Here is a 100,545-nt window from a genome sequence, read left to right as displayed (position 1 = left end):
CCGCAGCGGCCGCCCCCCGCCCCTCCGTCGACTGGCGCATCCGCTTCGCGGTGCTCTCGCTGATCTGGGGCTTCAGCTTCCTCCTCATCAAGGTGGGCACCGAGGGCTACGCCCCGCTGCAGGTGACCCTCGGGCGGATGGTCTTCGGCACGGCCGTACTCATGGCGGCGCTTGCCTTCAAGCGCGAGCGCCTCCCGCGGACCCCGAGGCTCTGGGCGCACCTGTCGGTCTCGGCGTTCTTCCTCAACGCCCTCCCGTTCTCCCTCTTCGCCTACGCCGAGCAGACCATCCCGTCGTCGCTGGCCGGCATCTGCAACGCCACCACCCCGCTCTGGGGCATGGCCCTGTCCGTCGTGGCGCTGTCCGAGGACCGCCCGACCCGGCGCAAGGTCGCGGGCCTGGGCATCGGCTTCGCCGGCGTGCTGGTCGTCCTCGGCGCCTGGCAGGGCTTCTCAGGCCACGACCCGGCGGGCGTGCTGATGGCGCTCGGCGCCTCGGCCTCGTACGCGATCGGCTGGCTCTACGTCCGCCGCAACATGGCCGCCACCGGGCACTCCAACCTGGCGCTCTCCGGCGGCCAGCTGCTGCTCGGCACGGTGCAGCTGGTCATCGCGACCGCGGCGTTCACGTCGGTGCCGCACAGCTACCCGATGGTGCCGCTGCTGGCGATCTTCGCCCTGGGCGCGCTGGGCACGGGCGTGGCGTTCCTGCTGCAGTACGGCATCGTCGCCGAGGTCGGGCCGACGACGGGGACGATGGTCACGTACTTCGTGCCGCTGATCGCGACGGTTGCGGGCGTCGCGCTCCTGGGCGAGGCGCTGCACTGGAACACGCCGGTCGGCGCCGCGATCATCCTGGCGGGTGCGGCACTGACACAGCTCAAGGGCAGGGCGCGGCGGACCTAGCCGTTACAGGCGCGACAGACCTGGCCGTTATACGTACCGCCGCTATACGTATCGCCGCCCCGCACCCGGCGTCGCGGCCGCGGCGATCGCGTCCGCCAGCGGCCCGAGCTCGTCGGCGACCAGCGGCGATACGGTCACCCGCACCGCCGGCGGTGACGCCATGCGGAAGCGCGCCCCGGGCGCCACGGCCCAGCCGGCCTGGAGCATCCGGGCCACCGCGGAGGTCTCGTCCGGCACCGGGATCCACACGTTCATCCCGCTGCGGCCGTGCGCCGCGACCCCCCGCTCGGCGAGCGCCGCCAACAGCGGGTCGCGGCGTACGGCGTAGGCGGCGGCGACCGCGGCCGGGTCCACCGAGCCCGTACGCCACAGGTGCACGAGCGCGTCCTGCAGCAGGTGACTCACCCACCCAGGACCGAGCCGCTGCCGCCCGGAGAACCGGTCCAGGCTCACCGGATCGCCGGTGAGCGAGGCGACCCGCAGATCAGGGCCGTACGCCTTGGCCGCCGAGCGCACGAACGCCCAGTGCTCGGTGACTCCCGCCAGCGGATGGAGCGGCAGATCGACGATGCCGTGCCCATGGTCGTCCTCGATCACCAGCACCCGCGGATGCGCGGCCAGCACCTCCCGCAGCTCCGCGGCCCGGGCGGCGCTCACCGCCGCGCCGGTCGGGTTCTGCGCCCGGTCGGTCACCACCAGCGCGCGGGCGCCCGCGCCGAGCGCCCGTTCCACGTCCGCGGGCAGCGGCCCGTCGTCGTCGAGCGCCACCGGCACCGGCTTCAGGCCGAGCGCGGGCACGAGGTCGAGCAGCGAGCCCCAGCCCGGGTCCTCGATCGCGACCGCGTCACCGGGCCGCAGGTGCGCGGCGAGCAGCCGCTCGATGGCATCGAGGGAGCCGGACGCGGCCGCGACCGGCCCGGCCGGAATCCCGTCCGCATCGAAAGCGGCCCGGGCCGCCGCCGCGAAGTCCTCCGCCACCGCCGCGGCCCCGTACATCACCGGCCGCTCCGCCGCCCGTGCGGCTGCTGCCGCCAGGGCATCGGCGAGCGGCGGCAGCAGCGTCGGATCCGGGTTCCCCTTGCCGACGTCCCGTACCCCCGGCGGCGCCTCGACCACCACCTGCTCGCGCGCCGTGGTCTGCGGCCGCGGCCGTACGCGACTGCCCCTCCGCCCCGCCGTCTCGATCACACCCCGCTCCCGCAGCGTGCGATACGCGGCCGCGACCGTATTCGGATTGACGCCCAGCTCGGCCGCCAACTCCCGCATGGGCGGCAGCACTTGACCGGGCTTGAGCGCCCCGGAACCCACCGCCGCCTCGACATCGGCCGCAATGTCTGCTGCGCGCCGCCCGCTGATCCGATACTCTCCTAGCACAAAGAACAGTATGCACTAATACAATGGAGAGCACCAATGAGCAGCAGCGCCGGCTACACGCCGACCGACCGCACCGTCCCCACCCGGGCCCGCGAGCGCGCGTCGTACGACAAGGAACTGGTGCACGCGATCCTCGACGAGGGCTACCTCTGCCACCTCGGCTTCGTCCGCGACGGCGCCCCCGTCGTGCTGCCCACCCTCTACGGCCGCGTCGGCGAGACGCTCTATGTGCACGGCTCCACCGGCTCCCGCCCGCTGCGCGCCGCCGGCCAGGCCGAGGACCCGGGCCTGCCGGTGTGTCTGACCGTCACCCATGTCGACGGCCTGGTGCTGGCCCGCTCCGGCTTCCACCACTCGATCAACTACCGCTCGGTGGTCGTCCACGGCACCGCCCGCCCGGTCATAGGCGACGACGCCCGCCGCGAGGCCGTGGACGCGCTCGTCAACCACGTCCTCCCGGACCGCACCGAGGGCGCCCGCGGCGCCAACGCCAAGGAGCTGGCCGCCACCGCGGTCCTGGCCATCGACCTCAACGAGGTCTCCGCCAAGGTCCGCAGCGGTGGCGTCAACGACGAGCCGGAGGACTACGAGCTCCCGTACTGGGCGGGCGTCATCCCCGTCCGCACCGCGTACGGCACCCCGCAGCCGGATGACCGCCTCGCCCCCGGCACCGAAGTCCCCGCGCACATCACCGACTTCCTCGCCACCCGGAGCTGATCATGCTCATCCACCCCTGGGACGAGCCCCGCGACGACGCCGAATGGCAGCAGTGGCTCGCGGCACGGGACTTCGGCCAGCTGGCGGTGAACGGCCCACCCGGCGAGCCGCCCCTCGTGCAGCCGCTGCACTTCGCGTACGACCCGGAGCGCGGCGAGGTGGTCACCCACATCGCCCGCCCCAACCCCCTCGGCGACGCCCTCGCGGAAGCGCCCGAGGTGCTGCTCAGCGTGGTCGACGACTACGCCTTCATCCCCGGCCCGTGGCAGGCCGCCGAGGACGCCCCGCCGGAGCACGGCGTGCCGACCAGCTTCTACGCGGCCGTCCAACTGCGCTGCACCGCCCGGCTGGTCGACGACGCCGGGGGCAAGGCGGAGCTGCTGCGTCGGCAGGTCGGTCACTTCCAGCCGGATGGCGACCACGCGCCGATCGAGGCCGGCGCCGACCCGTACGGCCGGATGCTCGCCAGGATCCGCGGCATCCGGCTCGAGGTGACCGGGGTGCGCGCGAAGTTCAAGTACGCGTCGCACAAGCCCGAGCCGGTGCGCGAGCGGATCGGGCGGCGGCTGGCGGAGCGCGGCGCTCCGCTCGATGCCGCCGCCCGGGAGCACGTCATGCGCCGGCTCGGGCAGCCGTCACACGGATGACGGCAGCGAGTTCCTGGCCGCGGCGGCCGTCCGTGCCTCCGCGAAGGCCAGGGCGGTGACCGCGGCCAGCAGCAGCACCGTGCCCGCGAGCATGGCCGCGGTCAGCCGCTCCCCCAGCAGCCCGACCGCGATCGCGGCGGCGCTGACCGGCTCGATCAGCATGATCACCGAGACCGTCGTGGAGCGGACGACCGCGGCTCCCGCGAAGTACAGCGCGTAGCCGAGCGCCGTCGGTACGGCCGACACGTACATCAGCAGCACGATCACCCGACCCAGGTCGGCGGCATGCGGCAGCAGCCCCTCGGCCACGGCGAACGGCGTGAGCGCCAGCGCGCCGATCACGAACGACCACAGGGTGGTCTGCAGCGCGTCCGTGCCGCCCGCGCGGCCCATCCGGCGGGTGAGCAGCGTGATCGAGGCGTAGCCCGCGGCCGACAGCAGCGCGAGGAGGATGCCGAGCGGCTTGACGCTCGCCGCGTCGCCGCCGAGGACCAGTACCGCGAGCCCGGCGAGGGCGCAGCCGACGGCCGCGAGGCCGCCGCGGCCGAGGCGTTCGCCCAGGAACAGCCGGGCGCCGAACGCGATGAGGACGGGTCCGGTGCCGAGCGTGACGACGGTGCCCACGGCGAGGCCGGTCACGTCGACGGCGCCGAAGTAGGCGGTCCAGAACAGCGCCATGCCGAGCCCGGTCACGGTCAGCCGCACCGCCCGCCGGCGGCGCGGCTCGTCGGCCGCCGCGGCCGCCCGCTCCTGGCGCTTGCGGGCACCCACCTTCCGTACCGCCAGGAGCAGCGCTAGGCCGCCCAGATAGCGGTAGAAGGACAGGGCGATGGGGCCGAGATCGCTGGAGTCGTAGACCAGGGAGGCGGCCGCGCCGGAGGTGCCCCAGGCGGCACCGGCGACGATCAGATAGAGCAGCCCACGGGCCACGGGCAGGTGGGAAGAGGGTGTTGCAGACACGTTGGTTCTCCGCGCAAGAGGAAGTGGTCGGCTGGTCCCGTGTGCGGGCAGCGGCAACCAGCGCGGGGGCGGTCTGCGCCCCGGCGGCTTCCTGGTGCGGCCCGCCTTACGCGGCGGGGGGCGGGAGAACGAGCGTCAAAGGCATGAGGCCGACCCTACGGCCTGGCCGTGGGCTGCGGCAACGTCTCTTTTTCCGGCCCCTCCGCCCGCGCCCCGGCCACCGGCTCCGCGGCCGGAGCCCGCGGCGTCGCCGACTGCGCGATAAAGGCGCCGGCGAGCACCACCACGCCGCCGAGCATCTGCGGCGCGGACAGGTGCTCATGCAGGAGCACCCACGCGAGCACGGTCGCAACGACCGCCTCCAGATACGCCACCACGCCCGCCACCTGCGGCGACAGCCGTCGCACGGCGGTGACTCCGGCGAGGTAGGCGACGACGGTGGTCACCAGCACGATCCAGGCGGCGAGCAGCCACGCGGGCGTCTGCGTACCGCCCATGTCCGCGCTGCCGCCGAGCAGTGCGAAGTCCATCTGCCAGGGGCGGGCGATGACGGTCAGCACCACGGTGCCGAAGAGCAGCCCGTACGCGATCACGCCGAGCGGATCCGGTGCGTCCTCACCGTCCCCGCCCTGGGCGGACAGCAGGAAGAAGCCGGCCTGGCAGCAGGCCGCGCCCAGCGCGAGCAGCAGCCCGAGCGCATCGAAGCCGAGGCCGGCCCAGATCTCGACGACGCACGCGAGTCCGGCCATGGCGACCACGGCTCCGATCGCGGCGCCCTTGGACACCGGCCGCCGCTGTACGAAGCGGATCCAGGCGAGCACGAACACCGGTCCCAGATACTCGATGAGCAGCGCCACCCCGACCGGGATACGGGAGATGGCGGCAAAGTAGAAGGCCTGCACCCCGGCGACGGCCAGCAGGCCGAAGCCGGCGAGGAGAGCGGGCCGTTCGCGCAGCAGATTGCGGTGCCGCCAGGCCAGCGGCAGCAGCACCAGGGCCGCACCGGCCACGCGCACCCACACCACATGCAGCGGGTCGAGACCCGCCTCGATCAGCGGCTTGGCCGCGACTCCTGACCCACCGAACGCTATTGCCGCTGTGAGCGCGAGACCGAGCCCGGCGCCCCTCCCCTGTGCCATGTGCATGGGCACATCCTGACATCGCCACGACAGGAGTGTCACGCGGGTAGCTCATGACAGACATTCCGGCGACGTACTTGCCCATAGAAAGGGGCAGATATCCGGAAAAGACATACGTCTGGGTGGTGAACCATGAAGCCGAACCGCACCCGCGCCGCCCTCGCCGCACTGGCCGCGACGGGCTTACTGGCGTCCGGATGCGCGCAGACCGCCGGGAGCCGGATGGACGGCCAGGGACAGATGGCCGCCAACGGGACGGACGGCACCCCCTGGTGCGCCACGTCCGACCTCTCGGCCTCGCTCCGGCAGCTCAACCCGGCCGCCGGCAACCGCTACACCGTGCTCGTCCTCACCAACACCTCAGGACACAGCTGCCGTACGCAGGGCTGGCCGGGCCTGCAGCTGGTCGACGCCGACGGCCGGAATCTGCACACGATGGTCATCCGCGACCGCTCCCGCACGCCGAAGCAGCTCACCCTCACGCCGGGCGACTCCGCCTGGAGCGGCCTGCACACCTCGCAAGTCCCGGGCGAGGCCGACCCGGTGGACGGTGGCTGCCGGCCGGAGCCGGAGCGGCTCGAGGTGATCCCGCCGGACAGCCGCACCCGGCTCGAGGTCGCGTGGGTGGCGGGCGAGGTCTGCAACTGCGGCCGGATCGACGCCTGGCCGCTGCGGGAGGGCTGGGGTCCGCGCGACTGAGGCGCGGACCCTATCCAAAAGAGCGAGAGCCGGGGGCGGGTGTTCCTCGCCCCGGCTCTCGGCCGGTCGTTCACGCGTCCCCGTCCTCGTCGGCGAGGATCAGGTACAGCTTCTTGCGCGCCTCGTTGACGACCGCGAGGGCCTTCTCGCGCTGCTCCGGCGTGCCGGTCGTGTAGGCCTGGCGGAACGCTTCCGCGAGGGCCATCCCGGCCTGCCCGATCTCCTGCATGGCCTCCCAGTCGACGCCGCGGCCTGCCGCCTCCCAGGGCGCCTCCGGGGCCTGCTCGGCCTCGGTGCGGCCCGCGTCGGTCAGCGAGAAGAGCTTCTTGCCACCCTCGGTCGCGCTGGTGATCAGGCCCTCGTCCTCGAGCAGCTGCAGCGTCGGGTAGACCGAGCCGGGGCTCGGCTTCCACGCGCCGCCGCTGCGCTCGGCGATCTCCTGGATCATCTCGTAGCCGTGCATCGGCCGATCCTTGAGCAGCGCCAGGATCGACGCCCTGACGTCACCCCTGCGGGCCCGCCCGCGCGGCCCGCCGCGGCCGCGGCCGCCGAAGCCCGGCCCGCCGAAGGGCCCGAAGGGCGGCCCGAAAGGACCGAAGGCCTCGCGCACGTCGCGCCGGAATTCACCACTGCCGAATCCGTGTCCGTGTCCATGTGCTCGCATGGTTCTCTCCTATCACTCAATGTGTTCGTTGATCTGTCGCGTATCACTCGCGATGCCTCAACGATATATCGGTAACGATATGAACGCAAGCACCCCGCCGCATAAGCTCCTGACATGCGGATACGGATCGTCGACGCCTTCACCGACCGGCCCTTCACCGGCAACCCCGCCGGAGTCGTGCTCCTCGACGGCGGCGCCTTCCCGCCCGACTCCTGGATGCAGCGGGTCGCGGCCGAGGTGGGCGCGTCGGAGACCTGCTTCGCGCACCCGCTGGACGACGGGGCCGACTGGGCGCTGCGCTGGTTCACCCCCGCCTGCGAGGTCGACCTCTGCGGCCACGGCACCCTCGCCACGACGCACGTCATCGCGCCGTCCGCCCCGGTCAGCTACCGCACCCGCGGCGGCATCCTGACCGCGATCCCGCGCGCCGACGGCGCGTACACCCTCGACTTCCCCGTCGCCCGGCTCACCCCGGCCCCCGTCCCCGCCGAGGCGAAGGAAGCGATCGGCGCCGAGCCGGTCCGGGCGTACGCATGCCGGGGCGGGATCCGCGACCTGCTGCTGGAGCTGAGCGACGAGCAGGCCGTCCGCTCCGTCGCCCCGGACCTTGCCGCCGTGGCCCGCCTCGCCCCGTACGGCCTCATCGTCACGGCCGCCGCGAAGGACCCGGCCGCCGGCTACGACTTCGTCTCCCGGCTCTTCGACCCCGCTCAGGGCATCGACGAGGACCCGGTCACCGGCAGCGCGCACACCGCGCTCGCCCCACTGTGGTCCGCCCGCCTGGGCCGCGACGAACTGACCGGCCTGCAGGCCTCGGCCCGCTCAGGCCTCGTAGGCACCAAGCTGCGAGGCGAGCGCGTGGAACTCACCGGACGCGCGGTCACGGTCATCGACGGCGAACTGCTCGCGCGCCCTTAGCCCGTCGGCAGCCAGCTCACCTTGCCGGCCAGCAGCGCGTACCCGACGAAGGCCACGATGTCGATCAGGGCATGCGCCGCCACCAGCGGGCCGACCCGCCCCCACCGGCGATAGAGGAGCACGAACAGCACGCCCATCACCGCGTTCCCGATGAACCCGCCGATGCCCTGATACAGGTGATACGAGCCGCGCAGCAGCGAGCTCGCCGCCAGCGCGGCCATCGGCGTCCAGCCCAGCTGCCCGAGCCGGCGCAGCAGATAGCCGACGACGATGACCTCCTCGACCACGGAGTTCTGCACCGCGGAGAGGATCAGCACCGGGATCTTCCACCACACGTCGGGCAGCGACTCCGGCACCACGGTCAGGTTGAACCCGGCGGCCCGCGCCCCGAGATACAGCAGCAGCCCGCTGCCGCCCACCGCCGCCGCGATCGCCGTGCCCCAACCCAGGTCGAAGCGCGGCCTGGTGAGGTCGAAGCCGACCGCCTTCAGACCCCCGGCATGCTCGCGGACCAGCAGATACGCCACCAGCGCGACCGGCACCAGCGCCGTGGTCACACCGAAGAGCTGCCAGGACAGATCAAGCCACGGACGGCCGGGCGCGGCGGAGGTGTTGAGGTTCGCCGACTGGTCCTTCAGCCCGCCCGGTTTCGTCACCGAGCCGATGAAACTGATGAGCGCCGACACCGCGCTGGCACCCAGCGACAACGCCAGCACCAACACCGTCTCGTAGCCGAACAGCCGCCGCTCGCGAGGCTCCACCTGTGTCTCCGCTCCCGTCATCGGCTCGATCTTCACTCCTCGTCCAGGATGCGGACGCCCGTCGGCAAGATTGCCGAAACCCCTCCTCATACGCACCACGCCACCGCTAGGGTCTCGAAAAGAGTTACGAGCCACATGGCTGGAAAGGGCCCGGGGGACGGATTGCATGGGACGTCACAGCATGCCTGACGAGTTCGACGAGTACGGCACCGGGGCGGTGCAGCGCCGCGGCGTGGGGGGCCGCACGATCGCGATCTCCACGGCACTGGTGCTGGCGGTCACCGCCGGCACCGTGGTGGCCGCGCGGAGCGGCATGCTGCCGTTCTTCGGCGGCAACTGCGACGGCGACAGGCTGCGGCTGAACGTGGCCGCTTCCCCGGACATCGCCCCGGTCGCGAAGCAGACCGCCGAGCGCGCCCGCGAGGACAAGATCAAGACCGCCGGCAAGTGCCTGGACATCCGGGTGAAGTCGGAGGCGTCCAGCGACACGGCGGACGAGCTCAGCCGCGGCACCACCCCGGACGTGCAGGTATGGCTGCCGGACTCCACGCTGTGGGTGGACACCGTCGCCGCCTCCCCGAAGGGCGTGCAGGTGGACGGCGTCGGCCAGGTGGCGTCCTCGCCGATAGCCCTGGCGGCGGTGCCGCCGGCGGCCAAGGGCATGGGCTTCCCGAAGAAGACGTACTCCTGGAAGGACCTCGCCAAGACCGCCGGTGGCGGCAAGGAGCTGCGGGTGGGCAGCGCTGACCCGGCGCGCAGTGCGACCGGGCTGCTGGCGCTCACCTACATCACCAAGTCGACGGGCGGCACCAAGGGCGGCGGCACCCTCGCCTCCGGCACCGCGAAGCAGCTCTCCCAGCGCATCCAGCCGGGCGACGAGGAGGTCCTCGCCAGCCTCCCGCACGACTCCACCGCCGCCGAACTCGGCAACCCCAAGCGCAATCAGGCGCTGATCCTCTCCGAACAGGCGGCCTTCAGCCACAACAAGAAGAAGGGGTCCGCGCCGGGCCTCGACCTCTTCTACCCCAAGGACGGCACCGCGGCGCTCGACTACCCGTACACGATCGTCGACGACGAGGGCCAGACCACCGAGCAGAGCCGCGCCGCCAACCGCTTTCTCACCCTCATGGGCGACGCGCAGACCCGCGAGGCCCTGCACGACCACGGCTTCCGCACCACGGACGGCGCCGACGACGTGCAGGTGGCGAAGACGGCGGGCGGCGCCGAGCCGCAGCCGATCACCGAGGACCCGGCGGGCCCGCCGCCGTACCGCAGCGTCCGGCAGGTGCTGAACATGTGGACCATCACGGTCCAGAGCGCCCGCTTCATGACGGTCGTGGACGTGTCCGGGTCGATGACCGCGCCCGTGTCGGGGCGCCCGGGCCAGAACCGGATGGACATCACGAAGGCCGCGCTGATCCAGGGTCTTTCGCAGTTCACCGGCGAGGACGAGGTGGGGATGTGGCGGTTCTCCACCCGCCTGGACGGCGCCAAGGATTACGAGGAGGTCGCCCCGCCGCGCCGGCTGGCCGACGCCACCTCGGGCGGCAAGACCCAGCGCGACCGGCTGACCGCCGCCTACGGCGGCCTGGAACCGGTCCCGAACGGCGCCACCGGGCTGCACGACACCATGCTCGCCGCGTACAAGAAGGCGGTGGAGGGCTACGCGAGCGGCAAGTTCAACGCCGTGGTGCTGCTGACGGACGGCGCGAACGACGACCCGGGCTCCATCTCCGAGGCCGATCTCAAGGACGAGCTGAAGAAGGCCGTCGACCCGCAGCGTCCGGTGATCCCCATCGTGATCGCCATCGGCCCGGAGGCCGACGGCGAGGCGTGCAAGCGCATCGCGCGGGCGGCCGGCGGCGGCTCGTACCAGGTGAACGACCCGGCGGACATCAACACCGTCATCCTCAAGGCCGTGATGGACGCGGGCACGAAGATGAAGGAAGAGGAGTAGCCGCTGCTTCGGGCCGCGGCTAGGCGGGCCAGCTGTGCACCGGCTCCTCGGTGCGGGTCAGCTCGCAGTAGCGGCGGGTGGTCTCGGCCAGCGCCGCCCAGCGGTCCAGGCCGCGGTCCAGCTCCCGGTGGTACGCGGCGGCCTGCCACGAGGCGCCGTTGACCCGCCGCCGGCAGCGCTCCTCGATGACCCCGAGGTAGCGGTCCCGGTCGGCGGCGTCCACGCCCCACGAGTCCAGGCCCGCCGCCGCCATCGGCAGCAGCTCGTCGCGTACGAGCCGGACCACCGGCACCCGCGCCACCCCGCCCAGCCGGCGCCGGCTCGGCCACAGCAGCTCCGCGTCGATGCCGTCCCGGCAGGCCCGGTCGAAGTTGGCGGCGGCGTCGTCGAAGGCCAGCCGGCCCCACACCGGGCGCTGCTCATCGGCGAGGGTGCGCACCAGGCCGTAGTAGAAGGCGGCGTTGGCGATGACGTCGGTGACCGTGGGCCCGGCGGGCAGCACCCGGTTCTCCACCCGCAGGTGCGGCACTCCCCCGGCGACGCCGTAGACGGGGCGGTTCCAGCGGTAGACGGTGCCGTTGTGCAGCACCAGCTCGTCCAGGTCCGGCACCCCGCCCTCGTCGATGACCCGCTGCGGGTCCTGCTCGCCGCAGATCGGCAGCAGCGCCGGGAAGTAGCGCAGGTTCTCCTCGAAGAGGTCGGACGCGTCGGTGATCCAGCGCTCGCCGAACCAGGTCCGCGGTCGCACCCCCTGCGCCCGCAGCTCCGGCGTGCGGGTGTCGGTGGCCTGCAGGAACAGCTCGGGCCGGGACTCGCGCAGCAGCTCCCGGCCGAAGACGAAGGGGGCGTTGGCGCCCAGCGCCACCTGCACGGCGACCGCGCACTGCGCGGCGTTCCACACGTCGGCGAAGCGCGCGGGAGTGACCTGCAGATGCAGCTGCACCGAGGTGCAGGCGGCCTCGGGCGCGATCGACGAGGAGGCGTACTGGAGCCGCTCGATGCCCTCGATGTCGACGAATATCTCCTCGCCGCGGGCGGTCATGATCTGCTCGTTGAGCTGCAGATAACGATCGGCTCCGGTGAGATTCGCATGGACCAGATCCTCACCGGTGAGGGTGGGGAGAATGCCGGTCATGACGATACGGGCGGCGACTTCCTGGGCCTTGCGGTCGGCATATCCGAGGCCGGTCCGCAGTTCCTCGGCGAGCTGATCAAGAACCCGGCCCTGGAGCCGGTGCGGGGCGATATTGACTTCCAGATTGAACTGACCGAGCTCGGTCTGGAAATCGGGACTCGCGATGCGCTCCAGCACCTCGGAGTTCAGCATCAGCGGCATCCCGTCGTCCCCCACGAGATTCAGCTCGATCTCCATGCCCATGAGGTTCTGCGGACGGTCGAAACGCTTCTCCTCCAGCAGCCGCTCCAGCCCGTCCAGGCACTCCCGCAACCGCTGCCGGTAGCGCCGTCGCTCGGCGAGGCCGAACCCGCCGGCCTCCACCTTCTCCCCCATGGGGTGTCCCTCCTCGCGTAGCGGTGGAAGGAATATGCCCAGACGAGCCGATCCATAACGCCGCCTCCGGCGTCCCGCGAACGATAGGCTGACGGCAGCCGTTGCGGCACATTCCAGGGGTCACCGGGCTCTGGCACATTCCGCTGGCATAACGTGGCACCGCACGCACCGCGATCACCCTTGGTGACAATCACCGATTATTTTCGGCCGACCGGGGGACCCGCGAAATGGCAGGCCACACAGCCGCCATCAGCGGTAATCGCTTGAATGCCCGGGTCCGGTCCGGCTCATTTCCGCCTTGCCGGTGACATCGGCGGCCGCTAGACGAAACAACGCGTCAACAAACGTCGTATAAACTTCGCCAACGAGGCAGAGAGTTGGCGCCCCCCTTGGATGCGGACACCCCCTCTGGCCCCGCACGCAGACAGCGCCGTCCGCACCCCGCCCTGCCACGAGTTCTGTCGAGTGAGAGGCGATCCGCCATGCCGCTGCTTGCAACCCCCGCTCCCGCGCCCGCCCTGCGCACCGTCCTTGCGGCACTTGCATCCCCCACGGCCGTACGCAAAGCCACCCCCGCGCTGCGCCGCCACCAGGGATCCGTAACGCCTCAACACCCGCTGCCGCTGCACGTCCTGGACACTTCTGGCGACGGCATCCGGGTGCCCGCCACCCGCCTCGGCGGCTGGCGGTTCCAGATCCGCGGTGACGACGGCGTGGTGGCAGCGGCGGAGGCGATGCTGACGGCCGACGGCTGGGCGTTCTCACACTTCTTCGAGGGCCCGTACGTCACCTCCACCGAACGCGCCCTGCGACAGGCGGAATCGCTGCCCACGCCGCTGCAGCCCCGGCTGCTGTCGATCCCGGGGCTCTATATGCTCACGCTCTGGCTGCACGCCGACACCGCGGCCGACGGCGCCGCCGGCCGGCTCGATCCCGACGACCTGCTGATCCCGCTGGCCCCCGCGCCCTGCGGCTTCGCCGCCCACCGGCCGCACCGCGTCGCCGACTTCATGCCGCTGCTGTCCAACCGGCTGGTGCCGGCCGCCCCGGCCGGGCTGCTGCGTTCTTCCGTGTGAATGGTACCGAGTAACTAGTCCGTATCGGCTGGGTCCGCCCCCCGTCAGGACGGTCCATAGCAGGCAACCGCCCGCACGGGTGATGCGTCTCCAACTTCCGAGACGAGCTGCCGGAAAATCCCTGCGGATCGGCGCTCGTGGGGCAACACTGGAGTCCGACCAGACCGGAACGGGGGGCGGCCACGATGACATCGAGCCGCACGACTGACGAGACGCAGCGAAAGATCCTATCCATGTGCCAGCACAAGCCGAAGTGCCCGTCCGCCGACTCTGCCGACCGGGAGGCGGCGCATCCCGTCGCGCACCACCCGGAGCAGGGCTGGAGCCTGCTGTGCAACGGCGTACTGCTCTTCGAGGACACCGGCGAGCTGCTGCCCGACGGTTCCGTGATCGCGCCGCACCGGCCGCTCGGCACCGAGAGTGTCATCACGGCAGCCTGAACGGCCGGCGCCCTTCAGCGCTCAGTCCTCGTATTCATCCAGCGGCGGGCACGAGCAGACCAGATTGCGGTCGCCGTAGGCGCCGTCGATGCGGCTGACCGGCGGCCAGTACTTGCCGTCGGCGGTCGTCCCGGCCGGGAAGACCGCCTCCTCGCGGCTGTACGGGTGGTCCCACTTGCCGGCCAGGCGGGACGCGGTGTGCGGCGCGTTCCGCAGCGGGTTGTCCGCGGCATCCCACTCCCCGCTGCCGACCTTCTCGATCTCCGCGCGAATCGCGATCATCGCCTCGCAGAAGCGGTCCAGCTCGGCGAGGTCCTCGCTCTCCGTCGGCTCGATCATCAGCGTCCCGGCCACCGGGAACGACATCGTCGGTGCGTGGAAGCCGTAGTCGATCAGCCGCTTGGCGACATCGTCGATGGACACGCCGGTCGCCTTGGTCAGCGGCCGGACGTCGATGATGCACTCGTGCGCCACCAGGCCGCCGGGACCCGTGTAGAGCACCGGGTAGTGCGGCTCGAGCCGCTTGGCGATGTAGTTGGCGCCGAGCACCGCCACCTGGGAGGCGCGGCGCAGGCCCTCGGCGCCCATCAGCCGCACGTACGCCCAGGAGATGGGCAGGATGCCCGCCGAGCCCCAGGGAGCCGCTGAGATGGGGCCCACGCCGGTCTCGGGTCCTGCGGACGGCTGCATCGGGTGGTTCGGGAGATACGGGGCGAGGTGCTCGCGGACGCCGATCGGGCCGACGCCCGGGCCGCCGCCGCCGTGCGGGATGCAGAAGGTCTTGTGCAGGTTCAGGTGCGAGACGTCGGAGCCGAACTTGCCGGGCTTGGCGAGGCCGACGAGGGCGTTGAGGTTCGCGCCGTCGACGTAGACCTGGCCGCCGGCGTCGTGCACGGCCGCGCAGACCTCGGTGATCTGCTCCTCGAACACGCCGTGCGTGGACGGGTAGGTGACCATGAGGACGGAGAGCTGGTCGCCGTGCTGCTCGATCTTGGCGTGCAGGTCGTCGACGTCCACGTCGCCGGACTCGGCGGTCTTCACCACGACGACCTTCATGCCCGCCATCACGGCGCTGGCGGCGTTGGTGCCGTGCGCGGAGGCGGGGATCAGGCAGACGGTGCGCTGGGTGTCGCCGTTGGCGCGGTGGTAGGCGCGGATGGCGAGCAGGCCCGCGAGCTCTCCCTGGGAGCCGGCGTTGGGCTGCAGGGAGACCTTGGCGTAGCCGGTGACCTCGGCGAGCTGGTCCTCGAGCTGGTGGATCAGGTCGAGGTAGCCGGCGGCCTGGTCGGCCGGGGCGAAGGGGTGCAGGGCGCCGAACTCGGGCCAGGTCACCGCCTCCATCTCGGTGGTGGCGTTGAGCTTCATGGTGCACGAGCCGAGCGGGATCATGCCGCGGTCGAGCGCGTAGTCCTTGTCGGCGAGGCTCCGCAGATAGCGCAGCATGGCCGTCTCGGAGCGGTGCGCGTGGAAGACCGGGTGGGTGAGGTACTCGCTGGTGCGCAGCAGGCCGCCCGGGAGGGCGTCGTCCGTGGCGGCGTCCAGCCCGTCCACGTCGCCCTCGACGCCGAACGCGGCCCAGACGGCGGCCAGGTGCTCGCGGGTGGTGGTCTCGTCGCAGGAGACGCCGACGTGGTCGGCGTCGGCCAGGCGCAGATTGACCCCGGCCTTACGGGCCTTGGCGACGACGTCCGCGGCGCGGCCCGGGACCTTGGCCGTAACGGTGTCGAAGAAGGCGTCGCCGGTGAGCTCCACGCCGCCGGCGCGCAGTCCTGCCGCCAGGACGGCGGCGAGGCGGTGGGTGCGGCGGGCGATGGCGGCCAGGCCGTCCGGGCCGTGGTAGACCGCGTACATGCCGGCCATGACGGCGAGCAGCACCTGGGCGGTGCAGATGTTGCTGGTGGCCTTCTCCCGGCGGATGTGCTGCTCGCGGGTCTGCAGCGCGAGGCGGTAGGCCTGCTGGCCGTCGGCGTCCTTCGACACGCCGACGAGGCGGCCGGGGAGGCTGCGGGCGAACTTGTCCCGGACGGACATGTAACCGGCGTGCGGACCGCCGAAGCCCATCGGGACGCCGAAGCGCTGCGTGGTGCCGACGGCGATGTCCGCGCCCAGCTCGCCGGGCGCGGTGAGGAGGGTGAGGGCGAGCAGGTCGGCGGCGACGGTGACGATCGCGCCGAGCTCGTGCGCCCGGTCGATGACGGGCTTCAGGTCCCGTACGACGCCGGAGGCGCCCGGGTACTGCAGCAGCACGCCGAAGACGCCGCGCTCGGCGATCTCCGCCGGGATGCCCTCGCTGAGGTCGGCGACGACGACCTCGACGCCGGTCGGCTCGGCGCGGGTCTCGATGACGGCGACCGTCTGCGGAAGCGTTTCGGCGTCGACGAGGAAGACGCCCTCCTTGACCTTGCCGACGCGGCGGGAGAGCGCCATGGCCTCGGCCGCGGCGGTGCCCTCGTCCAGGAGGGAGGCGCCGGCGGTGGGCAGGCCGGTGAGGTCGGCGACGACGGTCTGGAAGTTGAGGAGGGCCTCGAGGCGGCCCTGGGAGATCTCCGGCTGGTACGGGGTGTAGGCGGTGTACCAGGCCGGGTTCTCCATCACGTTGCGGAGGATGACCGGCGGGGTGAAGGTGCCGTGATAGCCGAGGCCGATCATCGAGGTGAGCACCTCGTTGCGGTCGGCGAGGGCGCGCAGCTCGGCCAGCACCTCGGCCTCGGTGCGGGCGGCGGGGAGCGCGAGGTGCTCGGCGCCCTTGATCACCTCGGGCACGGCGGCGGCGGTGAGCTCGTCGAGGGACCCGTAGCCGACCTGGGCGAGCATCTTCGCCTGGGCGGCGGTGTCCGGCCCGATGTGGCGCTGCTCGAAGGGCGTGCCGCGCTCAAGATCGGTGAGGGGTGTGCGCTTGGCGGTCATCGTGTGAAGGCCTCCTGGTCGCGTGGACCTATGAGGGCACCTAGGGCGGGTACCCGGACGGCCTCCCCCTCTGTCATCACAACCTGAGAGCTTCACCCCTGCCGTGCTCAGGGGCTTTCACCGTCGGTGAGGAAAGGCCTGCGGCCTGCCCTGCTTTCCAGAGTGACCTCGTCCGTGCGGTACGGGTGCCTGAGAGATTCCGGGGAGGATTTGCTCCTTCGGCGCCTCGGGCCCTGGCCGGGTCCGGGGGCTCTCCCGCACGGGGTCGACAGCCACGGCCAGCGTATCAGCGCAGACCCGGTCGGTTCCCCCGAGTGGCCGTTGTGCGCATTTAGGCTTTTGGTAGTTCCAGGCGACCAGCTTCGATCGCGTTGGAGGACCCCGGTGCAGACCGATATCGACCCGCGGAGCCTGATCGGCCGCAAGGCCTTCGACAGCCATGGCACGAAGATCGGCACAGTCGACGAGGTGTACCTCGACGACGCGACCGGGCGGCCGGAGTGGGCGGCCGTGCGGACCGGGCTGTTCCACCGTGACGTGTTCGTGCCGCTGGAGCCGAGCGAGGTGGTGGCCGAGGCGCTGCGGATCCCGTTCGACCGCGACCTGATCAAGGACGCCCCGGACTTCGGCGTCGGCCGCCACCTCTCGCCGGAGCAGGAGCTGCAGCTCTACCACCACTACGGCCTCACCCTCCCGACGGCGGACCCCCGCGCCCGCGGCGCGGACCGCGACTTCGGCCGGCTGGCGGGCGGGGAGAGTTAGTCGGGCACCAGCGGTAGCGGTTCGCCCAGGGTCAGCTCCGGGTCGTCCGCCGCGAAGGTGCGGATCCGGCCCGGCGGGCTGTCGGGGCGCTCGAAGCGGACCGTCACGCGGCCCACACCGCTGCCCTGGACCCAGCCGGGCCCGTACTCCGGGTGGTGCACGTCCAGGCCCGGCAGCCAGCGGCGTACGGGCTCGGGAGCCGGCTCCTCGGCCACGGCCCGCTCCGGCTCCGGCTCGGCGGCGGGCTCCGCCGGCTGCTCCTCCGCCGCGAACTGCGCGAACAGGTCCTCCTGCGTGAAGTCCGCGAGCCCGCTCACGCCCACCCCGAGCAGCCGCACGCCCGCCGTGGTGTCCACGCCCTCCAGCAGCCGCTCCGCCGCCTCCTTGACCACCACCGGGTCGTCCGTGGGCCCCCGGAGCGTCTCCGAGCGGGTCAGGGTGGAGAAGTCGTAGCGGCGCACCTTGAGCACGACCGTACGGCCCGAGCGCCCGGCCTTGCGCAGCCGCTCCACGCAGCGGTCCGCGAGCCGGGCCACCTCCAGGCGCACCCGCAGCCGGTCGGTCAGGTCGGTGTCGAAGGTGTCCTCGACCGAGACCGACTTCGCCTCCCGCTCGGCCACCACCGGGCGGTCGTCGCGCCCCATCGACATGGCATAGACCCCGTGGCCGTGCGAGTCGCCCAGCAGCCGGACCAGCTCGTCCTCGCCCGCCTCGACGATGTGGTCCACGGTCGTGATCCCCGCCCGGCGCAGGGCCTCCGCGGTGGCCGGGCCGATGCCGGGGAGCGTACGCACCGTCATCGGGCCCAGCAGCTCCCGCTCCGTGCCCGGCAGCACCACCACCAGGCCGTCCGGCTTGGCCATCTCGGAGGCGACCTTGGCGAGCATCTTCGAGCCCGCCAGACCCACCGAGCCGGTCAGGCCCGTCACCCGCCGGATGTCCGCGCGCAGCCGCTCCCCCACCTCGCGGGCGGTGCGGGCGTCGGAGGCGCTGCCGCCGGCCTCCAGGTCCACGAAGGCCTCGTCCGAGGAGAGCGGCTCGACCAGCGGCGACAGCTCGCCGAGCAGCGCCATGACCTGCTTGCTGACCCGGTGGTACGCGCTGAAGCGGGGCACCAGGTACGCCGCATTGGGGCACAGGCGGCGGGCCTGGGCCATCGGCATCGCCGAGTGCACGCCGAATTTCCTGGCCTCGTACGACGCCGTGGAGACGACGCCGCGGCCGCCCAGACCACCGACGATCACCGGCTTGCCGCGCAGGCTGGGCTTGGCGGCCTGCTCGACGGCAGCGAAGAACGCGTCCATGTCCAGATGCAGGATCGTGGGTGCGGCCTTCACAGCCCGTAATGCTGCCTTACGCCACTGACAATCGGAGATCTCAGCGGACTCAGCCCGCCCGGTGCCGCCGCCGGGCCAGCTCGTCCGACGGGTTGTCCCCCAGCAGCGTCTCGCCGGTGTCCACCCGCTCCGCGTGCAGCTCCTTCAGCGCGGCCCCGACGTCGCGGGTCACCGCGCCCACCGAGATGCCGAAGATGCCCTGCCCGGCCTGCAGCAGCTCGACCACCTCGTCCGGCGAGGCGCACTCGTAGACCGTGGCGCCGTCGCAGATGAGCGTCATCTGCTTGAGCCGCTCCGCGTCCCCCGCCCGCAGCTGGGCGACGGCGGTGCGGATGCTCTGCAACGAGACGCCGGTGTCCAGCAGCCGCTTGACGATCTTGAGCACGACGATGTCGCGGGCGCCGTAGAGCCGCTGGGTGCCGGAGCCGTACGCCGGCCGCACGCTGGGCTCGACCAGGCCCGTACGCGCCCAGTAGTCGAGCTGCCGGTACGTGATGCCCGCGGCCGCGCAGGCCGTCGGCCCGCGGTAGCCCACGGTCTCCCGGGGCGCTCGCGCGGGCTGTGTCCCCGCTGTCGCATCGGGTGAGGGCCCCTGCCCAGGGCGAATGGGACCAGGCGGAAGGTGCACGGGTCCGCCCGCCCCCGCCGCCATTCCGTCGCCGGTGATTGCCACGCCGACCTCCGCTCCCTGACCTGCCTACATGACGGTAGGCAGTCACTCGGGGTGCGTCAACGAACGCCACACTCGGCACGCCGAGTGATAATCACCCTAAGTGTGGTTTGGCTCGGGCGCGCGCCGGGCACTACTGCTGGTTCGTCCCGAAGTCCTCGGGCGAGATCTGGTCGAGGAACTCGCGGAACTTCTCCACCTCGTCCTCCTGCTCGTCCGGGATGGCGATCCCCGCGTCGTCCAGCACGCCGTCGCTGCCGTAGATCGGCGTACCGGTGCGCAGCGCCAGCGCTATGGCGTCCGAGGGGCGCGCGCTGACCTCGGCGCCGCCGGAGAACACCAGCTCGGCGTAGAACACGCCTTCTCTGAGGTCGGTGATGCGCACTTCCGTAAGTCTCTGCCCGACCGCGTCGAGTACGTCCTTGAACAGGTCGTGGGTGAGTGGGCGTGCGGGGGTCATGCCCTGCTGAGCGAAAGCGATCGCGGTCGCCTCCCCAGGCCCGATCCAGATGGGGAGGTAGCGATCGCCTCCCACTTCACGCAGGAGCACGATCGGCTGGTTCGAGGGCATTTCGACCCGGACACCCACAACGTCGAGCTCGTTCACACAGCAACCCTAGGCCGTGCCCGGCCGGTTTGGGTAGTCGGGCCGGTATCCGGGGCGGTTTCCCTGCTGGCCGCCACCGGCTCCGAGGGCTGCCCGGACCAGGGCTTCGTGCAGCCGGGAGGCCAGCGAGACCAGCTCGTGCGCGGTGTTCTCGGCGCGGGCGCGGGTGCGCGGATTGCGATGCACCTTCAGCGGGGCGACGACCGCCTCGATCAGGCCGGCCTCGCGGTCGGCGGCGGCTTTGACGCCACGCAGGTGACGCGGCTCGAAGCCGAAGCGCCCCAGGTCGGACAGCAGCCGGGCGACGGTGGCGGCCTCGGGGGCGTAGCGGCCGCCGGCGTCCGGGGCGATCAGCCCGTACGACTCCCAGTCCGCCAGCTCGCCGGGGCTGACGTCCGAGGCGGCCAGCAGCCCTGCCCGGTCGAGCGTGACAGGGCCGTCGAGGTCCGCGTCCGCCGCGAGACCGGCGGACAGCTCGTCCGCGTGCGGGCCGGAGGGGCCGGGCAGCCGGGGGGCCTCGCCGCGGTCCTGGGCGTCGAGCTGCTCGCGGATGACCTTCAGCGGCAGGTACTGGTCGCGCTGCATGCGCAGCACCTGGGCCAGCCGGTCCACGTCGGCGCGGGTGAACTTCCGGTACCCGCTCGGCGTGCGCTGCGGCTCCACCAGGCCCTCCGCCTCCAGGAAGCGGATCTTGGAGATGGTGACCTCGGGGAACTCCTCGCGCAGCTCGGCGAGCACGGCCCCGATCGACATCAGCCGGCCGGAGTCCTCAGCGGCCCCCGGCCGGCCGGCGGCGGTATTGCGCATCGCGATTCCCGTGCCGTCGCCCCTTCGAAGCTCAGCCCATCCGGCTGGCGTAGAAGACCAGCCGGAACTTGCCGATCTGGACCTCGTCACCGTTGGCGAGCACTGCCGAATCGATCCGCTCACGGTTGACGTAGGTGCCGTTGAGGCTGCCGACGTCGGCGACCGAGAAGCCGCCGTCCGGGCCCCGGGTGAACTCCACGTGGCGGCGCGAGACCGTCACGTCGTCCAGGAAGATGTCGCTCTGCGGGTGGCGGCCCGCCGTGGTCAGGTCGCCGTCCAGCAGGAAGCGGGCGCCGGAGTTCGGCCCCCGGCGCACGACCAGGAGCGCGGAGCCCATGGGCAGCGCGTCGACCGCGGCCTGCGCCTCGGGCGAGAGCGGCGGCGTGCCCTGCTGCTGCGAGGCCACCTCGGCCTCGTAGGCCTCGATGCCGGAAATAGAGATCGTGGAGGTGGTCTCCGAGGGGCGCTCGGAGGGCTTCAGCGGAGCGCCGCAGTTCGAGCAGAACCTGCTCGCCTCGGCGTTCGTGTGCCCGCACCTGGTGCAAACCGGCAAGGCCATGGACTGAGCCTCCTGCCGCGGATCGGACGCAGCGGCGTTGGTCGCATACGGACCGGAGGCAAACCCTCCACCCGTACTTGAGGTTGATGGTTCCTCGAAACCTATGCGGCCCGACCCCGCAGGGTCAACAGAAGACGCGCCCTGACCACCCGAAATGTCGTTCGCCCCGGAACCGGCGCCCACCTGGTCCCGGAAGAGCGGACGCTCGCCGGACTCGTCGGGGCCGCCGGTAGCGGCGCGGTGCCGTCCCGCGCCCTGCGCGTTCTGGCCCTTCCCGAACAACTTCGCAAACAACTTCACGGGCGATTCCCCTTGACCGAAACAGACCCGCCCGTGGGGCAGGGACTATCTATGAACACACCGGCGTTTTGAGAGCAGCTACGGTCACTGAACGTTCACTGCCGCCCCACAAGTTTCCACTACGCACCATGAGACGCGGCGCCGACCCCCTGTACCGCACGTAATTAAAGAGTCACAGCCTACGACGACGACCGAGCGTAGTCAGGCCGCTTTGCCGCCCGCAAGGCGTCCACGACGACCTTGTCCGGGGCCTGCACACCGACCGTAGCCTGCTCCTTCTCGATCGTCTGCACCACCCCGCCCGGGATCTTCAGAGCCGGTTCCAGATCCTCGGGGCGGCCGATGGCCTTGAAGACGTACGGCTGCTTCAGGCGCTTGCCGTCGGCGGAGACCTTGCCGGCGGTGCCGGAGAAGTAGCTGCCCGCGACGATCCGCACGCCGTTCACCTGGATGGCCTCGGCGCCGGCGGCGCGGAGCTCCTGGACCGCGTCGAGGAGCAGGTCGGGCTTAACGGCGCCGACGGGGTCGCTGACGGTGACCTCGACGCCGGGGCCGGTGGCGGCGACGGTGCCGGCCAGGATGCCGAGCTGGCGCTCCCGGGCCTCGGTCTGCTTACGGGCCTCTTCCTCCTGGTCGGAGCTGGACTTCAGATCGCGGCGCTGGTCCTGCAGCTTGGACTTCTCGTCCTGCAGCCGCTCCTTGCGGTCGTCCAGCTCGTCCAGGATGCGCACCAGGTCCTCCTGGCGGGCGCCGCGCAGGGCGGAGGACTCGCTGGTGGAGCGGACCTGGATGGCTAGGCCCAGGCCGAGGACGAACAGCAGCAGGGCGACGATGACCTGGGCCCGGTTGGCCCGCGGGGGCCAGAGGGCGGCTTTCAGGCGACGCCGGCCGGCCTGGGCGTCCGGGTCGGCTTCCGCGGCGGGGGCCGGGGCCTCGGCGGGCGGCTCCTCCGTCCGCTGCTCGGGCAGCGGGGGGACCGGCTTCGCGTCGTGGCGCGGCTCTGGCTCGGTGGTGTCGTTCGCTGTCATGTGCTCAGGCCCGGAAGACGTGGCGGCGGATGGCGGCCGCGTTGGAGAAGATGCGGATGCCGAGGACGACGACCACGCCGGTGGACAGCTGGGCGCCGACCCCGAGTTTGTCGCCGAGGAAGACGATCAGGGCGGCGACGACCACGTTCGACAGGAACGAGACGACGAAGACCTTGTCGTCGAAGATGCCGTCGAGCATGGCGCGCAGGCCGCCGAAGACGGCGTCGAGCGCCGCCACGACGGCGATGGGGAGATAGGGCTCGACCACCGTCGGCACCACGGGGCGGACGATCAGTCCGACCACCACCCCAACGATGAGACCCAGTACCGCGATCACGACGTGCCCTTCCCCGAGTGTTCCGCCGGCTGCTGTGCCGGTTGTGCGTTGCGTACGGTCAGGCCCTGCGCGCCCGGCAGGCTGACCTCTTCCTGCGGTGAAATGCTGGTTCTGACCCCGTAGTTCTCCTGGAGGACGTAGAGGTACTGGCCGTCCGTGGTGTTCTGGAAGGCGTCCGACAGCTCGGCGCCCTCGCCGATCGCGAGCAGCGTGTACGGCGGCGCGAGCGGCTTGTTGTCGACCAGGATGGCGTCGCCGGCGGCGCGGATGGCGGAGAGCGCGGTGAGCCGCTGGCCGTTGATCGAGACCGCCTCGGCGCCGGCCTCCCACAGGCCGTTGACCACGCGCTGGATGTCGCGGTCGCGGACCCGGCCGGTATCGGAGAAGCCGCCGGACTCGCGCGGGCCGCCGCCCTCGCCGCCGTCGGCGTCCTTGGCGTCGTCCACGACGAGCTTGATGCCGGGGCCGGTCACCGGCGTGGAGCCGGCGAGCAGGCCGGTGGTGCCGGAGCGGCCGTTGCCGTGCGTGTCCAGGGCCTTCGCCCGGCGGGCCTCGACGTCGTCGCCGAGCTCCTCGACGTCGTCGTGCAGCTGGTCGGCCTCGGCCGTCCCGGTCTCGATACGGTCGATGAGCTCCTGCCGCTCCTTGGCGACCACGGGCGCGGAGACGCGCGCCTCGGCGGCGCCGAGGGTGACGACGAGGCCGGCGAGCACGAGGCCCGCGGCCAGCCCCAGGCGGGCGCGCAGCGGGCTGGGTAGCCGGCCGCCGGAGCCGGTCTCTTTCCGGCGGCGGGCGGCGGCCTCCGCGTAACCGTCGTCGAGGCTGTGCTCCACGACGTTGGTGAGCAGCGACATCGAGGCGTCCGGGCGGGGGCGCCTGGACGCACCGTCGCGGGCGGGTCGCTGCTGGGGCATGCCGGACATCGTTGCACGCCACGGGGCCCGTAACCGAACCAGCCCCCGCTTTGCCCGGAATGCCCCAACAGCCCTTGACAGCGCGCCGGTCAGGCGGCGTTGGTGCCCGCCGCGTCGACCACCGCGGTCCACTCGTCCAGCAGCGCCTGCGCGGACGCGTCGTCCGGGCCCTCCGCCCACAGATGGGTGACGGCCTCGGCCGGGTCCGGCAGCACCAGGATCCAGCGGCCGTCGGCCTCCACGACCCGGACGCCGTCGGTGGTGTCGACGGAGCGCTCGCCTGCCGCCTCCACGACCGTGCGCATCACCATGCCCTTGACCGCCCACGGGGTGGCGATGTCGCGGCGCAGCACATGCGCCCGCGGGATGCGGGCGTCGATCTGGCTGAGGGTGAGCTGGGTGCGGGCCACCAGGCCGATCAGCCGGGCGAAGGCGGCGGTGGCGTCGAAGACCGAGGAGAACTCCGGGACGATGAAACCGCCGCGGCCGTCGCCGCCGAAGATGGTGCCGTCCATGCGCGCGACCCGGGTGAGGTCGTCGGGCGATGTGGTCGTCCACTCGACCTGGGTGCCGTGGTAGGCGGCCACCTGTTCGGCGATACGGGTCGTGGTGACCGGCAGCGCCACCCGGCCGCTGCGCCGCTCGGCGGCGACCAGGTCGAGCATGACCAGCAGGGCGCGGTCGTCCTCGATGATCCGGCCCTTCTCGTCCACGAGCGACAGCCGCTCGCCGACCGGGTCGAAGCGGATGCCGAAGTCGGCCCGGGCGGAGGCGACGATCTCACCGAGCCGGACCAGGCCCGCGCGGCGGGTCTCGGCGGTCTCGGTGGGACGGGCCTCGTCGAGGCCCGGGTTGATGGTGAGGGCTTCGACGCCGAGCCGGCCGAGGAGGCTGGGGAGGACCAGGCCCGAGCTGCCGTTCGCGGCGTCGACGACGACCTTCAGGCCGGAGTCGGCGATGCCCGTGGTGTCGACGGCCCGCAGCAGCGAGCCCGTATAGGAGTCGTAGACGCTGGACGGGAAGTGCAGGTCGCCGATCTCGCCGGGGAAGGCGCGGCGGTACTCCTGGCGGGCGTAGACGCGGTCGAGCTTGCGCTGGCCGCCCTGGGAGAGGTCGGCGCCGCGCTCGTCGAGGAACATGATGTCGACGCAGTCCGGCACGCCGGGGGTCGTACGGATCATGATGCCGCCGGCGCTGCCGCGGGCGGTCTGCTGCCGGGCGACGGGGAGCGGGACGTTCTCCAGGTCGCGGACGTCGATGGCGCTGGCCTGGAGGGCGGAGATGACGGCGCGCTTGAGCGCGCGGGCGCCGCGGGAGTGGTCGCGGGCGGTGGTGACCTGGGAGCCCTTCTTCAGCGTGGTGGCATACGCGCCGGCCAGTCTTACCGCGAGCTCCGGGGTGATCTCGACATTGAGGATGCCGGAGACGCCGCGGGCGCCGAAGAGATGGGCCTGGCCGCGGGACTCCCAGATCACCGAGGTGTTGACGAAGGCGCCGGCCTCGATGGTCTTGAAGGGATAGACGCGGACATTGCCCTGGATGATCGATTCCTCGCCGACCAGGCACTCGTCGCCGATGACGGCGCCGTCCTCGATCCGGGCGGCGCGCATGATGTCGGTGTTCTTGCCGATGACGGCGCCGCGGAGGTTGGTCTGGGCGCCGATGAATACGTTGTCGTGCACGACGGTCTTGTGCAGGAAGGCGTCGGCCTTGACCACCACGTTGGAGCCGATGACGGTGTGCTCGCGCATCTCCACGCCGGCCTCGACCTTGGCGTAGTCGCCGATGTAGAGCGGGCCGCGGAGGACGGCGTCGGCGTGCACCTCGGCGCCTTCGGCGACCCAGACGCCCGGGGAGATCTCGAAGCCGTCGATGTCGATGTCGACCTTGCCGTCGAGGACGTCGGCCTGGGCCTTCACGTACGACTCGTGGGTGCCGACATCCTCCCAGTAGCCCTCGGCGACGAAGCCGTAGATCGGCTTGCCCTCCTTCATGAGCTGCGGGAAGACATCGCCGGACCAGTCGACGGAGACGTCCGGGTCGACGTAGTCGAAGACCTCGGGCTCCATGACGTAGATGCCGGTGTTGACGGTGTCGGAGAAGACCTGGCCCCAGGTGGGCTTCTCGAGGAAGCGCTCGACCTTGCCGTCCTCGTCGACGATGGTGATGCCGAACTCCAGCGGGTTGGGGACCCGGGTCAGGCAGACCGTGACGAGGGCGCCCTTCTCCTTGTGGAACTGGATGAGCTCGGTGAGGTCGAAGTCGGTCAGCGCGTCACCTGAGATGACGAGGAAGGCGTCGTCCTTCAGCGCCTCCTCGGCGTTCTTCACGCTGCCGGCGGTGCCCAGTGGGCGCTCCTCATTGGCGTACGTGAGCTCCATGCCGAGCTCCTCGCCGTCGCCGAAGTAGTTCTTCACGAGGGACGCCAGGAACTGGACCGTCACCACCGTCTCGGTGAGTCCGTGCCGCTTCAGGAGCCGTAGGACATGCTCCATGATGGGCCGGTTCACGACCGGCAGCAGCGGCTTGGGCATGGACGAGGTCATGGGGCGAAGCCGCGTGCCTTCGCCTCCGGCCATCACGACGGCCTTCATGCGGAAACGTCCTCCTTAAGGAACAACGCTCGAGCGGCCGCTGGGCGTCGGCCGCGGTGTCAGCCGCCCGGGGCTGGTTCCGCTTTGGGTACCGCTCTGACCAGGCGGCGGACCTGAATGATGTAGAGGATTCCTGCCCACCAGTACAGAGCAGTACCCCAGCCTGCGAACGCCCATCCGAAAATAGCAGAGAGTGACGACAGCCAACCACTTCCGTCACTGAGGAGCAGCAGCGGGAAGGCGTACATGAGATTGAGTGTGGCGGCTTTGCCGAGGAAGTTCACCTGGGGCGGCGGGTAGCCGTACCGGCGCAGCACCAGGACGGCGACCGCCAGCATCGCCTCCCGGGCGAGCAGCACGAGCGTCAGCCACAGCGGCAGGATCTCGCGCCAGGTCAGGCCGACGAGGGTGGACAGGATGTAGAGCCGGTCGGCGGCCGGGTCGAGGATCCGGCCCAGGCTGGAGACCTGGCCCCAGCGGCGGGCCAGCTTGCCGTCGAGATAGTCGCTGATGCCGGACAGGGCGAGGATCAGCAGCGCCCAGCCGTCGTTCTTCGGCCCGCCGAACTCCGGCCACAGGATCAGCCAGAGGAACAGCGGCACGCCGACGAGGCGCGCCATGCTGAGGATGTTCGGGATGGTGAGGACCCGGTCCGTCTGGACCTCGTTCTCCTGGACCTCCACCCGCGTTCCTCCCGGGTCACATGTGCCGACGATGCCCCTGACCTTACCCGTACCGTTTCGGCGCGGTCCGGGCGGCTCCTCCGTCCCGCGCCCCGTCTGGCGCTCCTCCGTGCGGAACCTTTACCTCCTTTTGGTTACGCTTCGAGTGCGGCGTCCCGCCCAGGACAGGCAGCGGCGGTGCACCCGCGCACAAGTACATGGAGGCTCTCCGAATGACCACTGTTTCGTCCCCGCTGAGCGGTACCGCCATTGGGCTGGCGGCCGTGCCCGATCCGGTGTTCTCGGGCGCGATGGTCGGCCCCGGCACCGCCATCGACCCCGAGCGCGGCCCGTCAGAGGCCGTCGCGCCGGTGGACGGCGTGGTCGTGTCGCTCCACCCGCACGCCTTCGTGGTCGTCGACGACGAGGGGCACGGCGTGCTCACCCACCTGGGCATCGACACCGTCCAGCTCAACGGCGAGGGCTTCGAGCTGCTGGTCGCCAAGGGCGACCGGGTCAGCCGGGGCCAGGTCCTGATCCGCTGGAACACCGAGGAGGTGGAGAAGGCCGGCAAGTCGCCGATCTCCCCCGTGGTGGCGCTCGAGGCGACGCCCGAGGCGCTGTCCGACGTGGTCGACAGCGGCGCGGTGAAGGCCGGGGCGGACACGCTCTTCGGCTGGCAGTGACCGCCGCCGGCGTATCCGGCCACGCGCTGCGCCAGAAGACCGCGGCGCGCACGACCCACTTCCCCCGCAACAACCGGAGACTGTGAACATCATGGAGACAACCCTGCGAGGCGTCGGTGTGAGCCACGGGGTGGCGATCGGCGAGGTACGGCACATGGGCACGGCGGTGCTTGAGCCGCCGGCCAAGCAGATCCCGGCCGATGCGGCACCACGCGAGCAGGAGCGCGCCCGCAAGGCCGTCGAGGCGGTGGCCGCCGACCTGATGGCCCGCGGCCAGCTGGCCGGCGGCGAGGCGCAGGCGGTGCTCGAGGCGCAGGCGATGATCGCGCAGGACCCCGAGCTGATGTCGGACGTGGACCGCCGCATCACCGTCGGCAGCTCCTCCGAGCGCGCCGTCTACGACGCCTTCGCCGCCTACCGCGAACTGCTCGCGGGCGCCGGTGAGTACATGGCGGGCCGGGTCGCCGACCTGGACGACGTGCGCAACCGGATCGTGGCCCGGCTGCTGGGGGTGCCGATGCCGGGGGTGCCGGACAGCGACGAGCCGTATGTGCTGATCGCCCGCGACCTGGCGCCGGCCGACACCGCGCTGCTCGACCCGGCGCTGGTGCTCGGCTTCATCACCGAGGAGGGCGGCCCGACCAGCCACAGCGCGATTCTCGCCCGTGCGCTGGGCGTGCCCGCGATCGTGGCGCTGCCGGGTGCGGGCGAGCTGCCCGAGGGCTCCGTGGTGGCCGTGGACGGCTCCACCGGCGAGGTCTTCGTCAATCCGGACGCCGACCGCCGCGCCGAGCTGGCCAAGCAGGCCGAGGAGCGCAAGGCGGCGCTGGCCGCCGCCACCGGTCCCGGCGCCACGTCCGACGGGCACAAGGTGCCGCTGCTGGCGAACGTCGGCGGCCCGGCCGATGTGCCGGCCGCCGTGGAGGCGGGCGCCGAGGGCGTCGGGCTCTTCCGGACCGAGTTCCTGTTCCTGGACGACAGCAAGTCCGCGCCCACCGAGGCCGCGCAGGTCGAGGCGTACCGCAAGGTGCTGGAGGCCTTCCCCGAGGGCCGGGTCGTGGTGCGCGTACTGGATGCGGGCGCGGACAAGCCGCTCGAGTTCCTGACGCCCGCCGATGAGCCGAACCCGGCGCTCGGTGTGCGCGGACTGCGGTCGCTGCTCAAGCATCCGGACGTGCTCCGCACGCAGCTGACCGCGCTGTCGAAGGCGGTCGCGGGACTGCCCGTCTATCTCGAGGTCATGGCCCCGATGGTGGCCGACCGGATCGACGCCAAGGACTTCGCGGACGCCTGCCGCGAGGCCGGGCTGAACGCCAAGTTCGGCGCGATGGTGGAGATTCCGGCAGCGGCGCTTCGGGCGCGGTCGATCCTGCAGGAGGTCGAGTTCCTGTCGCTGGGGACCAACGACCTTGCCCAGTACACCTTCGCGGCGGACCGCGAGGTGGGGGCCGTATCGCGGCTGCAGGACCCGTGGCAGCCGGCGCTGCTCGACCTCGTGGCCATGTCCGCGGACGCGGCCAAGGCCGAGGGCAAGAGCTGCGGCGTGTGCGGTGAGGCGGCGTCGGATCCGGTGCTGGCGTGCGTGCTGACGGGACTTGGCATTACGAGCCTGTCGATGGGTGCCGCCGCGATTCCCTACGTCCGGGCGACGCTGGCCAAGCACACGCTGGCGCAGTGCGAGCGGGCGGCGGCGGCCGCGCGCGCGGCGGACAGCGCCGAGGAGGCGCGCCGCGCCGCGCAGGCAGTGCTCTCGGGCGAGTAACGCGGCCCGGTGACTCACGGTGCTCGTGGCCCTCATGCCTCCTCCTCCGGAGGCGTGAGGGCCCAGCCCTCCGCGTAGTCCACGCCCGGTTCCGGTGGGATCGGGTCGCCCGTAGTCGCGTCCGTGCAGTACGCGTTGAAGACCTCGGCCGCCGTCATCGGCTCGAGCCAGGAGTCGTGCACGCGCCAGGCGCGGACCGTGTCGGGAGTGGCCTGGCTCCGTAGGACCAGGCCGCCCGGGCTCGCGGTGACAAAGCCCGCCGCCAGGACCGTGCACAGGCGCAGCGCCTCCTCCTCCGTGATCCGGCCGGCGGAGACATGCGCCGCCGCCACCAGCGGGGCCTCTGGGTCGTCCTCGACGCTCACCACCACGTGGTGGATCCCGGCGTCCAGCCGCTCGCACAGCGCCGCCAGCGCCGCCGAGGCGCGCTCGAAGCCGTCGCGCCCGACGTGGGTGCCGCAGTCGGTGCACTCCCCCGCCGTGGCCAGCAGCGTCGCCGCGTGTTCGCCGCTGCGGCGGCGCACCGCCTCCTGCAGGAGCTGGTCCAGGAGGCGGTCCATCGGCTGGCCCGCATACGGCACGGAGGTGCGGGCCGCCGCCGCCTGGGACGTATAACGCGCCCTCGACGACGCCGAGTCCGGGTCCATGCCGCGCCGGGCGCAGTAGGCGGCGAAGTCGTCCGGCTCGAAGAGCGCGACCGTCACCGGCGCACCGCGCGCGGCCAGCGCCCGTAACAGCCCCTCGACATGGCGGAGATACGCGAGGTGGTCGCCGGCGTGCCTGAAGGAGGCATATCTCCTTATCGACTTGTAGTCGTCGACATCCGCCAGCAGCCCCACCGTGCTCGCCGTCTCCCGGCGCAGCAGCTTCCGCGGTGATACGCCCTTTGGTCCGCCCTTGCGCTCCACGACTCCCCCTCGATGAGCTCCAACCCGATGCTCACCGAGAGTAGTCGCCGCCACTGACAGTGACAGGAAAAGCGGCCGGCTAGCCCCGCTCCCGCCCCAGCTTCTCGTAGAAGCCCAGCAGATCCACCCGGTCCACCGACCCCGGATTCACCGCCTTCTCCATCGGCGTCCCCTGCAGCAGCCGCTTCACCGGGACCTCGAGTCGCTTGCCGGTCAGCGTGTGCGGCACCGCCGCGACCTCGATGATCTCGTCGGGTACGTGCCGCGGCGAGAGCTGCGTGCGGATCGTCCGCTTGATGCGGTCGCGCAGCTCATCGTCCAGCGCCGCGCCCTCCGCCAGGGCCACGAACAGCGGCATCCAGTAGCCGCCGTCCGGCTGCTCCACGCCGATCACCAGCGACTCCCGCACCTCCGGCAGCCGCTCCACCGCCTCGTAGATGTCCGCCGAACCCATGCGCACGCCCTGCCGGTTGAGCGTGGAGTCCGAGCGCCCGTGGATGACGACCGTGCCGCGCGACGTCAGCGTGATCCAGTCGCCGTGCCGCCACACGCCCGGGAACATCTCGAAGTAGCTCTCCCGGTAGCGGCTCCCGTCCGGGTCGTTCCAGAAGCCCACCGGCATCGACGGCATCGGCCCCGTCACCACGAGCTCGCCGACCTCGTCGACCAGCGGCTTGCCCTGCGGGTCCCACGCCTGCAGATCCGTGCCCAGGCACGCCGCCTGCAGCTCGCCCACGTACACCGGCAGCGTCGGCACCGCGCCGGCGAAGCAGCTGCACACGTCCGTGCCGCCGCTCACCGAGGCGATCCACATGTCCTCGGCGACCTCGTCGTGGATCCAGCGGAAGCCGTCGGGCGGCAGCGGCGAGCCGGTCGTGGCCACGCACCGCACCCGCGACAGGTCCAGGTCCCGGCCCGGGTGCACCTCCGCCTTGCGGCACGCCATCACGTACGCCGCCGAGGTCCCGAAGAAGGTCGCGCCGGTACGCTCCGCCACCCGCCACTGCGCGTCCACCGCCGGATAGCCGGGGCTGCCGTCGTACAGCACCACCGTGGCGCCCACCAGCAGCCCGGAGACGAGGAAGTTCCACATCATCCAGCCGGTGGAGGTGTACCAGAAGAAGCGGTCGCCGGGACCCAGGTCGCAGTGCAGCGCCAGCTGCTTCAGATGCTCGACCAGGATGCCGCCCTGCGACTGCACGATCGCCTTCGGCAGGCCCGTCGTGCCGGACGAGTACAGCACCCACAGCGGGTGGTCGAACGGCACCTGCTCGAAGACCGGTTCCGCATCACCCGACACCAGCGCGTCCCACGACAGCGCGCCTTCCGGCGCCTCGCTCCCCAGCAGCGGTACGTGCACGAAGGCGCGCACCGTGGGCAGTTCGCGGCGCAGCTCGGCCACCGTGTCGGTGCGGTCGTGCGCCTTGCCGCCGTAGCGGTAGCCGTCGACCGCGAACAGCACCACCGGCTCCACCTGCTGGAAGCGGTCGAGCACGCTGCGGGCGCCGAAGTCCGGTGCGCAGGAGGTCCATACGGCGCCGACCGCGGCCGCGGCCAGCAGCGCCACGGTCGCCTGCGGCACGTTGGGCAGATAGCCGGAGACCCGGTCCCCGTGGCGTACGCCGAGCCGGCGCAGCTCGGCGGCCAGCGAGGCGACCTGGGCGCGCAGCTCGGCCCAGGTGACGGTCACGGGTGCGGCGTCCTCGGTCGCGTACAGCAGCGCCGCCTCGCCCGCCCGCGCCGGGTCCTCGGCGACCCGCAGCGCGTGCTCCGCATAGTTCAGCGTCGCGCCGGGGAACCACCGTGCCCCGGGCATCCCCGCATCCGCCAGCACCGTCTCGTACGGAGTGGAGAACCGCACCTCCGCCCAGGCCGCGAAGGCGCCCCAGAAGGCCGCCGGCTGCTCCGCCGACCACCGTTGCAGCGCCCCGTACGACGCGAGATGGTCGCCCGGCACCGGCGCGGGGGCGCCGTGCTGCTCGGCGGCCCAGGCGTGGAAGCGGGTCAGCCGCGCGGCGTCGGCGCGGGCCGGATCCGGTGTCCACAGAGGGGCGGGTGCGGATGAGGGTGACATAGGCGTTGCTCCGGCTCCCGGGTCGCGGGCTCGGCACTGAGCCCAGGGCTTGTGCCTGGGACGATGCCATGTGATCCACTGCTTGACCAGGGCGGCCGCCACACATCGCACCACCGGCCCATGTGGTCCCCAGCCGCCTCGCCTCGGGCCAATGACGGGCCACCAGGCGGTGAACGGCGGCTTAACTCTTCCCTCACCCCCTGCCCTCGGTGGCAGTGTGGCCAGCATGAACGCTCGTGCCCTGCTGCGCTCCTGGCGCACGGCCTACCGGCAGCACCGCGCCGGCGCCGCCGCCGTGGGCCGGCAGGGCTCCGAGCGGGCCCGGATGCCGGGCGCCGCGGTGGACGCCGTGCCGCTGCCCGGCGGCGGGCTGCTGCACTTCGCGCGGTCGTCGCTGCTGGTGCGGGTGACGTCGGGCGGGGCGGTGTTCTGCGGGTGGGACGGGGCCGAGCCCGAGCCGTCGTACGCCCTCGCCGCCGGCTGCCCCGAGCCCGACACCCGCGCAGGTCTCGAGCCGGACAAGGACGGCGGCTGGCGGGTGGTCTCCGAGCGGGTCCTGGTCGCGGTCTCGCGGCACGGGGCGGTGGAGATCCGTACGCCGGGCGGCGCGCTGCTCCGCCGCCAGGAGCCGCCGCGCTGGTGGGAGCGCGCTGCGGGCCAGGAGGCCCGCTGGCTGCAGCGTTCGCGGCTGCCAGCGGACTCCCGCTGTTACGGGCCGGCCGGCGAGATCTCCGGCAGCCACCGGCTGTACAACCTCCCGTCCGATGGGCAGCACATCACCATGCCCGTCCAGTGGGTCGTCTCCGACGCCGGCAGCCATCTGCTCTTCCACGACACCACCTGGGACGGGCGGCTGGCCTGGTACCCGGGCGAGGAGGGCGCGGGCTCCGGTCACGACCGGGCGGCGGGCTGCGAGATGCGCATCGACGGCGGGCCGCTGCGCTACTGGGTGCTCGCCGGCGGCCCTTCCCGCATCCTGCACAGCTGGACCGCGCTGACGGGCGCCCCGCTCGTGCCGCCGGCCTGGGCGCACGGGCACCACGCGGGTGGCATCGCCGACGGGGAACGGCTGGAGCGGCTGGCCGCCGGGTACGCCGAGCGGGAGCTGCCGTTGAACGCGGTCCATCTCGCCGCCGGGCCGCGCCCGTTCGCGGTCCCGTATGTGCAGGCCGGGCGGCTGCGCGCGGACGGGGTGCGGCTGGTCTGCGAGGTGGCGCCCGACGTACCCGCGGAGCCCGGGGATCCGGTCTACGACGCGGGCGCCGAGGCCGATGTCTTCGTCCACGAGGCCCGCGGGCGCACGGCGTTCCCGGACTTCACCGACCCGCGGGCGCGCAAGTGGTGGGGCGGTCTGTACGCCGAGGGCGCCGCCCTCGGCTTCGCCGGCGTGGCGCACACCCGTAACGAACCCGCCGCCTTCCCGCCCGCGGCCCGGCACAGCCTGGACAGCCGCGGCGGCGACCACCGCGAGGCACACAACGTCTACGCACTCACCATGGCCCGTGCGGGACACGAGGCGCTCACCGCGCTGCGGCCCGGCGAGGCGCCCTTCCTGCTGTCCCGCTCCGGCTGGGCCGGGCTGCAGCGTTACGGCGGCACCTGGACCGAGGCGCCCGCCGACTGGGCCGCCCTGCGCGCCGCGGTGCGCCGCACGGTGGGGCTCGGGCTGTGCGGGGTGCCGTTCACCGGCCTCGATGTCGCCGCCGAGGACGACGAGCTCTATCTGCGCGCCCTCCAACTCGGCTGCCTGCTCCCCTTCGTCCGCACCCTGTCCGCCCCCTGGGAGCATCACGAGCCGGTGCCCGAGCACGCCCGCGCCGTCCTGCGCGCCCGCGCGCGCTTGGCCCCGTACCTGCGCACCCTCGCCCACATCGCCCACCTCACCGGCGCCCCGTACGCCCGCCCGCTGTGGTGGCACCACTCGTCGCACCGCGCGCTGCGCGCCTGCGACGACGCCTTCCTGCTCGGCGACGCGCTGCTGGTGGCCCCGGTCCTGGCCCCCGGCGAGCGGCGCCGCGAGGTGCCGCTGCCCCCCGGCCGCTGGTACGACACCGCCACCGGGCGCGCCCACGGCGGCGGCCGGGCCGTCCTCGACGCGCCGCTGGACCGCATCCCGGTGCTGGCCAGGGCGGGCAGCGTGCTGCCGGTGACGGGCGCGGACGGCAGCGTCGTGCTGGAGGTGTGGGCGCCGGCGCCCGGCCGTACCGGCACCGGCGCACTCGCCGTCGAGGACGCCCGCGGCGAGGTGCACTTGGAGCGCTTCACCGCGCGCCGGACGGGCGGCGTGACCGTGGCCCGCGACGACGGTACGGAGCCGGGGCGGCCGGTGCGGCTGCGCGGGCTGTGAGCAGGGAGGTCGGTGCGGTGGCCGGCGGGGCGTGGGTTACCGTGGCGGCCGCACACTCATTCGGAGGGGACCGGGGGGAACGATGAGCACGCCGCCGCAGAGTCCGTACGGACAGCAGCCACCACAGGGATACGGCGCACCGGGGTACGGCCAGCAACCCGGCCAGCAGCCCCCCGCCTACGGCGCCCCGGCCTACGGCCAGCAGCCCGCCCCGTACGGCGCGCCGCCCCAGCAGCCGGGCCCGTATGGCGCCCAACCGCAGCCCGGCTTCTACCCGCCCCCGCCGCCGAAGAAGTCGAACACCGGCAAGATCCTCGCCATCGTCGGCGGCGCCCTCGTCCTGGTGATCATCCTTGCCTACGCCGGCATCTCGGCGCTCACCCGCGGCGGCGTCGGCACCTCCACCCCCGACTACGAGGTCACGCTCCCGAAGACCCTCGAGGGCGGCAAGCTGAAGCTCAAGCAGGACCTCACCCAGCAGATGAAGGACGGCCTGAAGGCCCAGGGCGACTCGCAGCCGGACGAGCTGCGCTCCGGCCTCTACACCGGCGGCACGGACCAGCTCGTCTATCAGGGCGGCGTCGACTCGCGCAGTGACAGCGAGTCGGCCGAGGAGTACCTCAACGGCGCCGAGGAGGCGGACGGCACCTCGCCGGGCACCGAGCACAAGAAGATCCAGCCGGCCGGATCCGGCGAGACCTGGCTGTGCGCGGTGATGGTCAAGGAGCAGTACGGGCAGAAGATGTCGATGCCCACCTGCGCCTGGACCGAGGACGGCGTCCTCGTCGCCATCGTCGACGGCAGCCCGGGCACCATGACCAAGTCCCCCGCGGACATCGACCTCGACGCGCTCGCCGAGCGGGCGTCGGGGGTCAAGGACGAGGTCCTCGTCCCGGCCGAATAACCGGCACGACAGCCGAGTGCCCTGCGGCGCCGCCCGCCGCAGGGCACCTGTCGGCGTCGGGCGCCGTCACGCCCGGCCGCACTCCTTCGAGTATGAGCGCAGGAGCGCGCACGCGTACGGACATTGCCCCGAATAGGGCCTTCCGGATTATCGCCGTCCGGGCGTCAGCGACCGCCGCTCCACCGGGAAGTCGAAGAATGTCCCGGGGAAGGTCTCCGGCTTGTACGTGTAGTGCCACCACTCCTCGGGCAGGTTGCTGAATCCCTCGGCCTCCAGGGTGTCCTTCAGCAGCAGCCGGTTCGCCTTCTGCTCGCCCTTGATGCGCGGGTCGAGGGTGTGCGACAGGGTGTCGAAGCAGTCGAAGCCGGTCCCCATGTCGACGGAGTTGTCGGGGAAGCGCTCGTCCTGCGGGGCCGCGCAGTCGACGAGTTCCTCGCCGGGGACGTACGGGCGGGTGGGCTGCGCGGGCAGCTTCACCACGGTGAGGTCCACGGTCGAGCCGCGGCTGTGCCCGGACTTCTCGGCGATGTAGCCGTCCGCGAAGAGACGGTTCTTCTCCACCCGCGGGTAGAACTCGGCCTTCATCCGCTCGTCCTCGAGGTCCTTCGCCCATTCGACGAAGTGGTTCACCGCGCGCTGCGGGCGGTAGCAGTCGTAGACCTTGAGGCTGTAGCCCTTCTTCAGCAGCTGGCGCTGGGCGCGCTGCAGGCCCTTCGCCGCGTCCTCGGTGAGGATGCACATCGGCTTCTTGTAGCCGTCGATGGGCTCGCCGACGAAGTTGTGCGGCGTGAGGTAGCGCATCTCCTGGATGATCGTCGGGGCGACGTCGTTCAGCGCGACGAATTCCTTCGGCGCCTTGGGCTCGGGCTTGGCCTGCGCCGTGGTGGGGGCGGTCGCGGCGGCGAGGAGCGCGGCGGAGGTGACGGCGAGGGTGCGGAGTGCGGTGCTTGATCTCGTCATGGCCCCTTCCTTTATCACTCCCCCGGCTGTATCCGTAAGGCAGCAGACTTTCTGACACGCCGTCAGATGACTACTGGAGGGAAGCCATGGCGCCCACCCGCACGCCGGCCGTCGCCGGTCTGTTCACCGAGGACGGCGATCCGCGCGGCTTCCGGCTGCTCGGGACGCGGTGCGCCGCCTGCGGGGCGCTGTTCTTCCCGCGCGAGGACGACTTCTGCCGCGATCCCGGCTGTACCAGCACCGAGTTCATCGAGGTGGCGCTGTCGCCGCGGGGCCGCATCTGGTCGTACACCGACTGCCGCTACCCGCCGCCGCCCCCGTATCCGCGTGATCAGGACCGGGAGTGGGAGCCGTACGCGCTGCTCGCCGTGGAGCTGAAGGAGGAGCGGATCGTGGTCATGGGGCAGGCCGTGCCCGGGGTGCGCACCGAAGAGCTCGAGGTGGGCATGCCGGTGGAGCTGGTGCCGGGGGTGCTGCACGAGGACGCCGATCGCGTCCTGACCACCTGGCACTGGCAGCCCGAGCGCGCGACGGAGGGAACCCGGTGACCGGCGAGATCGCGGTGCTCGGCGCCGCCATGCACCCCTGGGGCAAGTGGGGGCAGAGCTTCGTCCGTTACGGCGTCGCCGCCGCCCGCTCCGCCCTGGCCGACGCCGGACTCGCCTGGGACGCCGTCCAGTCGGTCGTCGGCGCGGGGTCGGTCCGCTGCGGCTATCCCGGCTACGTCGCGGGTTCCACCTTCGCCCGCGCCATGGGCCTCAACGCCACCCGCGTCACCACCGTCTACGCCGCCTGCGCCTCCGGCTCCCAGGCCATCGCCGCCGCCCGCGACCAGATCCTCGCCGGGGACTGCGAGGTCGCGCTCGTGATCGGCGCCGAGTCGGCCCCCAAGGGCTTCTTCGCCCCGAACGCCGGCGAGCGCCCCGACGACCCCGACTGGGTGCGCTTCCGCCTCCTGGGCGCCACCAACCCCGCCTACTTCGCCCTCTACGCCCGCCGCCGGATGGCCCTGTACGGCGACACAGTCGACGACTTCGCGCAGGTGAAGGTCAAGAACGCCGCAGCCGGCGCGCAGAACCCCAACGCCCGCTATCCCAAGGCCGTCGACGCCTCCGAGGTGGCCGCCTCCGCCGTCGTCGCCGACCCGCTGCGGCTGCTCGACATCTGCGCCACCTCCGACGGCGCCGCCGCCCTGGTCCTGACCAGCCTCGACTTCGCCCGCCGGCACGGCGCCGACAAGCCGGTGCGGATCCGGGCCGTCTCCACCCGCACCCCCGCCTACCCGCGCTCCGACCTCGACTTCCCCGACATCGCCACCGACGCGGACGGCGCGGGCGCGACCGCCTTCCGCGCCCAGCTGGCGCAGGCGGCGTACGAGCAGGCCGGGCTCGGCCCCGACGACGTAGACACCGCCGAGGTGTACGACCTGTCCACCGCCCTGGAGCTCGACTGGTACGAGGCGCTGGGCCTCGCCGCCGAGGGTGAGGGGGCGAAGCTGCTGCGGGCCGGCGACACCGCGCTCGGCGGCCGGATTCCGGTCAACCCCAGTGGCGGTCTGGCGTCCTTCGGCGAGGCGGTGCCCGCTCAGGCCATCGCGCAGGTCTGCGAGCTGACCTGGCAGCTGCGCGGGCAGGCCGGCGGCCGCCAGGTGCCGGGGGCGCGTACCGGCATCACCGCCAACCAGGGGCTATTCGGCCACGGCTCGTCGGTGGTCGCCGTCCGCTGAGCCGCCCCTGCCGCGAGACGGTGGACATACACAACAACCCTTCGTGTCCACCGTCTTGACGCCCTCACACCCCCGGTGAAAACTGCGCGATGTCAGCTGGCAGCGCCGCCAGACGGCCCCCGTAGCGTGGAGCCGTCGGTTCCCCTCCGGCGATCTGCCGCCACTGGCGACGGCCCGGTCCGCACGTCGTCGAACGTCGCCGCGCATCCAGCTACCTGGGGGCAAGCATGAACGACAAGTACGTAGCCGCAATCGACCAGGGAACCACTTCGAGCCGCTGCATCATCTTCAACGAGGCCGGCGGCATCGTCGCCGTCGACCAGCGCGAGCACCGCCAGATCTTCCCGAAGCCGGGCTGGGTGGAGCACGACGCCACCGAGATCTGGTCCAAGACCCAGGCCGTGGTGGCCGGCGCACTCGCCAAGGCGGGCCTGCGCGCCGACGAGCTCAGCGCCGTCGGCATCACCAACCAGCGCGAAACCACGGTCCTGTGGGACAAGGCCACCGGCAAGCCGGTGCACAACGCCATCGTCTGGCAGGACACCCGTACCGCGGCGCTCTGCAACGAGCTCGGCGCCGAACACGGCCAGGACCGCTTCCGCGACAAGACGGGCCTGCCGCTGGCCACGTACTTCTCCGGACCCAAGGCCGCCTGGCTGCTGGAGAACGTGCCGGGCCTGCGCGCCCGCGCGCAGAACGGCGAGATCGCCTTCGGCACCATGGACTCCTGGCTGATCTGGAACCTCACCGGCGGCGTCGACGGCGGCCGGCACGTCACCGACATCACCAACGCCTCCCGCACGCTGCTGATGAACATCGAGTCGCACCAGTGGGATCCGGCCATCCTCAGCGCGCTCGGCATCCCGGAGGCGATGCTGCCGGAGATCCGCCCGTCGGCCGAGGCGTACGGCACCTGCACGGGCCAGCTGGCAGGCGTGCCGGTGGCCTCCGCGCTGGGCGACCAGCAGGCGGCGATCTTCGGGCAGACCTGTTACGAGCCCGGCGAGGCGAAGAACACATACGGCACCGGCAGCTTCCTGCTGCTGAACACCGGCACCCGGCCCGTCCCCTCGAAGTCCGGCCTGATCACCACGGTCGGCTACCAGATCGGCAGCGAGGCGCCGGTCTACTGTCTCGAGGGCTCCATCGCGATCACCGGCGCGCTGGTGCAGTGGTTCCGCGACCAGCTCGGCATCATCCAGAACGCCGAGGACATCGAGCCGCTCGCGGCGAGCGTGGAGGACAACGGCGGCGCGTACATCGTCCCGGCGTTCTCCGGCCTGTTCGCGCCGTACTGGCGCTCCGACGCCCGCGGCGTGATCACCGGCCTGACCCGGTACGTGACCAAGGCGCACCTCGCGCGCGCGGTGCTGGAGGCGACGAGCTGGCAGACCCGCGAGGTCGTCGACGCCATGTACCAGGACTCCGGCGTGCAGATCACCGATCTGCGGGTGGACGGCGGCATGACCGTCAACAACCTGCTGATGCAGCACCAGTCCGACGTCCTCGGCGTGCCGGTGATCCGCCCGGTGGTCTCCGAGACCACCTGTCTCGGCGCCGCCTACGCCGCGGGCCTGGCCACCGGCGTGTGGCAGAGCACCGACGAGCTCAAGGCGCACTGGAAGAAGGACCAGGAGTGGACGCCGCGGATGGAGGCGCAGACCCGCGACCGCGAGTACGCCAACTGGAAGAAGGCGGTGGAGCGCACCTTCGCCTGGGAGGAGGGCGAGGGCTCGTAACCCCGCTCCGGCAGGTCCGGCTCACAGGGCCTTGAGGCCCTCGATCACCTGGCGGAGCAGCGACTCGTCGACCTCCGCCGCGCCCATGGCGACCGCCGCCGCCTCCTCGGAGGCGGCGGCTTCGGCGGCCCGGGTCGCGGCGTCCGGCTCGGCGTCGGTGGTACGCAGCATGCCCGCCGTCAGCAGGTCCGTGACGAGCACCCGGACCACCACCGCGGGCAGGTCGAGCGCCGCCGCCATGCCGCGCGCGGAGCGCGGCCCGGCGGCGCACAGCTCGCGGATCCGGTGATGTTCCGGAGCGAGCCCTTCCGGCGGCGAGGCGTCCGGCACCGTCTCCACGCGCTCGTCCAGGGACGGGTCGGGAGCGCTGCTGAAACGGCCCCTGGTCATCGCGTACGGGCGGACGACCGGGCCGGCCTCGTCGTCGTACCAGCTGTCGGCTTGGGGCATCGGTTACCCGCCGGCGGTCCCGCCGTCCCGCCGTCCCGCGGCGAGGTGGTCGCCGACGCGCTTGACCAGGAGGGTCATTTCGTACGCGATCTGGCCGATGTCCGCGTCCGCCTCGGCGAGCACCGCGAGGCAGCTGCCGTCGCCGGCCGTGGTGACGAAGAAGAACAGCTCGTCGAGCTCCACCACCGTCTGCCGGACCGCGCCGGCGTCGAAGCGGGCCCCGACGCCCTTCGCGAGGCCGTGGAAGCCGGAGGCCAGCGCCGCGAGATGCTCGGCGTCCTCCCGCTCCACGCCCTGCGAGACGCCCATGGCGAGGCCGTCGCCGGACACCACCAGGGCCATCCGGACGCTGGCCACCCGCTCAACGAGATCGTCGAGCAGCCAGTTGAGCCGCTCCGACCCCGGCTGCTGACTGCGTGCCAGGGATTCGTACGCGTTCACCGGCCCTCTCCCTCCTGTGTCGTTTCCGCATCAGTGTGGTCTGTGCGCGCCCTGTTCCAACCACGCTGGAGGGCGGCCATCCGGTTCCGCACTTCGTCCGCGTCACGCTCCTCGGTTTCCGCGGCGGGCACTTGCGCGGCCTTCACCCGGTCGGTGCCGCGGCGTGGCTCCCGGCGGGGCAGCGGGGCGCGGCCGGTGCGCGGCTCGGTCCCGGCGGACTGTGCCTGCTGGGCGGCGGGCTGTGGCTGCTGGGCGGCGGGGGCCGCGTCGCGGGTGCGCTGGTGCTGGTCGTAGACCCGTACCGGCGCGGCCGCGGGCGACAGATCAGGCCGCCGCGGCAGGCCGGGAGCCTTGCCGGAGCCGCGCACCGGCAGGTCGCCCGAGGTGCGCTGCGCGGGCATCCGGACCGGCAGCCCGGCGGCGGACGGCGGGGCCGGCGCGGGCGCCGGTGGCGGCGGTGCCGGGCGGCGGGGCATGCCGCCGGGGGTGGAGGCGGGCGGGAGCCGCTCGGAGTGGTCCAGCAGCGCCGGCTGCATCTCGACCTCCGCGGTGACGCCGCCGCGCTCCGCGCGCCGCAGCCACACGCGCAGGCCGAGCCGGCTGGCGAGCCGGCTGACCACGAACAGGCCGAGCCGGTCGGTGTCGGCGAGCGCGAACTCCGGGGTCTCCGCCAGCCGCAGGTTCGCGTCCAGCAGCGTCTCCTCGGACATCCCGAGGCCCTGGTCGGTGATCCGCAGCGTGATGCCGTCGCCGTGCATCCCGCCGGTCGCGAGCTCCGCGGTCACCTCGACCGGGGACATCGGCGGCGAGAACACGGTCGCGTTCTCGATCAGCTCCGCGAGCAGGTGGATCAGGCCCGCCACCGCCGGGCCCTGCACCGCCGCCTCGGGCAGCGGACCGACCTCCACCCGTTCGTAGTCCTCGACCTCCGCGATGGCGCCGCGCACCACGTCGAGCAGCGGCACCGGGCGGCGCCACTGCCGCGACGGGGCCGAGCCGGAGAGGATGACGAGGCCCTCGGCGTGCCGGCGCATGCGGGTGGTGAGGTGGTCGAGCTTGAACAGGTCGGCGAGTTCGGCGTTGTCGGCCGTGCGCCGCTCCATGGTGTCCAGGAGCTTGAGCTGGCGGTGCAGCAGCGCCTGGCTGCGGCGGGCGATGTTGACGAACACGTCGGAGACGTCGCGGCGCATCCCGGCCTGCTTGACCGCGGACGTCACCGCGGCCCGCTGCAGGGTGCCGACGGCCTGCCCGACGGCGCCGATCTCGCCCTCGCCGTAGCGCCGCCGCGGCGTCTCGGCCTCGACGTCCACCTGCTCGCCCGCGGCCAGCCGCCGCAGCAGGCTGGGCAGCCGCACGTCGGCGGCGTTCTGGGCGTCCTTACGGAGCGCGGTCAGGTCGCGGACCAGGCGGCGGCCGATGCGCATCGGCACGATCACCGAGACGGCGAGCGCCAGCAGGCCGAGCACGCCGGTGACGGCGGCCTCGGTGACGGCGCGGCCCGCGAGGGTGTCGACGCGGGCCTCGTAGGAGTGGAAGGCGCCGACGGTGAGCTTGTCGGTGCCGTTGAACACCGCTTCCGTCGCGGTCGCCCACTTCTCCGGGGTGGTGGCGCGGGGCGCGGATTCGGCGCCGGCCCCGACCGCCGCGGTCTCGAGGGCGGTGAGGTTCTCGGCGGCGGCGCCCTTCCAGTAGGCCGCGAGCGCGCGGCGGTCGGTCTCCGGGAGCTCCGACAGGTTCGCGCTGTACAGGGTGCGGCGCTCGGCCACCAGCTCGGTGAAGGTGCGCATGTCGCGCTGCGTCATGCTGCCGGCGGTCAGGGCGCCGGCGAAGAGGGCGTCCTCGCGGGATATGGACTCGTGCGCGCGGACGATCTGGGTGATGGCGCGGCCGCGGCGGTCGAGGTCGACATTGCCCACGTCGTGCACGGCGGACAGGAAGCCGAAGCCCGGGTCGACCACGCCGTTGTACTCCTGCAGTGCCGCGCTGCGGGTGAGGGACTGGGTCTCGACGTCCCGGCGGACGGAGGAGAGCCGGTCGAGCGCTGCCAGCGCCTCGTCCAGCCGCTTCTCGGAGCCGGTACCGAGGTCGTCGCGCAGCCCCTGCCCGGCGGCGTTGGAGCGGAACACGTCCACCGCGGCGGTGGCCCGGCGCTCGGCATCGAGCCGTCTGTCCTCGGCGCCGGGCGCGCGGGGGTCGGCGAGAAAGACGATCGCCGCCCGGCGTTCGTCCTGCACCGCCCACAGGGCCTCCTGCGCGGGCCCGGACAGATCGTCGACCACCGGACTGAGCGAGGAGAGCCGCGCGGCGTCCCGCGCCGACAGCACGGTGGTGAGCAGCCAGATACACGACAGCGCCGCGAACGGCACTATCAGCAGCGCCACCATGGTGCGCCGAATGGACTTCCCGTGAAAACGCATGGACTCCCCAGGTCACCGATTGCACACGGGCATTGCTGCCTCCCCCCGTAAACGGCGCGAGCCTACTACTTGGTCCCATGCAACTCGTAGCCCCGTCCGGACGTTGGAACGTATGAACGCTGCGAGCTGGGTGCTTTTGTCCGGGCCTGGCGGGGGAACAGGAGTGGGTATGTCCGGTAGAGAGATGGCTGAAGCAATACCGTACGAGGAGTATGAGGAGTACGAGGAGCGGGACCAGTTGTGGGTGGACGAGCCCGTGGGCACCCCGCGGCTGCCCGATCCGGTGCGTAACGCGGCGGTGCGTGCCGTGATCATCGTGTCCGTGACGATGGTGCTGGGCATGGTCGCCGTGCTGTGCACGCTCGCCGGATCGTGGTTCGCCTTCCCCGCGCTGCTGACCTCCGTGGTGAGCACCGTCGCCGCCACATGGGGGGTGCTGGACGTCTGGGTGACCCGGCAGGTGTGGAACCAGCGGAACGGCGTCATCTCCAGCCCGAGCAGCGCGGCGCGCCGGCTGCGCCGGGAGCGGCGCAGGCAGCGGCGGTCCCAGCGGGCGCAGGCGCGTGGGAGGCCGGCGCGGACGGTGATGTCCGAGGCATGATCCGTCTTGTTCCCGCAGCATGATCCGTCTTGTTCCGGCCCCATGATCCGTCTTGTTCCGACCCCTCGTCAGATGTGACGATGTAGCGTCGGCTCAGGTGATTGCGCGCGTCAATGACCTGGCGCGGCACGGGACTTCGGGACGAACACGCGGGGGGCGCCTCCATGGCCACGGGCAGCAGTGCGATCCAGGACCTGGCGGGGGCGCTGACCGGTCCGGGGACGAAGTGGACGCTGTGCCTGGTCGGCGAGGATCAGTCGCAGAAGTTCTCGCAGCTGTCCGGCGAACTGCACCTGCCCTTCTCCGACTCCGGCGACGGCAAGCGCATTTCCTCCGGCTTCTCGTACTGGGGCGTGGAATCGACGGTCGCCTGGGTGCATGCCTGCTCGGACCTGTTCTATCCGGTCATGCGGGAAAGCATCGAGAACTTCCATGGCCGCTGGTCGCGCATCGAACTCGGCCAGAACGGGGAGCGCTTTCACTATGTGAGCCTGGGGACGGGAACCGGCCATAAGGACCGGACCATTCTGGACCGGCTGCTCCCGCACAACCCGGACTTGCGCTTTCTGCCCGTGGACATCAGCCCGGAGATGCTGCGGCTCGGCCAGCGCGAGTCGCTGCGCGGCACCGGCATCTCACTGGACCAGGTCGTCCCGGTGCAGCTGGACTTCTCCACCGCGCGGAACGCGATCGAGCTGCGCCGGCTGGTCGAGCACCTGGTCGGCGACGAGCCGGTGCTCTACTCGCTGCTGGGCAACACCCTCGCCAACTTCGAGGACGACACCGGGCTGCTGGAGCTGCTGCTCAAGGAGCTCGTACGGCCGCAGGACCGCTTCCTGCTGGAGGTGGCGAGCACCGGCGGCCTCGACGAGGAGAGCGCGCAGGCCGCGGCGCAGGAGTATCAGGCCAGCCCGCGCTTCGGGGAGTTCGTGACCAGCGCGGTCATGCACTTCACCGACCTGCACATCAACATGGACCACGTGTCGTTCACGCCCTTCGTGGAGGACGACCGGTCGGTGCTGGTGAAGGTGACCTACCAGAACAGGACCGGCGAGCAGCTGCGGCTGACGCTGCCGGACCGGAGCAGCGTGGAGTTCCCCGACCAGGACACGATCCGGCTGCTGATCACGCGCAAGTACGCGCGCAACGGGCTGGCGAAGATGATCGCCGACGCGGGGGCCGAGGAGGTCCACAGCGACCAGCCGCGGATCCCGGCGGCGTTCGGCCGGCCGAGCTTCGGGATGGACCTGATGCTGCTGCGGCCGGGCATCCCCGCGACCAGCAGCCCGCAGCCGCCGGCCGAGCCGCCCACGCCCAACCCGTTCGCCTCCTGACCGCGGTGGCGGGCGGCAGGTCGAGCGGGCGGCGCTCGGCGGCGTATTCCGTACTGACCTTCACCGCGCTGGCCGTCGCGCTCGGCGTGTGCGTCAGCTGGCTGGTGACGGCGACGCCCAAGTGGGAGCCGGTGATCCAGACGCTCGCGCTGGTGGCGGCGATCAGCGGGGTGTTCGCCGAGCGGCGGGCGGCGGCGCAGGAGCGGGAGGGCCAGGCGCTGCACGCGCTCACGGACGAGCTGCTGAAGAACACCGCGATCCTCACCGACCGCCGCTTCGAGCCCCTCGACCCGGGCCGGCCCGTGCACCGGGTCTTCCCGCGCCCGGTGCTCTCGGCCACGGACACGGCGCTGGTGTCCGGCGTGTTCGCGCACCGCAGCCACGCGGAGCTCGTCGCGCTGCTGCATGAGTGGCGGGACGCGGTGTACGAGCTGAACCGCCGGCTCGACCTCGCGGAGCTGCGCAGCTTCGTGGTCGAGGCGGAGTCGGCCGAGCTGCTGCGGGTGGACGCGGACCTGCGCCGCGAGGACGGCCACCTGGACCGCGCCCGCACGCTCCGCGACCGCATGGAGGCACTGCTGCGCGGCCGTTACGGCTACGACGAGGGCGTGGTGGAACGGCTGGGCAGGCTGCCGGCCGCGGGATGACCTGCGGTTACGAGCGCGGGTCGCACGCCTGGTCCGGGGTGGCCGTGGTGGGCTTGGCCTTCGTGCACCTGAAGGTCTCGCCGATGCCCAGCGTCCACCGCTCTTCGTAGTCCGCGGCGCTTTCGACGCGGAAGGGCTTTCCGTGATCGTCGATCGTCAGCGTGTCCTGCTTGTCCGAGGCCTCGTACGTCGCATCGATCACCCAGTCGCAGACCTGATCGCGGGAGCCGCCGGTCCACCGGGAGCCGCCGTTCCAGACCGCCTCGAACTTCAGCCGCGAGTCGGGTTCGTTGACGGACAGCGATTCGTACTGGGCGTCGGTGTACTTCGCCGCCTCCGCGTCCGGCGTGGCCTTCGTCCACGCGGGCGCCGGCTGCTCCTCGAGGTTGAAGGTGAGGCCCTTCACGCTCTGGCTGCCGGCCGTCGCCCGGTCGATGATGGTCACGGCCGCGGACGGGCGGCAGGACTTCCGGTCCAGCCGCGCCTCGAAATCCGTGATGGTCACGGGCTTGTCCCGGGTGCCCTTCAGCGTGACCTGCACCGCCGCCATTCCCTGGGCGGGGTGGTAGCAGCCGCGTACTCCGTCGCACTGGTCGCCGGTCAGGATGGGCCGGGCGCCCTTGGACCTGAGCCAGTCCCTGAGGGCCTTCTCGGGGTCCGCGCCGCCGCTGGGCCGCCGGAAGGTGTGCTCACCGAGCCGTTCGAGCTGCTCGGCCTCGGCGGCCGTGAACTTCCGGTCGAGCGCCCAGGCCCACACCTCCTTGTCCTGGTACGACCAGTCGTAGCGCACGCCCCGTACCTGGAACGGCGCCTGCTTGCGGTCGAGCCGGTCCTGCGCGTCGTCCTCGGCGGACGCCTCCGCGTCCTTGTGCGGCGGGGCGAGTTCCGCCCGCTGCTCGGCCCCGATCCAGAAGTAGCCGACGCAGAGCCCGGCAGTGATGCCCACGGTCACGAGGACCGCCCAGGCGACGAAGCGCACGCGCCTCGGTGTGCCGGGCTCGCCGGGGAGTCCGCTGAAGAGGACGTCCAGCACCCGGCGCCCGAAGCCCGGGCCGCTTCCCTGCCGCTGTTCCGACACCGGCGCCCCCGTTTCTGGTCAGAACTGCCGGGCCGAAAGTAACCGGCGGGTCAGGTGTGCCGGGGAACTTCGGGCCTTTTGGCATATACCAACCGCCGGGCGGTCATTCCGCGACAGCCGCCGTCTTACGGAAGATCCGGGTGGCGGTGACCTCGCCGTGCACCGTCTCGCCGTTGGACTGCTCGGGCAGGCCGGGGCGGAGGTGCTCCTCGACGCTGATGTACTTCAGGCCGGCGCGTAGGTCCGCATCGTTGCGGAGGCGGATGACGAGGGGGAACTCCGCCAGCGCCGTGGTGTCGAACAGGCCCGTCGTGTACAGCAGCTGGACGCCCAGGGCGTCGGCGACGGCGCGCTGCAGCTCCAGCAGGTAGGTGGCGTTGGCGCGGCCGATCGGGTTGTCGAGGAAGAGCGTCCCCGCGTGGCGGTGCTCCGATTCGGTGGTGCGGCCGCGGTCGTTGCTGCGGAGGGCGGCCATCGTGCAGTACAGGGCGATGGCGGCGGTGAGCAGCTGGCCGCCGGAGAAGACGTCGCCCATCTGCCCGACCGGGACCCGCTCGGCGCGCAGCACCGCGTCCGGCTTCAGGATCTCGACGGAGACGCCGCGCGGCTTCAGCGCCGCGTCGACGCCGCGCAGCAGCAGCGACATGCCGTCGCGCCGCATGTCGCCGCCCTTGCGGACGGCGGCGCGAGTGGCCTCGTCGATGACCTCGCCGAGGCGCTCGGTGAGTTCGGCCTGGTCGGGGTCGTCGAAGCGGATGCGCAGGAACTCCTGGCCCGACCATTCGCCGAGCCCTTCCGGCAGCCGCGACAGCCGCTGGGCCGAGCGGAGCGTGGCGAGGGAGGACTCGACCAGGCCGCGCAGCCGGTCGACGATGCTGTCGCGGTTGCGCTCCAGCTGGTCCAGTTCGTCGGTGAGGACGCGCAGCCGGGGCGCGAAGGCGGCCAGCCACTTGTCGGCGTGGTCGGGCAGCACGGCCGCGGGCAGCTCGCGGATCTGCTGCCGGGCGGGGGTGCGGACGGCCTCGTAGCGGGTGGAGTTGGCGTGCCGTACGAGGATGTCGCTGGTGTCGCGGAGCGCGGACTCGGCCGCCTGCAGGTCGGCGGCGCAGCCGCGCAGCGAGCGGCGGGCCTCGGCGGCGGCCTGGCGGGCCTGCTCGAGGGCCGCGGCGTACGGCTCCGCGTCGTCGGCGTCGCTTTCCTCGTCGGGCTGCCCGCGCAGCAGATCGCGCAGCTGGGCCGCCGTCTCCTCGAAGCCGCGAGCCGCCTCGTCCGCGGCGCGATGGGTGTACAGGAGCTCCTCGTGCGCCGCGCGGGCCTCCTCCACGGCGGCGTGGTGCGTGGCGACTTCGGCGGTCGCCGTGCGGAGCCGGGACTGGGCCTCCTCGGCATCGGCGGGGACGAGCTCGTCGGGGAGCTCGGCGTGCGCCTCGCCGTCGGCCGGGGCGAGCCGCTCGGTCTCGCCGCGCAGCCGGCCGAGCTGCTCGCTGGCGGCCGAGGCGCGCGACTCCAGGGTCTGCACGAGCTGTTCGGCGCGGGCGGCGGCGGCCTGGCGGGAGGGGGCGTCGGCGCCCTCGGTGCCTTCGAGGAGCTGTTCGGCGCGGGTGCGCACCTTGTTGCTGAGCCGGCCGAGCTCGGTGAGGGCGGCGGTGGCGTCGCCTTCGGCGCGGGCCTGCTCGGCGCGCAGGTCGGCGCCGACGCCGACCTTCTCGTAGACCTGGGAGGCGGTCCGGTACGCCTCGCGGAGTGCCGGGAGGGAGGCGGTGGGCGGCTCGTCGTCGATGTCGTCGGGGCTGCCGGCGATCTCGGCGCGCTCGGCGCGCAGGGCGTGGGCGGTGCGGCGGGTGTCGTCGGCGGAGCGCTGCGCGGTGCGGCGCTCCTCGTCGGCGGCGCGGGCCCGCTCCAGGCAGGCGGCCGCCTTGGTCTCGGACTCGGCGGCCTCGTCGGTGAGTTCACGTACCCGGGCGGCCCAGGCGGAGCGCTCCCGCAGCCGGTGCGCGAGGCCCGCGAGGGCGTCGGCGGAGCGGCGGGCGCGCTGCGCGGCCTCCTGCCGCTCTTCCCGTACGGCCGCGGCCTCGGTGGCCGCCTCCGCCGCCTCGTCGCGGGCGGTGTGCGCCTCGGCGAGCTGCTTGGCGGTGTCGGCGGCGGTGGTACGGGCCGTCTCCGCGGCCTCGGCCAGCTCGGCGAGGCGGCCCGGCGGGCAGCCCGTACGCCAGGAGGCGAGGCGGGCGGCGAGCGCGCGGTCCTCGGCGACGCGGGCCGCGAGGACGCGGATGTCCTCGTCGCGGACCATGGCGTCGTCGCGGAGCCGGCGGCGTTCGTCGTCGGCGGCGTGTTCGTCGTGCATCGCCGGGTTGGGCGGGACCAGGAAGACGCCGTCGCGCTCGTCCTTGCCGGTGGGGGCGAGCAGCGCGGCGGCGGTGCCGACAGCGACGGCCGAACGGGGCAGCAGCGCGGCCTCGTCGAGGATCTCGCGGGCGCGCTCGTGGGTGTCCGGGTCGGTGATGACGACGCCGTCGACGAGCTCGGGGCGGGCCGCGAGGACGCGGGCGTGGTCGGCGGGGTCGACAGCCTGCGCGAGATAGCGCCAGCCGGGGAGGGCGGGGACGCCGTGCTCGCCGAGGAATTCGACGGTGTGCAATACGTCCGGGCCCGGCGGGAGCAGGCCGCCGTCGCCGAGGGCGCCGAGGATGCGGGCGTCGTCGGCGGCGGCGGTGCGGAGGTCGAAGAGCTGGCGCTCCGCGGTGCCGACGCATTCGTCGAGGAGTTCGCGGAGGGCTTCGGCGTTGCGGTCGAGCTCTTCGGCGGTGAGAGGGCCGGTGTCGCTCCCGGGGCTCCGCACCGGACCCCGATCAGCGCTCCGCGCCTCGGCCTCAAGCGCCGGCCGGGCTTGAGTGTTGGTTCCGCCGCCCGGCAACCCCAGCAGCTCCGCCAGCCGCTCCTCCCCCGCCAGCGCCGTCGCCTCCGCGTGCTCCGCGCCGTACGCCGACGCGGCGGCCTCCGCCGCGTCCGCCGCTCGGGCCGCGGCCAGCTCCGCGCGGGCCAGTTCCGCCGCGGTTTCCTGGGCCCGTTCGCCGGTGCGGGTGGCCAGCTCGCGGGCCGCGTCCCATGACGCCACCGCTGCCTTTTCCGCGTCGCTCGCGGCCAGGGCGGCCCTGGCCGGGTCCGTGTCGGGGGCGGTGCCGTCGAGCCAGCCGGCCCGTACCGCCTCGGCGGTCTCCTCCTGGACCTCCGCCAGGCGCTGGCCCAGGTGGTCGGCCTCGCTGCGCGAGCGCTGCGCGGCCGTGGCGGCGGCGGTGGCGTCGCGGTGGGCGGCCTCGCCCTCCTCCTGGAGTGCGGCGGCGCGCTCGTCCGCCTCGTTGGCGCGCCGTTCGCCGTCGTCGGCGGCCGCGTCCAGGGCGCGGATCAGGGCGCCGGCCGCCTTGGCCCGCGCGGCGAGCGCGGGGGCCGCGTCCCGCTCCGCCTCGTGGATCGCCGCCGACACCCTGGCCGCGCGGTCCGCCGCCGTACGGTGCCGGAGCACCGCCTCCGCCGCCTGCCAGGCGGACTGCTGGGTACGGGCGTCGGCCAGCTCGCGCTTCAGGCGGGCGGCGGACTTCTCGGCGGCGGTGAGGGCGAGGGAGGCGTGCCGGTAGGCCAGTTCGGCGGCGATCGCCTCGCTGCGGGCGCGGCGGGACTCGGCATCGCCGACCGTGTGCGCGGCGTCGGCGAGCTGCCCGGCGACCGCGGCTCCGCGCTCGCTCTCCTGCCCGGCTCGGGCGGCGAGTCGCTGCACCAGAGAGCGGGTGCGGCGCTCGGCGCCGCCGTGGATGTCCCGGGCCCGGTCGCGCCGCTCGGCGGCCTCCACGATCGCCTGCAGCAGGTCAACGGAGCCTGCCGTGAAGTCGCGCTCCGCGGTGAGTTCGGCGCGGCGGCCGAGCTTGTGCGCGAAGCCGTGCACCAGGTCGGCGAGGCCGTCCGTGTCGCGGGTGTCGGTGACGGCGCGGAGCAGCAGGTCGGTGAAGTCGGAGTCGTTCTTGACGGCGAAGAGGCCCGCGGCCTCGCCCTCGTCGGCGTTCATCTCGCGCTGGTAGCGGAAGAGTTCGGGGTCGAGGCCGAGCTCGCCGAGGTGCTCGTTCCAGCGCTCGTGGATGTCCTCCCAGCCGATCTCCAGGTGCGGATACGCCTTTCCGGCCTCGGTGAGCGCGTCCTTGAAGCCCTTCATCGTGCGGCGGCGGCCGCGCTCGGCGACCGGCAGCGAGTCGAGGCTCAGCCCGGGGCCAGGCCGGAAGGAGTACCAGGACTCGGCGAACTTCCGCGGGTCGCTGGAGACCTGCCGCCCGCGCCACTCGCTCACCTTGCCGACGACGACCGTCTCGCCGGTGAGGGTGTGCTGCCACTCCAGGGCCACATGCCCGCAGTCCTCGGCGAGCAGGAACTTCCGCAGCACGCCGGAGCTGGCGCCGCCCAGGGTGTTGCGGTGTCCCGGCAGCATGACGGAGAAGATCAGCTTGAGCAGTACGGACTTGCCGCCGCCGTTCTCCAGGAAGAGCACGCCCGCGGGCGCGGGCCGGCGCGGCGGCCCGCTCGGCTCGTCCTCGAAGAAGTCCCCCTGGGCGGGCGCCGGCTGCGCCACCGGGTCGCCGACGCCGCGCAGGTCCAGCACGGTGTCCGCGTAGCGCGCGCCGGCGGGCCCGATGGAGTAGAGGCGGATCCGGGACAGCTCGTACATGGACTCTCTTCAGGTCGTCGGGTGGCTGGCGGGGGACTCAGGCGTCCGGGTGGCCGGGCTGCTCGGGGAAGAAGGGCAGCCCGGCCCCCGGAACGAGCTCCTCCTCGAGGAGCTCTTCGGCGGGCACCAGGGAGGCGCTGCCGTCCCCCACCGGCACGACACCGAGCTCGAGCAGCTCGGACATGGCGGCGCTGCCCGCCATGTCGCGGACCTGCAGCTGATAACGAGCGGTGGTGCGATACGTACCGCCGGCGTCGTCCGAGGTGCGCTGGAGGAAGCCGGAGTCGGTGAGGAAGGCGACGGCCTTGCCGATGATGCCGGTGGTGGAGCCGGCCAGCCGGCGGGCGTCCTTGGTGGCGCCGGTGGCGCTGCGCCGCGCGTACACCCGCCAGGCCGCTTCCAGCCCGGGCGCGTCGGAGGCCGGGTCGGTGTTCTCGCCCGCGGCGTCGGCGCGCTCCTCCAGCCGGCGGCAGGCCTGGCGGACGAAGGCGTCCACGCCGTTGACGGTGATCCGGCCGATGTAGCCGTCGTCGGCGAGGTCCTCGGGGCGCGGGAACGCCATCGCGGCGACGGCGAGATGGGCGAGCCCGTGCAGAAAGCGGTCGGAGGCGTCGGTGCTGGCGCGGCGGGCGTAGTCGCCCATCCGTACCGCGAAGACGGAGTCCTCGGCGGCGGTCACGGCCATTCCGGCGCGGGTGGAGACCTCCAGCACGATCAGGCCGAGGCCGCTGGCGACGGCGTCGGCGAGGCGCGCGAAAGCGGGCTCGTCGCGATAGCGGCGCAGCAGCTCGGCGTACTCCAGGTCGCGGGCCGGGAGCAGCTTCGGCTGCAGGCCGAAGGCGACGAGCCGGGCCGCGTCGGCGGTGTCGGCCGGGGTGATCGGGTGCGCACCCGTCCCTGATCCGTCCGCGGACTGCTGCTCGGTGGTGGTCATGTCGGACATCTCAGCTCGCCTCCGCGCGGTCCGCGGCCATCCCGGCCGCGTCGAGCCCTGCGGTGCCGACGATCAGGTCGGCGCCACCGAACTCGGGGTCGTCCAGCTCCGTGCCGTCGTCGACGGCGAAGAGCAGCCGCTGCTCGCCCTGCCGGTACGCCGAGCCGACGGGCGGCGAGGCGGCGTGCACGGACAGCAGCGCGATCAGATACGGCAGCGAGGGGTCGCGGCGGCGCGCCTCGGCGAGCAGCCCGGACAGCCGCCGCGGGGCGTCGACGGGCAGATCGAGCAGCTCCATCGCCGAGGCGAGCTGCTCCTCGCTGAAGCGGCTGTCGTCCGGGGTTTCGATGAGATCCGGCTCCGGCATCTCCGAGCCCAGGTGATCGCGCTCCACGGGCGGCGTGAACAGCAGCTCGACCAGGTCGCCCATCCGCGGCGTGTGCGGGGTGCGCAGCCCGGTGCCGTGCGCGAACCAGGCGTCGGTCACCCGCGTGGCATCGCCGACCGGCAGCGGCAGCACGGGCGCCAGCAGCTGCCCGTAGAGATCGACGCCCGAGTGCGCCCGGGGCGGCGCGAAGGCCTGCCGGTCCTGCTCGGCGCGGAACAGCGGGCCCGCGTCCAGCAGCCGCGACTGCAGCTGGGTGTGGCGGCGGATGCAGTCCTTCACGATGTCGACGAGCTCGGCGGCGCGGCGCTTGTGCTCCGGGTCCTCGGCCTCGTCGCGGGAGCGGCGGATGTTGGTGAGGATCGCGTTCTCGTGGCGATAGCGGTCCGCGACGTGCTCGAGGGCCTCGTTGATCATGTCGGGGACGGTGCGCAGCCAGTCGACCGCGCGGACATTCCTGCGGGTGGCCTCGAGCGCCTTGCGGAGCGTCTCCGCGTACTGCACCGTCCGGTAGCGCGCCTGCTCGGCGGCGAGCTGGGCGTCGGCGAGGCGGCCGCGCTGGATCAGCACCTCGAGCTTCACCTCGGCGGCGATCTGCGCGCTGGTGACGTCGGTGTCGAGGGCGCCGACCAGGACATTGACGGCCTCGTCGGTGGTACGCAGATAGACGGCGCCGCCGGGTCCCGGGACCTCCTCGACGAGCTTGAAGTCGTAGTCCCGGCGGACATACTCGCCGTCGACGCCGAAAGTGCCGTAAACGGCGCGGAAGCCGCGGTCGACGCTGCCGACATTGATCAGGTTGTCCAGCACCCAGCGCGCCACCCGCTCATGCTCGGCGGCCGGGCGGTGCGGGGCCTGCGCGGCGGCGCGCGGCAGCAACTTGCTGATGACCTGCTCGTGATCGGCGCCGGTGTCGAAGTCCATCTGCAGCGTGACCAGGTCGATGGCGGAGAGCGCCACCTCGGCCATGGCATAGATGCCGTACTCCCCCGCGAGATTGGCCTTGCGGGTGTCGAGGTCGTGCAGCGGGGCGGTGCAGGCGAGCGCACGCAGCCGCCGCGCCAGGCCCTCGTCGGCGGCCGGTCCCCTGGCCGGGGAGGGCGGCGCGACGGAGGCCGGCGGCTGCGGGTCGGCTGCGCCGATGGCTGGTGCGGTCACGACGGACAGATTAGGCGGTGCCACCGACAATGGCCGAAATGACCCAGCGCGCGCACGGTGCTACGGCGTGCCGTAGCCTCCGCCGCCCGGCGTCTCGATCACCAGCACGTCTCCGGCCCCGGCCTCCTGCGTGTCGCTCCCCTCCAGCGCGCTGACCGAGCCGTCCGCCCGCTCGATCGCGTTACGGCCCAGGGCGCCGGGCGCGCCGCCCGCCATGCCGTACGGGGGCACCCGCCGGTGGCCGGACAGCAGCGTCACCGTCATCGGCTCCAGGAAGCGCAGCCGGCGCACCACGCCGCAGCCGCCGCGCCAGCGGCCGGCGCCGCCGCTGCCGTCGCGGACCGCGAACTCCTCCACCCGCACCGGATAGCGCCACTCCAGGACCTCGGGGTCGGTCAGCCGCGAGTTCGTCATATGGGTCTGCACCGCGTCCACGCCCGCGAAGCCGTCGCCGGCTCCCGAGCCGCTGGCCACCGTCTCGTAGTACTGGGCGCGGTCGTTGCCGAAGGTGAGGTTGTTCATCGTGCCGGACCCCTCGGCCTGCACGCCGAGCGCCGCGTACAGCGCGCCGGTCACCGCCTGCGAGGTCTCCACGTTTCCCGCCACCGTCGCCGCCGGGTAGGCAGGCGCCAGCATCGAGCCCTCCGGGATGCGCACTTCGAGGGGCTTCAGGCAGCCGCTGTTGAGCGGGATGTCGTCGGCGATCAGGGTGCGGAAGACGTACAGCACCGCCGCCATCACCACCGAGCTCGGCGCGTTGACGTTCCCCGGCTGCTCCGCCGACGTGCCCGCGAAGTCCAGCACCGCGCTGCGGGTCGCCTTGTCGACATGCAGCGCGACCTCGATGACCGCCCCGCCGTCCGTCTCGTAGCGGTACGAGCCGTCCTCGAGCCCGGCGACGATGCGGCGCACGGACTCCTCCGCGTTGTCCTGCACGTGCCCCATGTACGCCTGCACCACGTCCAGGCCGAACTGCGTGATCATCTTGCGCAGTTCCCGGATGCCCTTCTCGTTCGCCGCGATCTGCGCCCGCAGGTCCGCGATGTTGGCGTCAGGCGCGCGCGAGGGATACGGCCCGGAGCCGAGCAGCTCGCGGGTCTCCGCCTCCCGCAACTGCCCGTCGCGCACCAGCAGCCAGTTGTCGAAGAGGATGCCCTCCTCGTGGATCGTCCGGCTGAAGGCGGGCATCGACCCCGGCGTGATGCCGCCGATCTCGGCGTGGTGGCCGCGGGAGGCGACCAGGAAGAGCAACTCGTCGCCGGATTCGTCGAATACGGGGGTCACCACCGTCACATCCGGCAGATGCGTGCCCCCGTGATACGGGTCGTTGATCGCGTACACATCCCCGGGCCGCATCGTGCCCTCATTGCGCCGCAGCACCTCCTTGATGGACTCCCCCATCGACCCGAGGTGCACCGGGATGTGCGGCGCGTTCGCGATCAGATTCCCGTCCGCGTCGAACAGCGCGCAGCTGAAGTCCAGCCGCTCCTTGATGTTGACCGAGTGCGCGGTGTTCTCCAGCCGCAGGCCCATCTGTTCGGCGATGGCCATGAAGAGGCTGTTGAAGACCTCCAGCATCACCGGGTCGACGTCGGTGCCCACCGCCACCCGCTCCGGCCGCGGCGTCACGCGCTCGAGCAGCAGATGGCCGCCCTCATCGGCCGCCGCCGCCCAGCCCGGGTCGACGACCGTCGTGGCGTCGGCCTCCGCGATGATCGCCGGTCCGGTCACGGCGTCGCCGGGGCGCAGGTCCGTACGCTCAAACAGATCGGCGTCCTGCCAGCGCCCCTCGGTGAAGATCCGCACCCGGTCCGCCGGCCGCAACGCGCCCTCCCGGCGCTCCGGCGCGTCGATCCCGAAGCCCGCCTCCGGCTCCGCCGACGACGCCTCCACCGACACCGCCTCCGCGATCAGCGGCTTGTCCATCGTGAAGGCGTACCGCTCGCGGTGCACCCGCGCGAACTCCGCCGCCATGTCCGCCGCTTCCCCCAGCGGCACCGGAATGCTCGAGTCCGTGCCGGCGTACCGCAGATGCACCCGCGCCGCCGTCGACACCGCCGCGTCCGGAATCCCGTCGGCGCGCAGCTCCTCGCGGGTGATCCCGGCCAGCTCCTCCGCCACCCCGCGGATCCGGTCCATAGCGGCAGCGCCCAGCTCCACCTCCACCGACCGCTCCCGGATCGCCGTGGCCGCCGCCACCCCGATCCCGTACGCGGACAGCACGCCCGCAAAAGGCGGCACGATCACCGTGTTGATCCCCAGCGCGTCGGCGACCGCGCAGGCATGCTGCCCGCCGGCCCCGCCGAAGCTGGTCAGCGCATACCGGGTGACGTCATGGCCGCGCTGCACCGAGATCTTCTTCACCGCGTTGGCCATGTTGAGCACCGCGATCTCGGTGAAGCCCGCCGCCACCTCCTCGGGGGTGCGCCGGTCGCCGACCGCGGCCGCCGCCTCGTCCGCCAGCGCGGCGAACGTCTCCCGCACCGCCGCCGCGTCCAGCGGCTGGTCGCCGCCGGGGCCGAACACCGAGGGAAAGTGCGCGGGTTGTACGCGGCCGAGCATCACGTTCGCGTCCGTGACCGTCAGCGGTCCCCCGCGGCGGTAGCAGACGGGGCCCGGCACCGCCCCCGCCGAGTCGGGGCCGACCCGGTAGCGGCGGCCGTCGAAGTGCAGCACCGAGCCGCCGCCGGCGGCGACCGTGTGGATGGACATCATCGGCGCCCGCATCCGCACGCCCGCGACCTCGGTGCCGAAGTCCCGCTCGTACTCGCCCGCGTAGTGCGACACGTCCGTGGACGTACCGCCCATGTCGAAGCCGATGACGCGCTCGTGGCCGGCCTCTCCCGACGCGCGCACCATCCCGACGACGCCGCCCGCGGGTCCGGACAGCACGGCGTCCTTGCCCCGGAAGTGCGCCGCCTCCCGCAGCCCGCCGCTGGACTGCATGAACATCAGCCGGATGCCCTGCAGTTCACTTGCGACCTCGTCCACGTACCGGTGCAGGATCGGCGACAAATAGGCGTCCACGACGGTCGTGTCGCCGCGCGGCACCAGCTTCATCAGCGGGCTGACCTCATGCGAACAGCTGACCTGCGTAAAGCCGGCCTCCCTGGCCAGCTCGGCGGCCGCGCGCTCGTGCGCCGGATGGCGATAGCCGTGCATAAAGACGATCGCGGCGCTGCGGATGCCGTCCCTGTAGGCGGCTTGCAGCTGCTCCCGCACCGGCTCCGCCGCGAAGTCCCGGACCGTCTCGCCGTGCGCACCGATCCGCTCGGGCACCTCGATGACGCGGTCGTAGAGCGCCTCGGGCAGCACGATGTGCCGGTCGAAGAGCCGGGGCCGGTTCTGGTACGCGATGCGCAGCGCGTCGCGGAAGCCCTCGGTGATCACCAGCGCGGTGGGCTCGCCCTTGCGCTCCAGCAGCGCGTTCGTGGCGACGGTCGTGCCCATCTTGACCACGGAGATACGGTCCGCCGGCACCGGCTCCTCGAGCCCGAGCCCCAGCGTCAGGCGGATGCCCGCGACGGCCGCGTCGCGATACCGCTCCGGGTCGTGCGACAGCAGCTTCCGCGCGACCAGGCGGCCGTCAGGCCGCTTGCCCACGACGTCGGTGAAGGTGCCGCCACGGTCGATCCAGAACTCCCAGCGCTCCGTCATGCCGCCATTCTGGCAGCGGGCGCCGACAGCGCCGCCAGGGTGGCCCCGCGGGCCCGTTCCTCCAGCTCGTGCTCGCGTCGCAGCAGCCAGTACCTGCTCTCCGCGACGGCGAGACCGAGCAGCCCGGGCAGCAGATCCGTACACCGCTGCGCCACCCAGCGGGTGCCCTCGAAGGCCAGCCACCGCGCACCGTCCAGCACGGACGGCGCGGGCGTCTCGGGATCCGCGCCCGGCGGCGCCCCGGCGGCAAGACCGGCGCCCACCAACTCGGCATGGAAGGCACGCGCCAGGACCCGATGGCCGAGCTCGCTCGGATGCAGCCGGTCCACGCTCCGGGCGCCGCGCTCCGCCGTGCAGGGATGCACGGCGAGGTGCAGATGCAGCGCGTCGTAGCGCTCGGACAGGGCGTGCACCGCCGTGTTCACCGCGTCCATGCGCCGGGCGAGCGGGCGCGCCAGCGGCCACGGCAGGCCGAGCGCGCGGCCCGCGTCGGGCAGGCACGCGGTCAGCAGCCGCGCGCCGGACTCCGTCAGGGCGCCCATGGTGTGGTCGAGCGCGGCCACGGTGCGGTGGATGTCGAAGCCGGCCCGCAGCGTGTCGTTGCCGCCGGCCATCACCGAGGCCAGCTGCGGGCGTTCGGCCAGCGCGGCCGGCAGCTGCCGGTACGCCACGTCCGTACTGAGCGCGCCGCTGCGGGCCACTTTGATCACCCGCACCGGCCGGTCCGCGGCCAGCGCCCCGGCGAGCAGCTCGCACCAGCCGCGCCAGCCGCCGCCGGGCGCCGGATCGCCCACGCCCTCGGAGAGCGAGTCGCCGAGCACGGCGAACCGCAGCTCGGCACTCACGCCGCACCCTCGAGCACCGCGGGCCGGGTGCGCGGCCGCGCGCCGTGCGCGGCCAGGAAGGCGTCGACCGCCGCCGGCCACCCATAGCCCTCCGCCCGGTTACGGGCCGTGCCCCGCCGCTCCGCCTCGGGCCGGGCGAGCAGCCGCTCCACCCCGTCCGCGAACGCCGCTCCGCTGTCCGCCACCGCCTCGCCGCCCTCGCCGACCACCGCGGGCAGCGCCGAGCTCTCGCTCGCCACCACAGGGGTGCCCGACGCGAGCGCCTCCAGCGCGGCCAGGCCGAAGGTCTCCACCGGCCCGGGCGCGAGCACCACATCGGCGCTCGCCTGGTGCACGGCGAGCTCGCTGCCGCGCAGGTGGCCGAGGAACCGCACCGGTAGTCCCTCGGCCACCGCGCGCCGCTCCAGGCGGTCGCGCAGCGGGCCGTCGCCGGCGATCAGCAGCCGCGCGGCGACCCCGCGGCGGCGCAGCTCGGCGAGCGTCTCCAGCGCCCGCGCGGGGCGCTTCTCCGGCGACAGCCGGGAGCACATGAGCAGCAGCAGCTCGCCCTCGGCGGCATACAGCGCCCGCAACTCACCGCTGCGCCGCGCCGGATGCCGCCGCGCCAGATCCACGCCCAGCGGTGCCCGTACGACATTGCGCGCTCCGATCCGCTCGAACTCCCGCGCCGCCCAGTCCGTCGTGCACACCACCTTGCGGAAGGCGTGCGCGGTGCGCCGGTTGAGCGAGTCGGCGGCCCGCTCGGCGGCGGCGCGCGGCACGCCCCAGGTCCGCAGCACGCCGTCGACGCTCTCGTGCGACACCATCACCGACGGCACCCGCGCGCGCCGGGCCCACTCCCCCGTCCATCGCAGGGTGGTGCGGTCGGAGACCTCGAGCCGGTCGGGGCCGAGCTCCTCCAGCAGCCGCCCCACCTTGCGCCGGTCGGCCAGCACTCGGTAGCCGCCGGTGCCGGGCAGCAGCGGCCCCGGGAGGGTGATCACCCGCCCCTGCGGGGTCTGCTCGTCGCCCGCGTACTCGCCGGGCAGCACCAGCACCGGCTCGTGCCCGGCCTCCCGGTAGCCGGCGCCGAGCTCGCGCAGCGCGGTGCGCAGGCCGCCAGAAGTGGGCGCTATGAAGTTCGCGACGCGAACAATCCGCAGCGCGCTATTAGCCGTCTCCATGGTGTTCATACCGCCACCGCCTCCCGGCCGGCGCGCACGCCGGCGTAGTGCCCGAGCAGTTCATCGCCGATCGCCTCCCAGGTACGGCCCGCCACCGCGGCCCGCGCCTCCCGCCCGAACTCGGCGCGCAGCAGCGGGTCCTGCGCGAGTCCGTCGACGGCGTCCCGGACAGCCATCGCGTCCAGCGGCGGCACCAGATACCCGGTCTTCCCGTGCGCGACGAGATCGAGCGGACCCCCCGCGGCCGGCGCCACCACGGGCACCCCGCTGGCCATCGCCTCCTGGACGGTCTGGCAGAAGGTCTCGTACGGGCCGGTGTGCACGAAGACGTCCAGGGAGGCGAAGATCTTCGCCAGCTCCATCCCCGAGCGGGCGCCCATGAAGTGCGCCTCGGGCAGCGCGTCGCGCAGCTGGGCGGCGCTCGGCCCGTCGCCGACGACCACCACCTGCACGCCGGGCAGCTGCTGCGTGGCGGCGAGCAGCGCCACATGCTTCTCGGGCGCCAGCCGTCCCACGTACCCGACGAGCACCTTGGCGCCGTCGAGCAGCTTCCGGCGCAGCGCCTCGTCGCGCCGCAGCGGGTGGAAGCGCAGCGAGTCGACGCCGCGCGGCCAGAGCCGGACCCGGGGCACGCCGTGCCCGGCGAGCTGGCTCAGCGCCGCCGTCGACGGGGCCAGGGTGAGGTCGGCGGCGGAGTGCAGCTGCCGGATCCGGCGCCAGGCGAGCGCCTCACCGGCGCCCATGTAGGTACGGGCGTAGGAGCCGAGGTCGGTCTGGTAGACCGCGACCGACGGGATGCCGAGCTTGGCGGCGGCCGCGACGCCGCGGCCCCCGAGGACGAAGGGGCTGGCGAGGTGGACGAGTTCGCTGCCGTGCGCGGCCAGCTCCGCCGCGAGCCGGCGGCTGGGCAGGGCGAGGCGCACCTGGCGGTAGCCCGGCAGCGGAACGGCGCGCAGCCGTACGACACGGCAGGGGGTCTCGGCGGCGGTGGAGTCGTCGGTTGCGGCCGGGGCCGCGACGAGGACGTCGTGCCCGCGCCGGACGAGGTGCCGGGCGGTGTGCATGGCGCAGTTGGCCACGCCGTTGACGTCGGGCGGGAAGGATTCGGTGACGATCGCGACACGCATACCGCTGTTCTCGCCGAACAGACGGTTCCCCGGGGGTCGCGAAGCTGACCCTCCGGGGAACACCCCATGAGCATTTGGGTGCCGCGGTGCGCGCCCGCGTGCGCCCCGGCGTTCAGCCGGCCGCGCTACCCGCCGCCCCGTCGGGCGTGATGCGGGTCCGGACGACGTCCTGAACGCCGTCCTCCTCGGCCGGATCGGCGGCCAGCCGGCGCAGCTGCGCGACGACGCGGGCGTCGGCGGTCTCGGCATGCCGGGCGGCGATCTCCCGGGTGGATTCCTCGCAGTCCCACAGGCACTCGACGGCGAAGCCGGTGGCGAAGGACGGGTCGGTGGCGGCGAGCGCCCTGGCGGCGTGGCCGCGCAGCTGGGAGGAGGTGGTCTCGCGATAAATGTGCCGCAGCACCGGGGCGGCGTCGGCCACCCGCAGCCGCCCGGCGCCCTCGGTGAGCGCCCAGAGGGCATCGGCGTCCGGGCCCTGGTCGCGGATGGTGCGCAGCAGCGCGGCCCGTACGGCGGGGGCATCAGCCGCGGCGCCGCGGCAGGCCAACATGACGGCGGCGGTGGTGCCGAGGTCGTCGGCGCGGCCCGCCCAGGCCCTGGCGCGGTCCAGGGCGGCGGTGGAACACATCCGGGCAAAAGCGGCGAGGGCCGCATGGGCCACCGCCTCCGAGCCCGATGCGGTGGCGGCTTCGATGAGGTCGAGGGCGTCCGGATCCCCGGCGGACGCGAGATGCACGATCGCGGCCGCGCGGGCCCCGGCGGAGCCGTGCAGGGCCGTGGCGAGAAGCTCCGGGCGGTCCTCGGGGTCGGCCACGGCGGCCAGGCAGCGGGCGGCGGCGGCGAAGTGGCGTTGCTGCCCGCCCTCCTCGCCGGTGGCGTCGTGGGCCTCGTCGGCCCACGCCAGCACGGCGCCGACGGACCAGTCGGGGCGGGGGCCGCGCGAGTTCAGCTGCCGCTGCCAGCGGTCGAAGCTGCGCCGCTCCTGCGCGGCGCGCACCCGCGGGCCGTACACGGGGTCATCGGCCCACAGCATCCAGGGCCGGGGTTCGAAGGCTTCCTTGACCGCTTCGGCGAGGGCCTTGTCGCCCTCCTCGGTCTCCGGGAAGCGGCCGAGCACGGCGGGGGCCAGCGCCCGCAGCGAGGCGTCGTCGTCGCGCAGCGCCAGCTCATCGAGGGCCCACTGCCAGCAGCCGCCGGCGGCTGCGTACCGGCGCAGCAGCACGAGGGCGTCCGTACGGTCATATCCGGCCAGGTGGCCGAGCACCGCAAGGGCCAGACCGCAGCGCTGCTCATCAGGGGCGATCAGGTCGTCCGCCGCGAAGAGGTGCTCCTCGACGGGACCGAGCCCGGCGTCGAGCTCGAGACAGAGGCGGGCGTAGTAGAGCGATCGGTTCTCGACCTGCCAGTCACGCCGCGGATCGCTGCACACGCAGTGGTACAGCGCATCGAGGGCCTCGGCCCGCGGTGCGGCGAGCGCGTGCAGGGTCCCGTCACCGCGGCCCCGCTGCAGGAGGCCGAGGAGCGTGCCACTGGGCGCCGCACCAGCTATGAATCGCTCGAACATGACGTCAGCATCCGGTGTGGGGGGTCTGCTGGCAACGGAATTTCCGTGGAATCAGGGGCGAGCTGGTCATCCCAGGCGCCCGACGGGCAGCGTACATGGAGGCTCGTATTCCGCCGTCCTGGGTGGCCTAAACGTAGCTCCTTGGGCATATGCCAGCGGCACCATCAGTCCGAGTATTGCGAAATGGCTTACGGGCCGCCCCGGCCTGTGCAACAGTCATAGCGGCCCTTCGACAGACACCGGAGTGCGCTCATGCCGTCCCATCTCTCCGCGGACCGCCCCGCGGCCCGGCCCCCCGGGCGCAGCACGGTGGACGCTCTGATCTCCCAGCTGCGCCGCTTACGCACCGGCGTGGACTCCGTGCGCCGGGAGACCTTCGCCGAGGACTCCGGAGAAGGAGCAGGCGACCCGCAGTCCCGCTGGCAGCGCGCGCTGTGCGATCTCGCCGCGCATCAGCTCGACGACCTCGGCACCCAGCTGGGCCAGCTGCGCGAGGGCCTGCCCGCGGACTCGTACGCACCGGAGGACCAGGGGGCCGGGCAGACGCTGCCCGCCGCCCCCGCCGTATCACCGGAGAGCGTCGGCGGCCGGGTCGGCAGCGCGGAGTGGGATCTGCGCCGGGACACCATCGACTGGTCGGGGGAGCTCTACGAGATCTTCGGCCGCGACCCGGGCGAAGGACCGCTCTCCCTCGACGAACTGCCTTCCTGGATCCATTCGGAGGATCAGCGCCGGCTGGCCGGGATGGTCACCGACTGCCTGGTGGACGGCAAGACGATCGACGGAGAGTTCCGCATCGTGCGCCCGGACGGCGAGGAGCGCACGCTGCACATGGTGGGCGAGCCCGTGCTCGACGCCGTCGGCGGCACCATTTCGATGTGGGCGGTGCTGCGCGACGTCAGCGAGCTGCGCCGCACGGAAAAGGCGCTCAGCGAGACCCGTGACTCACTGCAGCGCCAGCGGCACATCGCGCGGACCGAGCACCGGCTTGCGGTCGAGCTGCAGGAGGCCGTGCTGCCGCCGTGGCGCGGCTCCCTGCGGTTCCCGCCCGGCAGATCCGAGGGGCTCGACCTCGGCGCGCACTATTTCCCGGCCGCGGCCGGCGACCTGGTGGGCGGCGACTGGTACGACGCGCTGGCGCTGCCCGACGGGTCCACGTTCCTGAGCGTCGGCGACCTCGCGGGGCACGGCGTCGTCGCCACCTCCGGGATGGCGATGCTGCTCGGCGCCGTGCGCGGCATGGCGATGACCGGCCTGCCCCCCGCGCCACTGCTGGGCCATCTCAACGAGCTGCTGGAGAACTCCCAGCACCCGGCCGTCGGCAGCACCCTCTGCTGCCGCTACGAACCGGTCGCCCGCCGCCTCGAGTGGGCTCAGGCCGGTCATCCGCCCCCGCTCCTCTTCCGAGGAGGAGAGGGCCGGGCGCTCGCCACCCCCCGTGGCGTCCTCCTCGGCGCGGCCGGGACCGGGGATTACGGCCAGCAGACCGAGCAACTGCTGCCGGGCGATGTGCTGTTGCTGCACACCGACGGGCTCGCACCTGCCGATGGGCAGGAGCGGCTGCTGGCCCTGGCCGGCCGGTTCGCGGCCGCGGGCAGCGCGCAGACGCTGCTGCGCGCCGCGATCGAGGAGTTCGGCGGTGACGAACGCGAGGACGACGCCTGCGTGCTGGTCGCGCGCGTGAGCTGACGCGTCCTCGCTCCCTCTCTTGCAAACCACCCGTTCTGGTCAGGCCCGGGCGGCTCCCTTCGGCGCGCGCGGCAGCGCCAGCTTGATCTCCTCGCGGAGGTCGTGCACCTTCGGGTAGCCCGAATACTGGCCCGTCAGCCGGTACATCTCGCGGAGCCGGTCCCAGGTGCGGTGCGAGGAGGTCTCGCCGATGCTGACGAGCGCCAGGCGGGCGTAGCGGTCCGCCTGCTCGGGGTCGTCGGCGATGAAGCACGCGGAGGCCAGCGAGATGTAGTCCATGATCTGGGACCGCTGGCGGCCGTTCTGCCGCAGCTCGAGGGCCTTCTTGGCATGCTCCTGCGCCAGCCGCGCCGCGTCCGGTTCGTGGTCGGCGAGGGTACGGAACGCCAGCGCCTGCATGCCGTGCATATCCGCCTCGTCGAACAGCTGCATCCAACTCGGCGGCGGCACATCGCTCTTGTCCGAGACGAAGAGGTCCTCCGCCTCGCCGAGGGTGCGACGCATCGCCCGGCCGCGACCCTGCGCCGCCAGCGCCCACGCCTCGATGGTGTGGAGCATGGCGCGGGTGCGCGGCAGCGTGCGGTTGCCCGAGCCGGAGTTGGCGAGCTTCATCAGGTCCAGGGCGTCGTCCGGACGTCCCAGGTGGATCATCTGGCGGGCGGCCCGGGACAGCGCCTCCCCGGCCCGCGGCCGGTCACCGCCTTCGCGAGCGGCGTGCGTGGCGATGACGAAATACTTCTGGGCGGTGGGCTCGAGGCCCACGTCGTGCGACATCCACCCGGCGAGGACCGCCAGGTTGGCCGCCACCCCCCACAGCCGGCGCTGCAGATGGTCCGGGTGCTTGTAGGCGAGCATGCCGCCCACCTCGTTGAGCTGGCCCACGACCGCCTTGCGCTGCAGCCCGCCGCCGCGCGCCGCGTCCCACGCCCGGAACACTTCGACGGACCGCTCCAGCGCCTCGATCTCCTGGGAGCCCACCGGCGTCGCCTCGTATCTGTCGAAGGCGACCGCGTCGGCGTCGGCGCCTGCGAGGGTGGCGGAGAGCCGTGGGGGTCCGGCGGTGAGGGCTGGATCGGTGTGCAACCAGTCGTACATGGCGCTCGTTAGTGCTGAGCCTGCGGCGAGCGCGGCGCCCGCGCCCACCAGGCCGCGTCGGTTGAGCATGAGGTCCATTCCCGTGAATTCGGTGAGCACCTCGGCGGTACGTTCGGGAGCCCAAGGCAGTGCGTCAGCGGACTGCCTCTTCCCCGCGCGCCCGGCTCGCTCCAGCCCGAGATCCTCAATGGTCACGACACGGCCGAGTTGCTCGGTGAACAGGGCGGACATCACCCGCGGGACCGGATCGCGCGGGATCTCTCCCTGCTCGATCCACCGCCGTACCCGCGATGTGTCCGTCGCCAGCTGCGGAAAGCCCATGGCCGCCGCCTGCCGGTTCACCAGTCTCGCCAACTCACCTTTGGACCAGCCCGCCATGGCGAACAGGTCTGCGAGTCTGGTGTTCGGTTCCCTCTCCACGTGAAGCCCCCAGGGTTCTCGGCTGAATTGGACACTAGTCCTGCAGTAACGGTCCGGCGAGGATTCGCCATGGTTCGCCAGGGTGCGCTAGGTGGTCTGCCACCCGTGCGTGGGTGTGCTGTATGAGTGCGCCACCCGGCGAGCAGTCCAGTGGCAAATGCCCGCCGCATTCCCCAGGGTGCGGCGGGCGGGCCACGGGAGTCTTCCGTTACGGGAGCTGCCGGCCGGGGCGCGTTGCCAACCGTTCGGCGCGCGAAGGGATTCGTAACCGCCATGTACGCAGCTTCTGCTTCCGTGTCCGCCCCGCCGCACCGCCCGCTGCGGGCGCAGCCCGGCGGCGGCGCACCGTACCTAGACCCGGGCCACGCGGCCGGCGCCCACCTGTCCGGCGCGCCGCGCACCCGGCGGATTCCACCGGCGGGGCGGCTCCCGGTCAGCGGCAGGCTCGACCTCACCGGACCGCAGGGCGACCGGCTGCGCACCGCCATCGCAGCCGTGCAGCGCATCTGCCCGGACTTCAACGCCGTGCAGGTGCTGCGGCGCAGCTCCCGCTCGGTGTTACTGGTCGGCACCACAGGCCGTGCCACCGTGGTGGCCAAGTGCCTGCTCGACCGCTCCCCCGCGTGGACCGAGCGGTTCCGGCACGAAATAGCCGCCTACCGCACCTTCGTCCGGCACCGCCCGCCGGTGCGGGTGCCGCGGCTGATCGCCGCGGACCCGGAGCAGTGCGTGCTGGTCATCGAGCGGACTCCCGGCAGAGCGGCGGCGCTGCAGCGGCATCCTGTCGATCCGCCCCCGCGTGCCGACGTGCGCGCCGCGCTCGCCGCCCTCTGCCGGGTCAATATGTGGCGGCCGCCGGCCGGCGCCTTCACCGCCCCGCTCGACTACGGGGAGCGGCTGGCCCGCTTCCACGACCTCGGCCTGCTCACCGACCGCGACATGGGCGACCTGCAGACGCTGCTGCACGGCCTGGCGCACGGCCCGGGCCAGTTCTGCCACGGCGACGCGCTGCTGCCCAATGTGCTGCTGTCCCCGGGCGGCGCCGTGCTCGTCGACTGGGAGCACGCCGGCTGGTATCTGCCGGGCTATGACCTGGCCACGCTCTGGATGGCGCTGGGCGACGCCTCCGGGGTGCGCCGGCAGATCAGCCAACTGGCCCAGGCCGGCGGCCCGGCCTCGCGGGATGCCTTCCTGGTGAACCTGATGCTGGTCCTGACCCGCGAGATCCGTACATACGAGGCGGCGGTGCAGCGCGCCATGCACGCCGCGCCTGCCACCGCCCCGGCCCCTGCCGCCGGGGCGGGCCCGGCCGGCCAGCAGCAGGGTCCGCTGCCCGGTTCCGGTGAGGAACTGCGGCTGCTCCTGCGCCGCTTGCACGACGACGCCCAGATGGCGCGCAAGGCCGTGCGAGCGGCGGTCGGCACCCGCTGACGGGCCGGGTAGCAGTACGAAGCGGGCGGTGCCCGCCGAGGGGTCGGGCACCGCCTTCTTCGTGCGCCCGGACGGTTGCACGACGGTTGCGCCGAGTGGCGGCATTGGTTCACACCTCTGACGCGCCGCAGGCCGCTGACGTGCGAAGACTCGGCATTTCAAGGGTGATTGACGGATCGTCGGACAACCGATATTCCTTAGTCCCGTTACGCCCCGCAAGCACAGCCGACACGTTCCGTCACACTCCTGAGCAGTCCGCCGAGGAGGCACCCCTTGCGAGGAATCGTCCCGCCCAGTCTGCTGAGCCGCCGGAGCGCGGCCCGCGCGGCCGGCCTCGCGGCCTCCGCCGCACTGCTGCTGCCGCTGGTCTCCGCCGCCCCGCCCGCCACGGCGGGTTCGGAGTCGCCCGACAAGCTGCAACAGGCCTTCGCCGACGCCGCCGAGCGCTACCGCGTCCCGCAGAGCGTGCTGCTCGGCGTCTCCTACCTCCAGTCGCGCTGGGACGGCCACTCCGGCGCCCCGAGCGTCACCGGCGGCTACGGCCCGATGCACCTCACCGATGCCCGTACCGCGCTGAAGTCCAGTGGCGAGCACCATCACGGGGGCGAGGACGCGCGTGGCGACGACAGCCGCCCGCGGACCGTCAGGGGCAGCAGCGCCGCCGTGCCCCCGCCCGACGGCACCACCGCCGACCGGGCCGCCGCCTCCTCCGGCAAGGAGCTGCAGACCCTGAACCGCGCGGCCCGGCTCACCGGCCGCTCCGGCGCCGATCTGCGCAGCGACCCGGCGGCGAACGTCGCCGGCGGCGCCGCCCTGCTGGCGCAGCTCCAGCGCGAGTCCGGGCGCGAGCTCAGCGACCGCCCCGCCGACTGGTACGGCGCGGTGGCCCGCTACTCCGGCGCCGAAGACGCGGGCACCGCGCGGAACTTCGCCGACGACGTCTACGCGGTGATCCGCCAGGGCATGGCCCGTACCACCGACGCGGGTCAGCGCGTCGCGCTCGCGGCGGACGCCGCCGCCAACCCCAACGCCGCCCAGCTGGACACCCTCGGCCTGCGCAAGGCCGATCCGGGCGAGAGCGAGTGCCCGCCGAATCTGGCCTGCGAGTGGATCCCGGCGCCGTACGAGGAATACAAGGGCGACGACGGCGAGGACGACTACGGGAACCACGACAAGGCCGACCGCCCCAACGACCAGCCGATCCGCTACATCGTCATCCACGACACGGAGGCGAAGTACGACGGCACGGTCAACATGGTCCAGGACCCGACCTACGTCTCCTGGCAGTACACCCTGCGCTCGCGCGACGGCCATGTCGCGCAGCACGTCAAGCACAAGGACGTGGCCTGGCAGGCCGGCAACTGGCACGTCAACTCGCAGTCCATCGGCCTGGAGCACGAGGGCTTCCTGGTCAATCCGGACGCCTGGTACACGGAGGCGATGTACCGCAACTCGGCCCGCCTGGTGCGCTGGATGGCGGCCAAGTACGACATCCCGCTGGACCGCCAGCACATCCTGGGCCACGACACCGTGCCGGCCATAAACGCCGCGAAGATCCCGGGCATGCACACCGACCCGGGGCCCTACTGGGACTGGCAGCACTACTTCACGCTGCTGGGCCGCCCGTTCGTCCCCAACGCCGGCCCGAACGGCGGGATGGTGACGATCCGCCCGGACTACGACACCCACCAGCCCGAGTACACCTCGTGCGAGAAGGCCGGCGCCCACGACTGCCCGCCGCACGGCTCCGGCGCGGTCCGGCTGCACACCGAGCCGAGCGACGACGCGCCGCTGGTGAAGGACGTCGGCCTGCACCCGCCGGAGGGCAAGTCCTCCATCGGCGTCAACGACACCGGCGCCCGCGCCTCCACCGGACAGCAGTACGCGGTGGCGGAGCGGAGGGGCGACTGGACGGCGGTCTGGTATCTCGGCCAGAAGGCCTGGTTCAAGAACCCGGCCGGCGAGCCGACCGCGGTCAACGCCAAGGGGAAGGTCATCACCCCGAAGGACGGCGTGAAGGTCGAGATCTACGGGCGGGTGCTGCCGGAGAAGGAGGCGTACCCGAAGGAGGTCGAGCCGATCGAGCTGACGCCGCTGCCGTACGAGATGCCCGCCGGGCAGCGGTACGTGCTCGGCGACCGGGTGCGGTCCGAGCACTATTACGCGGAGAACTACCAGGACCCGGACAGCCAGGTGGTGCGCGGCAAGACCGTGTACTACGAGATCCAGTTCGGGCACCGGGTGGCGTATGTGAAGGCCGACCAGGTGGACGTGCGGGACTCCCGTAGCTGAGGCACGGTCGCCCGCGGAGCTCAGCCCTGCTGGAAGAGCTCCGCGGGCAGCGGCTTGAGCAGCGCGTACAGGTCGTCGGTGATCGGGCGCTCCCAGCTGGCGATGGTGACGAGCACCTTGTCGTTGCGGTCGAACTGGACGCAGGAGACGCGGTCCTCGGAGAGCGTGACGCGCTTGACGATCAGCAGGTTGTCCTGGTGCATCACCGGGGTGTCCTCGGTGCCGGTGACGGTGACCGGCTCCTCGTGACCGAGCGCGGCGAGCAGCTGCGCGACCTCGAAGGGGGGCTGGCCCGCCTCGATCTCGCGGGCCGGGGAGCCCTCGGGGAGATTGCCGATGATCATGGCAGGGCCGCGGCCGCCGAACAGGTCGTAGCGCAGGAAGACGCCCTGGCAGGTCCCGTCGGGTGCGGGCAGCAGGCCGGCGCCGAGGTCGCCCGGCCAGTCACCGGGGTCCATGGCGAGTACGTCGAATTCCGGCCCTGCGGGGGTGGGGGCGCTGCGGCGGCGGAGGAAGGCCATGGGGTCAATCGTAAAGGGGCGCGGCGATTGCGCCGCCGCGCGGGGTTCCGCGGACCGGACGGGTTTCGCCGGAGACCGGCCGGGCCGGCTCAGCGGGTCGTGTGCAGGGCCTCCGCGAGACCCGCGGCGTCCGTGCCCACCTTGCGGTACACCGCGGACAGCAGCAGCTCCACCTCCCGCTCCTCCGTGCCCGTCCGCTCCGCGATCCGCGGGACCGCAAGGCCGGATGCGGCCAGTTCGGCCACCACCCGCTCGTGGCCGCTGAGCGCGTCCGTGCCGACCGTGCGCAGCCGCCGCGGGCGCAGGCCGGCCGCCGCCAGTTCGTCGCGGGCGTCCTCCGCCAGCCGGTCCGCGCCGCAGGACAGGGCCGTCTCCAGGCCGCGGTAGAGGATCTCCGCGGATTCCGGGGCGTGGCCCGCACAGCGCAGGGCGCGGCCGTACGCGACCAGGGCCCGGGCCAGCTCGCCGGCCGCCGGGGAGCGCTCCAGGTGCGCGACCGCCTCGTGCAGGACCTTCGGGCGCTCGCCCGCGGGTGCGATCTCCGCGCTGATCCGGAGCGCCTGGCCGATGCCGGACGCGGTGCCGTAGCCGCGGGCGAGGTCGAGGGCCTCGTCGGTGAGCCGGGCCGCCCGTTCCGGGGTGGTCGCGGCCTCGGCACGGGCCAGCTCGAGCCGCCAGGGGCACCAGCTCGGGTTGCGGATGCCGCGGGGCTCCAGGCGGCGGCCCGCGGCGGCGAACTCCGCCGCCGCCTCCTCGTGCCGGCCACGGGCCAGCAGCAGCTCCCCGTAGACCGTCTGGGAGTCGGGGAAGACCACCGCGGCGGGGAACGGCGGGCCGAAGTCGTACTCCTCGGCGAGCCGCTGCGCCTCGCCGGTACGGCCGCGGGCCAGCAGCACCTCGATCAGGATCGTCACCGCGTACCAGCAGACGGGGGTGCCGCGCCCGACGCGGTCGGCCAGCCGCAGGCCGTCGCGGACGAAGTCCTCCGCCTCCGCGTAGCGGCCGCGGCGGTAGCGGATGTAGCCGAGCAGCGTGTAGCCGAAGGAGAGGTGGGCGCCGCGCCAGCCCTGGCGCTCGAAGGCGGCGATGCCGTCGGCGAAGAGGTCCTCGGCGCGGCCCGGCCGGTCGGCGTACATGAAGGCCAGGGCCACCAGCACCGGCACCTCGAAGCCGCGCTCCTCGTCCGCCCAGCCGAGGCCGCCGGCCAGGGCGCGCTCGGCGTGCCGGACGGCGTTGTGCGCGGGCTCGGCGCGCAGGGTGATGTCCCAGGCGCGCAGGCCGATGATGTAGCGCTCGGTGAGATCGCGGCCCGAGAGCCGGTCGGCGAGCTTGGCGAGGCGGCGGGAACGGGCGGGCGAGTCGGGTTCGTCGGCGCGGAAGGCGTCCCACATGAACTGCTCGGCCCGCATGCGGAGCCGTTCGCGGGCGTCGGTGGCGACGCGGGCGGCCTGGCCGACGACGTCGGAGGCCTCGCCGAGGCGGTCGGCGTGGGCGAGGGTCTGGGAGAGGCGGCGGACTATGGCGGCGCGCAGCGCCGGGTCGGCGACGGGCTCCTCCAGGGCGGCACGGAGGTGGTTGACGGTGGTGGCGGGTTCGGTGAGGAGGGAGGCGCAGCCGAGTTCGTAGAGGACGGCGGCGCGCTCCTCGTACGGCGGGGGCTCGCGCAGCGCGCGGGCGAGGTAGCCGCGGGCGGTCTCCGGAGCGCCGGCGCGCTGGGTCTCGCCGGCGGCCTCGCGCAGGGTGCGGACCACCAGCGGGTCGTTCTCGGGGTGCGTCTCCAGCAGGTGCCGGGCCGCCGTGGCGGGGCCGAGGCCCGCGTCGATGACGGACCAGGCGGCCTGGCCGTGCAGGGCGACGCGGACGGCGTCGGGGATGGCGCGGTAGACGGCGGTGGCGATCAGCGGGTGGACGAACTCCAGGGTGTCGGCGCCGGTGAGGATACGGACCTCGCGCAGCCGGTCGGCGGCGTCGGCGGCCTCCTCGGCACCGAGTCCGGCGACGGCGGCGGCGAGCCGCGGGGAGATCTCGGTGCCCAGCACCGCGCAGGCCCAGGCCATGCGCACGGTGGAGGCGCCGAGCCGCTCGAGCCGGTGCACGAGCCCGGTGCCCTTGACGGCGGCGGCGAGGTCGCGCAGCAGGTGCGCGCTGGACTCGTCGGGGCGTAACGCGCGGGCGGCCACCTTGGCGCTGAGCTCGACGGCCTCGAAGGGGTTGCCCGCGGTGACGGCCCAGCACTCGCGGCAGAAGGCGTCGTCGGCGTGCTTGCCGACGCGCTCGCGGACGAGGCGGGCGATGGCGGGGGCGGTGAGCGGCTCCAGGTCTACGGGCCGGCCGCCGGCGCGACCCGGCAGGGCGCGGAACGCCTCGGCGGTCTCGGGGAGTTCCTCCGGCCGGTACGCGACGACCACCAGCATCGGCAGGTCCTCGACGCGGGACACGAAGGCGGTGAGCCAGCCGAGGGACTCCGCGTCCGCCCAGTGCGCGTCGTCGAGGACGAGCACGACGGGCGAGCGCCGGGTGCCGAGGTGGGTGAGCACCCAGTCGAGTCCGTCCCGCAGGCCCTGCGGGTCCGGTGGGGCGCCGTCGGCGGCGCCGCTCAGGCCGAGGGCCGGGCCGACGATCCCGTACCAGCCGCCGAGGCTGGCCCGCAGCTCCGCGTCGGCGTAGCGGGCGAGTTGCGGCTGCAGCAGCTGCCGGGCGACGTGGAACGCCACCCCCTGCTCCTGGTCGCCGCCGCGGGCGAAGAGCACGGTGCAGCCGCGCGCGGCGGCGCGCCGGCGCGTTTCGGTGAGGAGGGTGGTCTTGCCGAGCCCCGCGCGCCCCGCGACGGCGATGAGCCCGCCGCGCTGCCGCCCGGCGGGCCCGGAGCCGTTCGGGCGCAGCCCGGTGAGCGCGGCGAGCGCCTCGTCGACGGCGTCGAGTTCGGCGTCGCGCTCCAGCAGCATTCCCGCCATACGGCATCACCGGTCCGGTGCTTTTCGATGGGCACAGCCCGATGGCTCCAGAGAGTACGCCCGTAGGCCCGCATATGACCCCGGCCTGCGGCAGGATGCGGGGGTGGATCTGTGGCGGGCGGGACTGAGGGTCGTACCGAACGCGGTGTGGCGGGACACCGGGCAGCGGGTGCTGATCCTCGCGGACAACGAGCTGGCCGAAATCCCGCCGGACATCGCCCGCTTGCGGCACCTGCACACCCTCGACCTCGGCCACAACCGGCTCACCGCTGTGCCGCCGGAGCTCGGCTCGCTACCGGAGCTGACGGGCTGTCTCTACCTGCACGAGAACCGGATCACCGGGCTCCCGGACACGCTCGGCGCGCTGGACCGCCTCACGTATCTCAACGTCGGCGACAATCCGCTGGGCCAACTCCCCGCCGCCCTCGGCGGCATGGCGTCGCTGGTGGAGCTGCGCGCCCAGCGCTGCGGCCTGCGCGAGCTGCCGGCGGCGGTGGGCGATCTCGGCGCGCTGCGCGAGCTGTGGCTGCGCGGCAACCGGCTCACCGGGCTGCCCGGCTCCGTATCCCGGCTGCGGGAACTGCGCGAGCTGGAGCTGCGGGAGAACGAACTCACCGCCGTCCCGGACGCGTTGCGCGATCTGCCTCTACTGCGGCGGCTGGACCTGCGGGCGAACCGGATCGCCGGGCTCCCCGGCTGGCTGCCGGAGCTGCCCGCCCTGGAGCGCCTCGACCTGCGCTGGAATCCGCTCGGCGCGGAGCCGGCCCCGGTCCTCGGGCGGCTCCGCGACCGCGGCGTCTTCGTGCTGACGTGATGGCGGCTTACGTAAGGTCGAACTCGCCGTCCCGCGCGCCCAGTACGAAGGCGCGCCACTCGGCGGGCGTGAAGATCAGCGCCGGGCCCTCGGGGTTGCGGCCGTCGCGCATGGCGATATAGCCCTCGACAAAGGCGATCTGGACGTCGCCGATCCCCTGGGTGCTCGACTGCCACTGCGCGTGCGACAGGTCGAGCTCCGGCTTCTTCTGGCCGCCGGCCAGCGGTTGTTCAGTGGTGCGTTCGGCCACGTCCTCGCTCCTCCCGGTGCTGCGTCCTGGCGGCCAGCCTAGCCATCGCGGCGAATGCCCGACAGGTCACGGAAGGATGACTTCAGGACGTCGGCGGCTCGTCACCGACCAGCCACATGGCGAAGAACTGCGAGCCGCCCCCGTACGCGTGTCCCACCGCGCGCCGGGCGCCGTCCACCTGATGCTCCCCGGCCTGCCCGCGGACCTGCAGCGCCGCCTCCGCGAAGCGGATCATGCCGGAGGCGCCGATGGGGTTGGTGGAGAGCACCCCGCCGGACGGATTGACGGGCAGGTCGCCGTCGAGTTCCGTCACGCCGGACTCCGTCAGCTTCCACCCCTCGCCCTCCTGTGCGAAGCCCAGATTTTCCAGCCACATCGGCTCGTACCAGCTGAACGGGACGTACATCTCGACCGCGTCGATCTCCCGGCGCGGGTCGGTGATGCCGGCCTGCCGGTAGACGTCCGCCGCGCAGTCCTTGCCCGCCTGCGGCGAGACCGTGTCCTTGCCCGCGAACATGGTCGGCTCGCTGCGCATCGCCCCGCCGTGCACCCAGGCAGGGCGGTGCGGCGCGCGGGCGGCGCGCTCCCGCGAGGACAGCACCATCGCGCAGGCGCCGTCCGACGACGGGCAGGTCTCCGAGTAGCGGACCGGGTCCCAGAGCATCGGCGAGGCCTGCACCTTCTCCAGGGTGATGTCGTGCTCATGGAGGTGCGCGTAGGGGTTCTTCAGGGCGTTCCTGCGGTCCTTGTACGCGACCAGGGAGCCGATGGTGTCGGGCGCCCCCGTCCGCCGCATGTACGAGCGGATGTGCGGGGCGAAGAAGCCGCCCGCGCCCGCGACGAGCGGCTGGGTGAACGGGACCGGCAGCGACAGGCCCCACATCGCGTTGGACTCCGACTGCTTCTCGAACGCGACGGTGAGGACGGTCTCGTGCACGCCCGCCGCGACCAGGTTCGACGCGACCAGCGCCGTCGAGCCGCCGACCGAGCCCGCCGTGTGTACGCGCAGCATCGGCTTGCCGACCGCGCCGAGGGCGTCGGCCAGATACAGCTCCGGCATCATCACGCCCTCGAAGAAGTCGGGGGCCTTCCCGATGACGACGGCGTCGATGTCGGGCCAGTCGAGGCCCGCGTCCTCGAGGGCGCGCTGGGCGGCCTCGCGGACCAGGCCCGCTATGGAGACGTCGCGGCGGGCGGCCACATGCTTGGTCTGGCCGATCCCGGTCACCGCGACTGGCTGCTTGCTCATCGGCTTGCCTCTCCTTCTTGGCCTTCGAGGACGGCGACCAGGTTCTGCTGCAGGCACGGGCCCGAGGTGGCGTGCGCGAGGGCGCGGGCCGACTCGCCGCGGTGGATACGGGCCGCGACCTCACCGATCCGGATGAGCCCGGCGGCCATGATCGGATTGGCGGCGAGGGCGCCGCCGGACGGGTTCACGGAGACGCTGTCGTCGAGGCCGAGCGCCTTGCGCAGCACCAACTCCTGCGAGCTGAACGGCGCATGCAGCTCCGCCGTGTCCACCGGCCGCTCGAAGGCCCCGGCCCGCTCCGCGGCCTGCCGGGTGGACGGCGAGTCGGTGAGGTCGCGGACGCCGAGGCTGTGGGCCTCGATGCGGTGGTCGATGCCGCGGATCCAGGCGGGGCGTTCGCACAGCCGGCGCGCGGTGTCGTCGGCGGCGAGGATCACGGCGGCCGCGCCGTCGGTGACCGGCGGCAGGTCCCCCGTACGCAGCGGCTGGACGGCATAGTCGCCCTGCGGGCGCTCGCCTCGCAGCTGGGCATGCGGGTTGCCGGCCGCCGCGGCCCGGCTACGGGAGGCGACGCCGGCCAGGGCCTTCTCGTCCGCCTCGCCTGCGTCGATCAACGCCTGTGCCTGCAGCGCGGCAAGAGCGGGTGCGTCCGGCCACAGCGGGGCGACGTAGTACGGGTCCAGCTGCCGCGTCAGCACATCGCGTACCGAACCCGGCGAGGACTTCCCGTACGAGTAGACCAGCGCCGTATCCGCCTCGCCGGTCTGGATCTTCACCCACGCCTCGTACAGCGCCCACGCCCCGTCCATCTCGACGTGCGACTCGGAGATCGGCGGCCAGGCGCCGACCCCGTCGAGCGCCATGGTGAAGGAGAAGGCACGGCCGGCGAGATAGTCGCTGGACCCGGAGCAGGTGAAGTCGATGTCACCGGTCTTCAGGCCGGTGGCGGCCAGCACCTGGTGCAGCACCGGCATCAGCATCTCGACCTCGGACTGCTCGTCCGTGTGCCGCTTGTGGTCGGACTGGGCGAAGGCGACGACGGCCACGTCGCGTGCGTACGACGGCATCAGAGCTGCTCCTTGTACATGTCGTAGTCCGCGTCCGGTTCGCCCGTGGGGCGGTAGTGATCGGGGTAGTCGTTGCCGTCCTTCCACACCGGCTCGACCCGCATCCCCATCCGCACCTGGTCGTACGGGATGCCGCCGATCCGCCCGTGCAGCGGGAGCCCGGCGCCGTCCATGGCCACGTGGGCGTAGACGTACGGCACCTCGACGTCGAGGTTCTTGGCCTTGATGTTGACGATGGCGTACGTGGTGACGGTGCCGGACGGGCCCACCTCGACCTTCTCGGCGGTGGCGACGCCGTCGGTGGGACAGGCTCCGCGGGGCGGGATGTAGACCTTCTCGCAGACCGGGCAGCGCTCGCCGATGAGGCGGCGCTCCTTCAGCCCGTTCAGATACGAGGTGGTCGCGCGGCCCGGCGTGTAGGTGTAGTCGAGGCGGGCGGGGAGCGTGACGCCGGTGAGCGGGTCCTCGAAGGCGCCGGAGTGCGGGGTGGCGGCGGCGAGCGGCGCGCCGTCGTCGGCGGCCGGCTCGAAGCAGGCGATGTCGGTGATGGCGCCCGCGCGTTCGGCGGCCCAGCGGATACGGACCCGCATGCCGGTGTGCACCGCGTCGGGGCCCGGCACGTCCAGCGCGTGCAGCAGCGCCGTGTCCGCGCCGTCGAGCCGGACCAGCACCCACGCGAAGGGGGTGTCGAGCGGCTGGCCACGGCGCGGCTCGTGGTTCCAGGCCCAGGTGGTGACGGTGCCTGTCGCGCCGACCTCGGCGAGTTCGCTCAGCTCGGCGGAGGTCTCGGGGTCGTACTCGACCGGGGGCACCAGCACCTTCCCGGCGGCCGTGCGCACGCCGAGCACGGTCTGCTCGCGCAGCCCGGTGAGGAAGGCGCTCTGCACCGGGCCGAGCGAGCGGGTGAACGGGAACTCCACGACGAGTGGAGCGCTGAGCACGTCCGTCATCAGGCCCTCCGGAACTTCGGGGTGCGCTTCTCGGCGAAGGCCTTGGAGCCTTCTTTGGCGTCGGCGGTGGCGAAGATGGGCCAGCCGCGCTCGAGTTCGAGCTTCAGGCCGTCCTCCTCGGGCAGCGACGCCGTGTCGTAGACGCTGGCCTTGATCGCCTCGACGGCCAGCGGGCCGCAGTTATTGATCTTCTCGGCGATCTCCAGGGCCTTCTCGACCGCGGTGCCGTCGGGGACGACGTGCCCGATCAGCCCGATGTCGCGGGCCTCTTCCGCCGTGTACGGACGCCCGGTGAGCAGCATTTCGAGGGCGTGCGTCCGGGCGATCTGCCGCGGCAGCCGCACCGTCGACCCGCCGATCGGGAACAGCCCCCGCGCCACCTCGAAGAGCCCGAAGGTAGCGCTCTCCCCCGCCACCCGGATGTCCGTGCCCTGCAGCATCTCGGTGCCGCCGGCCACGCAATACCCCTCCACCGCCGCGATGACCGGCTTGCGCGGCCGGTGATGCCGCAGCATCGCCTTCCAGTGCAGGTCCGGGTCTTCCTTCATGCGGTGCCGGTACGGGTCGTCGCCGTTCAGCTTGCCGCCGCCGGCCAGGGCCTTGAGGTCCATGCCGGCGCAGAAGTCGCCGCCGGCGCCGGTGAAGACCACCGACCTGATGTCGTCGTCCGCGTCCGCCTCCTGCCAGCCGTCGTAGAGGCCGACCAGCATCGGCAGCGAGAGCGCGTTCTTCGCCTCCGGCCGATTCAGGGTCAGCACAAGGGTGGCGCCCACCCGTTCCACCGTGAGGTGCTCGCTTCCGCCCATGTCGTTACGCCCTCCTGTCGCGAGACGTAGAACAGGTTGCAGTAGCGGCACCCCTTCTTCAAGACTCTTTCTGACGGTCAGTCAGATTTTTTCTGCCGCCGCCCTTCCCACCTGTGCGCGGCGGCGCTCTAATGACGGCCAGACCACCGCCGCAGGGGCCAGGAGGAGCCGTGGAGTACAACCTTGCCGACCTCTTCGAGTCCGTCGTGGACACGGTCCCGGACCGCGAAGCGCTGGTGCACATCGACCATCCGGGCAGCGGCGCCGAGCGCCGGCTGACGTATGCCGAGCTGGACGCGGCGGCGAACCGCCTGGCGCACCACCTCGAGGACGCGGGCGTCAAACCGGGCGAGCACGTGGGCCTGTACCTCTACAACTGCGTGGAGTATCTGCAGACCGCCCTGGCCTGCGTAAAGATCCGCGCGGTGCCGGTGAACATCAACTACCGCTACGTGGAAGAGGAGCTGGTCTATCTCTTCCGCGACGCCGACCTCACGGCGCTGATCTTCGACGCGGAGTTCACCCCCCGGGTGGCGGCCGCGCTGCCGCGGGCGCCGAAGCTGCGCCATCTGATACGTACCGGAGAACCGGCCGCGGACGCGCCCGAGCCGTCCGTCACGCCGGTGCCGTTCGCGGAGGCGGAGGCGTCCGGGTCTTCCGGCCGCGGGTTCGGGAAGCGGTCGGCGGACGACCAGTTCATCATCTACACCGGCGGCACCACCGGCATGCCCAAGGGCGTGATGTGGCGCCAGGAGGACCTGTTCTTCTCGGGGCTCGGCGGCGGGGCGCCGACCGGGGACCCGGTGAAGCGACCGGAGGAACTGGCCGAGCGGGTGGCGGCCGGCGGCGAGGGCCTGGTCTTCTTCCCGACGCCGCCGCTGATGCACGGCACGGCGACGCTGACCTCGTTCATCGGCTTCAACTTCGGCCAGAAGGTGATCACGCACCGCAAGTATGTGCCGGAGGAGGTGCTGCGCACCGTCGCCAAGGAGAAGGTCACCAGCATCTCGCTGGTGGGCGACGCGATGCTCCGCCCCATGGTCGACGCCCTGGAGGGTCCGCTGAAGGACACGGACTGCTCGTCGCTCTTCAGCGTCTCCAGCTCCGGCGCCATCCTCTCGGAGACTCTCGCCGCTCGTTTCCGCAAGCTGGTGCCGAACTGCATGCTGCTGAACAACTTCGGCTCCTCCGAGTCGGGCTTCAACGGCACCGCGACGTCGGACAGCGGCGGAGCGCGTGGTTTCCGGGTCGAGGTCAACGAGCGCACGATGGTGGTCGATCCGGCCACGCACGAGCCCGTACCGCCGGGTGAGGTGGGCCGCGTCGCGCAGCGCGGCCATGTGCCGCTCGGCTACTACAACGACCCGAAGAAGTCAGCCGAGACCTTCTTCCAGGACGCCGACGGGCAGCGCTGGGTGCTGCTCGGCGACATGGCGACGGTGGACGAGGGCGGCGTCGTCACGGTGCTCGGGCGCGGCTCGCAGTGCATCAACACCGGTGGCGAGAAGGTCTATCCGGAGGAGGTCGAGGAGGCGCTGAAGGCGCACCCCGACGTCTACGACGTGCTGGTGGCGGGCGTCCCGGACGAGCGCTGGGGCAACCGGGTGGCGGCCGTCATCCAACCGCGCGACGGCGCCGACCCGCTCTCGGCAGAGGCGGTGCAGTCCCACTGCCGCACCCACCTGGCCGGCTACAAAATCCCCCGCACCGTCGTCTTCACCGACCACATCCAACGCTCCCCGAGCGGCAAGGCCGACTACCGCTGGGCAAAGGAGGTCGCGGCAAAGGGCTGAGTCGCCTCACTGGCTCTGGCACCGTGCCCCCGAACCGTTGAACACTTGACCGCCGGGCTCCGGCGGCATGGGCGAACGACTTGACGGCGCACTACGTCCGAACTGCGACGTCGGTCTCACTCAGACTGGCGCTGCCGGACTGAAGAGCGATGCCACGTCCACTGCATGAGTGGACACCGGATTCGTCCGCAAGGCAGAGGGAACTTTGGACTCTGTGACCTGCTACGGGCAGAGCTTCTACTCACCGACACCACCGAAAACGTCGGCGCCACCCAGCCCCCTCGCTTCGCCGGCGCCTACCAAGACCCCACTGGCTCGGGAGGCGTCTCCATGGATGAGTCTCGGGATGCGATAGTCAAGATTCTCGCCTACGCGTCGACAGCATTCGCGTTCCTATTCCTTGCTGTCGCCATATCCGTTCTGGTAACAGAAGACGTAACCCTCGGGCGAATCCTACTCCTGGCGTCCGCAGTTGCTCTGACATCTATCCCCGTTGCCATTTTGAACAGACGCGGCCGTAGATGAAACCCACTCAACTGGGCAGGAGATGATCCCGGTGCTGGCCTCACGTGCGGAGCACTCACCGCAGGAACCGTAGTTGGGGCTGCAGTGGCTCCTGCTGCGATGGGGTGCAGTAGTGGATTACGAGCGCTCTACCGGATACTGCTCTATTGGCGTTTCAGGGGTGTCGGCACGAAAGGTCTACCGCCGCAGAAATGAGTCAACGGCACTCGGTGTCGGCGGCGCTACGACGCCAGGTCGGCGACCACCGCGCAGTGGTCGGACGGCCAGACCCCGTCCACCGGGGTGTCGCCGGAGCGGCGGATGGCGCGGACGTGGCCGGCGCCGCCGGGCCCCGGCGGGCCGAGCAGGACGTAGTCGATGCGGGCGTCCCACTCCAGGTGGGCTGCCGCGTGTGGGTTGGTCATGTCCCAGGTCTGCCAGGGTTGTCCGGGGTCGGCGTAGCGCCAGGCGTCCAGGAGGATCTGGCGGGGGACGGCGGGCGCCGTTTGTACGCCGCATATCAGGCGCATCTCATCGTAGTCCGGCTCGGCGTTGAAATCGCCCGTCACGACCGGCGGATACGGGCCCTCGCCGCGCCGCTCCGCCACGAACTCCGCCAGCGCGCGGACCTGCGCGCAGCGCGTGGCGGAGGCGTATCCGGTGGACAGCAGGTGCGTGGTGAAGAACGGGAGCCGCACCCCACCCGGCGCCTCGATCGCCGTGAACAGCGCGGTCTGCCCGTCGTCCGGCTCCTCCCCCGCCGGCAGCCGTCGCGCCTCGTGCGAGGTGATCGGCCAGCGGCTGAGCACGGCATTGCCCACGTCGATGCCGGGATCGTCGATGCGGCGCTGCCAGCGGCCGGGTTGCGGAGAGGGGGACCACGCCCAGTGCATGCCGAGTTCGTCGGCCAGCCAGCCGGCGAGGTTGTTCCCGTCGCGGCCCCACACCTCCTGCAGCCCGAGGACGTCGGGCCGCTCCTGCCGCAGGGTGTCGAGGATGGCTTTCGCCCGCTCCTGCCAGGCACCGAAGCGCCACCACACATTCCAGGTCATGACGCGTATCACGCTGCCAGTATCCGTCAAGCGGAATGACCTAGGCCAACGAGTCCCGCAACTCCCGCTTGAGGATCTTCCCGCTGGCGTTGCGGGGCAGGCTGTCGGCCAGGACGACGCGCTTCGGCGCCTTGAAACCGGCCAGCCGCTCGCGCGCGTACGCGATCAGCTCGTCCTCGGTGACCTCGCCGCGCGGCACGACGACGGCCGTGACGGCCTCGATCCAGCGCTCGTCCGGCAGCCCGACGACGGCGGTCTCGGCGACCGCGGGGTGGGTGTAGAGGACGTCCTCGACCTGCCTGGAGGCGACCAGCACGCCGCCGGAGTTGATGACGTCCTTCACCCGGTCGACGACGGTGAGATAGCCCTCGGCGTCCCGTACGACGAGGTCGCCGGACCTGAACCAGCCGTCCCGGAAGGCGGCTTCGGTCTCCTCGGGCTTGTCCCAGTAGCCCTCGCACAGCTGCGGGGAGCGGTAGACGACCTCGCCGGGCTGCCCGTCGGGCACGTCCTTGCCGGACTCGTCGACGACCCGGGCCTCGACGAAGAGCACCGGGCGCCCGCAGGAGTCCATCCGCCCCTCGTGCTCCTCGGGCCGCAGCACGGTGGCGAGCGGGCCGATCTCGCTCTGCCCGAAGCAGTTGAAGAAGCGCAGGCCCGGCAGCGTCTCCTGGATCCGCGCCAGCACCGGGACCGGCATGATCGAGGCGCCGTAGTACGCCTTGCGCAGCGCGCTCAGGTCGCGGCTGTCGAAGTCGTCGCGCCCGGCGAGCGCGATCCACACGGTCGGCGGCGCGAAGAGACTGTCCGCCTCCCCGGCCTCGACGAGGTCGAAGATCCGGTCGCCGTCGGGGGCGTCCAGGATGGTGTTCTGCGCGCCGACGGCCAGATACGGGAGCAGGAAGACGTGCATCTGCGCCGAGTGGTAGAGCGGCAGCGAGTGCACCGGGCGGTCGTCCTCGTGCAGCTCCAGGGCGGTGATCGCGCTGACGTACTCGTGCACCAGGGCGGCGTGGGTCATCATCGCGCCCTTGGGGAGGGCGGTGGTTCCGGAGGTGTAGAGGAGCTGGACGAGTTCCTGGCCGCCGGGCCCTGCCTCGTCCAGCGGCGCGGCGGTGGTGAGCCGGGCCAGCAGCGAGTCGTCGTGGTCGCGCAGCGGCAGGGTGCGTACGCCCTTGGGCAGCCGCTCGGCAAGGTCCGGGTCGGCGAGGACGAGGGACGAGCCGGACTGCGTGATCAGGTACCCGAGGTCCTCGCCCACCAGGTGCTGATTCACCGGCACGTGCACCAGACCCGCGCGGGCGCAGGCCAGGAAGCCGATCAGATACGCGTCGGAGTTATGCCCGTAGCTCGCCACCCGGTCGCCGGGCGTGAGCCCTTCCGCGCGCAGCACGCCCGCCGCGGCGGACACGGCCGCGTCCAGTTCGGCGTACGTCCAGGCGCGCTCACCGTAGATCACCGCCGTCCGCTCCGGCACCCGTCCGGCGCTGCGCCGCAGCACCCCGTCGACCGTATTGCTCCGCACTCCCGTCATGGCCGTCAGCCTGCGGTGGTACGGCGCGGTTATCAAGACGCGAGCAGCAGGAACTCGCGTACGGCCGCGACGAACTCGTCCGGGCGGGTGGCGTGCACCAGATGCCCGCCCCCGATGGTGATCAGCCGGGCGTCGGGGATGCGGGCGGCGGCGTCCTTGAGGTCGGCCTCCGGCAGGAAGCTGTCCTCGCCGCCCCAGATCAGCAGCGTGGGCGCGGTGATGTCGGCGATCTGCTCGTACCAGCGCGGGTCCGGCTCATTGCGCTGCGGCACGATCTGGACCTTCGCCTCCCAGTCGAAGCCCGGGTCCTCGGGCCGCGGCGGCACCTCCTGCGGCGGCACGGCCGGGACGAAGGCGGGCGCCTCCTCCAGGACCAGGCGGCGGACCAGGTCGGGCCGGCGGACGGCGACGAACTGGGCGGCGATGCCGCCGAGCGAGTGTCCGACGAGGTGTACGGGGCCGAGGCCGAGGCCGCCGATGAAGCCGGCGACGTCCTCGCCGAACTGCGGGAAGGCGTACTCCCCCGGCCAGTCGCTGTAGCCGTGCCCGCGCAGATCGACGGCGAAGACCTGCCAGTGGGCCGCGAGGTGCGGCGCGATGCGGTCCCAGTCGGCGCCGCTGGCGCCGAGCCCGTGCAGCAGGACCAGGGGCGGCGCCTCGGCGCGGCCCCAGCGGCGCGCCGCGATGGTGGCGCCGCTCCCCCGGACCGTGATCAGCTCGCTCATACGTGCCGACGCTACCCGGCCAGGAAGCCCTCGACCACAGCGGTGAAGCGGGTGGGGGCATCGAGCCACGGATAGTGCGCGGCGCCGGGCAGCGCGGCGGCCTCGCCGGCCGGGAAGAGCGCGGCCGCCTCGCGGGCGGTGCGGGGGCGCGGATAGCCGTCGAGCTCACCGGCGAGGACCAGGACGGGGGCGGCGAGGCGGGCCGCCGCCGCGCGGGAGGCGTCCGGGTCGTCGGCGCCCGCGAAGGCCGCGGCGGCCTCGAAGTTGAACTGCCGCGTCCGCCCGGCGGCATGCGCCTGCGCGGCCGCGTCCCACCGGCCGTAGGTGAGCGGCCGGACCGCGTCCATGATTTCAGGCCCCGGCGCCTCCCCCGCCGCCAGCGCGTCCAGGGCCGCCTTCGCCTCCGGGTACCAGGGCTCGTCGGTACGCAGCTCCAGCGCCTCGCGGCGCATACCAAGATCGTCGCCGAGCCCGAGGTTCCACATCCCGGGCGTGACGAGCACCAGCCGCCGGATCCGCTCCGGGTGCGCGAAGGCGTACCGCGTGGCCAGCACCGCCCCCGCCGAGTGGGCGAGCAGGTCGACCGCGTCGAGCCCGAGGTGGGCCCGGAGCGCCTCGACGTCGGCGACCTGCCGGTCGACGCGGTACGTCCCCGCGTCGGCCGGCACCGCCGACTCCCCCGTACCGCGCAGGTCGAGCCGGAGCAGCGTCCGGTGGGCGGTCAGCCCGCCCAGGTCGCCGAGGTACTCCGACGCCCGCATCGCCCCGCCGGGCAGGCAGACGAGCGGCGGTCCTTCGCCCTCCTCGTGGTAGGCGAGCTGAGTCCCGTCGTACGAGGTGAAGATCGGCATCCGCCGATCGTGTCAGACCTTGCGCTCCCGCCCCACCCAATAAGGGTCTCGCAGCCGGCGCTTGTAGAGCTTGCCGTTGGGGTCGCGCGGCATGTGGTCGACGAAGTCCACCGACTTCGGCCGCTTGTAGCCGGCGAGCTGCTGCTCGCAGTGGGACAGGATCGCCGCCGCCAGCTCCGGCCCGGGCTGCTGGCCCTCGGCCGCCTCGACGACGGCCTTGACCTCCTCGCCCCAGTCGTCGTGCGGGATGCCGAAGGCCGCGGCGTCCGCGACCGCGGGGTGGGTGAGCAGCGCGGACTCGATCTCGGCCGGGTAGATGTTGACCCCGCCCGAGATGATCATGTCGATCTTGCGGTCGCGGAGGAAGAGATAGCCGTCCTCGTCCAGATAGCCGAGGTCCCCGACGGTGAAGAACTCCCCGATCCGGTTCTTCCGCGTCTTCCCCTCGTCCTTGTGGTAAGCGAAGCCGCCGGTCGACATCTTCATGTAGACGGTGCCGAGCTCCCCGGCAGGCAGCCGCTTCCCGTCGTCGTCGAAGATCGCGATCTCGCTGATCGGCCAGGCCTTGCCGACCGTCCCGGGCCGCTTCAGCCAGTCCTCGGCGGTGGCGTACGTGCCGCCGCCCTCACTGGCCGCGTAGTACTCCTCGACGCAGGTCCCCCACCAGTCGATCATCGCCCGCTTCACATGATCCGGGCAGGGCGCGGCGCCGTGGATGGCGTGCCGCATCGAGGACACGTCGTAGCGCGCCCGTACGTCCTCCGGCAGCGCCAGCAGCCGGTGGAACTGGGTCGGGACCATGTGCGTGTGGGTGCACCGGTACGTGTCGATCAGCCGCAGCATCTCTTCGGGGGTCCACTTGTCCATCAGCACCACCCGGTGCCCGATGTGCAGGGACGCGCCCGCGAACTGCAGCACGGCCGTGTGGTAGAGCGGCGAGCAGACCAGGTGCACGTTGTCGTCGAAGGGCCGGACACCGAAGATGCCGAGGAAGCCGCCGAGGTAGTTCTCCTCCGGCGGCTTACCGCTCAGCGGGCGCCGGATGCCGCGCGGCCGGCCCGTGGTGCCGGAGGTGTAGTTCATGACCCAGCCCATGGTGCGGTCCTCGGGCGGGGTGTCCGGCTGCCCGGCGAGGAGATCGCCGTACGGCCGGAAGCCCGGCACCTCGCCGACCGCGTACCGGCCCTCGGCCGCGAGTCCCGCCTCGTCCGCGGCCGCCGTCACCTCGGCGGCGAAGCGGTCGTGCCCGATGAGGACCTTGGCGCCGGAGTCGGAGACGATCCAGGCGATCTCCGGGCCGACGAAGTGGTGGTTGACCGGCACCAGATAGAAGCCCGCCTGGAAGGCGGCCAGGTAGGCGGTGAAGAGTTCCGGGCCGTTCGGCAGCACGACGGCGAAGGCATCGCCGGCGGTCAGGCCCGCCGCGCGCAGACCGTGCACCAGCCGGTTGCACTCGCCATGCAGCCGCGCGGCGGTCCACTCCTCGCCGTCGGGGGCGATCAGCACCACCCGGTCGGGGTCGGCCGCGGCCTGCGCCCAGAAGCCGTTGGGGGCCTGCGCTGTCATGCGTCGTTCCTCCCGGCGATCTCGTTGATACGGTCCACCGCGCGCTCGAAGCCGCGGGTGAGGTCGTCGAAGACCTGCTGCACGCTGCGTTCTGTGTTCATGGAGCCGACGATCTGCCCGACCGGGGTGCCGAGCAGCGGCTGCACCTCGTACTTCTGGATGCGGGACACCGCGTCCGCGACCAGCAGGCCCTGCAGCGGCATCGGCAGCGTGCCGGGCCCGTCCGGGCTGTCCCAGGCGTCGGTCCACTCGGTGCGCAGCTGGCGGGCGGGCTTCCCGGTCAGCGCGCGGGAGCGGACGGTGTCGCCGGAGCCGGCGGCGAGGAGCTTCTCGGTCAGCGCGCGGGAGTGCATCTCGGCCTCGGTGGTGGTGAGCCAGATCGAGCCGAGCCATACGCCCTGGGCGCCGAGGGCCAGGCCCGCGGCGATCTGCTCGCCGCTGCCGATGCCGCCGGCGGCCAGGACGGGCAGCGGGGAGACGGCCCGTACGACCTCTGGGGTGAGGACCATGGACGCGATCTCGCCGGTGTGGCCGCCGGCCTCATAGCCCTGGGCGACGACGATGTCGAGGCCCGCCTCCTGGTGACGCTCGGCGTGCCGGGCGGAGCCGGCGAGGGCGGCGACGAGCATGCCACGGTCGTGCGCCCGCTCGATCACGTCGGGCGGTGGCGAGCCGAGGGCGCTGGCGATCAGCTTGACGGGGTATTCGAGGGCGACGTCGACCTGCGAGCGGGCGACCGCCTCCATCCAGCCGGTGATCCGCCAGCCGGACTCGCCCTCCATGGCGGGGACGTCGTACTTGGCGAGGGTCTCCGCCACGTATTTCCGGTGGCCCTCCGGGATCATGGCCTCGACGTCGGCGATCGACACGTTCTCGACCTTCTTGGCCGGCATGACGACGTCGACGCCGTAGGGCTTGCCGTCGGTGTGCTCCTCCATCCAGTCCAGGTCCCGCGCCAGCTCCTCGCCGGCGCCGTAGCGGACCGCGCCCAGCACGCCCATGCCGCCCGCCCGGGTGATCGCCGCGGCCACCGCCGGGAACGGCGTGAAGCCGAAGACGGCGTGCTCGATGCCCAGCTTCCTGCTCAGTTCCGTCTGCATGGGCGCAGGATGCCGCAGCGGGCCGGACGAAGGAAGAGGTTTTCTGACACTGCGTCAGATTCCTTGGCCTCTTGACAGGGGCACGGCTCCGGCAGAAAGTTTCGGGCGGGCGTGGGAAGTTGGAAGAATTTTTCAGGAGCGCGGGAGGGGTGGCCGGAATGGCGGAGGGGCTCACACGCAGACAGCTGGGCGCGGCGTTCGGCGGGGCGGTGGTAGTGGCGGCGCTCGGATCGGGTACAGCTGGTGCGGTGGAGAACACGGAAGCCGGGAGCGGCGGCACGCTGCGCCGCGGCTCCGCACGACAGGCGGGGCTGCTGCAGGAGTGGCTGGACAAGCTGGTCGAGGACGCGCGGACGTTCCTCGGCCCCTCCCCCAAGTACCCCTGGTACGCGGGCGCGGTGATGCTCGCGGGCCGGGGCCGTACGGTCGCGCTGGAGAAGGCGATCGGCAAGGCCGTGCGCTATCAGCGCTACGACGAGGCCACGGACACGGGGATCGAATTCCCGCCGGACAAGCAGATCGACATGGCGCTGGACACGGTCTTCGACCTGGCGTCGGTCTCCAAGCTCTTCACCTCGCTGCTCGCCGTCCAGCAGATCGAGCGCGGCAAGGTCGAGCTGGAGGCCGCGGTCGCCTCATATCTGCCGGAGTTCGGCGCGGCCGGCAAGGAGGCCGTGACGATACGGCAGCTGCTGACCCACACCTCCGGCTTCACCTCGTGGATCCCGCTGTACGCCGAGCCCACCTGGGAGGCGAAGCTGCAGCGGCTGTGGAACCAGCCCCTCGCCAGCCCGCCGGGCACCAAGTACCTCTACTCCGACCTGAATCTGATCTCGCTCCAGCTGGTGCTGGAGAAGGTCACCGGCAAGAAGCTGGACGTGCTGCTGCACGACGAGATCACCGGGCCGCTGGGCATGACCAGGACCCGCTTCACCCCGCCCGCCCACTGGCAGCCGAAGATCGCCGCCACCGAGGACGCCCGCAAGCCCTGGTCGGGCCTGGACCGCGGCCTGGTGTGGGGCGAGGTGCACGACGAGAACGCCTTCTCCTTCGACGGCGTCGCCGGCCACGCGGGGGTCTTCTCCTGCGCCTGGGACCTGGCGGTGCTGGCGCGCACCCTGCTCAACGGCGGCTCGTACGGCCGGAAGCGGATCCTGAAGCAGGAGTCCGTGGACCTGATGTTCACGGACTTCAACACGGACTTCCCCGGCGACGAGCACGGCCTCGGCTTCGAGCTCTACCAGCACTGGTACATGGGCGCGATGGCCACGCCCGGCACGGCGGGCCACACCGGCTTCACCGGCACCTCACTGGTCCTCGACCCGAGCACCGACTCCTTCCTCGTGCTGCTCGGCAACTCGGTCCACCCCGTCCGCTCCTGGCGCTCCGGCAGCGCCCCGCGCGTCGCCACGGCGAACGACCTGGCGCGGGCGGTCCCGGTGCGCCCGCTGTCCGGCGAGAAGGCCTGGTTCTCCGGCATGGCCAGTCAGACGGAGGCGACGCTGACGCTGCCCGCGCTCGCCGTCCCCGGCCCGGCCACGCAACTCCGCTTCGGCCTGTGGTGGGACACCGAACCGGCCGCCGACGCGGTCTCCCTGGAGGCCTCCGCGGACGACGGCGCGACGTGGACCACCGTGCCCTTCACGACCCAGGCCCGCGGCCAGGACCCGAAGGCACACCCCGACGGCGCGGTCGACGGCTGGTCGGGCCGCGTCTGGCACCGGGCAGCAGCCCCGCTCACCGACTGGCACGGCAAGTCGGTACGCCTGCGCTGGCGTTACGTCACGGACCTGCGCTACGTCGGCCGCGGCGTCTACGTGGACGCCGTCCGCGTCACCGCCGGGGACGACATCCTCTTCGACGACTCGCGGCGTGGGGACGCGTCCCGTATCGAGGCGAAGGGGTGGACGGCCTCGGCCGACTAGTCGCGCGAGGCGGCGTATCCGACGGCGACGATGGCGAGCAGGACGTAGCCGAGGGTGCGCACCTCGTCCGGAGTCCAGTTGTTGCCGATCGCGGCCAGCAGAACGCTGAGGACGACGTACGGCCAGCCGGGTCCCGACGGCTTGCGGGGTGTGGCATGAGGACGGCTCTGAACGGGCATCATGGTCTCCTTGGTCCACTACGCGGGCTTTGAGCAGGTGCCAATGACCATGACCCGCCCGTTGGTTGGCCACCCCCGTCCGGGAGTAGGTCGGGATCGTCCGGACGTTGTCCGGGACGAAAGGGGCAGCACGAGCGCGGGTTGGGGGTCGGTGTGGTCTCGGAGTCGAAGGGCGGACGCCCCCGAGGGCCCATTCGCGCGGCCACCCAAGAGGTCCACGAGCTGGCCCATTTCCTGCGCGAGCGGGTCGACCGGAGCGGCAAGACGTACCGCGAGCTGACCAGCGATGTTTACGTGTCGCGCACCCAGATCTCGGAGTTCCTCAGCGGCAAGGTGCCCGGGGAGTCCTTCGTCGTGGCGCTCATTCGTGCCACGGCCGCGGAGGCATCGCTCAACGAACGTGACGAGAAGCGAGCACTGAAGCTGCTGAGCGCGGCCCGTCGCTCACTGTCCGCGGGCCGCCATCCGTACGAGCACCCGGTGATAGCGGGAGCGGACGGCTCTTTCGCCGCACCCCCTTCCCCGGCCGCAAGCCACGACCTCACCGGCGCCCTGACGCCGTCTCCCTATGGGCCGGGCACGGAGGTACTGCGGCTCATGCAGCGCCGCGCGGAGCTCGAGCTCGAGGTCGCCAGGCTCAAGAGTGAGCGCAAGCGGCTGAAGCTGGAGCAGCGGCATACCCGCGAGCTGCTCCGGATCCGTGAGGCGCTGGAGCGGGCCGAGGCCGAGCGCGACCAGGCCGTGGCGCAGCACTCGGAGGCCGAACAGTCCGCGGCACGTGAGCGCGGCCGGGTGCGGCATCTGACCCAGCAGCTGGAGTCGCTGGGGTTGTCCGGCGTTGTCCCGGACAAGGTCAACGGCCACGCGAACAAGGCGGACAACGCTGCGGACGGCGGTCCTGTCCCGGACAACGCAGGTCAAGCAGACGCCGGGGCTCGGGGAGGCCACGCCGCGGACGACCCGACCATGACGGCACGTCTTGCTGCCCACGCGGGCGCCGAGGCCGTGAACATGGACGACCTCAGGGAGATGTGGACGGAAGCAGCCGCGGCCGGGGACGCATTCCGCGCCACCGACGCGGTCCGCCTCTATTCCGGGCTCGTGGTCGCCCAGCGCCGCCTGCTGGGGGCGGATCACCCGGACACCCTGACCGCCCGGCACAACCTGGCCGCCTGGCAGGGCGAGGCAGGCAACGCCGCCGCGGCCGTAGCCGCGCTCACCGAATTGCTGCCGCACCGCGAACGCATCCTGGGGCACGATCACCGCGACACCCTCGCCACCCGCCACAACCTCGCCCACTGGCAGGGAGCCGCGGGCGACGCCCACGGCGCGGTGGCGGGTCTGTCCGCGCTCCTTCCCGACGCGATGCGGATTCTCGGCGCGGATCACCCCGACACCCTTGCCGTACGCCATGGCCTTGCCGTGTGGCGGGGCGAGGCCGGGGACGCGGACAGCGCCGTGTCCGCGCTGCGCGGGCTGCTCCGTCACCAGGAGCGGGTGCTGGGGGCCGGCCATCCGGACACCCTCGCCACCCGGAGCGATCTGGCGCAGTGGCTGGGCGTCTCGGGCGAGGTGGGCGAGGCGGTGGCGGAGCTCGCAGGCCTACTGCCGGACGCGCTGCGGGTGCTGGGGCCCGACCATGCGTACACCCTGATCATCCGGCACAACCTGGCCACCTGGCGCGGAGTGGCGGGCGACCCGGCGGGCGCGGCGACGCATCTGACCGAGCTGTTCCCGGTGACGGTCCGGGTGCTGGGCCGCCGGCACCCGCACACCCGGGCCATCCGTCACCAACTCGCCTTCTGGCAGGGGAGGTCGCAGGAATGAGCCCACAGGCAGCGGGCGGCTACCGGTCCCACCTCATCGCAGGGCGCTACCAGCTGACCGAGCAGATCGGCCGGGGCGGCATGGGCCAGGTCTGGCGGGCCCGGGACGAGGTCCTCGGCCGCATCGTCGCCATCAAGGAGATGGGCGGCCTTGACGGCGACGACGACGCCGGCATCGACATGCGCTACGAACGGGCCCGCCGCGAGGCGCGCGCGGCCGCGCGTATCGATCACCCCAATGTCGTACGGATCTACGATGTCGTGCACCAGGACGGCCGGCTGTGGCTCGTGATGGAGCTCGTCGCGGGGGCCACCCTGGCGCACATGGTGCGCGAGGAGGGGCCGCTGCCCGTCGCGGACATGGTGCACATCGGCCTCGGCCTGGCCACCGCGCTGCGCGAGGTGCATGCGGCCGGAGTGCTGCACCGCGACGTCAAGCCGGCGAACGTCATGCTGGAACCGGGCGGGCGCGTAGTCCTGATGGACTTCGGGATCGCCGTGCTCGAAGAACCCGGCGACACGACCCTGACCTCGACCGGAGCGGTCATCGGCACGGTCGGCTACCTGGCGCCGGAGCGAGTCAAGGGGCAGCCGCCGGGTCCGGCCTCCGACCTCTGGTCCCTGGGCGCGACGCTGTACCACGGGACCATGGGCCACGATCCGTTCCAGCGCACATCGACCTGGGCGGTCCTGACCGCCGTCGTCACCGACTCGATCGAGATCGACGCATCCGCGGGGCCGCTGGCACCGCTCCTGACCGCCCTGCTGCAGAAAAACCCGGACGCACGTCCCCCGGCGGCCACAGTGATCCACGAGCTGACGGCTTTGGCCGGGCCCCACCGATGGCAGGCGCAGGAGACCGTACGGGAGCGGCCGGAGCCCCCGCCGCGCGACGAGCCGGCCGCATCGTCCGCTCCGACGGCCGCGGCCCCGGCCATGCCGCGTACGACCGGCACGGCCGGGACGCTGGCACTGACCTCCCGCCCCGACCCGGCACAGCCACGCAGCTACATCCCACGACGGCCGGCCACCGCCTTCGCGCCCCGCCACCCCCGGTCCGGTGAAGTGGAGCCGGACGGTCGGCGGCCCGACTAGCTCTTCATCTGGTGCATCTGGAGGAGGTTGCCGCAGGTGTCGTCGAACACCGCGGTGATCACCGTGCCCATGTCCGCCGGCTGCTGGGTGAACTCGACGCCGAGGTCGCGCAGTCGCTCGTATTCCGCCTGCACGTCCTCCACGAGGAAGGTGGTGAACGGGATGCCGTCCTTGACCAGGGCCTCCTTGAAGGGCTTCGCGGCGGGGTGGCCGTCCGGCTCCAGGACCAGCTCGGTGCCGTCGGGGTTCTCGGGCGAGACGACGGTCAGCCAGCGGGGGCCGCCCATCGGGATGTCGTGCTTCTTCACGAAGCCGAGCACCTCGGTGTAGAAGCTGAGGGCCTTGTCCTGGTCGTCGACCATGACGCTCGACAGGTGGATCTTCATGTTCCGGTCTCCGGTGCGTGGGGCTCGAGCCAGCGGGTGACGATGTGCTCGAGCGGTTCGGTGGTGAGGTCGTGGAATTTGTAGCGGCCCTGGCGACGGGTGCGGACCAAGCCCGCGGACTCCAGCACGGCGAGGTGCTGGCTGATCGCCTGGCGCGACGACGCCAGGCCGTGCTTGGTCGTGAGCCGCGCGCAGATCTCGAACAGGGTCTGGCCGTTCCGCTCCGTCAGCTCGTCCATGATCGTTCTGCGGGTCGGGTCGGCCAGCGCCTTGAAAAGGTCATCCGGCACGCCTCCACCATAGGCAAGTCTTCACTTGCCTATCAAGTCGGGGGTCACGCTTCCAGTACCGCCATGGCCGCGTTGTGCCCGGGAATGCCGCTGACGCCGCCGCCGCGGACGGCGCCCGCGCCGCAGAGCAGCACGTTGGAGTGCGCGGTCTCCACGCCCCAGCGGCCCGCCTGCTCAGAGGCGTACGGGAAGGACAGGTCGCGGTGGAAGATGTTGCCGCCGGGCAGCCGCAGGTCCCGTTCCAGGTCGAGGGGGGTCTTGGCCTCGATGCACGGGCGGCCGTCGGCGTCGGTGGCCAGGACGTCGGCGAGCGGCTCATCGAGGACGGCGTCGAGCTGAGCGACGGTGGCCTTGAGCAGGGCGTCGCGGGCCGAGTCGTTGTCGGCCGCGAAGAGCCGGGCCGGGGCGTGCAGGCCGAAGAGGGTGAGGGTCTGGTAGCCGTCGCGGACCAAGTCGGCGCCGAGGATGGACGGGTCGGTGAGCGAGTGGCAGTAGATCTCGCTCGGCGGGGCCTGCGGCAGCTCGCCGGCGGCGGCCTGACGGTAGGCGGTCTCCAGCTGCCCGTAGTCCTCGGCGATGTGGAAGGTGCCCGCGAACGCCTGCCGCGGGTCCACGTCCCGGTCCTTCAGGCGGGGCAGGCGGCGCAGCAGCATGTTGACCTTGAGCTGGGCGCCCTCGGCGGGTTCCGGCGCCGGGTCGCCGAGCAGCTCGGCGAGCGCCTGCGGTGAGGCGCCGACCAGGACGTGCCGGGCGGCGACCGTGGCCTCGCCGTCCGCCGTCCGGTACGTGACCTCGGCCGTGCGGCCGTCGGTGGCGATCGCGGTGGCCTCGCAGCCGGTGGCGAGCTCGGCCCCGGCCGTACGGGCGGCGCCGGCGAGAGCGTCGGTGAGCGCGCCCATGCCGCCCACCGGCACATCCCAGTCGCCGGTGCCGCCGCCGATCACGTGGTAGAGAAAGCAGCGGTTCTGCCGCAGCGACGGGTCGTGGGCGCTCGCGAAGGTGCCGATGAGGCCGTCGGTGAGGACGACGCCGCGGACCAGGTCGTCGGCGAAGGTCGCCTCGACGATCTCGCCGAGCGGCCGCTCGAAGAAGGCCTCCCAGGCGGCGGCGTCGCCGATCCGCTCACGCAGCTCGCCGCGGCTGGGCAGCGGCTCGGTCAGGGTCGGGAAGACCCGCTCCGCGAGCCGCTGCGTGCTGCCGTAGAAGCGCTGCCAGGCCTCGAACTCGCGGTCGTCGCCGGTCAGCCGGGCGAAGGACTCCCGGGTGGCGGCGGCGGAGCGCTCCACCAGCAGGCCGGTGTCCCGGCCGCCGCGCCGGGTCGGGGTGTAGGAGGACACCTCGCGCTTGCGCACCGCGAAGCGCAGCCCCAGGTCGTCGACGATCTTCTGTGGCAGCAGGCTGACCAGGTACGAGTACCGGGAGAGGCGGGCGTCGACGCCGGCGAAGGCCTGGGTGGAGACGGCGGCGCCGCCGGTCCGGTCCAGGCGCTCCAGCACCAGGACGGAGCGCCCGGCGCGGGCGAGGTAGGCGGCGGCGGTGAGGCCGTTGTGACCGCCGCCGACGATGACGGCGTCGTACGAGGTGGTGCGCATGGCCCTTCGTAACACGCGGGGGTCCCCGCAGGCCAGGAAGGGATGCCGTCACGAGAGCAGGGCGAGCAGTTTCGGGGTGTAGAGGGCCTCCGCGGAGGCGATGCCGGCGACCATGTCGAAGTAGATCGATGTGAGTTCCGGGTCCGAGCGCACCGCGCGCAGCAGGGCGAGGCGTTGCTCGTGGGGTGTCAGCCGGGCCACCGCCAGGGTGGCCTCGTAGCCCGGGAGCAGGGCGGCGTCCCGCTCCGCGGCGTACGCGCCCAGCGCCCCGTCGAGGGTCGGCGGGGCGCCGTCCAGGTGCGCGCCGATGTGGCGGACCAGGGATTCCGCTTGCTGGAAGGCGTCGGAGATGCCGCGGGCGGTGATGGAGTCCTTGTGGTGTCCGGCGTCGCCGACCAGGGCCCAGCCGGCGCCGGCCGGCCGGCGGAAGAAGTTCTGCTGGTCGCCGGTTCCCCGGAGGCGCTCGAGGGGGCGTTTGCCCGCCAGCCGTTCGTGCAGGGCGGGCGCGCAGCGGCGTATCTGGTCCGCATAGGCGCGGTGGATGCCGGTGCGGATATCGCGGAAGCGGGACTGCGGGAAGTAGGCGAGTACGAGGGTGGCGTCGTCGTTGGTGGGCACCGCGCCGACCCAGCCGTCCGGTATCTCGTACAGCTCCAGTGCCGCCGTGACGTCCTCCCAGTACGTGTAGTAGGCGCACGTCAGCTTGGGGTGCCGCGCCGTGAAGGGGGCGTCGCAGAGCCGGGCGACGGTGGAGCGCATGCCGTCCGCGCCGATCACCAGGCGGGCCCGCTCGGCAAAGGGCCGGCCGCCTCGCCGTCCTTCCACGCCGGTCACGCGTCCCAGGCGGTCGCGCAGCAGTCCCGTCACCGCGCAGCCGGTGCGCAGCTCGACGCCGGCCGCTAGCGCCCCGTCCACCAGCACGGCGTCCAGGACGCGGCGGCGCGGGGCGTAACCGGAGCGCTGGCCCTGCACGCCCCGCGCGCATCCTTCGAGGCGGATGTCCGCCACCTCGTAGACCGCGCGGTCCAGCGGCGGGCAGCCGGAGGCCCGGACGGCGTCGAGCAGCCCCCAGCGGGCGAGTGCCGCGACGCCGGGCTGGTGAATGAGGTGGGTGGAGAGGGTGTCGGAGGGGAAGGACGCCCGGTCGAGCAGCAGCACGCGATAGCCGGCGCGAGCGAGCAGCATGGCCGTGGGTGACCCGGCGCAGCGGGCGCCGACCACGATGGCATCGAACATGGCGGACCTCGCTCGGGACTTCGGAGCTGTCGGGTTTCGGAGGCTGTCGGGCTTCGGAGCTGTCGGGCTTCGGAGCTGTCGGGTTTCGGATGCGGCCGGCGTCAGCGCCGGGGCACCCCGGTGAGCGCCGCGCGCAGGGCGTGCCGGTCGAGCTTGCCGTTCGAGTTGAGCGGCAGCTGGGCGAAGGCGGTGATCCGGTGCGGGAGCATGTGCGCTGGCAGGCGGGTGGCCAGGGCGTCATGGATCGGGCCGGAGCCGGCGCTGCCGGTGACCGCCGCGGCCAGTTCGGGCTCCCCGTCCGGGCCCGGTACGGCCAGGACGACCGCATCCCGTACGGCGTTCACCTCCCGCAGGGCCGCCTCGATCTCCTCCAGCTCGATGCGGTGTCCCCTGATCTTGACCTGGTGGTCCGTACGCCCCAGGTGCACCAGCTGACCGTCGCGCAGGGTCACACGGTCTCCGGTGCGGTACCAGTGCCGCTCGGTCGGGTGCGGGCGGGCGGGAGGAGCGGCCGCGTCGCCCTCGTCGAGCAGGGCGAACCGCCCGGCGTTGTCCCGCGCGTCCAGGTAGCCGGGGAAGCGCTGCGGTCCCCGGAGATACAGCTCGCCGGTGGTGCCGGGATTCCCGTTCTCGTCCAGGAGGGCGGTTTCCACGGCGGGGAAGCCCGTGCCGATCGGAGCCGTTCCGTTGGGTGTCAGGGGCCAGTCCGCCACGGAGCGCGGAAACCGGTAACCGGTGGAGATGACCGTGACTTCGGTCGGCCCGTAGACGGCCTCCAGCCGTCCGTCCGGAGCGGCCGCCTGCCAGGCCCGCAGGGCGTCCATCGGAACCGCCTCGCCGCCGAACCGGCTCCAGCGCAGCGTGGGCATGGCGCCCGGCGTCAGCGTGCCAAGACGCAGCGCGAAGGACATCAGCGACGGCACCGAGAACCAGTGCGTGATCCGGCGGTCGTTGATGAAGGAGACCGGCGACAGGAGCGGGCCGCCCGTCGGTACGACGAGCGTCCCCCCGGAGCCCCAGGCGACGAACATGTCGTACACCGCGCCGTCCGACGTCAGCGGCCAGGCCTGCGACAGCCTGCTGCCGGGCCCGGCCTCGCTCCCGGGCACCGCATGAGACAGCAGCGCGCAGACGTTCCGGTGACGGATCGGCAGCCCCTTGGGGGCGCCGGTCGAGCCCGAGGTGAAGATGACGTACGCGAGGTCGTCGCCGGACGACGGACACGGCGGCACCGGCCCGCCGCCGGTGCCGGGCTCCGCCAGGTCGCGCGGTCCCGCCACGAGCAGCGGGACCCCGGGGCCGGAGCCGGCTCCGCGGGGGTCGGCCAGCACCAGGTCCACACCCGCGGCGGCGGCCATCGCCTTGGTGCGTGCCGCCGGGTACTCCGGGTTGAGCGGTACGACCGCGGCTCCGGCACGGAGCACAGCGAGGTAGCCGGCGTACGTGGTGACCGAGCGGTCCGTCAGCAGCCCGACCCGCCGGGGCGCGACCCCGCCGTTGGCAGCGATCAGCCGGCCCGCGAGCCGTTCCGCCAGGTGCCGCAACTCCCCGTACGACAGCCGCTCTTCGCCCGCCTCCAGCGCGGTGTGCGCATCGCCGAAGCGGTCGGCGGAGCGGGCGAACCACTCGTACAGGTTCCGCGGAACGCTCATGCCGACTGCGCCTCCACCGCCTGGAGCCACTGCCGCAGCGCGCCCACCGAGCGCAGGGCGGCGAGCTCGTCCGGGTCGACCTGATGCCCGTACCTGCTGGACAGGTCGACGACGATCCGCACCTTCGCCAGCGAATCGATGCCGATCTCGGACAGCTGCGAGCTCTCCGAGTAGGCGGTGCGCGCGTGCTCCCGCAGCACGCTGGTCACGAGGTCACCGGCGGCTGCCCGCGGCGCCGGTGCGCCGGGCCCGTAGTGCCGGATACGCCAGGGATGACCGGGCACAGGAACGAAGCGGCCCGGAGGCTCGAACAGCCCCTCCCAGTCGACCACTTCACCCGCGCGATACCGGCGGGCGGCCTTCGCCGCGCTGCCCGAGCCGTCGCCACCGTCGGAGCCGGACTCGCTCAGCGCCGCGATCAGCTCCTCGTGCGAAGCCCCCACGACGGCCGCCCGGAAGCGATGGTGCTCCCGCCGTACCGCCGCGGTGAAACAGATGTCGCGGAGGGCGTGCCCGGCCCCCGGCCCTCCGGGCCCGAGGTACTCCACATATGCCCGGGCCAGCTCCTCCAGCGCCGCGGGCGACCGCGCGGACAGCGCGAGCACGTACGCCGTGTCCTCCTGCGGTGTCGCGACGGCGGCAGCGACTTCCGCATCCGCCTGCCGGACCACCAGATGCGCGTTCAGACAGGATGCCCCCTGCCCGGAGACACCCGCCACCGCCGGCCGGCCACGATCCGGCAGCTCCACCAGCCCGGCCGGTACGGACAGCGGCAGCGTGTCCCAGGCGACCTGCGGATGCGGGGTGTTGAGGTGGAGGCTGGGCGGGACCTGGCCGTGTTCGAGGCTGAGCACGGTCTTGATGAGCCCGGCGATACCGCCCGCGGCCTCCGCGTGGCCGATGTTCGTCTTGACCGAGCCGACGAGGCAGGGCCGGTCCGCCGGGCGGCCCTCGCCGAGCACCTCGCCGATCGCGTTCAGCTCGATCGGGTCGAACGTCGGTGAGCCCGCCCCGTGCGCCTCGACGAAGTCCACGTCGGCCGGGGCCACCCCGGCGTCCGCATAGGCCCACCGGAGCACGTCGGTCTGGCCCTCCGGCGAAGGGATGAGGGGCGATCCGCTGGTGCGGCCGTCGTTGCCGACGGCGCTGCCCTGGATCACCGCCCGTATCCGGTCCCCGTCGGCGAGCGCGGCGGCCAAGGGCTTGAGGACGACGACACCCACGCCGTCGCTGGGCGCGAATCCGTCGGCGTCCGCGTCGCCGAACTTGCTGCGGCCGTCCGGGGCCAGCGTCCCCGCCTGCGTCATCATGACGCCCTCGTCAGGGCGCAGCGCGAGGTTGACCCCGGCGGCCAGCGCCAGCGGGATCTCGCCCGCACGCAGGCTCTGCACGGCCGTGTGGACGGCGACCAGAGAGGACGAGCAGGCCGTGTCCACCAGCAGACTCGGGCCCCGGAAGTCGAAGGCGTAGGACAGCCGGGCCGGCAGCAGCGCACGGAAGTTGTCGAACAGGGACGGGGTCACGGAGCGCAGCCCCTGCCGGAACTGGCCTTCCAGATGGTCGCCGCGGGTGTTCCCGACGAAGACGCCGGTCCTGCTGCCCGCCAGCCGCCGCGCGGGCAGGCCCGCGTCCTCCAGCGCTTCCCACGCGGTCATCAGCAGCAGCCGCTGCTGCGGGTCGAGCGCCGCGGCCTCGCCGTCCGACATCCCGAAGAACGCGGCGTCAAAGCCCGCGATATCCGCCACATAGCCCGCGCGGCGGCTCCCGATCGCCCCCGACCGGGGGCTCGGTGCGTACAGCGCGTCCACGTCATAGCGCTCGGCCGGTGTCTCGCCGGTGGCGTCGACACCGTCGCGCAACAGCTCCCAGAGCTGGTCCGCGCCCACGGCGCCGGGCAGCCGGCAGGACATGCCGATCACCGCCACCGCACGCGAGCGCACTTCCCCCGTTGATTCGCTCATGTTCAGGCATGGTTCAGGAGCCAGCGGACGGAGGCGATAAGTTTCGGTCTTCGCCGAATTACCGGCCCGTGGTCCCCTGGCCCGCCGCCAGCCGCCGCAGGCACTCCGTCTCGTCCTGGCGGCTGGCCTCGGTGTCGGGGTGGGCCGGGCCCAGCACGCGGGTGCGGGCGTCGGCGACGGCGCGGTAGTGGGGCAGCGCCTCCTGCCAGCGGGCCAGCCAGCCGAGGGCGACCGCGATCTCGCGGCGGCTCACCAGGGTGTCGGGGTGCTCGGCGCCGAGGACCCGGTCGCGGGCGGCGTGCACCTCGCCGGCTTCTGCCAGGGCCTCGTCCCAGCGGCCGAGCCGGCCGAGGCTGACGCCGACGCAGTAGCGGGAGCGCAGCGTCTCGGGCGCGTTGGCGCCGTGGATACGGGCCTGGTCGGCGGCGAGCGCGCGGTAGTGGTCGAGGGCCTCGGTCCAGCGCTCGGCACGGCCGAGGGCGACGCCGGCCTCGTGCCGGCGCGCGAGGTCGGCGAGGACGTCGTGGGCCGGGGCGGCCGCCGGCGGGTCGGGGGCGGCAGGCGCGGCCCGGCCGCCGGTGGTCCAGACGGCGTTGAGCGCGGTGACGGGCGACGCCGGGGTCGGCCGGGCGCGGCGCCCGATCGCCGCCAAGCCGGAGTCGACGCCGGCGGCCCAGGCGGGAAGCGGCCCGCCGGGGCCGGGTTGCGCCGCAGTGGATTCAAGCGGCGTTACGGGCTCCACGCCGGCGCCCGGCGGCGTCGGCCACCCGCCCCCGGGTGCCGCCCCCCTGTCTCTTCTACACATCTCCGAGCGCACGAGACATGAATCTAACTCGTATGCCGTCTTCTTCTTGAAAAACACAAAACATGAGAG

Annotated in this window: 79 protein-coding genes, 2 pseudogenes and 1 riboswitch; of the genes and pseudogenes, 27 read left to right on the top strand and 54 right to left on the bottom strand. The window is 72.7% G+C overall.

All coding sequences use genetic code 11. The features are described from left to right. On the top strand, positions 1 to 905 hold a 905-nt coding region (locus G5C51_RS03335; RefSeq protein WP_165231269.1), incomplete at its 5' end, for a DMT family transporter. A gap of 42 nt (positions 906 to 947) precedes the next feature. Here G5C51_RS03335 and G5C51_RS03330 read toward each other — a convergent pair. Then, positions 948 to 2,279, bottom strand: a complete 1,332-nt coding sequence (locus tag G5C51_RS03330; protein WP_165231267.1) for an aminotransferase class I/II-fold pyridoxal phosphate-dependent enzyme — start codon at positions 2,277 to 2,279, stop codon at positions 948 to 950. Between the two features lie 36 nt (positions 2,280 to 2,315). Between G5C51_RS03330 and G5C51_RS03325 the strand changes: the two genes are divergently transcribed. Beyond that, positions 2,316 to 2,996, top strand: a complete 681-nt coding sequence (locus G5C51_RS03325; RefSeq protein ID WP_165231265.1) for a pyridoxamine 5'-phosphate oxidase family protein — start codon at positions 2,316 to 2,318, stop codon at positions 2,994 to 2,996. A gap of 2 nt (positions 2,997 to 2,998) precedes the next feature. After that, entirely contained in the window at positions 2,999 to 3,643 is a 645-nt protein-coding gene (locus tag G5C51_RS03320) for an FMN-binding negative transcriptional regulator (protein ID WP_165231263.1), read from the top strand. On the opposite strand, the gene G5C51_RS03315 is transcribed toward G5C51_RS03320, so the two are convergent. Both G5C51_RS03315 and G5C51_RS03310 read right to left on the bottom strand, forming a co-directional pair. Next, positions 3,632 to 4,603, bottom strand: coding sequence for an EamA family transporter (locus tag G5C51_RS03315; RefSeq protein WP_165231261.1), 972 nt, complete (start codon positions 4,601 to 4,603; stop codon positions 3,632 to 3,634). The two genes, G5C51_RS03320 and G5C51_RS03315, sit on opposite strands and share 12 nt — an antisense overlap. A gap of 155 nt (positions 4,604 to 4,758) precedes the next feature. Continuing rightward, on the bottom strand, positions 4,759 to 5,748 hold the full coding sequence (locus G5C51_RS03310) for an EamA family transporter (RefSeq protein WP_165231259.1): 990 nt from the start codon (positions 5,746 to 5,748) through the stop codon (positions 4,759 to 4,761). Positions 5,749 to 5,874: 126 nt separating this feature from the next. Here G5C51_RS03310 and G5C51_RS03305 point away from each other — a divergent pair, with 126 nt between their 5' ends. Then, the gene (locus G5C51_RS03305) at positions 5,875 to 6,441 is read left to right on the top strand and encodes a DUF4232 domain-containing protein (protein ID WP_165231257.1); all 567 of its coding nucleotides are present in this window, start codon (positions 5,875 to 5,877) and stop codon (positions 6,439 to 6,441) included. Between the two features lie 70 nt (positions 6,442 to 6,511). Here G5C51_RS03305 and G5C51_RS03300 read toward each other — a convergent pair whose 3' ends face one another. Further along, positions 6,512 to 7,105, bottom strand: coding sequence for a PadR family transcriptional regulator (locus tag G5C51_RS03300; protein ID WP_165231255.1), 594 nt, complete (start codon positions 7,103 to 7,105; stop codon positions 6,512 to 6,514). Positions 7,106 to 7,219: 114 nt separating this feature from the next. Here G5C51_RS03300 and G5C51_RS03295 point away from each other — a divergent pair, with 114 nt between their 5' ends. Continuing rightward, positions 7,220 to 8,023 (top strand): PhzF family phenazine biosynthesis protein, encoded by an 804-nt coding sequence (locus tag G5C51_RS03295; protein WP_165231252.1) that lies wholly within the window; start codon positions 7,220 to 7,222, stop codon positions 8,021 to 8,023. Here the strand turns inward: G5C51_RS03295 and G5C51_RS03290 are convergent. Further along, positions 8,020 to 8,805, bottom strand: a complete 786-nt coding sequence (locus G5C51_RS03290) for a CPBP family intramembrane glutamic endopeptidase (protein WP_206313352.1) — start codon at positions 8,803 to 8,805, stop codon at positions 8,020 to 8,022. The two genes, G5C51_RS03295 and G5C51_RS03290, sit on opposite strands and share 4 nt — an antisense overlap. 160 nt (positions 8,806 to 8,965) lie before the next feature. On the opposite strand from G5C51_RS03290, the gene G5C51_RS03285 reads away from it, so the two are divergent. After that, positions 8,966 to 10,741 (top strand): substrate-binding and VWA domain-containing protein, encoded by a 1,776-nt coding sequence (locus tag G5C51_RS03285; protein ID WP_240929348.1) that lies wholly within the window; start codon positions 8,966 to 8,968, stop codon positions 10,739 to 10,741. 19 nt (positions 10,742 to 10,760) lie between these two features. On the opposite strand, the gene G5C51_RS03280 is transcribed toward G5C51_RS03285, so the two are convergent. Then, a complete protein-coding gene (locus G5C51_RS03280) occupies positions 10,761 to 12,251 on the bottom strand; it encodes a glutamate-cysteine ligase family protein (protein WP_165231246.1) in 1,491 nt (496 codons plus the stop codon). A gap of 482 nt (positions 12,252 to 12,733) precedes the next feature. Here G5C51_RS03280 and G5C51_RS03275 point away from each other — a divergent pair, with 482 nt between their 5' ends. Both G5C51_RS03275 and G5C51_RS03270 read left to right on the top strand, forming a co-directional pair. Further along, complete coding sequence (locus tag G5C51_RS03275) at positions 12,734 to 13,327, top strand: hypothetical protein (RefSeq protein WP_165231243.1); 594 nt, start codon at positions 12,734 to 12,736, stop codon at positions 13,325 to 13,327. A gap of 233 nt (positions 13,328 to 13,560) precedes the next feature. After that, positions 13,561 to 13,767, top strand: coding sequence for a DUF5999 family protein (locus G5C51_RS03270; protein WP_165231240.1), 207 nt, complete (start codon positions 13,561 to 13,563; stop codon positions 13,765 to 13,767). A gap of 21 nt (positions 13,768 to 13,788) precedes the next feature. On the opposite strand, the gene gcvP is transcribed toward G5C51_RS03270, so the two are convergent. After that, positions 13,789 to 16,674, bottom strand: a complete 2,886-nt coding sequence (gcvP, locus tag G5C51_RS03265) for an aminomethyl-transferring glycine dehydrogenase (RefSeq protein ID WP_165231237.1) — start codon at positions 16,672 to 16,674, stop codon at positions 13,789 to 13,791. A gap of 167 nt (positions 16,675 to 16,841) precedes the next feature. After that, positions 16,842 to 16,942: riboswitch (glycine riboswitch) on the bottom strand. A gap of 116 nt (positions 16,943 to 17,058) precedes the next feature. Between gcvP and G5C51_RS03260 the strand changes: the two genes are divergently transcribed. Beyond that, entirely contained in the window at positions 17,059 to 17,436 is a 378-nt protein-coding gene (locus G5C51_RS03260; protein WP_165231234.1) for a PRC-barrel domain-containing protein, read from the top strand. Here the strand turns inward: G5C51_RS03260 and G5C51_RS03255 are convergent. The 10 genes and pseudogenes from G5C51_RS03255 to clsA all read right to left on the bottom strand — a co-directional run. Next, positions 17,436 to 18,773, bottom strand: a pseudogene (locus G5C51_RS03255) (DNA polymerase IV); the annotation flags it as partial. The gene G5C51_RS03260 and the pseudogene G5C51_RS03255 overlap by 1 nt on opposite strands. A gap of 49 nt (positions 18,774 to 18,822) precedes the next feature. After that, on the bottom strand, positions 18,823 to 19,425 hold the full coding sequence (locus G5C51_RS03250) for a helix-turn-helix domain-containing protein (protein ID WP_165231280.1): 603 nt from the start codon (positions 19,423 to 19,425) through the stop codon (positions 18,823 to 18,825). 151 nt (positions 19,426 to 19,576) lie between these two features. Beyond that, a complete protein-coding gene (locus tag G5C51_RS03245) occupies positions 19,577 to 20,050 on the bottom strand; it encodes a bifunctional nuclease domain-containing protein (RefSeq protein ID WP_165231228.1) in 474 nt (157 codons plus the stop codon). A gap of 9 nt (positions 20,051 to 20,059) precedes the next feature. Further along, positions 20,060 to 20,857: a transcriptional regulator FtsR gene (gene ftsR / locus G5C51_RS03240; protein ID WP_165231225.1), complete on the bottom strand. Its 798-nt coding sequence runs from the start codon at positions 20,855 to 20,857 to the stop codon at positions 20,060 to 20,062. A 31-nt stretch (positions 20,858 to 20,888) separates the two neighbouring features. Next, on the bottom strand, positions 20,889 to 21,758 hold the full coding sequence (locus tag G5C51_RS42805) for an FHA domain-containing protein (RefSeq protein WP_240929353.1): 870 nt from the start codon (positions 21,756 to 21,758) through the stop codon (positions 20,889 to 20,891). Positions 21,759 to 21,895: 137 nt separating this feature from the next. Beyond that, entirely contained in the window at positions 21,896 to 22,744 is an 849-nt protein-coding gene (locus tag G5C51_RS03230) for a DUF881 domain-containing protein (RefSeq protein WP_165231219.1), read from the bottom strand. Positions 22,745 to 22,748: 4 nt separating this feature from the next. Then, a complete protein-coding gene (locus tag G5C51_RS03225; RefSeq protein WP_165231216.1) occupies positions 22,749 to 23,081 on the bottom strand; it encodes a DUF1290 domain-containing protein in 333 nt (110 codons plus the stop codon). Next, complete coding sequence (locus tag G5C51_RS03220) at positions 23,078 to 24,004, bottom strand: DUF881 domain-containing protein (RefSeq protein ID WP_165231213.1); 927 nt, start codon at positions 24,002 to 24,004, stop codon at positions 23,078 to 23,080. The genes G5C51_RS03225 and G5C51_RS03220 overlap by 4 nt, the downstream gene beginning before the upstream one ends. An 80-nt stretch (positions 24,005 to 24,084) precedes the next feature. Further along, on the bottom strand, positions 24,085 to 26,589 hold the full coding sequence (locus G5C51_RS03215) for a mannose-1-phosphate guanyltransferase (RefSeq protein WP_165231210.1): 2,505 nt from the start codon (positions 26,587 to 26,589) through the stop codon (positions 24,085 to 24,087). A gap of 59 nt (positions 26,590 to 26,648) precedes the next feature. After that, a complete protein-coding gene (gene clsA / locus G5C51_RS03210) occupies positions 26,649 to 27,272 on the bottom strand; it encodes a cardiolipin synthase ClsA (RefSeq protein WP_165231207.1) in 624 nt (207 codons plus the stop codon). 212 nt (positions 27,273 to 27,484) lie between these two features. Between clsA and G5C51_RS03205 the strand changes: the two genes are divergently transcribed. Both G5C51_RS03205 and ptsP read left to right on the top strand, forming a co-directional pair. Next, positions 27,485 to 27,937: a PTS sugar transporter subunit IIA gene (locus G5C51_RS03205; RefSeq protein WP_165231205.1), complete on the top strand. Its 453-nt coding sequence runs from the start codon at positions 27,485 to 27,487 to the stop codon at positions 27,935 to 27,937. Between the two features lie 91 nt (positions 27,938 to 28,028). Next, on the top strand, positions 28,029 to 29,699 hold the full coding sequence (gene ptsP, locus G5C51_RS03200) for a phosphoenolpyruvate--protein phosphotransferase (RefSeq protein ID WP_165231202.1): 1,671 nt from the start codon (positions 28,029 to 28,031) through the stop codon (positions 29,697 to 29,699). A gap of 32 nt (positions 29,700 to 29,731) precedes the next feature. Here ptsP and G5C51_RS03195 read toward each other — a convergent pair whose 3' ends face one another. Together G5C51_RS03195 and G5C51_RS03190 are read right to left on the bottom strand one after the other, a co-directional pair. Continuing rightward, complete coding sequence (locus G5C51_RS03195) at positions 29,732 to 30,607, bottom strand: hypothetical protein (RefSeq protein WP_165231199.1); 876 nt, start codon at positions 30,605 to 30,607, stop codon at positions 29,732 to 29,734. A 79-nt stretch (positions 30,608 to 30,686) separates the two neighbouring features. Continuing rightward, positions 30,687 to 32,681, bottom strand: coding sequence for an acetoacetate--CoA ligase (locus tag G5C51_RS03190; RefSeq protein WP_165231196.1), 1,995 nt, complete (start codon positions 32,679 to 32,681; stop codon positions 30,687 to 30,689). Between the two features lie 226 nt (positions 32,682 to 32,907). On the opposite strand from G5C51_RS03190, the gene G5C51_RS03185 reads away from it, so the two are divergent. Further along, positions 32,908 to 35,028, top strand: a complete 2,121-nt coding sequence (locus G5C51_RS03185; RefSeq protein ID WP_240929346.1) for a glycoside hydrolase family 31 protein — start codon at positions 32,908 to 32,910, stop codon at positions 35,026 to 35,028. An 82-nt stretch (positions 35,029 to 35,110) separates the two neighbouring features. Continuing rightward, positions 35,111 to 35,932 (top strand): hypothetical protein, encoded by an 822-nt coding sequence (locus tag G5C51_RS03180; RefSeq protein WP_165231189.1) that lies wholly within the window; start codon positions 35,111 to 35,113, stop codon positions 35,930 to 35,932. A 147-nt stretch (positions 35,933 to 36,079) separates the two neighbouring features. Here G5C51_RS03180 and G5C51_RS03175 read toward each other — a convergent pair whose 3' ends face one another. Next, entirely contained in the window at positions 36,080 to 36,892 is an 813-nt protein-coding gene (locus G5C51_RS03175) for a M15 family metallopeptidase (protein ID WP_165231186.1), read from the bottom strand. 86 nt (positions 36,893 to 36,978) lie between these two features. On the opposite strand from G5C51_RS03175, the gene G5C51_RS03170 reads away from it, so the two are divergent. The 3 genes from G5C51_RS03170 (at position 36,979) to glpK (ending at position 40,357) form a co-directional block, all read left to right on the top strand. After that, positions 36,979 to 37,440, top strand: coding sequence for a Zn-ribbon domain-containing OB-fold protein (locus tag G5C51_RS03170; protein ID WP_165231183.1), 462 nt, complete (start codon positions 36,979 to 36,981; stop codon positions 37,438 to 37,440). After that, positions 37,437 to 38,618 (top strand): lipid-transfer protein, encoded by a 1,182-nt coding sequence (locus tag G5C51_RS03165; protein ID WP_165231180.1) that lies wholly within the window; start codon positions 37,437 to 37,439, stop codon positions 38,616 to 38,618. Before G5C51_RS03170 ends, G5C51_RS03165 begins: the two co-directional genes overlap by 4 nt. A gap of 227 nt (positions 38,619 to 38,845) precedes the next feature. Continuing rightward, the gene (gene glpK, locus G5C51_RS03160; protein WP_165231177.1) at positions 38,846 to 40,357 is read left to right on the top strand and encodes a glycerol kinase GlpK; all 1,512 of its coding nucleotides are present in this window, start codon (positions 38,846 to 38,848) and stop codon (positions 40,355 to 40,357) included. 21 nt (positions 40,358 to 40,378) lie between these two features. On the opposite strand, the gene G5C51_RS03155 is transcribed toward glpK, so the two are convergent. From G5C51_RS03155 to G5C51_RS03145, 3 genes are read right to left on the bottom strand one after another with little or no spacing between them, the layout of a single operon-like run. Beyond that, positions 40,379 to 40,807: a DUF742 domain-containing protein gene (locus tag G5C51_RS03155; protein WP_165231174.1), complete on the bottom strand. Its 429-nt coding sequence runs from the start codon at positions 40,805 to 40,807 to the stop codon at positions 40,379 to 40,381. Between the two features lie 3 nt (positions 40,808 to 40,810). After that, the gene (locus G5C51_RS03150; RefSeq protein WP_338117995.1) at positions 40,811 to 41,248 is read right to left on the bottom strand and encodes a roadblock/LC7 domain-containing protein; all 438 of its coding nucleotides are present in this window, start codon (positions 41,246 to 41,248) and stop codon (positions 40,811 to 40,813) included. Then, positions 41,245 to 43,665 (bottom strand): sensor histidine kinase, encoded by a 2,421-nt coding sequence (locus G5C51_RS03145; RefSeq protein WP_165231171.1) that lies wholly within the window; start codon positions 43,663 to 43,665, stop codon positions 41,245 to 41,247. Before G5C51_RS03145 ends, G5C51_RS03150 begins: the two co-directional genes overlap by 4 nt. A gap of 184 nt (positions 43,666 to 43,849) precedes the next feature. On the opposite strand from G5C51_RS03145, the gene G5C51_RS03140 reads away from it, so the two are divergent. The 3 genes from G5C51_RS03140 to G5C51_RS03130 all read left to right on the top strand — a co-directional run bounded on the left by G5C51_RS03140 (position 43,850) and on the right by G5C51_RS03130 (position 46,247). Beyond that, complete coding sequence (locus G5C51_RS03140) at positions 43,850 to 44,266, top strand: hypothetical protein (RefSeq protein ID WP_165231168.1); 417 nt, start codon at positions 43,850 to 43,852, stop codon at positions 44,264 to 44,266. 164 nt (positions 44,267 to 44,430) lie between these two features. Beyond that, on the top strand, positions 44,431 to 45,600 hold the full coding sequence (locus G5C51_RS03135; protein WP_165231165.1) for an L-histidine N(alpha)-methyltransferase: 1,170 nt from the start codon (positions 44,431 to 44,433) through the stop codon (positions 45,598 to 45,600). Positions 45,601 to 45,605: 5 nt separating this feature from the next. After that, positions 45,606 to 46,247, top strand: a complete 642-nt coding sequence (locus G5C51_RS03130; RefSeq protein ID WP_165231162.1) for a hypothetical protein — start codon at positions 45,606 to 45,608, stop codon at positions 46,245 to 46,247. A 7-nt stretch (positions 46,248 to 46,254) separates the two neighbouring features. On the opposite strand, the gene G5C51_RS03125 is transcribed toward G5C51_RS03130, so the two are convergent. The 9 genes from G5C51_RS03125 to G5C51_RS03085 all read right to left on the bottom strand — a co-directional run bounded on the left by G5C51_RS03125 (position 46,255) and on the right by G5C51_RS03085 (position 62,866). Next, positions 46,255 to 47,325 carry a hypothetical protein gene (locus G5C51_RS03125; protein WP_165231159.1) on the bottom strand — a complete coding sequence of 357 codons (1,071 nt, stop codon included), beginning with the start codon at positions 47,323 to 47,325 and terminating at the stop codon, positions 46,255 to 46,257. Between the two features lie 103 nt (positions 47,326 to 47,428). Then, entirely contained in the window at positions 47,429 to 52,033 is a 4,605-nt protein-coding gene (locus G5C51_RS03120; protein WP_165231156.1) for a hypothetical protein, read from the bottom strand. A 37-nt stretch (positions 52,034 to 52,070) separates the two neighbouring features. Further along, positions 52,071 to 52,976 carry a hypothetical protein gene (locus G5C51_RS03115; protein ID WP_165231153.1) on the bottom strand — a complete coding sequence of 302 codons (906 nt, stop codon included), beginning with the start codon at positions 52,974 to 52,976 and terminating at the stop codon, positions 52,071 to 52,073. Between the two features lies 1 nt (position 52,977). Beyond that, the gene (locus tag G5C51_RS03110; RefSeq protein WP_165231150.1) at positions 52,978 to 54,510 is read right to left on the bottom strand and encodes a hypothetical protein; all 1,533 of its coding nucleotides are present in this window, start codon (positions 54,508 to 54,510) and stop codon (positions 52,978 to 52,980) included. 60 nt (positions 54,511 to 54,570) lie between these two features. Next, positions 54,571 to 58,167: a hydantoinase B/oxoprolinase family protein gene (locus G5C51_RS03105; RefSeq protein ID WP_165231147.1), complete on the bottom strand. Its 3,597-nt coding sequence runs from the start codon at positions 58,165 to 58,167 to the stop codon at positions 54,571 to 54,573. Further along, complete coding sequence (locus tag G5C51_RS03100; RefSeq protein ID WP_338117994.1) at positions 58,164 to 59,012, bottom strand: SGNH/GDSL hydrolase family protein; 849 nt, start codon at positions 59,010 to 59,012, stop codon at positions 58,164 to 58,166. The genes G5C51_RS03105 and G5C51_RS03100 overlap by 4 nt, the downstream gene beginning before the upstream one ends. After that, positions 59,009 to 60,184, bottom strand: coding sequence for a glycosyltransferase (locus G5C51_RS03095; RefSeq protein ID WP_165231143.1), 1,176 nt, complete (start codon positions 60,182 to 60,184; stop codon positions 59,009 to 59,011). Before G5C51_RS03095 ends, G5C51_RS03100 begins: the two co-directional genes overlap by 4 nt. After that, positions 60,181 to 61,302, bottom strand: coding sequence for a glycosyltransferase family 4 protein (locus G5C51_RS03090; protein WP_165231140.1), 1,122 nt, complete (start codon positions 61,300 to 61,302; stop codon positions 60,181 to 60,183). Before G5C51_RS03090 ends, G5C51_RS03095 begins: the two co-directional genes overlap by 4 nt. Before the next feature lie 112 nt (positions 61,303 to 61,414). Then, the gene (locus G5C51_RS03085; RefSeq protein ID WP_165231137.1) at positions 61,415 to 62,866 is read right to left on the bottom strand and encodes a HEAT repeat domain-containing protein; all 1,452 of its coding nucleotides are present in this window, start codon (positions 62,864 to 62,866) and stop codon (positions 61,415 to 61,417) included. 252 nt (positions 62,867 to 63,118) lie between these two features. Here G5C51_RS03085 and G5C51_RS03080 point away from each other — a divergent pair, with 252 nt between their 5' ends. After that, positions 63,119 to 64,555 carry a PP2C family protein-serine/threonine phosphatase gene (locus G5C51_RS03080; RefSeq protein ID WP_165231134.1) on the top strand — a complete coding sequence of 479 codons (1,437 nt, stop codon included), beginning with the start codon at positions 63,119 to 63,121 and terminating at the stop codon, positions 64,553 to 64,555. 39 nt (positions 64,556 to 64,594) lie between these two features. Here G5C51_RS03080 and G5C51_RS03075 read toward each other — a convergent pair whose 3' ends face one another. Continuing rightward, on the bottom strand, positions 64,595 to 66,070 hold the full coding sequence (locus G5C51_RS03075) for a DNA-binding protein NsdB (protein WP_165231131.1): 1,476 nt from the start codon (positions 66,068 to 66,070) through the stop codon (positions 64,595 to 64,597). Between the two features lie 273 nt (positions 66,071 to 66,343). On the opposite strand from G5C51_RS03075, the gene G5C51_RS03070 reads away from it, so the two are divergent. Both G5C51_RS03070 and G5C51_RS03065 read left to right on the top strand, forming a co-directional pair. After that, entirely contained in the window at positions 66,344 to 67,501 is a 1,158-nt protein-coding gene (locus G5C51_RS03070; RefSeq protein ID WP_165231129.1) for an aminoglycoside phosphotransferase family protein, read from the top strand. A gap of 273 nt (positions 67,502 to 67,774) precedes the next feature. After that, complete coding sequence (locus G5C51_RS03065) at positions 67,775 to 69,793, top strand: N-acetylmuramoyl-L-alanine amidase (protein ID WP_206313350.1); 2,019 nt, start codon at positions 67,775 to 67,777, stop codon at positions 69,791 to 69,793. A gap of 20 nt (positions 69,794 to 69,813) precedes the next feature. On the opposite strand, the gene G5C51_RS03060 is transcribed toward G5C51_RS03065, so the two are convergent. Then, positions 69,814 to 70,314 carry a hypothetical protein gene (locus tag G5C51_RS03060; protein WP_165231126.1) on the bottom strand — a complete coding sequence of 167 codons (501 nt, stop codon included), beginning with the start codon at positions 70,312 to 70,314 and terminating at the stop codon, positions 69,814 to 69,816. A gap of 89 nt (positions 70,315 to 70,403) precedes the next feature. Beyond that, the gene (locus G5C51_RS03055) at positions 70,404 to 73,268 is read right to left on the bottom strand and encodes an ATP-binding protein (protein WP_165231123.1); all 2,865 of its coding nucleotides are present in this window, start codon (positions 73,266 to 73,268) and stop codon (positions 70,404 to 70,406) included. 103 nt (positions 73,269 to 73,371) lie between these two features. Between G5C51_RS03055 and G5C51_RS03050 the strand changes: the two genes are divergently transcribed. Continuing rightward, positions 73,372 to 74,082 (top strand): leucine-rich repeat domain-containing protein, encoded by a 711-nt coding sequence (locus G5C51_RS03050; protein ID WP_165231120.1) that lies wholly within the window; start codon positions 73,372 to 73,374, stop codon positions 74,080 to 74,082. Between the two features lie 7 nt (positions 74,083 to 74,089). Here G5C51_RS03050 and G5C51_RS03045 read toward each other — a convergent pair whose 3' ends face one another. The 5 genes from G5C51_RS03045 to G5C51_RS03025 all read right to left on the bottom strand — a co-directional run bounded on the left by G5C51_RS03045 (position 74,090) and on the right by G5C51_RS03025 (position 78,404). Continuing rightward, positions 74,090 to 74,332: a DUF397 domain-containing protein gene (locus G5C51_RS03045; protein ID WP_165231116.1), complete on the bottom strand. Its 243-nt coding sequence runs from the start codon at positions 74,330 to 74,332 to the stop codon at positions 74,090 to 74,092. Positions 74,333 to 74,414: 82 nt separating this feature from the next. Continuing rightward, on the bottom strand, positions 74,415 to 75,581 hold the full coding sequence (locus tag G5C51_RS03040; protein WP_165231113.1) for a thiolase domain-containing protein: 1,167 nt from the start codon (positions 75,579 to 75,581) through the stop codon (positions 74,415 to 74,417). Next, on the bottom strand, positions 75,578 to 76,648 hold the full coding sequence (locus G5C51_RS03035) for a thiolase domain-containing protein (protein WP_165231110.1): 1,071 nt from the start codon (positions 76,646 to 76,648) through the stop codon (positions 75,578 to 75,580). Before G5C51_RS03035 ends, G5C51_RS03040 begins: the two co-directional genes overlap by 4 nt. Then, positions 76,648 to 77,598 carry a Zn-ribbon domain-containing OB-fold protein gene (locus G5C51_RS03030; protein WP_165231107.1) on the bottom strand — a complete coding sequence of 317 codons (951 nt, stop codon included), beginning with the start codon at positions 77,596 to 77,598 and terminating at the stop codon, positions 76,648 to 76,650. Before G5C51_RS03030 ends, G5C51_RS03035 begins: the two co-directional genes overlap by 1 nt. Continuing rightward, positions 77,598 to 78,404, bottom strand: coding sequence for a crotonase/enoyl-CoA hydratase family protein (locus tag G5C51_RS03025; RefSeq protein ID WP_165231104.1), 807 nt, complete (start codon positions 78,402 to 78,404; stop codon positions 77,598 to 77,600). Before G5C51_RS03025 ends, G5C51_RS03030 begins: the two co-directional genes overlap by 1 nt. A gap of 170 nt (positions 78,405 to 78,574) precedes the next feature. Between G5C51_RS03025 and G5C51_RS03020 the strand changes: the two genes are divergently transcribed. Beyond that, positions 78,575 to 80,197, top strand: coding sequence for an AMP-binding protein (locus tag G5C51_RS03020; RefSeq protein WP_165231101.1), 1,623 nt, complete (start codon positions 78,575 to 78,577; stop codon positions 80,195 to 80,197). Between the two features lie 746 nt (positions 80,198 to 80,943). On the opposite strand, the gene G5C51_RS03015 is transcribed toward G5C51_RS03020, so the two are convergent. Genes G5C51_RS03015 through G5C51_RS02990 form a run of 6 tightly spaced genes read right to left on the bottom strand, consistent with a single transcriptional unit; the run spans position 80,944 to position 87,529 of the window. Beyond that, positions 80,944 to 81,765, bottom strand: coding sequence for an endonuclease/exonuclease/phosphatase family protein (locus tag G5C51_RS03015; RefSeq protein ID WP_165231098.1), 822 nt, complete (start codon positions 81,763 to 81,765; stop codon positions 80,944 to 80,946). Positions 81,766 to 81,793: 28 nt separating this feature from the next. After that, entirely contained in the window at positions 81,794 to 83,287 is a 1,494-nt protein-coding gene (locus tag G5C51_RS03010) for an acyl-CoA synthetase (protein ID WP_165231095.1), read from the bottom strand. 32 nt (positions 83,288 to 83,319) lie between these two features. Then, the gene (locus tag G5C51_RS03005; protein WP_165231092.1) at positions 83,320 to 84,012 is read right to left on the bottom strand and encodes an alpha/beta fold hydrolase; all 693 of its coding nucleotides are present in this window, start codon (positions 84,010 to 84,012) and stop codon (positions 83,320 to 83,322) included. Between the two features lie 11 nt (positions 84,013 to 84,023). Next, positions 84,024 to 84,863 carry an alpha/beta fold hydrolase gene (locus G5C51_RS03000; protein WP_165231089.1) on the bottom strand — a complete coding sequence of 280 codons (840 nt, stop codon included), beginning with the start codon at positions 84,861 to 84,863 and terminating at the stop codon, positions 84,024 to 84,026. A 12-nt stretch (positions 84,864 to 84,875) separates the two neighbouring features. Beyond that, a complete protein-coding gene (locus tag G5C51_RS02995) occupies positions 84,876 to 86,429 on the bottom strand; it encodes an acyl-CoA synthetase (protein ID WP_165231086.1) in 1,554 nt (517 codons plus the stop codon). Further along, positions 86,426 to 87,529, bottom strand: a complete 1,104-nt coding sequence (locus tag G5C51_RS02990) for an NAD(P)H-dependent flavin oxidoreductase (protein WP_165231083.1) — start codon at positions 87,527 to 87,529, stop codon at positions 86,426 to 86,428. The genes G5C51_RS02995 and G5C51_RS02990 overlap by 4 nt, the downstream gene beginning before the upstream one ends. 158 nt (positions 87,530 to 87,687) lie before the next feature. Between G5C51_RS02990 and G5C51_RS02985 the strand changes: the two genes are divergently transcribed. Further along, on the top strand, positions 87,688 to 89,454 hold the full coding sequence (locus tag G5C51_RS02985; protein WP_165231080.1) for a serine hydrolase domain-containing protein: 1,767 nt from the start codon (positions 87,688 to 87,690) through the stop codon (positions 89,452 to 89,454). Here G5C51_RS02985 and G5C51_RS02980 read toward each other — a convergent pair. Next, positions 89,451 to 89,633, bottom strand: a complete 183-nt coding sequence (locus G5C51_RS02980; protein ID WP_165231077.1) for a hypothetical protein — start codon at positions 89,631 to 89,633, stop codon at positions 89,451 to 89,453. The two genes, G5C51_RS02985 and G5C51_RS02980, sit on opposite strands and share 4 nt — an antisense overlap. 153 nt (positions 89,634 to 89,786) lie before the next feature. Between G5C51_RS02980 and G5C51_RS43955 the strand changes: the two genes are divergently transcribed. Both G5C51_RS43955 and G5C51_RS02970 read left to right on the top strand, forming a co-directional pair. Continuing rightward, positions 89,787 to 91,460: a tetratricopeptide repeat protein gene (locus G5C51_RS43955; protein ID WP_165231074.1), complete on the top strand. Its 1,674-nt coding sequence runs from the start codon at positions 89,787 to 89,789 to the stop codon at positions 91,458 to 91,460. Beyond that, positions 91,457 to 92,554, top strand: a complete 1,098-nt coding sequence (locus G5C51_RS02970) for a serine/threonine-protein kinase (protein WP_165231071.1) — start codon at positions 91,457 to 91,459, stop codon at positions 92,552 to 92,554. Before G5C51_RS43955 ends, G5C51_RS02970 begins: the two co-directional genes overlap by 4 nt. Here the strand turns inward: G5C51_RS02970 and G5C51_RS02965 are convergent. The 7 genes and pseudogenes from G5C51_RS02965 to G5C51_RS42795 form a co-directional block, all read right to left on the bottom strand. Beyond that, complete coding sequence (locus G5C51_RS02965; protein ID WP_165231067.1) at positions 92,551 to 92,940, bottom strand: VOC family protein; 390 nt, start codon at positions 92,938 to 92,940, stop codon at positions 92,551 to 92,553. The genes G5C51_RS02970 and G5C51_RS02965 overlap by 4 nt on opposite strands. After that, a complete protein-coding gene (locus G5C51_RS02960) occupies positions 92,937 to 93,230 on the bottom strand; it encodes a metalloregulator ArsR/SmtB family transcription factor (RefSeq protein WP_165231064.1) in 294 nt (97 codons plus the stop codon). The genes G5C51_RS02965 and G5C51_RS02960 overlap by 4 nt, the downstream gene beginning before the upstream one ends. A 44-nt stretch (positions 93,231 to 93,274) precedes the next feature. After that, entirely contained in the window at positions 93,275 to 94,822 is a 1,548-nt protein-coding gene (locus G5C51_RS02955; protein WP_165231061.1) for a phytoene desaturase family protein, read from the bottom strand. A gap of 48 nt (positions 94,823 to 94,870) precedes the next feature. After that, complete coding sequence (locus G5C51_RS02950; RefSeq protein WP_165231058.1) at positions 94,871 to 96,058, bottom strand: NAD(P)/FAD-dependent oxidoreductase; 1,188 nt, start codon at positions 96,056 to 96,058, stop codon at positions 94,871 to 94,873. Between the two features lie 101 nt (positions 96,059 to 96,159). Then, positions 96,160 to 97,710 carry an amino acid adenylation domain-containing protein gene (locus G5C51_RS02945; protein WP_165231055.1) on the bottom strand — a complete coding sequence of 517 codons (1,551 nt, stop codon included), beginning with the start codon at positions 97,708 to 97,710 and terminating at the stop codon, positions 96,160 to 96,162. After that, a complete protein-coding gene (locus G5C51_RS02940) occupies positions 97,707 to 99,671 on the bottom strand; it encodes a beta-ketoacyl synthase N-terminal-like domain-containing protein (protein ID WP_165231052.1) in 1,965 nt (654 codons plus the stop codon). The genes G5C51_RS02945 and G5C51_RS02940 overlap by 4 nt, the downstream gene beginning before the upstream one ends. Before the next feature lie 58 nt (positions 99,672 to 99,729). After that, positions 99,730 to 100,179: pseudogene (locus tag G5C51_RS42795) on the bottom strand (tetratricopeptide repeat protein); the annotation flags it as partial. Between the last annotated feature and the right edge of the window lie 366 nt (positions 100,180 to 100,545).

Origin of the sequence: Streptomyces coryli (assembly GCF_011044975.1) — a bacterium.
In the GTDB taxonomy this organism is placed as follows: Bacteria; Actinomycetota; Actinomycetes; order Streptomycetales; family Streptomycetaceae; genus Streptomyces; species Streptomyces coryli.
This window is presented reverse-complemented; position numbering and strand designations above follow the sequence as displayed.

Bases quoted from the DNA above. Each gene is read 5' to 3' on its own strand.
- G5C51_RS03325 (WP_165231265.1), top strand. From the start codon at position 2,316: ATGAGCAGCAGCGCCGGCTACACGCCGACCGACCGCACCGTCCCCACC.
- G5C51_RS03320 (WP_165231263.1), top strand. From the start codon at position 2,999: ATGCTCATCCACCCCTGGGACGAGCCCCGCGACGACGCCGAATGGCAG.
- G5C51_RS03310 (WP_165231259.1), bottom strand. From the start codon at position 5,748: ATGCACATGGCACAGGGGAGGGGCGCCGGGCTCGGTCTCGCGCTCACA.
- G5C51_RS03305 (WP_165231257.1), top strand. From the start codon at position 5,875: ATGAAGCCGAACCGCACCCGCGCCGCCCTCGCCGCACTGGCCGCGACG.
- G5C51_RS03300 (WP_165231255.1), bottom strand. From the start codon at position 7,105: ATGCGAGCACATGGACACGGACACGGATTCGGCAGTGGTGAATTCCGG.
- G5C51_RS03295 (WP_165231252.1), top strand. From the start codon at position 7,220: ATGCGGATACGGATCGTCGACGCCTTCACCGACCGGCCCTTCACCGGC.
- G5C51_RS03290 (WP_206313352.1), bottom strand. From the start codon at position 8,805: ATGACGGGAGCGGAGACACAGGTGGAGCCTCGCGAGCGGCGGCTGTTC.
- G5C51_RS03285 (WP_240929348.1), top strand. From the start codon at position 8,966: ATGCCTGACGAGTTCGACGAGTACGGCACCGGGGCGGTGCAGCGCCGC.
- G5C51_RS03280 (WP_165231246.1), bottom strand. From the start codon at position 12,251: ATGGGGGAGAAGGTGGAGGCCGGCGGGTTCGGCCTCGCCGAGCGACGG.
- G5C51_RS03275 (WP_165231243.1), top strand. From the start codon at position 12,734: ATGCCGCTGCTTGCAACCCCCGCTCCCGCGCCCGCCCTGCGCACCGTC.
- G5C51_RS03270 (WP_165231240.1), top strand. From the start codon at position 13,561: ATGTGCCAGCACAAGCCGAAGTGCCCGTCCGCCGACTCTGCCGACCGG.
- gcvP (WP_165231237.1), bottom strand. From the start codon at position 16,674: ATGACCGCCAAGCGCACACCCCTCACCGATCTTGAGCGCGGCACGCCC.
- G5C51_RS03250 (WP_165231280.1), bottom strand. From the start codon at position 19,425: ATGGCGGCGGGGGCGGGCGGACCCGTGCACCTTCCGCCTGGTCCCATT.
- ftsR (WP_165231225.1), bottom strand. From the start codon at position 20,857: ATGCGCAATACCGCCGCCGGCCGGCCGGGGGCCGCTGAGGACTCCGGC.
- G5C51_RS03230 (WP_165231219.1), bottom strand. From the start codon at position 22,744: ATGACAGCGAACGACACCACCGAGCCAGAGCCGCGCCACGACGCGAAG.
- G5C51_RS03220 (WP_165231213.1), bottom strand. From the start codon at position 24,004: ATGTCCGGCATGCCCCAGCAGCGACCCGCCCGCGACGGTGCGTCCAGG.
- G5C51_RS03215 (WP_165231210.1), bottom strand. From the start codon at position 26,589: ATGAAGGCCGTCGTGATGGCCGGAGGCGAAGGCACGCGGCTTCGCCCC.
- G5C51_RS03205 (WP_165231205.1), top strand. From the start codon at position 27,485: ATGACCACTGTTTCGTCCCCGCTGAGCGGTACCGCCATTGGGCTGGCG.
- ptsP (WP_165231202.1), top strand. From the start codon at position 28,029: ATGGAGACAACCCTGCGAGGCGTCGGTGTGAGCCACGGGGTGGCGATC.
- G5C51_RS03190 (WP_165231196.1), bottom strand. From the start codon at position 32,681: ATGTCACCCTCATCCGCACCCGCCCCTCTGTGGACACCGGATCCGGCC.
- G5C51_RS03185 (WP_240929346.1), top strand. From the start codon at position 32,908: ATGAACGCTCGTGCCCTGCTGCGCTCCTGGCGCACGGCCTACCGGCAG.
- G5C51_RS03180 (WP_165231189.1), top strand. From the start codon at position 35,111: ATGAGCACGCCGCCGCAGAGTCCGTACGGACAGCAGCCACCACAGGGA.
- G5C51_RS03175 (WP_165231186.1), bottom strand. From the start codon at position 36,892: ATGACGAGATCAAGCACCGCACTCCGCACCCTCGCCGTCACCTCCGCC.
- G5C51_RS03170 (WP_165231183.1), top strand. From the start codon at position 36,979: ATGGCGCCCACCCGCACGCCGGCCGTCGCCGGTCTGTTCACCGAGGAC.
- glpK (WP_165231177.1), top strand. From the start codon at position 38,846: ATGAACGACAAGTACGTAGCCGCAATCGACCAGGGAACCACTTCGAGC.
- G5C51_RS03155 (WP_165231174.1), bottom strand. From the start codon at position 40,807: ATGCCCCAAGCCGACAGCTGGTACGACGACGAGGCCGGCCCGGTCGTC.
- G5C51_RS03145 (WP_165231171.1), bottom strand. From the start codon at position 43,665: ATGCGTTTTCACGGGAAGTCCATTCGGCGCACCATGGTGGCGCTGCTG.
- G5C51_RS03140 (WP_165231168.1), top strand. From the start codon at position 43,850: ATGGCTGAAGCAATACCGTACGAGGAGTATGAGGAGTACGAGGAGCGG.
- G5C51_RS03135 (WP_165231165.1), top strand. From the start codon at position 44,431: ATGGCCACGGGCAGCAGTGCGATCCAGGACCTGGCGGGGGCGCTGACC.
- G5C51_RS03120 (WP_165231156.1), bottom strand. From the start codon at position 52,033: ATGTACGAGCTGTCCCGGATCCGCCTCTACTCCATCGGGCCCGCCGGC.
- G5C51_RS03115 (WP_165231153.1), bottom strand. From the start codon at position 52,976: ATGTCCGACATGACCACCACCGAGCAGCAGTCCGCGGACGGATCAGGG.
- G5C51_RS03105 (WP_165231147.1), bottom strand. From the start codon at position 58,167: ATGACGGAGCGCTGGGAGTTCTGGATCGACCGTGGCGGCACCTTCACC.
- G5C51_RS03095 (WP_165231143.1), bottom strand. From the start codon at position 60,184: ATGAACACCATGGAGACGGCTAATAGCGCGCTGCGGATTGTTCGCGTC.
- G5C51_RS03090 (WP_165231140.1), bottom strand. From the start codon at position 61,302: ATGCGTGTCGCGATCGTCACCGAATCCTTCCCGCCCGACGTCAACGGC.
- G5C51_RS03085 (WP_165231137.1), bottom strand. From the start codon at position 62,866: ATGTTCGAGCGATTCATAGCTGGTGCGGCGCCCAGTGGCACGCTCCTC.
- G5C51_RS03080 (WP_165231134.1), top strand. From the start codon at position 63,119: ATGCCGTCCCATCTCTCCGCGGACCGCCCCGCGGCCCGGCCCCCCGGG.
- G5C51_RS03070 (WP_165231129.1), top strand. From the start codon at position 66,344: ATGTACGCAGCTTCTGCTTCCGTGTCCGCCCCGCCGCACCGCCCGCTG.
- G5C51_RS03060 (WP_165231126.1), bottom strand. From the start codon at position 70,314: ATGGCCTTCCTCCGCCGCCGCAGCGCCCCCACCCCCGCAGGGCCGGAA.
- G5C51_RS03055 (WP_165231123.1), bottom strand. From the start codon at position 73,268: ATGGCGGGAATGCTGCTGGAGCGCGACGCCGAACTCGACGCCGTCGAC.
- G5C51_RS03040 (WP_165231113.1), bottom strand. From the start codon at position 75,581: ATGAGCAAGCAGCCAGTCGCGGTGACCGGGATCGGCCAGACCAAGCAT.
- G5C51_RS03035 (WP_165231110.1), bottom strand. From the start codon at position 76,648: ATGCCGTCGTACGCACGCGACGTGGCCGTCGTCGCCTTCGCCCAGTCC.
- G5C51_RS03030 (WP_165231107.1), bottom strand. From the start codon at position 77,598: ATGACGGACGTGCTCAGCGCTCCACTCGTCGTGGAGTTCCCGTTCACC.
- G5C51_RS03025 (WP_165231104.1), bottom strand. From the start codon at position 78,404: ATGGGCGGAAGCGAGCACCTCACGGTGGAACGGGTGGGCGCCACCCTT.
- G5C51_RS03010 (WP_165231095.1), bottom strand. From the start codon at position 83,287: ATGACGGGAGTGCGGAGCAATACGGTCGACGGGGTGCTGCGGCGCAGC.
- G5C51_RS03005 (WP_165231092.1), bottom strand. From the start codon at position 84,012: ATGAGCGAGCTGATCACGGTCCGGGGGAGCGGCGCCACCATCGCGGCG.
- G5C51_RS03000 (WP_165231089.1), bottom strand. From the start codon at position 84,863: ATGCCGATCTTCACCTCGTACGACGGGACTCAGCTCGCCTACCACGAG.
- G5C51_RS02995 (WP_165231086.1), bottom strand. From the start codon at position 86,429: ATGACAGCGCAGGCCCCCAACGGCTTCTGGGCGCAGGCCGCGGCCGAC.
- G5C51_RS02990 (WP_165231083.1), bottom strand. From the start codon at position 87,529: ATGCAGACGGAACTGAGCAGGAAGCTGGGCATCGAGCACGCCGTCTTC.
- G5C51_RS02985 (WP_165231080.1), top strand. From the start codon at position 87,688: ATGGCGGAGGGGCTCACACGCAGACAGCTGGGCGCGGCGTTCGGCGGG.
- G5C51_RS02980 (WP_165231077.1), bottom strand. From the start codon at position 89,633: ATGCCCGTTCAGAGCCGTCCTCATGCCACACCCCGCAAGCCGTCGGGA.
- G5C51_RS02970 (WP_165231071.1), top strand. From the start codon at position 91,457: ATGAGCCCACAGGCAGCGGGCGGCTACCGGTCCCACCTCATCGCAGGG.
- G5C51_RS02965 (WP_165231067.1), bottom strand. From the start codon at position 92,940: ATGAAGATCCACCTGTCGAGCGTCATGGTCGACGACCAGGACAAGGCC.
- G5C51_RS02955 (WP_165231061.1), bottom strand. From the start codon at position 94,822: ATGCGCACCACCTCGTACGACGCCGTCATCGTCGGCGGCGGTCACAAC.
- G5C51_RS02950 (WP_165231058.1), bottom strand. From the start codon at position 96,058: ATGTTCGATGCCATCGTGGTCGGCGCCCGCTGCGCCGGGTCACCCACG.
- G5C51_RS02945 (WP_165231055.1), bottom strand. From the start codon at position 97,710: ATGAGCGTTCCGCGGAACCTGTACGAGTGGTTCGCCCGCTCCGCCGAC.
- G5C51_RS02940 (WP_165231052.1), bottom strand. From the start codon at position 99,671: ATGAGCGAATCAACGGGGGAAGTGCGCTCGCGTGCGGTGGCGGTGATC.